The sequence below is a fragment of the Bradyrhizobium sp. IC4059 genome, from assembly GCF_020193615.1.
In the GTDB taxonomy this organism is placed as follows: domain Bacteria; phylum Pseudomonadota; class Alphaproteobacteria; order Rhizobiales; family Xanthobacteraceae; genus Bradyrhizobium; species Bradyrhizobium yuanmingense.
This window is the reverse complement of sequence record NZ_JADYVH010000002.1, coordinates 615,263-728,990: the sequence shown is the minus strand read 5'-3', so window position 1 is coordinate 728,990 and position 113,728 is coordinate 615,263. Positions and strand designations below refer to the sequence as shown.

At 64.8% G+C, this 113,728-nt stretch carries 98 protein-coding genes and 1 pseudogene (1 of these 99 only partly in view); 47 read left to right on the top strand and 52 right to left on the bottom strand.

Annotation, left to right across the window (positions count from 1 at the left end):
- Positions 1-783, top strand: partial view of a lytic murein transglycosylase gene (locus I6F12_RS09430; protein WP_225156037.1) — the 3' portion only. Its footprint begins 447 nt before the window's first position; the window shows 783 of its 1,230 coding nt (coding positions 448-1,230); the start codon falls outside the window, past its left edge; it ends in the stop codon at positions 781-783.
- Between the two features lie 50 nt (positions 784-833).
- Here I6F12_RS09430 and I6F12_RS09425 read toward each other — a convergent pair whose 3' ends face one another.
- Positions 834-1,523: an NAD(P)H-dependent oxidoreductase gene (locus I6F12_RS09425; RefSeq protein WP_225156036.1), complete on the bottom strand. Its 690-nt coding sequence runs from the start codon at positions 1,521-1,523 to the stop codon at positions 834-836.
- A 108-nt stretch (positions 1,524-1,631) separates the two neighbouring features.
- On the opposite strand from I6F12_RS09425, the gene I6F12_RS09420 reads away from it, so the two are divergent.
- Positions 1,632-2,516, top strand: coding sequence for a LysR substrate-binding domain-containing protein (locus I6F12_RS09420; RefSeq protein ID WP_225156035.1), 885 nt, complete (start codon positions 1,632-1,634; stop codon positions 2,514-2,516).
- A 40-nt stretch (positions 2,517-2,556) separates the two neighbouring features.
- Here the strand turns inward: I6F12_RS09420 and I6F12_RS09415 are convergent, their stop codons facing one another.
- From I6F12_RS09415 to recJ, 3 genes are all read right to left on the bottom strand, one after another.
- Positions 2,557-3,354 (bottom strand): aldolase, encoded by a 798-nt coding sequence (locus I6F12_RS09415; RefSeq protein WP_225156034.1) that lies wholly within the window; start codon positions 3,352-3,354, stop codon positions 2,557-2,559.
- 97 nt (positions 3,355-3,451) lie between these two features.
- Positions 3,452-4,261, bottom strand: a complete 810-nt coding sequence (locus I6F12_RS09410) for a glucose 1-dehydrogenase (RefSeq protein WP_225156033.1) — start codon at positions 4,259-4,261, stop codon at positions 3,452-3,454.
- 82 nt (positions 4,262-4,343) lie between these two features.
- Entirely contained in the window at positions 4,344-6,185 is a 1,842-nt protein-coding gene (gene recJ, locus I6F12_RS09405) for a single-stranded-DNA-specific exonuclease RecJ (protein ID WP_225146763.1), read from the bottom strand.
- A gap of 286 nt (positions 6,186-6,471) precedes the next feature.
- Here recJ and I6F12_RS09400 point away from each other — a divergent pair, with 286 nt between their 5' ends.
- On the top strand, positions 6,472-7,548 hold the full coding sequence (locus I6F12_RS09400; RefSeq protein ID WP_225156032.1) for a methyl-accepting chemotaxis protein: 1,077 nt from the start codon (positions 6,472-6,474) through the stop codon (positions 7,546-7,548).
- A gap of 188 nt (positions 7,549-7,736) precedes the next feature.
- Here I6F12_RS09400 and I6F12_RS09395 read toward each other — a convergent pair whose 3' ends face one another.
- The 8 genes from I6F12_RS09395 to I6F12_RS09360 form a co-directional block, all read right to left on the bottom strand.
- On the bottom strand, positions 7,737-8,798 hold the full coding sequence (locus I6F12_RS09395; RefSeq protein ID WP_057029103.1) for a glycosyltransferase family 4 protein: 1,062 nt from the start codon (positions 8,796-8,798) through the stop codon (positions 7,737-7,739).
- Positions 8,799-8,929: 131 nt separating this feature from the next.
- Positions 8,930-9,145 (bottom strand): hypothetical protein, encoded by a 216-nt coding sequence (locus tag I6F12_RS09390; RefSeq protein ID WP_074447910.1) that lies wholly within the window; start codon positions 9,143-9,145, stop codon positions 8,930-8,932.
- Positions 9,146-9,281: 136 nt separating this feature from the next.
- The gene (locus I6F12_RS09385) at positions 9,282-10,286 is read right to left on the bottom strand and encodes a 4-hydroxythreonine-4-phosphate dehydrogenase PdxA (protein ID WP_225156031.1); all 1,005 of its coding nucleotides are present in this window, start codon (positions 10,284-10,286) and stop codon (positions 9,282-9,284) included.
- A complete protein-coding gene (locus I6F12_RS09380) occupies positions 10,283-11,821 on the bottom strand; it encodes a tripartite tricarboxylate transporter permease (RefSeq protein WP_057029102.1) in 1,539 nt (512 codons plus the stop codon). Before I6F12_RS09380 ends, I6F12_RS09385 begins: the two co-directional genes overlap by 4 nt.
- 12 nt (positions 11,822-11,833) lie before the next feature.
- A complete protein-coding gene (locus tag I6F12_RS09375) occupies positions 11,834-12,316 on the bottom strand; it encodes a tripartite tricarboxylate transporter TctB family protein (RefSeq protein ID WP_225125514.1) in 483 nt (160 codons plus the stop codon).
- Between the two features lie 177 nt (positions 12,317-12,493).
- On the bottom strand, positions 12,494-13,486 hold the full coding sequence (locus I6F12_RS09370; RefSeq protein ID WP_225156030.1) for a tripartite tricarboxylate transporter substrate-binding protein: 993 nt from the start codon (positions 13,484-13,486) through the stop codon (positions 12,494-12,496).
- 51 nt (positions 13,487-13,537) lie between these two features.
- Entirely contained in the window at positions 13,538-14,797 is a 1,260-nt protein-coding gene (locus I6F12_RS09365) for a CoA transferase (RefSeq protein WP_074447908.1), read from the bottom strand.
- Between the two features lie 9 nt (positions 14,798-14,806).
- Positions 14,807-15,601 carry an enoyl-CoA hydratase/isomerase family protein gene (locus I6F12_RS09360; RefSeq protein ID WP_225125518.1) on the bottom strand — a complete coding sequence of 265 codons (795 nt, stop codon included), beginning with the start codon at positions 15,599-15,601 and terminating at the stop codon, positions 14,807-14,809.
- 117 nt (positions 15,602-15,718) lie between these two features.
- Between I6F12_RS09360 and I6F12_RS09355 the strand changes: the two genes are divergently transcribed.
- Both I6F12_RS09355 and I6F12_RS09350 read left to right on the top strand, forming a co-directional pair.
- Complete coding sequence (locus I6F12_RS09355; RefSeq protein WP_036022947.1) at positions 15,719-16,384, top strand: GntR family transcriptional regulator; 666 nt, start codon at positions 15,719-15,721, stop codon at positions 16,382-16,384.
- Between the two features lie 218 nt (positions 16,385-16,602).
- Positions 16,603-17,574 (top strand): MBL fold metallo-hydrolase, encoded by a 972-nt coding sequence (locus tag I6F12_RS09350; protein WP_225136028.1) that lies wholly within the window; start codon positions 16,603-16,605, stop codon positions 17,572-17,574.
- A 62-nt stretch (positions 17,575-17,636) separates the two neighbouring features.
- Here the strand turns inward: I6F12_RS09350 and I6F12_RS09345 are convergent, their stop codons facing one another.
- Both I6F12_RS09345 and I6F12_RS09340 read right to left on the bottom strand, forming a co-directional pair.
- Positions 17,637-18,146 (bottom strand): DUF4269 domain-containing protein, encoded by a 510-nt coding sequence (locus tag I6F12_RS09345; protein ID WP_225156029.1) that lies wholly within the window; start codon positions 18,144-18,146, stop codon positions 17,637-17,639.
- 23 nt (positions 18,147-18,169) lie between these two features.
- Positions 18,170-18,898 carry a haloacid dehalogenase type II gene (locus I6F12_RS09340; RefSeq protein ID WP_036022944.1) on the bottom strand — a complete coding sequence of 243 codons (729 nt, stop codon included), beginning with the start codon at positions 18,896-18,898 and terminating at the stop codon, positions 18,170-18,172.
- Positions 18,899-19,235: 337 nt separating this feature from the next.
- On the opposite strand from I6F12_RS09340, the gene I6F12_RS09335 reads away from it, so the two are divergent.
- Entirely contained in the window at positions 19,236-20,258 is a 1,023-nt protein-coding gene (locus I6F12_RS09335; RefSeq protein ID WP_225113557.1) for a hypothetical protein, read from the top strand.
- Between the two features lie 64 nt (positions 20,259-20,322).
- On the opposite strand, the gene glpX is transcribed toward I6F12_RS09335, so the two are convergent.
- The 4 genes and pseudogenes from glpX to I6F12_RS09315 form a co-directional block, all read right to left on the bottom strand.
- Positions 20,323-21,324, bottom strand: a complete 1,002-nt coding sequence (gene glpX / locus I6F12_RS09330; RefSeq protein ID WP_036022942.1) for a class II fructose-bisphosphatase — start codon at positions 21,322-21,324, stop codon at positions 20,323-20,325.
- 144 nt (positions 21,325-21,468) lie between these two features.
- Positions 21,469-22,785 carry a homoserine dehydrogenase gene (locus tag I6F12_RS09325; protein ID WP_036022941.1) on the bottom strand — a complete coding sequence of 439 codons (1,317 nt, stop codon included), beginning with the start codon at positions 22,783-22,785 and terminating at the stop codon, positions 21,469-21,471.
- Between the two features lie 28 nt (positions 22,786-22,813).
- Positions 22,814-24,035: pseudogene (locus I6F12_RS09320) on the bottom strand (LL-diaminopimelate aminotransferase).
- Between the two features lie 227 nt (positions 24,036-24,262).
- The gene (locus tag I6F12_RS09315) at positions 24,263-24,481 is read right to left on the bottom strand and encodes a hypothetical protein (RefSeq protein WP_249786911.1); all 219 of its coding nucleotides are present in this window, start codon (positions 24,479-24,481) and stop codon (positions 24,263-24,265) included.
- 308 nt (positions 24,482-24,789) lie between these two features.
- Here I6F12_RS09315 and phaC point away from each other — a divergent pair, with 308 nt between their 5' ends.
- A complete protein-coding gene (gene phaC, locus I6F12_RS09310) occupies positions 24,790-26,598 on the top strand; it encodes a class I poly(R)-hydroxyalkanoic acid synthase (protein WP_225156027.1) in 1,809 nt (602 codons plus the stop codon).
- A 122-nt stretch (positions 26,599-26,720) separates the two neighbouring features.
- Positions 26,721-27,119, top strand: a complete 399-nt coding sequence (locus I6F12_RS09305) for an MAPEG family protein (RefSeq protein ID WP_225113555.1) — start codon at positions 26,721-26,723, stop codon at positions 27,117-27,119.
- Between the two features lie 116 nt (positions 27,120-27,235).
- Here I6F12_RS09305 and argC read toward each other — a convergent pair whose 3' ends face one another.
- Positions 27,236-28,219: an N-acetyl-gamma-glutamyl-phosphate reductase gene (gene argC / locus I6F12_RS09300; protein WP_036022938.1), complete on the bottom strand. Its 984-nt coding sequence runs from the start codon at positions 28,217-28,219 to the stop codon at positions 27,236-27,238.
- Entirely contained in the window at positions 28,216-28,881 is a 666-nt protein-coding gene (locus tag I6F12_RS09295) for an FMN-binding negative transcriptional regulator (RefSeq protein WP_109143890.1), read from the bottom strand. Before I6F12_RS09295 ends, argC begins: the two co-directional genes overlap by 4 nt.
- Before the next feature lie 391 nt (positions 28,882-29,272).
- On the opposite strand from I6F12_RS09295, the gene I6F12_RS09290 reads away from it, so the two are divergent.
- Positions 29,273-30,268, top strand: coding sequence for an MBL fold metallo-hydrolase (locus tag I6F12_RS09290; protein WP_225125531.1), 996 nt, complete (start codon positions 29,273-29,275; stop codon positions 30,266-30,268).
- A gap of 53 nt (positions 30,269-30,321) precedes the next feature.
- Here I6F12_RS09290 and I6F12_RS09285 read toward each other — a convergent pair whose 3' ends face one another.
- Positions 30,322-30,852: a DedA family protein gene (locus I6F12_RS09285; RefSeq protein WP_035999932.1), complete on the bottom strand. Its 531-nt coding sequence runs from the start codon at positions 30,850-30,852 to the stop codon at positions 30,322-30,324.
- Between the two features lie 274 nt (positions 30,853-31,126).
- Here I6F12_RS09285 and parE point away from each other — a divergent pair, with 274 nt between their 5' ends.
- The 4 genes from parE to I6F12_RS09265 all read left to right on the top strand — a co-directional run bounded on the left by parE (position 31,127) and on the right by I6F12_RS09265 (position 35,561).
- Positions 31,127-33,169, top strand: a complete 2,043-nt coding sequence (parE, locus tag I6F12_RS09280; RefSeq protein WP_035999934.1) for a DNA topoisomerase IV subunit B — start codon at positions 31,127-31,129, stop codon at positions 33,167-33,169.
- 441 nt (positions 33,170-33,610) lie between these two features.
- Positions 33,611-34,393, top strand: a complete 783-nt coding sequence (locus I6F12_RS09275; protein WP_225125533.1) for a porin family protein — start codon at positions 33,611-33,613, stop codon at positions 34,391-34,393.
- Positions 34,394-34,583: 190 nt separating this feature from the next.
- Positions 34,584-34,769 (top strand): hypothetical protein, encoded by a 186-nt coding sequence (locus I6F12_RS09270; RefSeq protein ID WP_036000069.1) that lies wholly within the window; start codon positions 34,584-34,586, stop codon positions 34,767-34,769.
- Positions 34,770-34,790: 21 nt separating this feature from the next.
- On the top strand, positions 34,791-35,561 hold the full coding sequence (locus tag I6F12_RS09265) for a glucose 1-dehydrogenase (protein WP_225125536.1): 771 nt from the start codon (positions 34,791-34,793) through the stop codon (positions 35,559-35,561).
- 111 nt (positions 35,562-35,672) lie between these two features.
- On the opposite strand, the gene I6F12_RS09260 is transcribed toward I6F12_RS09265, so the two are convergent.
- The 4 genes from I6F12_RS09260 to I6F12_RS09245 all read right to left on the bottom strand — a co-directional run bounded on the left by I6F12_RS09260 (position 35,673) and on the right by I6F12_RS09245 (position 40,381).
- Positions 35,673-36,440, bottom strand: a complete 768-nt coding sequence (locus tag I6F12_RS09260; RefSeq protein WP_036022935.1) for an outer membrane beta-barrel protein — start codon at positions 36,438-36,440, stop codon at positions 35,673-35,675.
- Positions 36,441-36,618: 178 nt separating this feature from the next.
- Complete coding sequence (locus tag I6F12_RS09255; protein ID WP_225156026.1) at positions 36,619-37,836, bottom strand: FAD-dependent oxidoreductase; 1,218 nt, start codon at positions 37,834-37,836, stop codon at positions 36,619-36,621.
- A gap of 211 nt (positions 37,837-38,047) precedes the next feature.
- A complete protein-coding gene (locus I6F12_RS09250) occupies positions 38,048-38,488 on the bottom strand; it encodes a hypothetical protein (protein WP_225156025.1) in 441 nt (146 codons plus the stop codon).
- Positions 38,489-38,866: 378 nt separating this feature from the next.
- A complete protein-coding gene (locus tag I6F12_RS09245; RefSeq protein WP_225125540.1) occupies positions 38,867-40,381 on the bottom strand; it encodes a caspase family protein in 1,515 nt (504 codons plus the stop codon).
- A 204-nt stretch (positions 40,382-40,585) separates the two neighbouring features.
- On the opposite strand from I6F12_RS09245, the gene I6F12_RS09240 reads away from it, so the two are divergent.
- The 3 genes from I6F12_RS09240 to I6F12_RS09230 all read left to right on the top strand — a co-directional run bounded on the left by I6F12_RS09240 (position 40,586) and on the right by I6F12_RS09230 (position 44,592).
- Positions 40,586-41,551, top strand: a complete 966-nt coding sequence (locus I6F12_RS09240; protein ID WP_225156024.1) for a helix-turn-helix domain-containing protein — start codon at positions 40,586-40,588, stop codon at positions 41,549-41,551.
- Between the two features lie 300 nt (positions 41,552-41,851).
- Positions 41,852-43,360 (top strand): DEAD/DEAH box helicase, encoded by a 1,509-nt coding sequence (locus tag I6F12_RS09235; protein WP_225156023.1) that lies wholly within the window; start codon positions 41,852-41,854, stop codon positions 43,358-43,360.
- A 164-nt stretch (positions 43,361-43,524) separates the two neighbouring features.
- Entirely contained in the window at positions 43,525-44,592 is a 1,068-nt protein-coding gene (locus I6F12_RS09230) for a GGDEF domain-containing protein (RefSeq protein ID WP_036033560.1), read from the top strand.
- Positions 44,593-44,679: 87 nt separating this feature from the next.
- Here the strand turns inward: I6F12_RS09230 and I6F12_RS09225 are convergent, their stop codons facing one another.
- The 9 genes from I6F12_RS09225 to I6F12_RS09185 all read right to left on the bottom strand — a co-directional run bounded on the left by I6F12_RS09225 (position 44,680) and on the right by I6F12_RS09185 (position 53,533).
- Positions 44,680-45,102 carry a TfoX/Sxy family protein gene (locus I6F12_RS09225; protein ID WP_057029081.1) on the bottom strand — a complete coding sequence of 141 codons (423 nt, stop codon included), beginning with the start codon at positions 45,100-45,102 and terminating at the stop codon, positions 44,680-44,682.
- 165 nt (positions 45,103-45,267) lie between these two features.
- Positions 45,268-45,678 carry an iron-sulfur cluster assembly accessory protein gene (locus I6F12_RS09220; RefSeq protein WP_074447904.1) on the bottom strand — a complete coding sequence of 137 codons (411 nt, stop codon included), beginning with the start codon at positions 45,676-45,678 and terminating at the stop codon, positions 45,268-45,270.
- Positions 45,679-45,727: 49 nt separating this feature from the next.
- Positions 45,728-46,099, bottom strand: coding sequence for an SUF system Fe-S cluster assembly protein (locus I6F12_RS09215; RefSeq protein ID WP_018641712.1), 372 nt, complete (start codon positions 46,097-46,099; stop codon positions 45,728-45,730).
- Positions 46,096-47,343 carry a cysteine desulfurase gene (locus tag I6F12_RS09210; RefSeq protein ID WP_225156022.1) on the bottom strand — a complete coding sequence of 416 codons (1,248 nt, stop codon included), beginning with the start codon at positions 47,341-47,343 and terminating at the stop codon, positions 46,096-46,098. The genes I6F12_RS09215 and I6F12_RS09210 overlap by 4 nt, the downstream gene beginning before the upstream one ends.
- Positions 47,340-48,644 carry a Fe-S cluster assembly protein SufD gene (gene sufD / locus I6F12_RS09205; protein ID WP_225156021.1) on the bottom strand — a complete coding sequence of 435 codons (1,305 nt, stop codon included), beginning with the start codon at positions 48,642-48,644 and terminating at the stop codon, positions 47,340-47,342. Before sufD ends, I6F12_RS09210 begins: the two co-directional genes overlap by 4 nt.
- An 11-nt stretch (positions 48,645-48,655) precedes the next feature.
- On the bottom strand, positions 48,656-49,408 hold the full coding sequence (gene sufC / locus I6F12_RS09200; RefSeq protein WP_035999976.1) for a Fe-S cluster assembly ATPase SufC: 753 nt from the start codon (positions 49,406-49,408) through the stop codon (positions 48,656-48,658).
- 132 nt (positions 49,409-49,540) lie between these two features.
- Positions 49,541-51,037, bottom strand: a complete 1,497-nt coding sequence (gene sufB / locus I6F12_RS09195) for a Fe-S cluster assembly protein SufB (RefSeq protein WP_035999979.1) — start codon at positions 51,035-51,037, stop codon at positions 49,541-49,543.
- A 113-nt stretch (positions 51,038-51,150) separates the two neighbouring features.
- Positions 51,151-52,290, bottom strand: a complete 1,140-nt coding sequence (locus tag I6F12_RS09190) for a cysteine desulfurase family protein (RefSeq protein WP_225156020.1) — start codon at positions 52,288-52,290, stop codon at positions 51,151-51,153.
- A 52-nt stretch (positions 52,291-52,342) separates the two neighbouring features.
- Complete coding sequence (locus I6F12_RS09185; protein WP_225156019.1) at positions 52,343-53,533, bottom strand: acyltransferase family protein; 1,191 nt, start codon at positions 53,531-53,533, stop codon at positions 52,343-52,345.
- Between I6F12_RS09185 and I6F12_RS09180 the strand changes: the two genes are divergently transcribed.
- From I6F12_RS09180 to I6F12_RS09170, 3 genes are all read left to right on the top strand, one after another.
- The gene (locus tag I6F12_RS09180; RefSeq protein ID WP_225156018.1) at positions 53,510-54,562 is read left to right on the top strand and encodes a LytTR family DNA-binding domain-containing protein; all 1,053 of its coding nucleotides are present in this window, start codon (positions 53,510-53,512) and stop codon (positions 54,560-54,562) included. The two genes, I6F12_RS09185 and I6F12_RS09180, sit on opposite strands and share 24 nt — an antisense overlap.
- 348 nt (positions 54,563-54,910) lie before the next feature.
- Positions 54,911-55,558: an alpha/beta hydrolase gene (locus I6F12_RS09175; protein WP_035999994.1), complete on the top strand. Its 648-nt coding sequence runs from the start codon at positions 54,911-54,913 to the stop codon at positions 55,556-55,558.
- 65 nt (positions 55,559-55,623) lie between these two features.
- On the top strand, positions 55,624-55,914 hold the full coding sequence (locus tag I6F12_RS09170) for a DUF1330 domain-containing protein (RefSeq protein ID WP_225125548.1): 291 nt from the start codon (positions 55,624-55,626) through the stop codon (positions 55,912-55,914).
- Positions 55,915-55,927: 13 nt separating this feature from the next.
- Here the strand turns inward: I6F12_RS09170 and I6F12_RS09165 are convergent, their stop codons facing one another.
- From I6F12_RS09165 to I6F12_RS09155, 3 genes are all read right to left on the bottom strand, one after another.
- Positions 55,928-56,251, bottom strand: coding sequence for a multidrug efflux SMR transporter (locus I6F12_RS09165; RefSeq protein ID WP_225156017.1), 324 nt, complete (start codon positions 56,249-56,251; stop codon positions 55,928-55,930).
- A 10-nt stretch (positions 56,252-56,261) separates the two neighbouring features.
- On the bottom strand, positions 56,262-56,957 hold the full coding sequence (locus I6F12_RS09160) for a glutathione S-transferase family protein (protein ID WP_225156016.1): 696 nt from the start codon (positions 56,955-56,957) through the stop codon (positions 56,262-56,264).
- A 112-nt stretch (positions 56,958-57,069) separates the two neighbouring features.
- Positions 57,070-58,173 (bottom strand): anhydro-N-acetylmuramic acid kinase, encoded by a 1,104-nt coding sequence (locus tag I6F12_RS09155; RefSeq protein ID WP_109143901.1) that lies wholly within the window; start codon positions 58,171-58,173, stop codon positions 57,070-57,072.
- Between the two features lie 158 nt (positions 58,174-58,331).
- On the opposite strand from I6F12_RS09155, the gene tyrS reads away from it, so the two are divergent.
- The 4 genes from tyrS to I6F12_RS09135 all read left to right on the top strand — a co-directional run bounded on the left by tyrS (position 58,332) and on the right by I6F12_RS09135 (position 63,686).
- Complete coding sequence (gene tyrS, locus I6F12_RS09150) at positions 58,332-59,582, top strand: tyrosine--tRNA ligase (RefSeq protein WP_225140345.1); 1,251 nt, start codon at positions 58,332-58,334, stop codon at positions 59,580-59,582.
- A 97-nt stretch (positions 59,583-59,679) separates the two neighbouring features.
- Positions 59,680-60,963 (top strand): MFS transporter, encoded by a 1,284-nt coding sequence (locus tag I6F12_RS09145; RefSeq protein WP_225156015.1) that lies wholly within the window; start codon positions 59,680-59,682, stop codon positions 60,961-60,963.
- A gap of 229 nt (positions 60,964-61,192) precedes the next feature.
- On the top strand, positions 61,193-61,603 hold the full coding sequence (locus I6F12_RS09140; RefSeq protein ID WP_036000011.1) for a DoxX family protein: 411 nt from the start codon (positions 61,193-61,195) through the stop codon (positions 61,601-61,603).
- Positions 61,604-61,991: 388 nt separating this feature from the next.
- Positions 61,992-63,686 carry a methyl-accepting chemotaxis protein gene (locus tag I6F12_RS09135; protein ID WP_225156014.1) on the top strand — a complete coding sequence of 565 codons (1,695 nt, stop codon included), beginning with the start codon at positions 61,992-61,994 and terminating at the stop codon, positions 63,684-63,686.
- Between the two features lie 156 nt (positions 63,687-63,842).
- On the opposite strand, the gene I6F12_RS09130 is transcribed toward I6F12_RS09135, so the two are convergent.
- Positions 63,843-67,649: a DUF3971 domain-containing protein gene (locus tag I6F12_RS09130; protein WP_225156013.1), complete on the bottom strand. Its 3,807-nt coding sequence runs from the start codon at positions 67,647-67,649 to the stop codon at positions 63,843-63,845.
- Positions 67,650-67,844: 195 nt separating this feature from the next.
- Between I6F12_RS09130 and I6F12_RS09125 the strand changes: the two genes are divergently transcribed.
- Together I6F12_RS09125 and I6F12_RS09120 are read left to right on the top strand one after the other, a co-directional pair.
- The gene (locus I6F12_RS09125) at positions 67,845-68,546 is read left to right on the top strand and encodes a peroxiredoxin (protein ID WP_081494458.1); all 702 of its coding nucleotides are present in this window, start codon (positions 67,845-67,847) and stop codon (positions 68,544-68,546) included.
- Positions 68,547-68,657: 111 nt separating this feature from the next.
- Entirely contained in the window at positions 68,658-70,013 is a 1,356-nt protein-coding gene (locus I6F12_RS09120; protein WP_192893223.1) for a M23 family metallopeptidase, read from the top strand.
- On the opposite strand, the gene I6F12_RS09115 is transcribed toward I6F12_RS09120, so the two are convergent.
- The 5 genes from I6F12_RS09115 to I6F12_RS09095 form a co-directional block, all read right to left on the bottom strand.
- Positions 70,000-70,977, bottom strand: coding sequence for a DMT family transporter (locus tag I6F12_RS09115; RefSeq protein ID WP_225156012.1), 978 nt, complete (start codon positions 70,975-70,977; stop codon positions 70,000-70,002). The two genes, I6F12_RS09120 and I6F12_RS09115, sit on opposite strands and share 14 nt — an antisense overlap.
- Positions 70,978-71,112: 135 nt before the next feature.
- Positions 71,113-71,994, bottom strand: a complete 882-nt coding sequence (locus I6F12_RS09110; RefSeq protein WP_109143907.1) for an NAD(P)-dependent oxidoreductase — start codon at positions 71,992-71,994, stop codon at positions 71,113-71,115.
- A 2-nt stretch (positions 71,995-71,996) separates the two neighbouring features.
- Positions 71,997-73,128 (bottom strand): peptide chain release factor 2 gene (prfB, locus tag I6F12_RS09105; RefSeq protein WP_100213427.1). Its coding sequence is split into 2 segments (ribosomal slippage): positions 71,997-73,058 and positions 73,060-73,128, totalling 1,131 coding nucleotides; the frame shifts between segments, so codons are not numbered across the junction.
- Between the two features lie 107 nt (positions 73,129-73,235).
- The gene (locus I6F12_RS09100) at positions 73,236-75,737 is read right to left on the bottom strand and encodes a penicillin-binding protein 1A (protein WP_036022896.1); all 2,502 of its coding nucleotides are present in this window, start codon (positions 75,735-75,737) and stop codon (positions 73,236-73,238) included.
- 227 nt (positions 75,738-75,964) lie between these two features.
- Positions 75,965-77,260 (bottom strand): N-acetylmuramoyl-L-alanine amidase, encoded by a 1,296-nt coding sequence (locus I6F12_RS09095; RefSeq protein ID WP_225156011.1) that lies wholly within the window; start codon positions 77,258-77,260, stop codon positions 75,965-75,967.
- A 705-nt stretch (positions 77,261-77,965) separates the two neighbouring features.
- Here I6F12_RS09095 and I6F12_RS09090 point away from each other — a divergent pair.
- Together I6F12_RS09090 and I6F12_RS09085 are read left to right on the top strand one after the other, a co-directional pair.
- Positions 77,966-81,073, top strand: a complete 3,108-nt coding sequence (locus I6F12_RS09090; protein WP_225156010.1) for a ribonuclease E/G — start codon at positions 77,966-77,968, stop codon at positions 81,071-81,073.
- A 66-nt stretch (positions 81,074-81,139) separates the two neighbouring features.
- A complete protein-coding gene (locus I6F12_RS09085; RefSeq protein WP_225113976.1) occupies positions 81,140-82,372 on the top strand; it encodes an FAD-binding oxidoreductase in 1,233 nt (410 codons plus the stop codon).
- Positions 82,373-82,382: 10 nt separating this feature from the next.
- On the opposite strand, the gene I6F12_RS09080 is transcribed toward I6F12_RS09085, so the two are convergent.
- Together I6F12_RS09080 and I6F12_RS09075 are read right to left on the bottom strand one after the other, a co-directional pair.
- Positions 82,383-82,940, bottom strand: coding sequence for a biotin transporter BioY (locus I6F12_RS09080; RefSeq protein WP_109143913.1), 558 nt, complete (start codon positions 82,938-82,940; stop codon positions 82,383-82,385).
- Positions 82,941-83,032: 92 nt separating this feature from the next.
- Entirely contained in the window at positions 83,033-84,220 is a 1,188-nt protein-coding gene (locus I6F12_RS09075) for an aminotransferase class I/II-fold pyridoxal phosphate-dependent enzyme (protein ID WP_225156009.1), read from the bottom strand.
- A 206-nt stretch (positions 84,221-84,426) separates the two neighbouring features.
- Here I6F12_RS09075 and I6F12_RS09070 point away from each other — a divergent pair, with 206 nt between their 5' ends.
- The 10 genes from I6F12_RS09070 to aat all read left to right on the top strand — a co-directional run bounded on the left by I6F12_RS09070 (position 84,427) and on the right by aat (position 94,354).
- On the top strand, positions 84,427-85,827 hold the full coding sequence (locus tag I6F12_RS09070; protein ID WP_036022887.1) for a M48 family metalloprotease: 1,401 nt from the start codon (positions 84,427-84,429) through the stop codon (positions 85,825-85,827).
- Positions 85,828-85,924: 97 nt separating this feature from the next.
- Positions 85,925-86,692, top strand: a complete 768-nt coding sequence (locus tag I6F12_RS09065) for a DsbA family protein (RefSeq protein WP_225156008.1) — start codon at positions 85,925-85,927, stop codon at positions 86,690-86,692.
- A 209-nt stretch (positions 86,693-86,901) separates the two neighbouring features.
- Positions 86,902-87,777, top strand: a complete 876-nt coding sequence (locus tag I6F12_RS09060) for a DUF1236 domain-containing protein (protein WP_225156007.1) — start codon at positions 86,902-86,904, stop codon at positions 87,775-87,777.
- A gap of 226 nt (positions 87,778-88,003) precedes the next feature.
- Positions 88,004-88,471, top strand: a complete 468-nt coding sequence (aroQ, locus tag I6F12_RS09055) for a type II 3-dehydroquinate dehydratase (protein WP_036022884.1) — start codon at positions 88,004-88,006, stop codon at positions 88,469-88,471.
- Between the two features lie 35 nt (positions 88,472-88,506).
- Entirely contained in the window at positions 88,507-88,995 is a 489-nt protein-coding gene (accB, locus tag I6F12_RS09050) for an acetyl-CoA carboxylase biotin carboxyl carrier protein (protein ID WP_036000059.1), read from the top strand.
- Positions 88,996-89,077: 82 nt separating this feature from the next.
- The gene (gene accC, locus I6F12_RS09045; RefSeq protein ID WP_036022882.1) at positions 89,078-90,436 is read left to right on the top strand and encodes an acetyl-CoA carboxylase biotin carboxylase subunit; all 1,359 of its coding nucleotides are present in this window, start codon (positions 89,078-89,080) and stop codon (positions 90,434-90,436) included.
- Positions 90,437-90,542: 106 nt separating this feature from the next.
- A complete protein-coding gene (locus tag I6F12_RS09040) occupies positions 90,543-92,069 on the top strand; it encodes a CHASE3 domain-containing protein (protein WP_225156006.1) in 1,527 nt (508 codons plus the stop codon).
- On the top strand, positions 92,066-92,506 hold the full coding sequence (locus tag I6F12_RS09035) for a response regulator (protein WP_036000093.1): 441 nt from the start codon (positions 92,066-92,068) through the stop codon (positions 92,504-92,506). Before I6F12_RS09040 ends, I6F12_RS09035 begins: the two co-directional genes overlap by 4 nt.
- On the top strand, positions 92,503-93,618 hold the full coding sequence (locus tag I6F12_RS09030) for a histidine kinase dimerization/phosphoacceptor domain -containing protein (RefSeq protein ID WP_225113972.1): 1,116 nt from the start codon (positions 92,503-92,505) through the stop codon (positions 93,616-93,618). Before I6F12_RS09035 ends, I6F12_RS09030 begins: the two co-directional genes overlap by 4 nt.
- Positions 93,619-93,673: 55 nt before the next feature.
- Positions 93,674-94,354 (top strand): leucyl/phenylalanyl-tRNA--protein transferase, encoded by a 681-nt coding sequence (aat, locus tag I6F12_RS09025; protein ID WP_057029056.1) that lies wholly within the window; start codon positions 93,674-93,676, stop codon positions 94,352-94,354.
- A gap of 12 nt (positions 94,355-94,366) precedes the next feature.
- Here aat and I6F12_RS09020 read toward each other — a convergent pair whose 3' ends face one another.
- Positions 94,367-95,395, bottom strand: a complete 1,029-nt coding sequence (locus I6F12_RS09020; protein WP_036022878.1) for a DUF2155 domain-containing protein — start codon at positions 95,393-95,395, stop codon at positions 94,367-94,369.
- A gap of 204 nt (positions 95,396-95,599) precedes the next feature.
- Here I6F12_RS09020 and I6F12_RS09015 point away from each other — a divergent pair, with 204 nt between their 5' ends.
- Together I6F12_RS09015 and I6F12_RS09010 are read left to right on the top strand one after the other, a co-directional pair.
- Positions 95,600-96,646 (top strand): Na+-dependent transporter, encoded by a 1,047-nt coding sequence (locus tag I6F12_RS09015; RefSeq protein WP_225156005.1) that lies wholly within the window; start codon positions 95,600-95,602, stop codon positions 96,644-96,646.
- A 38-nt stretch (positions 96,647-96,684) separates the two neighbouring features.
- Positions 96,685-96,939 (top strand): PepSY domain-containing protein, encoded by a 255-nt coding sequence (locus I6F12_RS09010; RefSeq protein ID WP_036000102.1) that lies wholly within the window; start codon positions 96,685-96,687, stop codon positions 96,937-96,939.
- Between the two features lie 42 nt (positions 96,940-96,981).
- Here the strand turns inward: I6F12_RS09010 and I6F12_RS09005 are convergent, their stop codons facing one another.
- Positions 96,982-97,878 (bottom strand): LysR family transcriptional regulator, encoded by an 897-nt coding sequence (locus I6F12_RS09005; protein ID WP_345944147.1) that lies wholly within the window; start codon positions 97,876-97,878, stop codon positions 96,982-96,984.
- A 98-nt stretch (positions 97,879-97,976) separates the two neighbouring features.
- Here I6F12_RS09005 and bla point away from each other — a divergent pair, with 98 nt between their 5' ends.
- Positions 97,977-98,861: a class A beta-lactamase gene (bla, locus tag I6F12_RS09000; RefSeq protein WP_225156004.1), complete on the top strand. Its 885-nt coding sequence runs from the start codon at positions 97,977-97,979 to the stop codon at positions 98,859-98,861.
- A 67-nt stretch (positions 98,862-98,928) separates the two neighbouring features.
- On the opposite strand, the gene I6F12_RS08995 is transcribed toward bla, so the two are convergent.
- Positions 98,929-99,867, bottom strand: coding sequence for a GlxA family transcriptional regulator (locus tag I6F12_RS08995; RefSeq protein WP_225156003.1), 939 nt, complete (start codon positions 99,865-99,867; stop codon positions 98,929-98,931).
- A gap of 104 nt (positions 99,868-99,971) precedes the next feature.
- Between I6F12_RS08995 and I6F12_RS08990 the strand changes: the two genes are divergently transcribed.
- Entirely contained in the window at positions 99,972-100,658 is a 687-nt protein-coding gene (locus I6F12_RS08990; RefSeq protein ID WP_225156002.1) for a DJ-1/PfpI family protein, read from the top strand.
- 422 nt (positions 100,659-101,080) lie between these two features.
- On the opposite strand, the gene I6F12_RS08985 is transcribed toward I6F12_RS08990, so the two are convergent.
- The gene (locus I6F12_RS08985) at positions 101,081-101,488 is read right to left on the bottom strand and encodes an NADH:ubiquinone oxidoreductase subunit NDUFA12 (RefSeq protein ID WP_036000111.1); all 408 of its coding nucleotides are present in this window, start codon (positions 101,486-101,488) and stop codon (positions 101,081-101,083) included.
- 240 nt (positions 101,489-101,728) lie between these two features.
- Between I6F12_RS08985 and I6F12_RS08980 the strand changes: the two genes are divergently transcribed.
- The 3 genes from I6F12_RS08980 to I6F12_RS08970 all read left to right on the top strand — a co-directional run bounded on the left by I6F12_RS08980 (position 101,729) and on the right by I6F12_RS08970 (position 105,358).
- Positions 101,729-102,442: a BA14K family protein gene (locus I6F12_RS08980; protein ID WP_225113967.1), complete on the top strand. Its 714-nt coding sequence runs from the start codon at positions 101,729-101,731 to the stop codon at positions 102,440-102,442.
- 238 nt (positions 102,443-102,680) lie between these two features.
- Positions 102,681-103,103 carry a response regulator gene (locus tag I6F12_RS08975; protein ID WP_036022871.1) on the top strand — a complete coding sequence of 141 codons (423 nt, stop codon included), beginning with the start codon at positions 102,681-102,683 and terminating at the stop codon, positions 103,101-103,103.
- Positions 103,100-105,358: a CHASE3 domain-containing protein gene (locus I6F12_RS08970; protein ID WP_225156001.1), complete on the top strand. Its 2,259-nt coding sequence runs from the start codon at positions 103,100-103,102 to the stop codon at positions 105,356-105,358. Before I6F12_RS08975 ends, I6F12_RS08970 begins: the two co-directional genes overlap by 4 nt.
- A 21-nt stretch (positions 105,359-105,379) precedes the next feature.
- Here the strand turns inward: I6F12_RS08970 and I6F12_RS08965 are convergent, their stop codons facing one another.
- Together I6F12_RS08965 and mdcA are read right to left on the bottom strand one after the other, a co-directional pair.
- Positions 105,380-106,660: a malonyl-CoA decarboxylase family protein gene (locus I6F12_RS08965; protein ID WP_225156000.1), complete on the bottom strand. Its 1,281-nt coding sequence runs from the start codon at positions 106,658-106,660 to the stop codon at positions 105,380-105,382.
- 12 nt (positions 106,661-106,672) lie between these two features.
- A complete protein-coding gene (gene mdcA / locus I6F12_RS08960; RefSeq protein WP_225155999.1) occupies positions 106,673-108,319 on the bottom strand; it encodes a malonate decarboxylase subunit alpha in 1,647 nt (548 codons plus the stop codon).
- A gap of 81 nt (positions 108,320-108,400) precedes the next feature.
- On the opposite strand from mdcA, the gene I6F12_RS08955 reads away from it, so the two are divergent.
- The 3 genes from I6F12_RS08955 to I6F12_RS08945 all read left to right on the top strand — a co-directional run bounded on the left by I6F12_RS08955 (position 108,401) and on the right by I6F12_RS08945 (position 112,655).
- A complete protein-coding gene (locus I6F12_RS08955; RefSeq protein WP_225155998.1) occupies positions 108,401-109,291 on the top strand; it encodes a LysR substrate-binding domain-containing protein in 891 nt (296 codons plus the stop codon).
- A gap of 584 nt (positions 109,292-109,875) precedes the next feature.
- On the top strand, positions 109,876-110,847 hold the full coding sequence (locus I6F12_RS08950) for an ABC transporter substrate-binding protein (RefSeq protein WP_225141768.1): 972 nt from the start codon (positions 109,876-109,878) through the stop codon (positions 110,845-110,847).
- An 8-nt stretch (positions 110,848-110,855) separates the two neighbouring features.
- The gene (locus I6F12_RS08945) at positions 110,856-112,655 is read left to right on the top strand and encodes an adenylate/guanylate cyclase domain-containing protein (protein WP_225155997.1); all 1,800 of its coding nucleotides are present in this window, start codon (positions 110,856-110,858) and stop codon (positions 112,653-112,655) included.
- Positions 112,656-112,674: 19 nt separating this feature from the next.
- Here I6F12_RS08945 and I6F12_RS08940 read toward each other — a convergent pair whose 3' ends face one another.
- Positions 112,675-113,574 (bottom strand): DMT family transporter, encoded by a 900-nt coding sequence (locus tag I6F12_RS08940; RefSeq protein ID WP_225125592.1) that lies wholly within the window; start codon positions 113,572-113,574, stop codon positions 112,675-112,677.
- Between the last annotated feature and the right edge of the window lie 154 nt (positions 113,575-113,728).

The window sequence follows — 113,728 nt, the reverse complement described above, 5'->3', positions numbered from 1 at the left end:
CCGGTGTTTCCCTCGCTCGCCGCGCTCGCCTGGAACGAGCCGCGCCGCAAGGCCTATTGGGAGACCGAGCTGATCAATGCACTGCGCATCGTCGACAAGGGCTGGTCCACGCCTGAGGACATGCGCGGATCATGGGCCGGCGCGATGGGCCATTCGCAATGGATGCCGGAGGTCTGGCTCAATGTCGGCATCGACTATGACGGCAACGGCAAGGTCTCGCCATTCGGCAAGCCCGACGACGCGCTGGGCTCGACGGCAAAGTATCTCGTCAATCGTGGCAAGTGGCATCGCGGCGAGCACTGGGGCTACGAGGTGCGCGCGCCCGCCAACATGAGCGGCAGCCGGACCTATGCGGCCTGGCAGGCGGCCGGCGTGACGCGTGCCGACGGCCAACCATTTCCGCAGCCCAACGCATCCGCGCAGATGTGGACGCCGGTTGCGGGCGGGCCGACCTTCCTGCTCGGGCCGAATTTCTACTCGGTGAAGAGCTACAACCCTTCCATGAACTACGCGCTGGCGATCTGCCATCTCGGGGATCGCTGCCTGGGAGCTCCGCCCTTCATCCAGCCCTTCCCGGGCTCCGAGCGTGCGTTGACGCTCGCCGAAGTGCAGGAGATGCAGACGCGCCTGACCAAGGCCGGCTTCGACACCGGCGGCACCGACGGCCGCGTCGGCAACGACACCATGAAGGCAGTCAAGGAGTTTCAGCAGAAGGTCGGGATCGCGCCCGCCGATGGCTACGGCGGGCTGAAGGTGCTGGCCAAGCTGCGGCAAACCAACTAGCACGGCCGGAAGCGCCGGCGCTGGCGCCTCGCCGCAGCTGCAGCCGACCCTTAAGCCGCGTTTCGCTGTTCTGTCAGCTTCAGCAGCTCGTCGACGAGGTCATCCACGGTACGCTCGGCCGCGGCAATCGACGCCTGCAACCGTTCGTCGGCGAATTCGTCGTACTCGACTGCGATGCTGTGGAAGGCCGTGATCCCGATGAAGGCAAACACGTCCCGGACGGCTCCTTCGACATGATTGACGGCGGCCATGCGCCCGCCCGGATCGTACCCGTAGTCTCCGCGCGAGCCGAGCAGGACAAGACGCTTGTCCATGCCCGCAAGCAGCGCCGAATATGGATTGTCCGGACATGATCGGTCGAAGCCGAACGTGCGTCCGACCCGAACGACGTTGTCTATGTATGCCTTGAACTGCGCTGGCACACCGAAGTTGTACATTGGCACGCCCGCGACGATCAGATCAGCTGTGAGCAACTCGTCGACCAGCGCATCGCTTTCCGCCAAAGCCTCTCTCATCCATGGCTCGCGCCGATCGGGCTTCGCGAAGGCCGCCTTGACCCAGTCGTCCGTCACCGGACTCGGTGCGAAGCGACCGAGGTCGCGGCTGACGACGCGATCCCCCGGCCGCGACTGTAGCCATCGTTGGACGAAACGCTGAGTCAGACGCCTGGTGTGCGAACCGCGCGGATTTGCATCTGAAGGCTCGAACCGCGCGCTTGAATCGATTTGTAGCAGTTGCATTGCAGCACTCCTCTCATCTATTTGCCCAATAGATCGGTTCAGGTCCCGTCGTTGACAAACGAAAGTTGCTCAGCCTATGGATGAACTGCATTCATCCTTGAGTTCGCGATGAGAAGGCTTCCTCCGCTGGCGGGATTGCGTGCATTTGAAGCGGCGGCACGTCACCTCAGCTTCAAGCGCGCCGCCGATGAACTTCACGTCACGCCGACCGCGATCAGCCATCAGGTGCGACAGCTGGAGCAGACGGTCGGAGTCAGGCTGTTCGAGCGCCGGACGCGGCAGGTTCTGCTCACCGCGGAAGGTCAGGTCCTGCTTCCGGTCCTGCGCGACGGCTTTGATGCGTTTGCGCGTGTTCTGGAGGGATTGAGCCGCAAGCGACGCCGGGCGGTGGTCACACTTTCGGCGACGCCGGCTTTCACAGCCAAATGGCTGGTGCCGCGTCTTGCTGGGCTCCGAAAGAAGAGAGCCGACATTGATCTCACATTGCTTGCGAGCTTGGAGGTGGCCGACCTCAATTCGACCGCGGATCTCGCACTTCGCTACGGTTCCGGTCCTTATCCCGATCTGATTGCCGAGCCGCTCACGGTCGATCGTTTCGCACCGGTGGTCAGTCCGCGCTTGGGCATCCGAAGACCGAGCGACCTGCGCTCAGCAACGCTGCTACATTTCGACTGGCACCGTCGTGATGCCCGAAATCCGACCTGGCGGCGCTGGTTCAAGACGGCCGGCATTGACGACGTTGATGCGCGCGCCGGCGTGCGTTTCAGCGATGAAACCCATGCCATCCAGGCAACCGTCGCCGGCGCTGGTGTCGCTTTGCACAGTCTTGTGCTCGTCGCCGACGAACTTTCGCAGGGAACGCTGGTCGCACCATTCGGGCCGGAGCTGGAAGGCTCTTCGCTGCACTTGGTCCGCAGCCGCAACCGGCCGCTCACCGAGCCGGTCGAGGCTGTACGACACTGGCTGAAGTCAGAGTTCGACGCGGCCCGCTGATACGCAGCGCAGCTCTAGCGCGCCCGGAATGACATCTTGGTCAGTGCCGATATTGCGGCTCTTCCGCATCGAGCTGCCGCCGGATCGCGGCGAGATGCAGCCGGGCGGATTCGGAATCGCCCTCGCGCATCTGCCTGTAGGTCTCCGCCGCAACGGCGGGATCGACCGGCAGCACCTTCCGCCCCGTCGACATCGCCAGCACCTGCACCTCGGCGGCGCGCTCGAGATAATAGAGATCGTCCCAGGCTTCCGCGACGGTCGGCGCCAGCACCATCACGCCGTGATGCTTCATGAAGACGATGTCGGCATCGCCGACGGCGGACGCGATGCGGGCACCTTCGCGGCTGTCGAGCGCGAGGCCGTTGTAGTCGCGGTCGACCGCGGTGCGGCCGTAGAATTTCAGCGCGGTCTGGCCGGCCCAGATCAGGGGCTCGCCTTCGGTCATCGACAGCGCTGTCGCGTAGGGCATGTGGGTGTGAAAGGCGACCTTGGCGCGCGGCAGCAGCCTGTGCATCTCGGCATGGATGTAGAACGCGGTCGCCTCGGGCACGCCCTCGCCGTCGAGCACGTTGCCGTGGAAGTCGCAGATCAACAGCTTCGACGCGGTCAACTCGCGAAAGGCGTAGCCATAGGGATTGACGAGGAACAGATCGTCATGACCGGGCACCACGGCCGAGAAGTGGTTGCAGATGCCCTCCTCAAAGCCGTTGCGCGCGGCCATGCGGAAGCAGGCGGCGAGATCCTCGCGCGCGGTGCGGATCGCGTCGGTGGCGAGGTCCGGCCGGTTGGAACGGAATGGCGCGGGCGCGGGTGAAGAAGCGTGAAGGCTGTGCGCCATGGCGAAGGACACCTCTCTCGGTCGGGAGCTGCCCAATCTTGTACAGGGACTGCGCCTTCGCGTCAGCCCCTGCGGCCGCCACCCTGCCCTGCGCAGCTCAAGCGCGCCGCGGCACGCCGCCGGCATTCATGCCGCCGTCGATGACGAGCTCGCTGCCGGTGACGTAGCGCGAGCCATCGGAGGCGAGATACAGCACGCCCGAAGCGATCTCCGCGGCCTGGCCGGCGCGGCCAAGCGGCGTGACGACGCGGGCGCGCTCCTCCGGATCGATCGGGGCATTCTGGCCGGCGCCGGCCGCCCCCGTCGGGATCTTGCCCCAGATCGGGGTGTCGATGATGCCGGGGTGAACCGAGTTGACCCGGATGCCGTCGCCCGCCGCCGCGCACTCCATCGCAATGGATTTGGCGAACAGCCGCACGCCGCCCTTGGTCGCCGAATAGGCCGACAATCCGGGCGAGCCGCGCAGTCCCGCCAGCGAGGACATCATGACGATCGAGCCGCCCCCGATCTTGCGCATCAAAGGCAGGCAATGCTTGACCGAGAGGAACACGCCATCGAGGTTGATCGCGTTCTGCTTGCGCCAGTCGGCGAGGGTCATGTCGACGATCGAAGGCACGGAGATGCCGATCCCGGCATTTGAGACGAGCACGTCGAGCCGGCCATATCGCTTTGCGATCTCGGCGACGATCTCGATCCAGCGCTCTTCGCTCGTGACATCCTGCTCCAGAAAGATCGCCTTGCCGCCCACGTTTGTTACGCGCCTGGCGAGCTCCGGGCCGCGCAGCTCGTCGATATCGGTGATGACGACAGTCGCGCCCTCGCGCGCGAACAGCTCGACGATGGCCTCGCCTATGCCGGAGGCGCCACCCGTCACCAGCGCGACCTTGCCCTCAACCTGCCCTGCCATGCTCACTCCCTTTTTTTGTTGTTTGGAACCGTTGTCTTTGATCGTTGTCGGAAAACCGCTTCGCACTTTTCCGGATCATGCATCATCTAATCACGGATGGCCCCTGATCCGGTAGCGCGACGTCGACGACACGGAATTGCACGCGCTCGGCGCCCTGGTAGCGATCGACCGACAACGAGCCCGCGACATGCATCTGCTGGCCGCGATTGGCGAGCAGCGCATTGCCGAGCTTTTGGCCGACTGAACGGAACGCGATGCCGTTGACGATGGCGCCGTCGCCCGCCTTGAAGCGCAGGCGCAGATGCGACTGGCCGACCTCGTCGGCAAACACGAGCTGGTGCGCCGGCAGCGCCAGCACCGGCTCCGGATTGCCGCTGCCGAAGGGACCGGCGCGATTGAGCGTCGCCGCAAGCTCCGGCGTCACCGCACGGGCGGTGACTGCGCCGTCGATATAGAGCTCGTTGACGTGGCGCGCCTCGGCGACGTCGCGCGCCAGCGCGGTCTCGAGATAGGCGCGGAATTCGGCGAGCTTCTCCTTGCGCAGCGTCACGCCCGCGGCCATGGCGTGGCCGCCGCCCTTGAGCAGGATGCCGTCGGCGACCGCCTGCCGCACCGCCTTGCCGAGATCGACGCCGGCGATCGAGCGGCCCGAGCCGGTGCCGATCCCCCCCGGCTCCAGCGCAATGGCAAAGGCCGGCCGCGAGAACTTCTCCTTCAGGCGGGAGGCAACGAGGCCGACCACGCCGGGATGCCAGCCTTCCGAGGCCGTGACGATGACGGCGAGCTTGTCCTCCAGCCCGATCGAGGCCAGCGCCTCGGCTTCGGCCTGGGCTTCCGCCGCCTGCTCGATGACGCGACGTTCGCTGTTGAGACGGTCGAGCTCGGCCGCGATCCGCGCTGCCTCGACGCTGTCGCCTTCGAGCAGCAGCCGCACGCCGAGATCGGCGCGGCCGATACGGCCACCGGCATTGACACGCGGGCCCAGCATGAAGCCGAGATGCCAGGCCTCCGGCGGGCCGTTGAGCCGCGCCACGTCCATCAGCGCGGTGTGGCCGACATGGTCGCGCCGCCGCATCGCGATCAGCCCCTTGGCGACGAAGGCGCGGTTGAGACCGATCAGCGGCGCGACGTCGGCGACGGTGCCGAGCGCGACGTGATGCAGCATGCCCAGGAGATCGGGCTCGGGCATCTCGCTGGTCCAGAAGCCGCGCTGGCGCAGCTCGCGATTGACCGCCACCAGCGTCACCAGCACGAGGCCGACGGCGGCGAGATGACCGAGGCCGGAGAGATCGTCGAGCCGGTTCGGATTGACCAGCGCATCCACCACCGGCAGCTCCGTGCCAGCCTGGTGATGGTCGATCACGACCACGGACATGCCGAGGCGCTTGGCCTCGGCGAGCGGCTCTATGCTGGTGGTGCCGCAATCGACTGTGATCAGCAGCGTGGCGCCCTTGGCCGCGAGCGCGCGCACCGCTTCCGTGTTGGGGCCATAGCCCTCGAAAATCCGGTCGGGAATATGGATCAGCGGATCGAGCCCGCAATGGCGCAGATGCCAGGCCAGCAGCGCCGCCGAGGTCGCGCCGTCGACGTCGTAGTCGCCGAAGATCGCAACCTTCTCGCCCTTGGTCGCGGCATCCGCAATGCGTTTGGCAGCGGCCTCCATCTCCGTCACCGTGAACGGGTCCGGCAGCAGCTTTCGGATGGTCGGATCGAGAAAGTCGGACACCGCGTCGATGTCGACACCGCGGCCCGCCAGTACCCGCGCCAGCAGTTCCGGCAATTGGTGCCGCTGCACGATGGCGAGCGCCTGGGCTGCCCCGCGGGCATCAAGCCGGTCGCGCCACAGCTTGTCGGTGAGCGAGCGCGCCACGCCCAGGAAGGCCTGGGGCGCTTCGATAGGCAAGGCGGTGGCTGGCGGCGTCATGACAGAGGCAGATGTTGGGGAACTCGAAGGGCCAGGCGGTCACGCGAACGCAGAGTCACTGGCTTCAGGGGATTGGTCGGCATCCGGGACGGATTTGCAACGGTCCGGCCGCACAAAGCGGTGGATGGCCGCCCCGACGGGCGCACTGACTATCATTTAGGCATCCCGTCAAACAGCAAATTAAGCAGGCGTTAGGCGGAATCCTCGAAAAAGAATCGTATTCGATCTGTAAGTCGTTGTTCCGGGTTCATTGCAGATCAGACCTCATTGCCAAGGGAAGTCCCCGATGTCTGCTGCGCTGGGTCTGAAAGCCAAGCCGATCGCCACCGAGCCCGCGGACGATGATTCCGACATCTCCGCGCTGATCAACCGTCTCACCGCCGAGGTCAACCAGATCGCGGTCGACAAGACCAAGTCGATCCAGCAGATCACCAACCAGATGAAGATGCTGGCGCTCAACGCGCTGATCGAGAGCTCGCGCGCCGGCGCGCAAGGCGCGGGCTTTGCGGTGGTGGCGCAGGAGGTGCGCGGCGTCGGCCAGCAGGTCGAGACCATCGCCCGCGAGCTCGAGACCCAATTGACCAAACGCACCGGCGATCTCGTCGCCTCGATCGACCGCATGAGCCAGCGCTCCCGCGGCGAGCGCATGGTCGACCTGTCGCTCAACGCGATCGAGCTGATCGACCGCAATCTCTACGAACGCACCTGCGATGTGCGCTGGTGGGCGACCGATTCCGCCGTGGTCGATTGCGCGGCCTCGCCCAGTGCTGCGGCCGTCTCCCATGCCTCGCAGCGCCTCGGCGTGATCCTCGGGGCCTACACCGTCTATCTCGATCTCTGGCTCTGCGACCTCGACGGCAACGTCATCGCCAACGGCCGCGCCGACCGCTTCCGCGTCGTCGGCCAGAACGTCGCCCACACCAGATGGTTTCGCGATGCGAAAGGCCTTCGCTCCGGCGACGATTATGTCGCCGGCGACGTCGAGAACCAGCCGCTGCTCGGCAATGCGCAGGTCGCGACCTATTGCGCCAGCGTCCGCGCCGGCGGCCAGGCTCATGGCGCACCGATCGGGGTGCTCGCCATCCATTTCGACTGGGAGCCGCAGGCCCGCGCCATCGTGCAGGGCGTGCGCGTCGACGACAGCGACAAGGCGCGCGTGCTGCTGGTCGATTCCAATTTTCGCGTGATCGCGGCCTCCGACGGCCAGGGCATCCTCAGCGAACGCATCTCGCTGTCGCTGAACGGCCAGCGCTCCGGCTTCTATCAGGAACGCACGGGCACACTGGTCGCGTTCCATGCCACCCCAGGCTACGAGACCTATCGCGGGCTCGGCTGGTACGGCGTGATCGTCTGCGGCGCGTGAGGCGAGCGGGCCCGCCTCGATCAAAACTCGCGAAAACAACCCCATGCACAGTAGCCAAGGGGTTGTCTTACCTCGCTGTTTTTGCACGCGCGAAGATTCTTTGACACGTCGGGCAAAACAGAAGGAATCCGGCTCGGCGACACCTCATCGGGCGCGGCGATCTAGCACAGCGACATCGCCGCCTCCCTTCACCTTTCCGACATTTGCGTGTTGACCTTCCGAGCTGCCGCGGCAGCCAGCTTGCGGTACTGATCTTCGTACTGGCGCGCCATTCGGTATGCGGTGAAGCGTTCCTCGAAGCGGGCGCGCACTCTCCTTCGATCCAGCTTGCCCAATTCGCCGACCGCCTTGACCGCCTGCTCCTCGTTCTCGACGATGAAACCGGTTAGGCCGTGCTCGATGACCTCAGGGACAGAGCCGGAGCGATAGGCGATCACGGGCGTTCCGCACGCCATCGCCTCGATCATGACCAGCCCGAAAGGCTCCGGCCAAGCGATCGGAAATAGCAGAGCGGCTGCTCCGCCAAGGAATGATTGCTTCTTCACGTCGTCGACTTCGCCGATAAGCTGGATCATCTCGCCGTCGATCCGGGGCGCAAGGTGTTTCCTGAAGTAGGCAGTCTCGGCGCGTGGAATCTTCGCGGCGATGCGAAGAGGCATCCGGGCTGCGTGCGCGATGCGGATGGCGTCCTCCGGACCCTTGTCCTCCGTGAGACGGCCAAGAAACGCCAGATAGGATCCCTCCTCATAGGATGGATCCAACAGCTCCGACGACAGCCCGTGCTGGATCGTTCCAATCCATTTCGCATCCGGAAGCGGCAGGCGCTGGTGATCCGAGATCGACACGAAGCTTGCTTCTGGGAACTGCCGAACCACGTCAGGCAAGCCAGGCAAGTCAAGGCGGCCGTGCATGGTCGTCAGGAACGGTACGCCAAGGCGACTGAGCAACGGCAGCGGAAGCCAGTCGATATGGGCGTGGATCACGTCGAAGTCGTTGGCTCGTCTCGCGATCGCTTCCAGCAGCATCGCGCAGGCTGCGTTCGGATCGGCGCCCTTCCGGCCGAGACGCAGCGCGCGTGGCCATACCGGGTGGAGTTTGCCTCTCGTTCGGGAGTCACCGCTGGCAAACAGCGTGACGTCGTGACCGAGCTCGACAAGCTCATCCACAAGCCAGGCTACCACCCGCTCGGTGCCGCCGTAGAGCTTCGGAGGGACGCTTTCGGCAAGCGGAGCCAGCTGGGCGATACGCATTGGAGCTCGCTATATCGCTGAACGCACGATCAGCACGATGGCCGCAGACAGAAGGTTCGAAATCGCGAGCAAGGTCCAATCCGGCCTTGCGCTCGCGCTAGCCAGCCGACAGATACCGCCCTCGATGAGCCTCAACATTCGTCATCGGAAAGCCGCTCGAGATAGGCAAGCCCGAATGCTGCGAGTTCCTGGGCATCACCATTACTCTCGCGCGCTTCCCGCCTCCCTTGCAGATGACGCTCGAGCAGGCAACGACGGCCATCCGCTGCATCGACGCTGCGATGCCGGGCAAGGTACACGCACCAAGCGGTGTCCACCGCTGTTCGTAGCGGGCTGTCGTCGACCATGTTCCAGCTCCGACGTGGAAGATGTTCATGGGGCGCCAACTCCTCGCGACGGCGGAAGTTTCCAGTTTTTCCCTAAAGTCTAAGTCTGCGCGCAAGGCGAGCGCAATCAGCGGTCGCTCCCTTCGCGCGTGCAAGTTCAGCCGAGACGACGCGCCGCCATCTCCGCGGCGAGCAGCAACGCCGCGCGGCTGGCGCCAATCGATGCGATACCTTGACCCGCGATGTCGTAGGCGGTGCCGTGCGCGGGCGTGCAGATCGGGAACGGGAAGCCGCCGAGCAAGGTCACGCCGCGATCGAAACCCATCAGCTTCATCGCGATCTGGCCCTGGTCGTGATACATCGTCAGCACGGCATCGAAGGCGCCGGCCTTGGCGCGCAGGAACACGGTGTCGGCCGGAAACGGTCCCTCCGCGGCAATGCCCTCGCTCTGGCTTGCTGCGACCACCGGCGCAATCACGTCGATCTCCTCGCGGCCGAAATTGCCGCCGTCGCCGGCATGGGGGTTGAGGCCTGCGACCGCGATGCGTGGCCGCGCAAAGCCGGCGTTGCGCATGCAGGAATCGGTTAGTCTGAGCGCGCGATGGATGCGTTCGCCGGATAGCTTCGCAGCGACGTCCCTGAGCGGGATGTGCGAGGTGACCCGTGCGTTCCAGAGCCGGTCCAGCACGTTGAATTCGCTTGCCGGCGTCTTGAGACCGACGACCTCGGCGGAGAACGCGATCTCGTCGTCGTACTCGGCACGGGCAAGGCGCATCGCCTGCTTGTTAAAGGGGGTGAAGCAGACCGCGTCGACATGGCCGTCGCGGCCGCGCTCGAGCGCATGCCTGTAATTGGCCAGCGCAAATTTTCCGCCGGCAAGGGTCGCTTTCTTCGGCTCGACCTCTCTGGGGTCGAGGTGGCGGAGATCGACGAACAGCGCATCTTCCTGCGCTGCGCGAAGATCGGCGCCCTGCTCTATCATCGTCAGTGCCGGCTTGACGCCCGCAATGCGCGCGCCCTCGTCGAAAATGCGGCGATCGCCGATGACGACGAGCCGGCAGCGCGCGCGGATGTCGTCCTGCGCCACGAGCTTGGCCGTCAGCTCCGGGCTGATGCCGGCTGGATCTCCCATGGCCAGCGCAATCAGCGGCTTTGCGGTCATATGATCGCCCTTTCCTGGACTGGCGCATCGGTCGCGGGCGACGCAGGTTTGCGCCAGAGCCGCGGCAGCTGCAACAGAAGCGGAAGCAGCAGCAGCGCGATGCCGCCCACGATCAGGCACGTCACCAGCTTGTTCGCAAAGAAAATGCCGAGAGATCCCTTGGAGATCAGCATCGACTGCCGGAAGGCGTCCTCGGCCTTGTCGCCGATGACGATCGCGAGCACGAGCGGCGCCAGCGGATAGAACAGCTTCTTGAAGAGATAGCCGACGACCCCGAAGCCGAGCATCATGACGACGTCGAGATAGGAGTTCGACACCGAATAGGCGCCGACGACGCAGATGATCACGATCAGCGGCGCGATCACCACGAAGGGAATCCGCATCAGGGCGGCGAACACCGGGACCGTCAGCAGCACCAGGGCGACGGCGACAATGTTGCCGACATACATCGAGGCGATCAGGCCCCAGACAAAATCCTTTTGGTCCACGAACAGCATGGGCCCGGGATTGAGGCCCCAGATCATCAACCCGCCCATCATCACGGCCGCGGTTGCCGAGCCCGGAATGCCGAGCGAGAGCATCGGCAGCAGCGCGCTGGTGCCGGCGGCATGATCGGCCGTCTCCGGCGAGACGATGCCTTCGACCTCGCCCGTGCCGAAATGTCGGCCGCGCCGTGAAAAGCGCCGCGCGATACCGTAACTCATGAAGGAGGCCGCGGTCGGGCCGCCCGGCGTGATGCCCATCCAGCAGCCGATCGCGGCGCTGCGCAGCAGGGCGACGCCGTGCCGTGGCAGGCGGCCGACGGCGCGAAACACCTCGCGCCAATCGATCTTGGACGAGACGGCGCGCGCGTGAAATTCCTCCTCGACGGCGACAAGCAGTTCGCCAATGCCGAACAGGCCCATCACCGCCACGACGAAGCTGACGCCCTTGACGAGTTCGTCCACGCCCATGGTGAGGCGCACGCTGCCGGAGACTGTGTCGATGCCGATGGCGGCGATGGCAAAGCCGAGCGCCAGCGCCACGACGGTCTTGATCGGCGCCGCACCGCCCATGCCGACGAAGCTGGCAAAGGCGAGAAAATAGACGGCAAAATACTCGGCCGGCCCGAACGCGAGCGCAGCCTGCGCCACCCAGGAGGCGAGGAAGGTGATCAGGATGACGCCGACCAGCGCGCCGAACGCCGCCGAACCGAAGGCGGTCGCGAGCGCGGTGGTCGGCCTGCCGTCGCGCGCCATCGGATAGCCGTCGAAGGTGGTCGCCACCGACGACGGCTCCCCCGGGATATTGAACAGGATGGAGGTCACCGATCCCCCGAATAGCGCGCCCCAATACATGCTGGAGAGCAGGATGATGGCCGAGACCGGCTGCATGCCGAAGGTGAGCGGCAGGAGCAGCGACACGCCGTTCGGCGCGCCCAGCCCCGGCAGCACGCCGACGAGAATGCCGAGCAGCACGCCGACCACCATCAGGACCAGATGCGGCACCGTGACCGCGATGGTGAAGCCGTGCAGGAGCTCCTGGAGATTGTCCATCCCGCTGCTCCCTCAGAACCCGAGCGCGGAAGCCAGTGCGCCGCGCGGCAGACTGACCTGGAACATGCGCTCGAACACGAGGTAGAGCGCGAGCGCCGTAGCTCCTGCCATAGCCAGGGCGCGCGGCACGGATTGGTGTCGGGGAATCGCCAGCACCGCGAAGACATAGAGAGCGGAGGCGACATACATCCCGGCGAGCGGGATCGCAGCGACGAAGATGGCAGCCGGCACGAACAGGCCGACGAGCCGGCGCAGCTCGATCGACGTGATCGCGATGGGAACGTTTGCGAGCGTCGCGGCCGGCACCACGCCTCGCACCAGATTGTAGAGGCTGCCGAGCACGACGATGATCCCGGTCAGGAACGGGAATGTGCCGGCGTCCACGCCTGCGCTCGACCAGCCGATGCCGTTGTCGAGGCTGGAGACGACGACGGCTACGCCGAAGCTGCCGGTGAGCACGGCGGTCGCAAGTTCAAGCGCGCGACGGGAGATCATGGGCAGATCCGGCGAAACAGTCCTCGTCCTGAGGAGCGCGCTTTTTCGCGCGTGTCGAAGGACGGCTCCAGGCGACATCGCATCCGCGGCCATCCTTCGAGACGCCCGCCTCCGGCGGGCCCTCAGGATGAGGACCAGGGCTACAGTTGGCGGCGCGATCGAAGCCCATCCTCGGCCTCACTTGACCAGCCAGCCCTGCTCGCCCGCGACCTGCTTGATGCGCTCGAGGTCCTCCTTGATGAATTTTTCGAGCTCGGCACCGGTGAGGAACGTGTCGACCTGGGAGGTCTTCTCGATGTAGTCCTTCCACTCCGGCGTCGCCTGCACCTTCTTCATGAGGTCGACATAGAACGCGGCCTGCTCCGGCGCGACCTTGCCGGGCAGCCACACCGTGCGCGGCTGCTCATATTGGTTGATGTCGAGACCCTGCTCGACGCAGGTTGGAACGTCGCCCCAGCCTTCCGTCGCGGTGACCTTCGGCCCCTGCGGCAGCCGCTTCGGGCTGAACACGCAGAGCGGGCGCTGCGTGCTGCCGCGCCATTGCCCGAGGCTTTCGCTGGGGTTGTTGACGTGGGAATCGAGGTGTCCGCCGGCGAGCTGCACGGCGGTCTCGGCGCCGCTCTTGAACGGGATATAGGTCAGCTTGACCTTGCCGGCCTTCTCGATCATGCGCGTCAGCACCTCGTCGGTGTCCTTGGACTGCGCGCCGCCCATCTTGAATTCGCCCGATGCGGCCGCCTTCAGATAATCGCTCGCAGTCTTGTACGGCGCGTCCTGCTTGACCCAGAGCAGGAACTCGTCCTGCGCCATCGCCGCGATCGGCGTGAGATCGGTGTAGTTGAAGGCGACCTTGGAGACGAGCGGCTGCTGCCAGGCATTCGAGGTGCCGAAGATCACCTTGTAGGGATCACCGGCGGAGGCCTTGCCGTAGACATAGCCTTCAGCGCCACTGCCGCCCCCCTTGTTGACGACGACGATCGGCTGCTCGATCAGCCTGTGCTTGGTGATGATGTTCTGCACCGCGCGCGCGAGATTGTCGGTGCCGCCGCCGGGGCCGGCGGTGGCCACGAACTCGATCGGCTTTTGCGGTTGCCAGGCGCTGAGCGCCGGCATGGTGCCGGCGAGCACGGCTGCGGCTGCGGAGAGCAGAAATGTTGGCGTCCGACCCATGATTTCCTCCAGCTGATCTTTATCTTTTGTTGTTGTCGTATCGACGTCCGGTCAGGCGACGTGTTCCTCGCGTCGTTCCCGGGCCGAGACGATTGCGCCTTCTTTTTCGAGCGCTTCGATTCGTGACTGGTCGAACCCATGCTCGGCCAGAACCTCTTTCGTGTGCTCTCCATAGACCGGTGCGCCTGATCGCACTTTGCCCGGGGTCTCCGAAAACTTGATGGGAAGCCCGATCGTCTTGACGGACCCGAGCGTGGAGTGCTCGACCTCGACGACCATCTCGCGCGCCAGCGTCTGCGGATCGCTCAGCGCCTCCAGCATGTCGTGCACGGGGCCGCACGGCACGCCCTTCTCGTCCAGCGCCGCGAGCCAATGCGCCCGCGATTGCTTGCGGAAGCGTTCGCTGAGGACGGCTTCGAGCTCCTTCAGGTTGGCCATGCGATCGGCACCGGTGACGAAGCGCGGATCGTCGGCGAGCTCGCTCGCGCCGAGCGCTTCCAGCATCAACAGCCAATGCTTCTTGTTGGCGCCGCCGACCACGAGCCAGCCGTCCGAGGCTTCAAACGCCTGGTACGGCGCGTTGAGCGGATGCGCCGAGCCCATCGCGCGCGGCGCGGTGCCCGCGGCGAGCGCGATGGTCGACTGCCAATAGGTCTGCACCAAGGCGGCTTCATAAAGCGAGGTCTCGACCCATTGGCCTTCACCGGTCTTGAGGCGATGGGTGTAGGCGGCCAGGATGCCCATGCTCGCGAGCAGGCCGGCGGTGATGTCCGACAGCGGCGGGCCGCACTTGACGGGCGGACCGTCGGGCCGCTCGCCGGTAAAACTCATGATGCCGCTCATGGCTTGCGCGACGAGATCGAACCCCCTGCGATGCTTGTAGGGGCCGGTGCGGCCGAAGCCCGACAGCGAGCAATAGATCAGCGCCGGGAATTCCGCGTGCAGCGCCTCATAGCCGAAGCCGAGGCGCTCCATCGCGCCCGGCGCAAAGTTCTCGACCAGCACGTCGGCATCGGCGATCAGCCGGCGCAGCACCTCTTTGCCGCCGTCGGTCTTCAGGTCCAGCACGATGCCGCGCTTGTTGCGGTTCATCATCAGGAAGGAGGCCGCCTCGTCCCCGATCTTCGGCGGCACCGAATGACGGGTGTCGTCGCCGTTCGGCCATTTCTCGATCTTGATCACGTCGGCGCCCATGTCGGCGAGCATCAAGGTGCAGGTCGGTCCCGCCATGACGTGAGTGAGATCAATGACCTTGAGGCCGGCCAGCGGTCCCGAACGGCGGGAGGTGGATTGCGATGGATCGCTTTGCATCGGCTCGTCCTATTGGCCGCGCCATTGCGGCGCGCGCTTGTTGAGGAAAGCATCGAGCCCTTCGCGAAAATCCTGGCTCGTGTAGCACATCAGGATGAGGTCTTCGCCCTCGTCCTGCGTCAGCCGGCGCTGCAGACGGCTGACAGCCTGCTTGGTCGCGTTCAGCGTCAGCGGCGCATGGCTCGCGACGAGCCGGGCCACCTCGTCGGCGCGTCGTTCAAGGGCGGCAAGATCGTCGACGACCTCACCGAGCAGCCCGACACTTGCGGCTTCCGCGGCGTCGACGAGGCGCGCAGTGAAGATGAGATCCTTGACGCGCGCAGCGCCGATCAGCGCGGTGAGACGGCTGACATTGGACATCGACAGGCAATTGCCGAGCGTCCTGGCGATGGGGAATCCGATCTTCGCAGCTTTTGTGCCGATGCGGAGGTCGCAGGCCGCGGCAATGCCCGCCCCGCCGCCGGTACAGAACCCGTTGATCGCCGCGATCGTGGGGACCCGGCATTGCTCGAGTGTGGTCAGAACGCGGTCGATACGGTTCTCGTAGTCGATGGCGTCCTGCGGCGTCCTGAATTCGCGAAACTGATTGATGTCGGTGCCCGAGGCGAAGGCCTTGTCGCCGGCCCCGCGCAGCACCAGCACCTTGATGTCATGGTCGCGGTTGGCCTCCTCGCAGATCGCGGCGAGCCGCTCGTACATGGCGAAGGTGAAGGCGTTGCGGGCCTGCGGGCGGTTGAAGGTGATCCGCCCGATGCCGCCGTCGCGCTCGAACACGAGGTCTTCTGCCTCGACTTGCAGATCCATTTCCTCATACCTTTCTGTTTTTTACATTTTTGAATGCAAAACTTTGGATTTTCAAGCTGGAACTTGGCCATATGGGCGTATAAGTTCATTTTTGCATTCAAAACTGAGCTCAGAGCCATGCTTCACGACGAGGTCGTCAACCGCATCCGCGCCATCCTCCTCGACGGCGAAATCCCGCCGGGCGCGCGGATTCCCGAGCGCGAGCTGTGCGAGCGGCTCGAGATCTCGCGGACGCCGCTGCGCGAGGCGCTCAAGGTGCTGGCGGCGGAAGGGCTCGTGCAGCTGCTGCCGCATCGCGGCTCGCGGGCAGCAAAGCTGACCGACAAGGACATGCGCGACCTGTTCGAGGTCTGCCAAGGCTTGGAGGCTCTCGCGGGCGAACTCGCCTGCGAGCGCATCAGCGACGCCGAGATCGATGCGATCGCCGCCGCGCACGCGGACATGGTGCAGCACTATCGCGAGCGCGACCTGATCCAGTACTACCGCGGCAACCGTGCGATTCACGAAGCCATCGTGACCGCAGCGGGAAATCCTGTGCTCGCCGGGCTTTACGCCTCGGTGACCGCGCGCATCCGGCGCGCGCGCTATGTCACGCCGATGACGGCGCAGCGCTGGGCGCTCGCCGTGAAGGAGCACGAGGCAATCCTGAACGCGCTTCAGCGCCGCGACGGTGTCGGGCTCGCCCACATCCTGCGTGCGCATCTGCGTCACAAGCGCGAGGAAGTGCTGCAGGCGGGCTTTGCCGAGACGGAAGGCAATGACGTCACGTTGAGAATTGCGTAACGCGCAATTCCGCGCCTTGGCGCAGCCTGCCTTTGCACGTCGCTTTCGCGCTCCGGCTATCGTTCTCGTTCAGCATGCCGTACCGGGTAATTCCACTTGCTAGCTTGTCGCAACCGGCGCAGCATGCTTTCCGCCGCCCTCCGGCCACGTGGCCGATCGGGCGGCCGCTTACCGCGCCAACGATTGCGCAAAACAAAAGACGAAAGCGGAGGAAAAGAATGACACTCGATGTCTCGCGTCGGTCCCTACTCGCACTTGGGGCCGGTCTCGGCGCCAGCGCCATGCTCGGCAGCAGCGCGATGGCGCGGGCGCCCAAGCTCGGCACTCAGACGCCCTACTGGCACCGCTTCATTCTCGGCGATGCCGAGGTGACCGTCGTATCCGACGGACCGCTTCCGCTCGGCGATCCCTCCGGGACCTTCACCGGCGTTCCCAAGGAAGAGGTCAAGAAGATGCTGGCCGACAATTTCCTGTCGCCGGACAATGTCGTGCTCGAACAGAACTCTCCGATCGTGAACACCGGTGACAAGCTCATCCTGTTCGACACGGGCATGGGCTCATCGAAGATGTTCGGCGCCAGCACCGGACGGCAGCAGAAGAGCATGACGGAGGCCGGCATCAAGCCGGGCGACATCGATGCCGTCGTATGCTCGCATGCCCATATCGATCATATCGGCGGCATCGTCGACGAGGGCGGCAAGCCGCTGTTCCCCAACGCGCAAGTCTACATTGCCCAGAGCGATTTCGACTTCTGGACCGACGAAGGCAAGCTCGGCAGCGCGGCCAAGGATTTCGTCATTCACGCCCGCAAGAACCTGCTGCCGGTCCGGGATCGGATCAAATTCTTCAAGGATGGAGAGGAATTCCTGCCCGGCGTGCAGGCGATCGCGGCCCCCGGCCACACCGTCGGCCACACCATCTTCATGGTGACGTCGGCCGGCAAGTCGTTCGCCTTCCTCGGCGATCTCTCGCACCATTCGGTGCTGCTGCTGGAGAAGCCACGGATGGAGTTCTCCTACGATTCCGACCCGAAGCAGGCGGCGGAGTCGCGGGTCAAGCTGCTGACGATGCTGGCCGCCAACAAGATCCCGGTGATGTCCTATCACTTCGCCTGGCCAGGCTATGGCCATGTCGCCAAAGCCGGAGATGGTTTCCGCTACTATCCGCAACCGATGCAGATGACGTTGTAGCCGTCAGTTCAGATCCGGGCGGCGCGAGCCGCCCGGATCTGTGCGGTCCCACGCGGCGAACCTTACAGGCACTCCAGGCGGGCCCGCAGCTGGGCGTCGCTCTCACGGCCCAATGCAAGCAATGCAGAATACGGGTCCCCGGCAATGCCGAGCGCGGCGGCAAACGCGGGCTCGGTCTTCATCCCGCGCGCCCTATGGTCTGCCACGGCTTTGCGCAGACGCCCGTCGTCGAGCGCGAGCAATCTCCGCTCGATTTCGAAGTGCAGCCAGCCTTCCTGCTGATCGACCGGCCTGGGATCGCCGAACAGCTCGAACGGCCAGCCGTCCCACTCGAAGCGGGCGACCACCGGCCGTCGGCGGGAGCACCATTGGTAGAGCGCAAACCCGTCACAGGAGCGGTACCGTCGCCAGACCACTTCGGCGAAAGCTGCCGCGTCGAGAACGTGGCAGACGACATCGATGTCGCTCGTCGGCGTCGCGAGCCCCAAGGGCAGCGTCCCGACCACGCGTGGATCGAACTCCCGCAGCTCGTCGAGCAATCCCGAACTGCCGATCGCACTTTCGTAGTCCATTGATCGCCGCTGCGCCGCGAATGTCAGCAGCCGAGCTGATCGGCGATGCCGCCAAAATCCTTCGCGACGATGTCCCACTTGCCGGTTGCTTCGAAATCGACCTTCTGAAGCGGGCCGTATTCGGTCGGTCGCGCCACGAAGGCGGTCTTCAATCCGTTCTTCTGGGCGGCAGCGAGATCGCCATTGTGGGCCGCGACCATCATCACCTCTTCCGGCTTGAGGCAGAGCAGCTTTGCTGCGCCGAGATAGGTTTCCGGATCGGGCTTGTAGTGCTCGAACAGCTCGGCCGACATGATGAGGTCCCACGGCAGGCCGGCGAACTTCGCCATGTTGGTGAGCAGCGCGACGTTGCCGTTCGAGAGCGGCGAGATCACGAACTTTGATTTCAGCCGCATCAAGCCGGCGACGCTGTCGGGCCAGGGATGCAGGCGGTGCCAGCCTTTGGTGAGGTAGTCGAGATCGGCCTCGGTGAGGCCCCTGATCGCGAATTGATCGACCAGCTGCTCCAGCGAGCGGCGATGCAGATCGTCGAGCATGACGTAGCCGCGCTCGGGATGTTGGCGCACGTCGTCCATCGAGGCCATGTACATGCCGCGCCAGCCGTCGACCAGCGCGGTCCAATCGGCGGTGATGCCGCGCTGCTTGCTCCACCACATGAAGTCGGTAATCAGGCTGGTGCGCCAGTCCACGACTGTGCCGAACACGTCGAAGACGAGGGCTTTGACGGCGGAGAGATTGGATGGTGTGGTCATGCTTCGCTCCGCTGATTTTGTTTTGGCCCGGCTAGCCGGCCGAGATCGAGGGCTTTAAAGCATGATCCGTTCCATGCAACAATAGCGCTAGTTCGGCGCATCAAGCACGTGAGGGACGAGTTTGGTCGCCTACCTCAACTCGTCGGGGTGAAGCGCACCGGCCATGACAACCGTCTCTGTCGCATACATATTGCTCGAGGATGCCCGCCTCCCGGACGAGGAGGCTTTGATCCAGTTCTTACGCGTTCGTCATGCCGACATACGCTGGAACCGTAGCACCTTCGCACCGAGCGACGGTGCTGACGGTCCCCTGTTCATCCGCGCAGGAGATCATCTCATGACGATCCTCCTGATGCCTGCGCCGATACCTTTCGATCAGCAATTGTGGGAGCGGGCTTCCTGGCTGTGGCCGGAAGCTTTCCACGCCGCTCGACGCCATCGTGCGCACCTCGTGGTCGCGCCGATGGGCTCTGCCGAAGGCAATACGGAAACGAAAGCGCTGGATTTTGCCGAGAATACGTACCTCACGACCGCCTTTGTGGGTGCCGTGGTTGCGGCACTGCCTAATGTTGTCGCCGTCATCTGGGACGGAAAAATCGGCCGTTCCCCCGAGATGTGGCTGGAGCAGTCAAGCCGCGCGTTCGAGGCGTATCCAGATCAGCCGTTCGGATTGTGGATGGACATCGTCCCCTTCCGTTCCGGCAAGACCCTGGGAGCTTATACGCTCGGATTGTCCGCGTTCGCTGGACGAGAGATCGAGTTTGAGGTGGACGGGCTTGACGAACGCACCGTCACCGGCCGGGTTGCCCAGCTCTCGGCATTTCTCATCGCTGCCGACCCCGACGCGAGCTTCAAGAACGGTGAGGTGTTCAAACCGGACTCCGAGATCGACCATCGCGTTGCTGTGCTCCATCGCAAGTCGCGCTTCAACCTTGGGCCGGTCATCTCCTTCTCATCTCTTGATGATCGATCGGGGAGAATCAGGACCTATCCGATCATTCCTCCTTCCATCGCCGGAAATCATCCTCTGCTGATCATGCTGGCAAAGGTTGGGCATTTCGATCCGGCGCATCCAAGAAACAAAATCGGTCTCAAGCCTGATCACTACGTCTCCGAAGTACGCCTGGAGAGCTTCGATGAAGGCCTCGCGCAGGCGCTGTCCCGTATGATTGCAACTGACACCTATGCCGAGGCCGACATAAACGCGCGCAGCGCGCTCGCGCGCGGAGACATGGCGACCGCGAAGTCCATTCTTCAGCCCTGGGCCGATGAGGTTGGGCAGCTCCAGGGGGCCGTCATGCTGGCTCTGATGTTGCGCGACCTGCACATGTTCGCCCCGGCACCGCATCGCAGCCCATAGCAGACAGACGACGGATCCGTCTGCGACCAAAGCGCCGAGCAATCGCGCGCGGATGACCGCGGCCTCAATCCAGATGGAACTTTGCCAGCTCGCGATGCTCGGCCTTGATGTAGCGCACGGTGCCGGTGACGGAGCGCATCACCACCGTCTCGGTCTCGATCACACCGTCCTTGCGGAACTTGACGCCTGAGAGCAGCGAGCCCGTGGTGACGCCGGTGGCGGCGAACAGGCAGTCGCCGCGTGCCATGTCCTCGATGCCGTAGATCATCTTGGGATCGTTGACGCCCATCTTGGCGGCGCGCTCGCGCTTCTCCTCGGAATCGAGGATGAGGCGGCACTGCATCTGGCCGCCGATGCAGCGCAGCGCCACGGCGGCGAGCACGCCTTCCGGTGCACCGCCGGTGCCGAGATACATGTCGACGCCGGTGTTGTCGGGGTCGGCGCAATGGATGACGCCGGCAACGTCGCCGTCGGTGATCAGGCGTACGGCCGCACCGGTCGAGCGCACGCTCGAAATGATGTCGGCATGGCGCGGACGGTCGAGCACGAGAACGGTGATGCCCTCGGGCTTCACGCCCTTGGCCTTGGCGAGGCGGCGGACATTGTCGGCCGGCGAGGCATCGAGATCGACGACGCCCTTGTCGTAGCCGGGGCCGATCGCGAGCTTCTGCATGTAGACGTCGGGGGCGTGCAGCAGCGTGCCGCCGTCAGCCATCGCCATGGTGGCGATCGAGCCCGGCATGTTCTTGGCGCACAGCGTGGTGCCTTCGAGCGGGTCGACCGCGATATCGACCTCGGGACCTGCCTTGAGGCCGACCTGCTCGCCGATATAGAGCATCGGCGCCTCGTCGCGTTCGCCCTCGCCGATCACGATGGTGCCCTGGATCGGCAGCTTGTTGAGCTCGCGCCTCATGGCGTCGACGGCGGCCTGGTCGGCCGCCTTCTCGTTGCCGTGGCCGCGCAACCGCGCCGACGACACCGCCGCCCGCTCCGTCACCCGCACGATCTCCAGCGTGAGAATGCGCTCGAGCAAGGCGTGCGGGGGGACTTCAATATGGGTCGACATCGGCTTACTCCTTCGAAACGTTTGGGACGGAAATCTCCGTCCACATCAACTCACAACGCCCGGTGTTCGTTCGAACGAACGACCGCCTTATGGCTTGAGCATGACCTTTCCGGAAAACCGCTCAGACTTTTCCGAGGTCATGCTCTAGTTCTTCTCGATCCGGATCACCTGCGGCCGTCCGCTGATCACCTTGTCCTTCTGCACGGCGGCGAGCGCACGGCGCACGGCATCCTCGTGCGTGGCATAGGTGATCAGGATGACGGGCACCGGGACAGCCTTGCCGTCAGTGGGCGCAGCGCCGCCATTGGGATGACGCTGCACGATCGACTCGATCGAAATCTTCTGCTCGGCAAGCCGCGTCGCGATCGCGGCCGCAGTGCCGGGGAAATCGCGGGCGAGCAGGCGAATGTAATAGCCGCCCTCGTGGCGCTCCATCGGCGCCTTCTTGGTGTCGCGCAGCTGCCCGATCGGCCGGCCGAACGGATTGGCGCGGATGCCGCGCGCGACGTCGGCGATGTCGGCGACGACGGCGGATGCGGTCGCGGCACCGCCCGCGCCGGGGCCGACCAGCGTGATCGGCGGAATGCCTTCGCCATCGATCGTGACCGCATTGGTGACACCCATCACCTGCGCGATCGAGGAGGATTTCGGCACCATGGTCGGATGCACGCGCTGCTCGATGCCCTTGGCGGTGCGAACGGCAACGCCGAGCAGTTTGAGCCGATAACCGAGATCGTCGGCGGCGCGAAGATCTTCCGGCGCGATGGATGAGATGCCTTCGACATACACCGCACTTTGAGCAACTTTCGTGCCGAAAGCGAGGCTGGCGAGAATGGCGAGCTTCTGCGCGGTGTCGTGGCCGTCGACGTCGAAGGACGGATTGGCCTCGGCATAGCCGAGCCGCTGGGCATCCTTGAGGCATTCGGCGAAGGACAGGCCCTCCTGCTCCATCCGGGTCAGGATGTAATTGCAGGTGCCGTTGAGGATGCCGTAGACGCGGTTGACGCCGGTTCCGGCAAGCCCTTCGCGCAACGTCTTGATGACGGGGATCGCGGCGCCGACCGCTGCCTCGAAATTCAGCGCACCGCCGTGCTTTTCAGCCGCCTTGGCCAGCTTGAGGCCGTGCTTGGCGAGCAGCGCCTTGTTTGCTGTGACGACCGACTTGCCGGCACCGAGCGCAGCGTCCACCGCCGACAGCGCGGGATCGCCGGCGCCGCCCATCAGCTCGACGAAGCAATCGACCTCCGGATGCGTGGCGAGCGCGATCGGGTCCTTCGCCCAATCGAAGCCGCGCAGGTCGATGCCGCGCTTCTTCGCCTTCGAACGCGCGGTGACCGCAACCACGCGGATGCCCCGGCCGCTGCGCCCTGCGAGCACGCGCGCCTGTGTTTCGATCAAACGGATAACCTCGGCACCCACGGTGCCGAGCCCCGCTATGCCCACTTTCAGCGGTGCGACCATGATACTTCAGAAAACCTGCAGAAGAGAATTACCGCCGATTGGCGAGAGGAACCACGTTGTGCAACGTTTCGATGCCGCTTTCAAGGAAGCGGCGGACGCCGCGCGCGGCCTGCCTGATCCGTTGCTCGTTTTCCACCATGGCGATGCGGACATATCCTTCACCATGCTCGCCGAAGCCGACGCCGGGCGAGACCGCGACGCCGGATTTCTCCACCAACAGGGTCGCGAACTGCATGCTGCCGACGCTGCGGAAGGCTTCCGGCAGCGGCACCCAGGCGAACATCGAGGCCTCCGGCGCCGGGATTTCCCACCCCGCCCGGCCGAACGATTCCACCAGCGCGTCGCGGCGCTTGCGGTAGGTGTCGCGCATCTCCTTGATGCAATCGTCCGGACCGTTCAGCGCCGCGGTCGCCGCGACCTGCACCGGCGTGAAGGCGCCGTAATCGAGATAGGATTTGACACGGGCGAGCGCGGCGATCACGCGCTCATTGCCGACTGCAAAGCCCATGCGCCAGCCGGCCATCGAATAGGTCTTCGACATCGAGGTGAACTCGACGGTGCAGTCCATCGCGCCCGGCACCTCCAGCACCGAGGGCGGCGGGTTGCTCTCGTCGAAATAGACCTCGGCATAAGCGAGATCGGACAGGATCAGGATCTCGTGCTTCTTCGCGAAAGCGACGAGGTCCTTGTAGAAGTCGAGGCTCGCGACATAGGCGGTCGGGTTCGAGGGATAGCAGACGACGAGCGCGAGCGGCTTGGGGATCGAATGCACGATCGCCCGTTCCGCCGCCTCGAAGAATTTGCGGCGTCGGCTCCGAAGGCACCGAGCGGATGACGCCGCCCGCCATCAAGAAGCCGAAGGCGTGAATCGGGTAGCTCGGGTTCGGACAGAGGATGACGTCGCCCGGCGCGGTGATCGCCTGCGCCACGTTGGCGAAACCTTCCTTCGAGCCCAGCGTCGCCACCACCTGGGTGTCGGGGTTCAGCTTCACGCCGAAGCGGCGGGCGTAATAGGCGGCCTGGGCCCGGCGCAGCCCGGGGATGCCGCGCGAGGCCGAGTAGCGGTCGGTGCGCGGCTTGCCCAGCGTCTCCTTCAGCTTCTCCAGCACATGCGCCGGCGCCGGCAGGTCCGGATTGCCCATGCCGAGGTCGATGATGTCGGCGCCGGCATTGCGCGCAGCCGCCTTGGCCCGGTTGACCTGCTCGAACACGTAAGGCGGAAGGCGGCGAATGCGGTAAAATTCTTCCATGGCTCTCTGGGCTCCGGGCAACCGGTCAGGACAGAATCGACAGGCCGCGAGGGCCGGCACGAAAGCACTCAGGCTCCATCGCGAAAATTACTCAAAATCAAATACTTAGAGCAATCGTCGGCAACGAAGATTGAAGTCGTTCGCCCTGACTCCAGGCTGAACCGAAGTCTTTTAGCACGGCAAAGCGGAGGCGCCAGCGGTTACGTTGCCAGTCTCCCGGTCCGGGCCTATTTGGCGTCCTTGGCGGCAGCGGCCTGGCGATCGCGCGCGGCGGCGAGCTCGGCCTCGATCTTGGCGCGCTGCTCCAGCGGGATGATCGCCTGATCGCGATCCGGCGGCAGATCGTGCACCGGCAGATAGGTCCCGGGCTCCTTGGCGCGCGGCGGCGCATCCGCGGGCGCCAGATCCGCGAGTTGACTCGAACACCCGCCCAACGCGAGCGCCATCAGCACAGCGCCGCAAATTGGCAGCGTCTTTTGCAGGTCCCATAACGCCAACACTTGGGAAATCCCCTACTCGTCCCAAAGCACGGCCCCGGGCAAGCTTACCCAAGACCCTGCCCAAGCTCAAACCATTGCTGCCCAAAATGGTTAGAGCAAGAAAACAGCCGATGCCCAACAAGCCGAGCCGTGCGGCCCGATTGTGACGGAACCGAGAAGATTTGTCGCAGTGCAACACATCTTCGAGAGCGTTTAACGTCAAACCTGCGAGCTTCGCGGTGACGGATACGGAATGAATCGTTACTGTTCTGCTCATGAGTATGGCCACCACCGATACGCCGAAATCCGAGACGAAGTTCGATGCCGAAGCCTTTGCGATGAACGTCGCGCGGGCGATGGAGAGCGGCGGGAAGGCGCTCGCCGCCTACCTCAAGCCGCGCGAGAGCGGCGAGGTGCAGGATCGCCCGCCGGCCGAGCTTGCCGAGGTCGTCAAGACGTTCACGTCGGTCGCCGAATATTGGCTGTCGGACACGTCCCGCTCGTCCGATCTCCAGACCAAGCTCGCCAAGGACTATCTCGACCTGTGGGGCTCGGCGGTGCGCCGCATGGCCGGTCAGGACGCCGAGCCCGCGATCGCCCCCTCGCCGCGCGACAAGCGCTTTGCCGATCCGGAATGGAAGTCGAACCAGTTCTTCGACTTCGTCATGCAGCTCTATCTGCTCACGACCAAATGGGCGCAGGAGCTGGTGCGCGACGCCGAAGGGCTCGATCCGCACACGCGCCGCAAGGCCGAGTTCTACGTCCAGCAGGTCACCAACGCGCTCTCGCCGTCGAACTTCGTGCTGACCAATCCCGAAGTGCTGCGCGAGACGGTGGCGTCCAGCGGCGAGAACCTCGCGCGCGGCCTGAAGATGCTGGCCGAGGACATCGCCGCCGGCAAGGGCATGCTGAAGATCCGCCAGTCCAACCCGGACAATCTCGTCGTCGGCGTCAACATGGCGACGACGCCGGGCAAGGTGATCTACCAGAACGAGATGATGCAGCTGATCCAGTATTCGCCGACGACGGAGAAGGTGCTGCGCACCCCGCTCCTGATCGTGCCGCCCTGGATCAACAAGTTCTACATCCTCGATCTGAAGCCGGAGAAATCCTACATCAAGTGGTGCGTCGACCAGGGCATCACCGTCTTCGTGATCTCATGGGTCAATCCCGACAAGCGGCTCGGCAACAAGGGCTGGGAAGACTACATGAAGGAAGGCCCGCTCACGGCGATGGACGTGATCGAGAAGATCACCGGCGAGATGAAGGTGCACACCGCCGGCTATTGCGTCGGCGGCACGATGCTCGCGACCACGCTGGCCTGGCTCGCCGAGAAGCGCCGCCAGCGCGTGTCGTCCGCGACGTTCTTCGCGGCCCAGGTCGACTTCACTCATGCCGGCGATCTGCTCGTGTTCGTCGACGAGGAGCAGATCGCCGCGATCGAGCAGGACATGAAGACTGCCGGCGTGCTCGAAGGCTCGAAGATGGCCATGGCCTTCAACATGCTGCGCTCCAACGACCTGATCTGGTCCTACGTGGTCAGCAACTATCTGAAAGGCCAGCAGCCGAGCGCGTTCGACCTGTTGCATTGGAACTCCGATGCGACACGAATGACCCAGGCCAACCATTCCTATTACCTGCGCAATTGCTACCTGGAGAACCGGCTCTCCACCGGCACGATGGCGCTCGACAACACCCTGCTCGATCTCTCCAAGGTGAAGGTGCCGGTCTACAATCTCGCCACCCGCGAGGATCACATCGCGCCCGCGGAATCGGTGCTCTACGGCTCGCAATTCTTCGGCGGCCCGGTGAAATACGTGCTGTCCGGCTCGGGCCACATCGCGGGCGTGGTCAATCCGCCTGCCGCGAACAAGTACCAGTATTGGACCAACGACAACATCAAGAACGTCAGCGTCGCGCAGTGGATGAAGGGCGCCACCGAGCACAAGGGCTCGTGGTGGCCGGACTGGCGGGAGTGGCTGGGCGAGCTCGACCCCGAGGAAGTCCCGGCGCGCGTGGTCGGCAGCGACGCATTTCCGCCGATCGAGGACGCGCCCGGCAGCTATGTCAGAGTTCGCGCGTAGCGGAATCCGGCGCGCTTTCGTATAGACTAATTGTTTGAGCATGATCTTTTCGGAAAACCGCTACTCACTTTTCCGGATCGTGCTCTCGCCTCAATCCAGCGACGACACAGGGGACCGCCACTATGACACGCGAATTGTTCTGGCTGACACTGACGGTGATCCTGACGGGCGTTCTGTGGGTTCCGTACATCATCAACCGCTGCCAGGTTCGCGGTTTGAGCGGTGCGATGGCCAACCCCGCGCGCGGCGACAAGCCCCAGGCGGAGTGGGCAAACCGGCTGATGTTCGCCCATGACAACGCGGTCGAGAACCTCGTCATCTTCGCCCCGCTGGTGCTGATCCTGAACGCGATCGACTATTCCACGAAATGGACGGTGCTCGCCTGCGCCGTCTATTTCTGGTCGCGCATCGCGCACACCATCGTCTATGCGCTCGGAATTCCGGTGTTCCGCACCCTCGCCTTCACCGTCGGCTTCTTCGCCCAGGCCGTGCTGGTGTTGGCGATCTTCGGATTGGTTTGAAGCACTTTCCACGTCATTGCGAGGAGCCCTTGCGACGAAGCAATCCAGACTATTTCCGCGGTGGAAGCTCTGGATTGCTTCGCTTCGCTCGCAATGACGGAGGATAGAGGCCTGCCTCACTCCTCCGGCAGGCCGAGCATCAGCCGCATGTTCTGCACGGCTGCGCCGGATGCCCCCTTGCCGAGATTGTCGAGCCGGGCGACCAATAGCGCCTGGTGATATTTGTCGCTGGCGAAGACGTAGAGCTCGAGCATGTTGGTCTCGTTGAGCGCCTCCGGCTCGAGCCGGCCGCCCTTGCTCGCCTCGTTTTGCAGCGGCATCACCTTGACGTATTTCGAGCCGGCGTAACGTTTTGCCATCGCCGCCTGCAGGTCGGCGCCGCCGGGCTTGCCCGGCAGCGTGTCGAGCTGGAGCGGCACCGAGACCAGCATGCCCTGCCGGTAGTTGCCGACCGAGGGAATGAAGATCGGCCGCCGCGTCAGGTTCGAATAGAGCTGCATCTCCGGCAGATGCTTGTGCTCGAAGCCGAGGCCGTAGAGCTCGAAGGACGGGGCGCTGCCATCCTCGAAGCTTGCGATCATCGACTTGCCACCGCCGGAATAGCCGCTCACCGCGTTGACGGTGACGGGATAATCAGGCGGCAGCAGGCCAGCATCGACGATCGGCCGCAGCAGCGCGATCGCGCCGGTCGGATAGCAGCCGGGATTGGAGACCTTCTTCGCCGCCTTGATCTTGCCGGCCTGGTCAGGCGTGAGCTCCGCAAAGCCGTAAGCCCAGTCCGGCGCGACCCGGTAGGCGGTCGAGGCATCCAGCACCTTGGGCGCGTGAGCCCCCATGCCGTCGACCAGGGCAACGGTTTCCTTGGCGGCATCGTCGGGAAGGCAGAGTATGACGAGATCCACCTCCTCCATCAGCGCCTTCTTGGCCGCGGGATCCTTGCGCTTGTCGTCGGCAATGGTCTTCACCGCGACGTCGCTTTGGAGCTTCAGCCGCTCATTGATGCCGAGCCCGGTGGTGCCGGAGCCGCCATCGACGAAGACGGTGGCCGGCTTCTTTGCCGCGCTGGTGGCCGGAGCTTTGGTGGTGTCAGCGAGGCTCATGATGCGCTCCCTTCGAGCATGTTCGTGTCGTCTGCGAAAATCTGCGGCCTTGCCTGCCGCATCAATTGTGAGATCCGCTTGGCATCGGCATCGCCGCCGTCAAGCGCATTCGCGATCGCTGCATAATCGGCATCCGACTTGTGCTGGTTCAGCTTGAAGCTGCCTTCGACCTCCTCAACGGTCATGACCAGCCCAACGATCCCTTTCTTCATCGTCTCCAGCCGACCCGCCGTCATCTTGGCCGACGTCCACGGCTTTTTCGGCAACAGCCAGCCCTCAAACTTGGCGCTGAGCGTCTCGAGCTGCACCGCCAGCTCGTCATCCGACAACAGCCGAACCGGCCCGCTCAGATGCACCGACTGGTAGAGCCAGGTCGGAACCTGATCCGGCGAGACGTACCAGTCCGGCGATACATAGGCATCCGGGCCGTTGACCGCGAGCAGCCACGACGCCTCGCCGCCCGCCAGCTTTAGCAGCGGATTGTGACGGGCGAGATGAAAGGCAGCCTGCGGCGTGCCATCTGCGGCATAGGTCAAATAGAACGGCAACGGCGAGGCGATCGGCCGCTTGCCATCGAAGGCGCACATCGTGCCGAAGCCGCGCTCCTCGGCGAATTTCAGGCTCGCGGCGCGGTCCTGCTTGAAAAAGGGTGGCGTGTACATCGTGGTCTCCTGCTGGGCCTCCTCGGGGGACCGCCGGATCAGATCGCGCTGACAGGAGAGAGGATGCCGCGGATCGGGTCCAGCGGCAAAGACGATGATCTCAAACGCGATCGACCGCCCAAACCGCTAAGCTGCGGCGGCGGCGACGGGCGAACAGAATGGTCGCGGCGTTGATCATGGCGCGCGGCTATAATGCCCGCTGGTTCCATGGTCAAGAGCAAATCGGTTCAGTGGGACGGCAGGATGCCGCACGCGCGACGGCAGGACGCGCACAGATGTCATCGGCCCGCCGTGGAATTTCCACTAGAAGTAGGGGTTTTCGAGAACGACCGGCGGGACACAACCTCTTCGCCGGCCCCGAGCCGTTCGCACCCAGCCTCAGGACATCACCATGACCGAGATTACTCGTCGCGCAACGCTAGCCGGCGCCGCCGCATCGGCGCTCCTGCCTTTCGTGAAGATTTTGCCCGCGGGCGCCGCCGCGCCGCTGGCCGAGAAGCAGAATGCGAGCTTCTATCGCTACAATGTCGGCACCCACCAGGTCACGGTGGTCTGCGATGGCGTTGCGACCGTCAATCTGACCGACAATTACGCCGCCGGCGCCAGCAAGGATGACATCAACAAAGTGTTCGCCGAGCACCACCTGCCGGCCGACAAGGTCACCCACACCTTCAACCCGGTCGTGGTCAACACCGGACCGAAGCTCGTCGTCATCGATACCGGGCTCGGTCCCGACCAGTTCACGCAGTCGAAGGGCAAGGTCGGCCAATTCCAGAACAATCTCGCCGCCGCCGGCATCGACCGCGCGGCGGTCGATACCGTCATCATCTCCCATTTCCATGGCGACCACATCAACGGCCTGCTGGCGGCCGAGAACAAGCCCGCCTTCCCCAATGCCGAGATCATGGTTCCGGCGGTGGAATGGAAGTTCTGGATGGATGACGGCGAGATGAGCAAGGGGATGGGCAATCCGATCCTCGAGAACAATTTCAAGAACATCCGCCGCGTGTTCGATGCCCTGGGCCGCAAGGTCACGCAATATGAGGCCGGCAAGGAAGTCGCGCCCGGGATCACCTCGGTGGCGAGCCCCGGCCACACGCCAGGCCACAATTCCTTCATCGTCGCCTCCGGCGCCGAGAAGGTGCTGGTGCAGGTGGATATCACCGCGGGCGCAGCGTTCCTGTTCGTGAAGCATCCCGAATGGAACATCGCATCCGACGTCGACAAGCCGCTGGCCCAGCAGACGCGCCGCAAGCTCTACGACATGGCGATTGCCGAGAAGATGCCGATCCAGGCCTTCCACGCCGCCTTCCCCGGTCTCGTCCGGGTCGAGAAGGACGGCTCCGGATATCGCTGGATCCCCGCGATCTGGAACGCATCGCTGTAGGCTTGCTTAGAAGGCTTGGCCTGACGCCCTGACCGGGCGGCCCCGTTGCCCGGTCAGATCACCCGCCAGATCCACTCCATGATCTTGGCGAGCACGTCGCCGAACAGCAGGAGCACGGCCGACCAGATCAGGGCCGAGACGAAGTTTGCAGCCTGGAAGGTCCAATAGGGCATCTCGAAGATGCCGGCCGCGAGCGGCACCGAGGCGCGCAGGGGTCCGAAGAAGCGCCCGATGAAGATGCTGGGGACGCCCCAGCTGCGCACGAAAGCCTCGCCTCTGGGGAGCAGTCCCGGATAGCGCGAGAGCGGCCACATCTCGGCGACCTTCTCCTTGTAGCGATAGCCGAACCAGTAGGAGACCCAGTCACCCAGCGCCGCGCCGAGGGCGCCGGCAATCCAGACCGGAAAAAAGTTGATGCCGCTGACCCCGATCAGCGCACCGATTGCCACCAGCGCGCCCCAGGCCGGGACCAGCAGCGAGATGAAGGCGAGCGACTCTCCGAAGGCCAGCACGAACACGATTGGCGCTGCCCAAGCCTGGTGAACGCGCACGAAGTCAGTGAGGGCGTGCGCAAACTGCTCCATCCAAAATAGCCTTCCCGCCCCGTCTCAAGGTGCTGCTCGATGAAAAGGACTGGTAAGCCAAGGACTTGTGTGACATCAAGTCACAAAACCCAGACATCACCAAGCCGGCATGTCAAATTGCCGGGAAATGGCGAGGCTGCGGCGTAAAATCGCCCGGATTCGCTCCCAACCCACAGCGCCCAGTCCGCCCTACGGTAACCTTTCCAAGTCAGAAGTGGCATAGTCGGCTTAACCGATTCGCCGCTTCTGCGGCCCTCAAAACCCATCAAGATATATGTCCAAGCAGTTGAAGCCAAAAGCAAAAGACGATTTCTTCGGCGGTGACGAGCCGAAGCCCCGCACAGCCGTCAAGGCGGCGCCGCGCAGTGGCGGGGAAGCCGATTACACGGCAGCCGACATCGAGGTGCTCGAGGGGCTGGAACCGGTGCGGCGCCGGCCCGGCATGTATATCGGCGGCACCGACGAGAAGGCGCTGCATCATCTGTTCGCCGAAGTCATCGACAACTCGATGGACGAGGCGTTGGCCGGGCATGCGACCTTCATCGGAGTCGAGCTGAGTGCGGACGGTTTCCTGACCGTCACCGACAACGGCCGCGGCATCCCGATCGATCCGCATCCGAAATTCCCGAAGAAGTCGGCGCTCGAAGTCATCATGTGCACGCTGCATTCGGGCGGCAAGTTCGACAGCAAGGTCTATGAGACCTCGGGCGGTCTGCATGGCGTCGGCATCTCCGTGGTGAACGCCCTCTCCTCGCGTCTCGAAGTCGAGGTCGCGCGCAGCCAGAAACTCTACCGCATGACCTTCGAGCGCGGCCATCCCAAGGGCAAGCTCGAGGACCTCGGCAAGGTCAACAACCGCCGCGGCACGCGCGTGCGCTTCAAGCCCGACACCGACATCTTCGGGCAGAAGGCCGCGTTCAAGCCGCAGCGCCTGTTCAAGATGACGCGCTCGAAGGCCTACCTGTTCGGCGGCGTCGAGATCCGCTGGAACTGCGCGCCCGAGCTGCTCAAAGGCGTCGAGGACGTGCCGGCGGAAGCGACGTTCCACTTCCCGGGCGGCCTCAAGGACTATCTCGCTGCCGCGATCCACGCCGACACGCTGGTGCATCCGGACATCTTCTCCGGCAAGTCGGGACGCAACGGCGCGCACGGCGCCTGCGAATGGGCGGTGGCCTGGACCGCGGACGCCGACGGCTTCCTTTCCTCCTACACCAACACCGTGCCGACGCCCGACGGCGGCACCCACGAATCCGGCCTGCGCAGCGCGCTGCTGCGCGGCTTGAAGGATCACGCCGAGCGCGTCGGCCAGGGCAAGCGCGCCGCCTCCGTCACCTCGGAAGACGTGATGGTGGGCGCCGCCGTGATGCTTTCGGTGTTCGTGCGCGAGCCCGAATTCCAGGGCCAGACCAAGGATCGCCTCGCCACCGCCGAAGCGCAGCGCATCGTCGAGCAGGCGATGAAGGACCCGTTCGACCATTGGCTGTCGGGCAATCCGAACATGGCCAACCGGCTGCTCGACTTCGTCATCGACCGCGCCGAGGAGCGGCTGCGGCGGCGGCAGGAGAAGGAGACCGCACGCAAGACGGCCGGCAAGAAGCTGCGCCTGCCCGGCAAGCTCGCCGACTGCACCGATGCCGGCACCGAGGGCTCGGAGCTGTTCATCGTCGAGGGCGACTCGGCCGGCGGCAGCGCCAAGCAGGCGCGCGACCGCAAGACCCAGGCCGTGCTGCCGCTGCGCGGCAAGATCCTCAACGTCGCCTCCGCCGGCAAGGACAAGCTGACGGCGAATGCGCAGCTCTCCGACCTCGTGCAGGCGATCGGCTGCGGCACGCTCGCGCAATATCGCGAGGAGGATCTGCGCTATCAGCGCATCATCATCATGACCGACGCCGACGTCGACGGCGCCCACATCGCCTCGCTCCTGATCACCTTCTTCTATCGCCAGATGCCGCGGCTGATCGATGAGGGACATCTCTTCCTCGCGGTGCCGCCGCTCTACAAGCTGACCCACGGCTCCAAGTCGGTCTACGCCCGCGACGACGCGCACAAGGAGGCGCTGCTCAAGAGCGCGTTCAACGCCAACGCCAAGGTCGAGGTGAACCGCTTCAAAGGGCTCGGCGAGATGATGCCGGCGCAGCTCAAGGAGACCACCATGGACCCGGCCAGGCGGACGCTGCTCAAGGTGGTGCTGCTGGCCGACGACCGCGACACCACGGCGGATTCGGTCGAGCGGCTGATGGGCACCAAGGCCGAGGCGCGCTTTGCCTTCATCTCGGACAAGGCCGAGTTTGCCAGCGACGAGCTGCTGGACGTTTGAGGCGGCAACCAAACCGGCTGCACGCCAACACAGCCCCGGCCCAAAGCCGGGGCTGTGTCTTTGGGGCAGCGGCCGCCGTTTCGGACCAGTTTGCCTTGTGTGCTGCCGGGATCTTCGTTGCTTTCCGGATTCGTCTCGCGGCGACTCGGCCAGCGACTCAGCGGACGCTGCGGCCGGGAGCAGGATTGCCTCCGTCTCGGACAAAACCGAATTTGCTAACGAAACCTTACTCAAAATCGAGTCGCCAGAATCCGGTCAAGGCCTTGAAACATAACAATTTTTCTAGATCTGGGCGAGGCCGCCGCAAAATACCCCCACACCGGCGTTTTCCGGCGACTGTGCCTGTCCGGCAACAGCATTTCGGCAAGAACCGTCTATAGTCCGGTCATCAGATGACACGGACTTCAGTGCGCTCGCGCCGACAAGGTTTGGGGATTTAAAATGAAGAAGACATTGCTCGCTCTGACCGCGGTTGCGGCGATGGCCGGCTCGGCCTCGGCTGCCGACTTGGGCGCCCGTCCCTACGCGAAGGCCCCGATGCCGGCGCCCGTCGCCAACTGGACCGGCTTCTACGTCTTCGGCGGCGGCGGCGGCGGCCTCTCCAATGCTGACCAGCAGATTGTCGACACCGCCACGGGTACCCCGCTGACCATCACCCAGCGTCAGGGCGGTTCCGGTTGGTTTGGTACGGTCGGCGCTGGTTACGACTGGCAGTTCAGCGGCACCTGGGTCGCCGGTGTGTTTGGCGACGCTCAGTTCGGCAGCATCCGCTCCACCATCCAGGATCCGATCTTCGACATCACTGGTAACCAGAAGCTGGAGACCTCTTGGGCCGCGGGCGTGCGCCTCGGCTGGCTGGTCGCTCCGAACGTTCTCTCCTACGTCAACGGCGGTTACTCCGGCGCTCACTTCGGCCGCACCAACTTCACGACGCTCGGCGGTACCCCGGCCGGTGTTCACCTCAATGGCTACGATCGTCACGGCTGGTTCATCGGCGGCGGCGTCGAGAACAGCCTGAACATCTTCGGCATCACCTCGCCCGGCTGGTTCATGAAGACCGAGTACCGTTCGGCCTTCTACAATGCCAAGACTGAGGCTATCCGCACCGATATCGGCGACCTCCCGACCATCAACAGCGTCCGCGCCAACAGCTGGAACCAGACGATCTCGACCTCGCTGGTCTACCGCTTCAACTGGACCGGTCCGGTCGTCGCGAAGTACTGATCTGATCGCACGATCAAGCGTCAAAGCCCCGGCATCGCCGGGGCTTTTTCGTTTTGGGCCCTAGCGTCCTTGCGGCCACGGCCCATTGTGTCCGTACCAGAGCTACGGCTAGTCTGTCGGCAAGTTTTCGTGGCTGCGGCAGTCGTTGATGCCGTGGAGCGCGACAGAAGCGGACCGATGGGAGGAAGGCATGCGCAGATTTCTGCTGGTGGCAGGCCTGTTTGCAACCGCTCTCGGGCTGCTCTGGATTGGACAGGGCACGGGCACGGTTCCGTGGCCGCGATCGAGCTTCATGGTCAACCAGCTGCACTGGGCCGGCTATGGCGCAGCCATGGCCGGGTTCGGGCTGGTGCTGATCTGGCAGAGCAACCAATAGAAGAAACCAGGGAATTCAAGCATGACATCCAGCCGGTTCGATCTCCGCGGCAAGGTCGCGATCCTCACGGGAGGCAATGGCGGCATCGGGCTCGGCATGGCGCGCGGCCTCGCCGATGCCGGCGCCGACATCGCCGTGGTCGGACGCAACGAGAGCAAGTCCGCCGCCGCCGTGGCCGATCTCAGGCAGCGCGGCGTGAAGGCGATCGCCGTCGCCACCGACGTGACCGACAAGGCGGCAGTCGCAGCCATGATCGACCGTGTCGTCAAGGAGCTCGGCCGCATCGACATCCTCGTCAACAATGCCGGCATGAGCATCCGCAAGCCGCCGCACGAGCTCGAGCTCGACGAGTGGAACAAGGTGATCGACACCAACCTCACCAGCGCCTTCGTGTGCTCGAAGCTGGCCTATCCGGCGCTGAAGGCGTCCGGCAACGGCAAGGTGATCAACATCGGCTCGATGATGTCGATCTTCGGCGCAAGCTTCGCGACCGCCTATGCGGCCAGCAAGGGCGGCATCGTGCAGTATACGCGCGCCTGCGCCAATGCCTGGGCGCCGGACAACATCCAGGTCAATGCCATCCTGCCGGGCTGGATCGACACCGATCTCACCCGCGGCGCGCGACAGCAGGTCTCGGGGCTGCACGAACGCGTGCTGGCGCGCACGCCTGCCGGACGCTGGGGCGACATCGACGACTTCGCCGGCATCGCCGTGTTCCTGGCATCGCCCGCGTCGAATTTCGTCACGGGCACCGCGATCCCGGTCGACGGCGGATTCTCGGTGATGGCCTGAGGTCGGTCTGCGCGCCATCCAACGACGCAAAAAAGAAGCCCCGGACGACGCCGGGGCTTTTGAATTGAGACAGTGCTTTTCTTGATCGTTGGTCGCGTTGCGTCGACGTGCTCAGTAGCGGGCGATGGTGGGTGCGTCGAACTTGTAGCTCGCGCGCACCACGGCCCATTGGATGTCGCGCGGCTTGGCATCGAAGGTGTAGTTTCCGGAGGTGCCGCCGAGCTGATAGGTCTGGCTGGTGAAGGCCGCGTAATTGTATTCGAGGCCGACGATCCAGTTGCGGGTGACGCCGTATTCCCAGCCGGCGCCGACGGTCCAGCCGTTAGCCCAATGGGTTTGTCCGCCCGAGCCCGTCGCCACACCGACGGTGTCGGTGACCGAGAGGCGGTTGTTCGCGCCGGCATAGCCGCCCTTGATGTAGAAGAGGTTGTTCTGCACGGCGAAGCCGGCGCGCCCGACCACGGTCGCGAGCACGTTGGTACGCCAGGAGAACACGTCATCCGCGGCGCCAAACACGGTGTTCGTGAACGAGCCCTTGTTGTCGAGACCCGAAATCGTGCCTTCCACGCCGAACACGTAATTGTTGGCCTGCCAATTGTAGCCGATCTGCGCGCCGCCCATGACGCCCGCGTTGCGCTGGCGATAGCCCTCTCCCGGCAGCAGATCGCCGAACGCCGCGCCGGTGCCGTTGTTGATGAACTGCTGGTTGGTCCATGCGCCACCGATGTGGCCGCCGACATAGAAGCCGGTCCAGTTGAACAGCGGCTCGACATAGGCGGGCGCCTTCGTGTAGCGCGCACCGAGATCGGCGGCGGAGGCCGCACCGGTCGAAACCAGAGCCGTCGTGCAGGCAAAGGCGGCAATCAACTTATTACGCATGGTACACCCTGTGTCCTTGATGGACGCACGGTCACAGACGGCTCTTACCAAAATTGAAATCAACACGGTTAACGTGGCGGTTGGGCCCGCATCGCGCCGTGAATCCGATGGCGATGTTGCAAGCGTGCAACGCATCGCGCGCGAATTCACGCCGCGTTATCCCTACCGAAGTCCTCCGCTAGGATTGCGGCGCGGCGCGCAAATGCACGTGCTCGGGCCGCACGCCGAGCGCAAGCAGGCGCGCTGGAATGCCCTGGAGCCATGGCAGCGCGGTGATGAGGCGCACGACCAGCGGCACCTTCAGCGGCCGGTCGCCGCCCTGCAAGGCGCCACTGATGATGTTGTTCTGCACGACCACCTGCATAGCTTGCGTCATCTTCACCGGGAACGCGCGACGGCGCCTGATGGCATCGAGCTCGTGCTCGGACGGGCAGCCATGCTGCAGCTTGTCCGCCAGGAGGTTCGCGGTCGCAACCGCATCCTGGACGGCGAGATTGACGCCGACGCCGCCGATTGGCGACATCGCATGCGCGGCGTCGCCGATGCACAACAGGCCTGGCTGCGTCCAGCGCGTCAGACGGTTGATCGCGACGGTGAGCAGCTTGACGTCGTCGAAGCTCTTCACCTCGGCGGTGCCGGAGCGGAGGATCGGCGCCATGCGCACGACGTCGTCGAGCAGCGCCGAAAGTCCCCTCGCCTTCACCGCATCGTACTGTCCCTTGGCGATGACATAAGCGCACTGCCAATAATCGCCGCGGTCGAAGGTGATCATCATCTTGCCGGGCTCGACCCGCGCGAACACGTTCTCGGTCTCTTCGGGTGTGCGGCCGGCGCGAAACCACAGCACGTCCATCGGCGCGCCGATCTCCTCGACGCTAAGGCCGGCGCGCTCGCGCACCGTCGAATGCCGGCCGTCGCAGGCGATGGTGAGATCGGCCTCGATGTCGATGATGCCCTCAGGCGTCTTCGCCCGCACGCCGGCGATCGTCTCGCCGCGGCGGATCAGATCGATCGCCTCCGTGCTCATCATCACCTCGAGCGAGGCAAAGCGCCTGCCCGCCTCGCGCAGAAAATTCAAGAAGTCCCATTGCGGCATGAAGGCGATGAAGGGGTATTTGGTATGGAGCCGGCTGAGATCGGCAATGCGCACAGGCGTGCCGCCGAACAGGCCGTCCATCTTTTGCAGGCGCTGGTGCGGCAGCTTCAGGAAGCCGTCGATCAGGCCGAGCTCATCCATCACTTCAAGCGTCGACGGATGCACGGTATCGCCGCGGAAGTCGCGGAAGAAATCCGCATGCTTCTCCAGCACCACGACGTCGATGCCGGCGCGTCCCAGAAGGTAACCGAGCATCATGCCGGCAGGTCCCCCGCCGACGATGCAGCAGCGGACTTTCATGGTCCTGTCAGATTGTGGGTTGGGTGTCACTGCAGACGCGAACCGCGATGTGAGTATCGATGAAGAGATGTCCGCCGATACTAGCGCGATTCAGGTCAAAGAGAGTCCTAATTATGCAGGGCGCAGGTGGATCAATGCCGGTTGGGAGCAGCAGACCGGCGCCAAATGAAAGGCCCGCTTCGTGCGGGCCTTCCGTGACAATCGCGTTCGACTATTTCTGATCCTCGTTGCTGGTCCCGGACCCCGGACTACCGATCGGCACCCCATTCGGAGCGCGCCCGGCACCCATGTTTCGCTCGGCCTGAGCTGCCGTGGGCGACTTGCCGGCGGCAGTCGGCGCCTGAACGTTGGGATTGGTCGGGCTGTTATTGGTGTTGATGTTGGCGCCTGTGGTGGTGCCCTGCGTTCCCATGCCGGAGGGAGCCGACGGCCCGGAATTGGCACTGCTGGGTGACGTTCCCATTCCGGCGCCCGATGAGGCCGCAGATCCGCCGCTGGTTCCGCCGGTCCCCGTGCCTGCCGCGGCACCCGCACCTGCGCCACCGCCGCCTGCGCCACCACCACCGCCTCCGCCACCACCGCCTCCTTGAGCAAGGGCGGCCGTCGAAAGCGCAGCACAAGCGATCGTGACGAGGATGGATTTACGGATCATGGATCGTCTCCCTGGTTTGGCAAACAATCCAGCCCGGCAGGAGTTGTTCCTTCCGCAGGGGAAGCGAGCTTCTCGTCTCAGGACTTTGGCGACTTGCGGTCCCACGGCCGTTTGCCATCGGCGTCGCGATCCCATGGTCGCGTGGCCGGAGCCCCCTTCTCATCCTCGGCGGCCTTCGCGCGGTCCGCCTGGACGCGTTCGCGATCAGTGAGAGGTGGGGCTGTGGGAACTGGATTCGTTTGAGCCAGAACCGGAAGCGTCGTAAGGAGCGCGACAATAATGAATTTTGTCATTCCCGGCTCTAGCACTTTCACCTTGGCTTGTCCGATTTAAGTTCGGCCGCTGCGCAAGATCATCCCGTCACAATCGAACAGGACGTCAATTATTACTCCGGTTCGCGCTCCTGAAGCTCTTGATCTCCGACACGCTGCCGTCGCGATAGGTCAGCTCCACCGAGACTGATTTCGTGCTTGGCGCGAGCTTCATGTAGAGCGGCATGCCGGCGCTGACCGCGCTGGGGTCGCGCATGTCGCAGGGCGGCATCTTCAGCACCTGGTTGGGCACGGCGCTGTCGACGCCGATGCGCACCTCGCGGATGGCGCAGCGGTAGGAGACGAGATGGGTGTAGTAGACCAGCAGCCCGTTGAACTCGCGGAACGACAGCCAGCTCGTCGAGGTCATGTCGAGGATCTTGCGCTGGTCGCGGATCAGCGCGGCCTCGGGATCGAACCTGATCGGGAACGGGCCCTGCATGTCGCCGGACTGATCGACATAACGGACCTCGATGGTGCCAGCCTGCGCATCCGGCGGCAGCTCGATCGACGGGTTCGGCATCCGCTTGCGGGTGCGCGGATCGAGCGTGTCGATGAACCCGGTCTCGCGGAAATCGCCCGTGCCGGCAATGCGCCAGGAAATGCCGAGCGTCGGATCGGCGAAAGAGAAGGTCACGCTCCAGCCGCCATTGTGACGCGAGAAGCTCGCGATCGGCGCGTTGAGGGTCTCCTCCTTGGGCATCTGCGGCACCGACACCGGCGGCAGCGCCGCAAGCTTCGTGGGCGGCGGATCGTCCGAACGCGCGGCGGTGTCTTTGGCGAGGCCGCTGAGGAAGACATCGTCGACCATCTGGTCGAAATAGACCGGCACTTGCCTGTGCTTCACGGTGTCGGCGAGCTCGCTGACGGCACGGCGGGTACGCTGCGCCACCTGCACCAGATTCTCGCCGGGCTTGAGCAGCTCCTTGGCGAAGGTGCGCGTAAACACTGAGTTTGGATTGGCGTCGTCATTGGAGAGCCGATCGAGCGCGGTCTGGCGGGGACCCGCGGAGAACACCGAGAACACGCCCTCCGGCAACTGGGTCATCGGCGCGAGCCCGCCGGCGCCGGCAACCGCGCGGGTGCCCTTGCGCTCGAACGGATTGTTGCGGCAGGCGTCGAACACCAGGATCGAGGTCCGCGCCTTCTTGTTCTGCAGCCGCTCGACGATGCGGTCGGCCAGGATCGAGGCGTCGCGCACCAGCTCCTCCTGCCCTTCCGTCGCAGCCGGCACGTCGGTCGGCAGCAGATAGTTCTGGCCCGCGATCTCGAAGCCGTGGCCGGCATAGAAGAAGAAGGCGGTGTCGCCGGGCTCGATGGCCTTGTCGAAGGCGAGCAGCGTCTCGGAGAATTGCTGCCGGCTCTGGTTTTCGGCGACCATCACCGAGAAGCCGAGCTGCTTCAGCGTGTCGCCCATGGTGCGAGCGTCGTTGACCGCCTTGAGCAGCTTCGGCACGTTCTTGTAGTCGTTGTTGCCGACGACGAGCGCGACACGCTTAGCGGCCCAGGCGGGCCCCGCGAAACCGCTCAGGCCCACCGCGAGGCCAAGGGCCGCCAGAATTCTGAAAAGCCGACGCGTCATCGCAAAATTTCCCGTTGCAGAACCGGCCCTGCCACCGATCTTCGAACGGCAGTTCATGGGCCCCCCCTGCCGCTGTGTGATAGTCGGCCCAGACCTGACGACGGTTCAAGGACCCCGGGGGCTCCGATTGTACGATCCGACTATGGCCGATTCCGCTGGAATCTGTTTCCTTTTGGACAATTTCGCCGGAAGCGAGGGGCTGCCGTGTTGCACTGGTGTACGGACGAGGTCGACCCGAAGGATCGCTTCGACTATTGGCGCGAGGTGCGCGCCAAGGGGTTGTTCGGTGTCACCGCCGAGCTCGCGCGCGAGCGGCGCGCGGACTTCTTCGGCGAATTCTCGCTGCGTAAGCTGGGCGGCGCCGGCCTCGTCGAGCTGAAGGCCTCGCCCTACGCGGTCGAGCGCAGCGCGTCGGACATCGCCTATGCCCCGGGTGAGGCGATCTGCGTCTACCAACAGCTTGGCAGCGGCGGCTGGTTCGGCGGCATGCGCGCAAGCGACTTTGCCATTGCCAATGGCAGCTTCGCCACCAGCCATACCGACCTGCCGTACCGCACCGCCCCGCTGGGCACCGGGGGCTTCCACCTGCGGATCCTCAAGATCCCCGTGAGCCACATCCCGGTGCAGGACAAGCGCATGCGCGATCTAGCGCCCCGGACCTTCAACGATCCGGCCCTGGTGCCCCTGCTCGCGGCCTGCTTTGCCGATCTCAACGAAATCGCCACGGACGATACGGCCTCTGCCGTCCAGGCGTCCTTGGTCCAGGCTTTGGCCCATCTGGCGCTGATCGAGCGCGGCGTCGTGCGGCCCGGCAGCCGGCGGGGACAGGAGGCACTGCGGACCGCCCGCCTCTCGCAGTCCCAGCGGCTGATCGCGCGCCACCTTCAGGACCCCAATCTTGCGCCGGCCATGGTGGCCGACCTGCTCGGCGTCTCCGTTCGTCACCTGCACATGCTGTTCGAGATGGCAGAGAAGAGCTTTTCCCAGACGGTGACCGACGAGCGCCTGAAACAGAGCCGCCGCCTGCTGCGCGAGGCGCCGGAACGGCTGATCGCCGACATCGCGTCGTCGTGCGGCTTCGAGAGCCTGGCGACCTATTACCGGGTGTTCAACGCCGCCTATGGCATGGCCCCAGGTGATTTCCGGGCCAAAGGCACGGACGGCCGTTAGCTGCTGTCTTGGCGGTTGCGGCCAGGCGGAGGGGGCTCGGGGGAAAACCCCAGCCGCGCCCGTGATTTGGGCAAAAACCTCAGGCTTTTTAGGCTCTTCCCGCGCCCGCTCCATTGACTTTGGCCAATTCCCGCCTATGTTCCGGGTCGACGCGGCTCAGATCGAAGAGCGATTCCTGAGCCTTGCGCTTTGTCCGCGTGAGTCAGCACCCCCAGCTTCTTCGAGAGCGCGCCGTTTCGGGGTGGAACGCGACAGCCTTATTACCCTCGATTCCGAACGGCGGTTTCGACCAGAGGCTCAATGTCCTTTTCAGATCTCGGACTGTCCGAAAAAGTCCTCGCCGCAGTGGCGGCCACCGGTTACACCACCCCCACCCCCATTCAGGAACAGGCGATCCCCCACGTCCTCGCACGCAAGGACGTGCTCGGCATCGCCCAGACCGGCACCGGCAAGACCGCGGCCTTCGTGCTGCCGATGCTCACCATCCTCGAAAAGGGCCGCGCCCGGGCGCGCATGCCGCGCACGCTGATCCTCGAGCCGACCCGCGAGCTCGCGGCCCAGGTGAAGGAAAACTTCGACCGCTACGGCGCCGGCCAGAAGCTCAACGTCGCCCTCCTGATCGGCGGCGTCTCCTTCGGCGACCAGGATGCCAAGCTGATGCGCGGCGTCGACGTGCTGATCGCCACCCCCGGCCGCCTGCTCGACCACACCGAGCGCGGCGGCCTGTTGCTCACCGGCGTCGAGCTGCTCGTCATCGACGAAGCCGACCGCATGCTGGACATGGGCTTCATCCCCGACATCGAGCGCATCTGCAAGCTCGTGCCCTTCACGCGGCAGACCCTGTTCTTCACCGCGACCATGCCGCCGGAAATCCGGCGCATCACCGAGGCCTTCCTGCACAATCCGCAGAAGGTCGAGGTCTCCAGGCCCGCCACGACCGCCGTCACCGTGACGCAAGCCCAGGTGCCCGCCGGCCGCGAGGCGCACGAGAAGCGCGAATTGCTCCGCCGTTTGCTACGCGAGGCCAAGGACCTCAAGAACGCGATCATCTTCTGCAATCGCAAGCGCGAGGTCGCGATCGTTCACAAATCGCTGCAGAAGCACGGCTTCAGCGTCGGTGCCCTGCACGGCGACATGGACCAGCCGGCCCGCATGGCCGCGCTCGACCAGTTCCGCAAGGGTGAGCTGCCCCTCCTCGTCGCCTCCGACGTCGCCGCCCGCGGCCTCGACATTCCCGAGGTCAGCCACGTCTTCAATTTCGACGTTCCCCACCACGCCGACGATTACGTCCACCGCATCGGCCGCACCGGCCGCGCCGGCCGAACCGGCACCGCGATCTCGATCGTGACACCGCTCGACCAGAAGTCGATGGCGGCGATCGAGAAGCTGATCGGCCAGAGCATTCCACGCGCCGAAGGCGACTATGACGTCCACGCCGAAGCGGGCGAACAAGGCGAGCGTCCGCGCGAGCAGCGCGGCCGCGAGCGTTCACGCGGCGGACGCGGCAAGCCGCAGCGCGGCGAGCGGCGCGGTCATGACCGCGAGCGCAGCCACGAGCCGCGCGAGGCGCGTGGCGAGGCACGGGCGGCTCCCGAGGCGAGGCCGGCACGCGAGGCACGGCCTCCGCGCGAAGCCAGGCCATCATCCGAGCCGCGCAATGGTGTGCGCCCGCAAGCGAATTCGTCGCATGTGCCCTCGATCGGCCGTCCCGAGCCGCGCCGCCAGCGCGAGATCGACAGCGAGCCGGGCGATCACTCGCATCTGCCGGCGTTTCTTCTGCGGCCGGTGCGCTCCCCCGCCGGCGCCTGAAGCGCGCTGGCGCGCCAGATTTCGGTTGAAGATCCTCGATCTACAATTTTTTGGATGCCCCGTGAACGTATATTTACGGGGCGTTCACGATCGTCCGTTAGCCTACGAACATAATTTAAGGATTGCTGCGGTCGATGGCGCGTCGGCCGCTGTGGGGATGTTCAGTGATCAAGGTACTCGACGAACACGAACGCACCCTGGCGTTCGCCGAGGTGGCGCTCGGTCAGATCCGATCGCTTCGACAGACGGCCATTCCCCGCAATTACGAGATCTGGTACGTCTACGCCACCGGCTACAACGCACCGCTCAACAAGATCATCAATGAGACGCTGGCGCGCAGCGGCAAGCTGACCGAGGCCGATCTCGAGCAGATCTACGAGACCTATCTCTCCCACATCAAGACCACCGACCGCATCGACAAGGTCGGCGCGCGCGTCGTCGGCGAGATCGACGACGTCGTGAAGGTGTTGGGCGAGGCGCTCGGCATGACCGGGGCCTACGATACCAGTCTGTCGGATGCGACCGAGAAACTGTCGTCGGCCGAGAACCGCGACCAGGTCAAGGCGATCGTCGAGGCGCTGCTGCGCTCCACCAGCGAGATGCGCGAGACCAACAAGGCGCTCGAAGACCGGCTGACGCTGTCGAAGAACGAGATCAGCAATCTCCAGCAGAGCCTGGAGGCGATCCGCGCCGAAAGCCTGACCGATCCGCTCACGGGCCTGGGAAATCGCAAATATTTCGACCGCATGATCGGCATGGCAGTGCAGAGCGCGCTCGTCTCGGGCGAGCCGCTGTCGCTGCTGCTGTTCGACATCGATCACTTCAAGTCGTTCAACGATTCCTACGGCCATCTCACCGGCGACCAGGTGCTGCGGCTCGTCGGCCTTTCGCTGAAGCAGACCATCAAGGGCCAGGACATCACGGCGCGCTACGGCGGCGAGGAATTCGCGGTCGTTCTCCCCAACACCGCGATGCGCCAGGCACTGACGGTGGCCGATCACATTCGCCGCGCCGTGATGGCGAAGGAATTGAAGAAGAAATCGACCGGCGAGATCCTCGGCCGCGTCACCATCTCCGTGGGCGTCTCCATGCTCAGGGAGGGCGACGACACCGACGCGCTGATCGAGCGTGCCGACGCCTGCCTCTACGCCGCCAAGCGCAACGGCCGCAACCGCGTGATCTGCGAAGCCGATCCGGAATTCGCGATCGAGAGCCACAGCCGGGTGGCGTGACGTTCATCCTCGCATCTGTAGGGTGGGTTAGCGCAGCGTAACCCACCTCTTGTCTATCAGGTGTATGAAGTGGCGGGCTACGCTGCGCTAACCCACCCTACGCATCGCCTTCCCGGCAACCTTCTTCGCCACACCCTTCTTCGGCGCAACCTTCTTCTTCGCCGCCGCCTTCTTCGCCTTCGGTCGCTTCTTCACCTTGGCGCGCTGGGCGGCAGTGAGCGCCGCCCTCGCCCATTGCGCAAGCTCCTGGGAATCGTCGAACAGGCGCGCCGGCAGCTCCCAGTAGGAATTCACAACCACGGTCTTGGCGCGGGTCGAATACTGGAACGGCTTCGAGCCTTCGGCCTCGAAGTCGGGAATGGTCGTCTCGTCGGCGCGAAAGAACAGGCCGGCGCGCAGCGACAGCGCGAAATTGACGCCGTCGGCGGAGATGCCGTAGCCGGAGAACATTTTCCGGATGGTGACCGGGCCGAAATCAGCGAACAGGTCGATCAGGAATTCGCGGTCCATCGGAGGCTTCCCTGCGCAAGCAAGTGAGCCTTCATAGCATTTCCGTCATTGCGAGCGAAGCGCAGCAATCCAGACTTCCGCCGCGGAGGCAGGTTGGATTGTTTTGTCGCCAGCGCAAAATGCTCGCAATTTTGTCGCGGGCTCCTCGCAGTGACGCTGGAGAGTCTACCCGTCGATCTTTGCCGGCCGCAACTCGACCGATTCGCCGCAACCGCAGGCGGAGACCTGGTTGGGATTGTTGAAGACGAACTGGGCCTGCATCTTGTCGGCCTTGTAGTCCATCTCGGTGCCGAGCAGGAACAGCACGGCCTTGGGATCGACCAGGATCTTGACGCCCTTGTCCTCGACGACCTCGTCGGTCGGGCGGATGTCGTGGGCGTATTCGACCGTGTAGGACTGACCGGCGCAGCCGCCGTTCTTCACGCCGACGCGCAAGCCCACGATCTCCGAGTCCGCACGCTGGGTCAGCTCGGTGATGCGCTGGGCAGCGGCATCCGTCAGCCGCATCACCTGCGGGCGCGGCCGCCGCGGCTTCGGAGTGGATGCTGGTGTCGAGCCTGACGAAATCTGGGTCATGTTGTCTATGTGGTCCGTTGCGGAGCGAATTCAATGCGGGCCGAGACCGTCACCACATGTTCAGCACGAGGCGGGCCTCGTCGCTCATGCGTTCCGGCGACCACGGCGGCTCCCAGACGACCTTGACGTCGACCACGCCGACACCGGGCACGCTCGCCACCGCGTTCTCGACCATGGTCGGCAGCTCGCCGGCGGCCGGACAGTTCGGCGTCGTCAGCGTCATCTGCACGTCCACGGAACGGTCGTCCTTGATCTCGACCTTGTAGATCAGGCCGAGCTCGTAGATGTCGGCGGGGATTTCCGGGTCGAACACGGTCTTGAGCCCGGCGATGATCTCGCGGGTCAGCCGCTCGGTCTCCTCCGGCGGCAATGCCGAATGGGTCTCCATCGGATTGGCTTTGATTTCGGCCGTGTCACTCATGCAAACAAATCCCGCGCCTTCAGCAGCGCCTGTGCCAGATGATCGACTTCTTCCCGCGTATTATACATGCCGAACGAGGCCCGGCAGGTGGCCGTGACGTTGAACCGCTCTAAAAGCGGCATGACGCAATGGGTGCCGGCGCGCACCGCGATGCCCTGGCGGTCGATCACGGTGGCGACATCGTGGGCGTGCGCGCCCTTGAGCTCGAAGGAGATCACGGGGCCCTTGCCCCGCGCCGTGCCGATCAGCCGCAGCGAGTTGATCTCGCGCAGGCGCTCCTGGGCGTAGGCGGTGAGGTCGGCCTCGTAGGCGGCGATGCGTTCCTTGCCAATGGAGTTGACGTAGTCGATGGCGGCGCCAAGGCCGACGGCCTCGACGATCGCAGGCGTGCCCGCCTCGAACTTGTGCGGGGGATCGCCGTAGGTGACGACGTCGCGCGAGACCTCGCGGATCATCTCGCCGCCGCCGTTGAAGGGGCGCATCGCGACGAGGTGGTCGTACTTGGCCCAGAGCACGCCGATGCCGGTCGGACCATAGACCTTGTGACCGGTGAAGACGTAGAAGTCGCAGCCGATATCCTGGACGTCGACCGGCAGATGCACCGCGCCCTGGCTGCCGTCGACCAGCACCGGAATGCCGCGGGCATGGGCGATCCTGACGACGTCCTTGACCGGCACGATGGTGCCGAGCGCGTTCGACATCTGCGTGATCGCGACCAGCTTGGTCTTCGACGTCAGCAGCTTCTCGAATTCGTCGATGAGGAAATTGCCCTCATCGTCGACCGGTGCCCATTTGATCACGGCACCCTGGCGTTCCCTCAGGAAATGCCAGGGCACGATGTTGGAATGGTGCTCCATGATGGAGATGACGATCTCGTCGCCTTCCCCGATATTCGGGGCGCCCCACGAAGACGCGACCAGGTTGATCGCCTCGGTCGCGTTGCGGGTGAAGATGACTTCCTCGGTGCGCGCCGCGTTGATGAACTGCGCCACCTTGGTGCGGCCGCCCTCATAGGCTTCGGTCGCGGCATTGGCGAGGTAGTGCAGGCCGCGATGCACATTGGCGTATTCGGACCTATAGGCCTGCGTCATGCGGTCGAGCACAGCGCTCGGCTTCTGTGCCGAGGCGGCGTTGTCGAGATAGACCAGCGGCTTGCCGTAGACCTGCATGGCGAGCGCCGGGAAATCCTGGCGCACGCGCGCAACGTCATAGGCGCCGTTCTTGACCGCCGGATGCGTGCTCATGACCGCCGCTCCAGCCAGCGCTCGGCGATGCCGATCACGTGCTCGCGCAAAGTATCATCGGCGATCTGCTCGATCGCCTCGCCGACAAAGGCCTGGATCAGCAGCGCCTGGGCCTGCTTCTCCGGCAGGCCACGGGCCTTCAGGTAGAACAGCAGACTGTCGTCGAGCGCGCCAGCGGTGGCGCCGTGGCCGCAGGAGACGTCGTCGGCAAAAATCTCGAGTTCGGGCTTGTTGTCGGCCTCGGCCTCGTCCGAGAGCAGCAGCGCGCGCGTCATCATCTTGCCGTCGGTCTTCTGCGCGTCGGGACGGACGATGATGCGGCCCTGGAACACCGAATGGGCGCGGTCGTCGATCACCGCACGGAAGATCTCGCGGCTGACGCAGTTCGGCACGGCATGGTCGACCACCAGCGTGGTGTCGCCGTGCTCGGTCTTCTTCAGGAGATTGACGCCGTTGACCGAGAGCTCGCTGCCCTCGCCCGCCAGCGTAATGAACCCCTGCAAGCGGCTGACCGCAGCGCCGCTGGTCATGTTGAAGACGTTCAGCTTGGTGTTGGCGCCGACGGTGACGAACTGCGAGGTGATGTTCACCGCATCGGCCGCATCGTCCATCAGGCGGATATGCGCGACGTCGGCGTCGTCGCCGACCGAGACGATGACGGCGTCGTTGACCTGGTAGGCCGCAGCGCCGGCGGCGACGAAGCTCTCGATGATGGTGGCGCGGGCGCCCTTCCCGATCGCCACCTGCGAGCGGGTGAAAGCCGAGGCCGATGCGGCGGTCGCAACATGGATGATCTGGACCGGCGCAGAGAGCTGCGTTCCATCCGCGATCGACAGCACCACGCCGTCGGTCGCCAGCGCCGCGTTGACCGCGATCACGGCATCGGTGGACGCGGTCTTGAGGAGACCGGCATCCTTATCCAGCGTCTCGCGCAGAGTCTTGAAGCCGACCTCGGACGCAAGCGCCTTCACGTCTGAAAGCTCAGCCGCGAACACGCCGTCGACCAGCACCAGCTTGCGGGCGCCCGCGATGGCATGCGCCTTGACCGCGTCCGCGCCGCGCTTCAGCGCGGTCGCATCGGGCACGGCGGCCAGCGGCAGCACCTCGCCGACCAGCGCGCGCAGGTCGGTGTATTTCCATTCCTCGATCCGGCGGTGCGGCAGACCGAGACGCTCATAGGTCTCGAACGCCTCGCGGCGCGCCGCCATCACGTCAGGCGAACCCGGCAGGCGGCCTTCAGCGCTGGCGAAGAGATCGCTCACCGCGCGGCCGCTCCCGGTCTTTGCCACAGCAACGTTCATCTTAAAATTCCTTACGCGGCATCCTCGAACTGGGCGTAGCCGGAGGCTTCCAGCTCCAGCGCCAATTCCTTGCCGCCGCTCTTCACGACGCGGCCCCTGGACATCACGTGCACGACGTCGGGCACGATGTAGTTCAGCAGCCGCTGATAATGGGTGATGACGACCATCGCGCGCCCCGGCGAGCGCAGTGCGTTGACGCCGTCGGCCGCGATGCGCAGCGCGTCGATGTCGAGGCCCGAATCCATCTCGTCGAGGATGCACAGGCTCGGCTCGAACAGCGCCATCTGCAGCACCTCGTTGCGCTTCTTCTCGCCGCCGGAGAAGCCGACATTGACGCCGCGCTTGAGCATGTCCTGCGGGATGTTCAGCGACTTCGAGACTTCGCGGACCTTCTTCAGGAAGTCCGGCACCATCAGCTCGCTCTCGCCGCGCGCCTTGCGCTGCGCGTTCAGCGCCGTGCGCAGGAAATTCATGGTGGTGACGCCGGGGATCTCGACCGGATATTGGAACGCCAGGAACACGCCCTTGGCGGCGCGCTCGTCGGGATCCATCTCCAGCAGGTCCTCGCCCCTGAACAGGATCTGGCCGTCGGTGACCTCGTAGCCGGGCTTGCCGGCGATGACGTGCGAGAGCGTCGACTTGCCGGAGCCGTTCGGCCCCATGATCGCGTGCACCTCGCCCTCGTTCACGGTCAGCGTCAGCCCGTGGAGGATCTCACGCTCCTCGACACGAACCTTGAGGTCTTTCACTTCAAGCAAAGCCATAATGTTTTTCCATCTATCCCCTCATCCCAGGGAGCGCCGCGGGCGCGTCTCGAAGGATTGAGGCCACCAATCTTTCCGGTATCCATCCTTCGAGACGGCCGCTTGCGCGGCCTCCTCAGGATGAGGTCCGAGCTAGCCGACCGACCCTTCGAGCGAGATCGAGATCAGCTTCTGCGCTTCCACCGCGAACTCCATCGGCAGCTGCTGCAGCACGTCCTTGACGAAGCCGTTGACGACGAGGCCGACCGCTTCTTCCTGGCTGAGCCCGCGCTGGATGCAGTAGAACAGCACGTCCTCGGAGATCTTCGAGGTCGTAGCCTCGTGCTCGAACGTCGCCGACGAGTTCTTGGCTTCGATGTACGGCACGGTGTGCGCGCCGCATTTGTCGCCGATCAGGAGCGAGTCGCAGGCGGTGAAGTTGCGCGCGCCGGTCGCTTTCCGGTGCGCGGTGACGAGGCCGCGATAGGTGTTCTGCGACTTGCCGGCGGCGATGCCCTTGGAGATGATCCGGCTCGACGTGTTCTTGCCGAGATGGATCATCTTGGTGCCGCTATCGACCTGCTGGAAGCCGTTCGAGATCGCGATCGAGTAGAACTCGCCGCGGGAATTGTCACCGCGCAGGATGCAGCTCGGGTATTTCCAAGTGATGGCGGAGCCGGTCTCGACCTGGGTCCAGGAGATCTTCGAGTTGGCGCCACGGCAGTCGCCACGCTTGGTGACGAAATTGTAGATGCCGCCCTTGCCTTCCGAATTGCCGGGATACCAGTTCTGCACCGTCGAATATTTGATCTCGGCGTCGTCGAGGGCGACGAGCTCGACCACGGCGGCATGCAGCTGGTTCTCGTCGCGCTGCGGCGCGGTGCAGCCTTCGAGATAGGAGACGTAGGAGCCCTTGTCGGCGATGATCAACGTGCGCTCGAACTGGCCGGTGTTGCGCTCGTTGATGCGGAAATAGGTCGACAGCTCCATCGGGCAGCGCACGCCCGGCGGCACATAGACGAACGAGCCGTCGGAGAACACCGCCGAGTTCAGCGTCGCATAGAAATTGTCCGAGGTCGGAACCACCGAGCCCAGATATTTCTGCACCAGCTCGGGGTGCTCGCGGATCGCCTCCGAGATCGGCATGAAGATCACGCCGGCCTTCTTCAGCTCAGCCTTGAACGTGGTCGCAACCGAGACCGAATCGAAGACAGCATCGACCGCGATCTTGCGGCGGGCCGGATCTTCCTCGCCGGGCTTGGGCTCGACGCCTTCGAGCATGGCGACTTCCCGCAAGGGGATGCCGAGCTTCTCGTAGGTCTTCAGGATCTCCGGATCGATCTCATCCAGCGAGGAGACCGTCTTCTTCGGCTTCGGCGCCGCGTAGTAATAGAGGTCCTGGAAGTCGATCTTGGGATAGTCGACGCGGGCCCAGGTCGGCTCCTGCATGGTCAGCCAGCGCCGATAGGCTTCGAGCCGCCACTGGAGCATCCAGTCGGGTTCGTTCTTCTTCTGCGAGATGTATTTGACGATCTCTTCCGACAGCCCCTTGGGGGCCTTCTCGGACTCGATCAGGGTCTCAAACCCATAACGATACTGGTCGACGTCGATGCGCTTCACGCGCTCGACCGTCTCTTGTACGGCTGGCATTCCATCCTCCGCTCGCGGTTTCAAGGACCGCGGTGGATCAAACTCGAACGAGTATTACGATATTTCTCTGCGGAAAGCACGGGCTTAGAACCGTTCAAGCCGTGTTTCATCGCTCAGCCCTTAAGTAGGGTATTACCAAGCTTTCGCCAAGCCTCTAACGCCCTATTGATGTCCGCCGGTTCCGTGGACCAGCCCAGACTAAGACGCACCGCTCCCTGGGCCACCACGGGATCATAGCCCATCGCCGACAGGACGTGAGACGGCTGGACCTTACCGGAGGAACAGGCGGAGCCGGAAGACACCGCGACGCCCTCCAGATCGAAGCCGATCACGGCGGTTTCGGCCTTGAGGCCTGGTGCGGTGAAAAGGACGGTATTCGGCAACCGTGCCACGTCTTTCGCAAAGACTGTCGTGCCGGGAACGTCGCGGACGCCATTTTCCAAGCGATCTCTGAGACTTGCCATACGCTTCACATCTTCCGGCAGAGCCTGAAGCGCAGCCTTCACCGCCGCGCCAAAGGCGGCGATCCCGGCAGTGTTCTCGGTTCCGGCCCGGCGGCTGAGCTCCTGCCCGCCGCCCCGCAGCACCGGCTCGAGGCCGCTTATCCCATTGGCCATCGCCAGGGCGCCGACCCCCTTGGGGCCGCCGATCTTGTGCGCAGAAAAGGTCGCAAGGTCGGCGCCTACTGAATTGATATCGAACGGTATTTTGCCAAGCGCCTGGATCGCGTCGACATGCAGCAGGCCGCCGGCCTCGTGGACGATGGTTGCAGCCTCCGTGACGGGCTGAAGAGCGCCGGTCTCGTTGTTGGCGGCCATGATCGAGACCAGGGCTGGCGGGCCGCCCTTCAGCAGCGCCTTCAAATGATCGAGGTCGACCAAGCCGGAGCGCGTGACCTGGATCAGCCCGATCTTGTCCGCCGGGAACCGGCCGCCGGCCAGCACCGAGGCGTGCTCGACCGCCGAGACCAGCAGCCGCTCGACAGGTCCGCCGGAGGCGCCCCGCAAACGCGGCGAGAGCGCCAGCGCATTGGCCTCGGTTCCAGCAGAGGTGAAGATGATGTTGCGCGGCTGCGCTCCGACCGCGGCCGCAAGTGTCGCGCGCGCCTCTTCGACCAATCGCCGCGCCTCCCGCCCCTCGGCATGGACCGAGGATGGATTGCCGACCAGGTCGAAGGCGGCAACCATCGCCGCCCGCGCCTCGGGGCGCAGCGGCGTGGTCGCATTCCAGTCGAGATAGACACGGTTCGGCATCTGGCCCTCTTAGCACCTTTTGTCGTTCGGCCAATCGGAGGGCGTGCGCTCGTCAGGCCAGCTGTTGCTCCGTCCTCGCAACACTTCGGGGCACCGCCCGCAACCCGAACAGCGGCCGCAGCCAGGCAACGCGCCGGACGATCTCATAGGTCGCCACACATGTGAGCGCGGTCCCGACGATGACAATGGACGCTTCGATGCCGGCCGACAGACCGCTGCCATGCAATTGATGCGCGATCACGATGATCGCGGTCTGATGCACGATGTAGTACGGGAAGATCGCGTCGGTCAGATAGCGCCGCGCCGGGCTGTCGGCTGTGAAGGTGCGCCGCGCAAAGCCCAGCACGACGGCGATCGCGAGCCATTGATAACAGCCATAGGCCGAGGCGGCGAACCACTTCAGCATGGGCGACGGCGCAAACAGGCCGGCGCGTACCAGGATGAAGCCAGCGAAGCAGGCGGCGGCCGCCAGCAGGGCCGCCCAGCGCAGGCGTTCGAGCTCGCGCCAGATCCCCTCCTGCTTGGCCAGCAGGAAACCGATCAGGAAGGCCGTGGCGTGGTCCGCGTGGTTGTACCAATCGCCAAACAGCGCGTGTGTCGACGGGAAAGCCGGGAACAGCACCAGGCGCCAGGCCGCATACAGCAGGCAGGGCGCGATCAGGAGCCATGGGCCGGTGAGCGCACGAGCCAGCTTTCGGCCAAGCCAGTCAGCTCCGGCCGGCCATAACGCGAGCACGCCGATCAACGCCATGGTGTAGACCCACAGATAGACCACGAACCAGAGGTGGTTCCAGGTCGGCAACACGATGCACGGCTTCGGACAGAATTGCGCGCCGAAGGCGAAGTAGTGCCTGGTGTAGAAATCGAAGAAGCCGGCGGGATAGCCGAGGCTTTCGACGATCTGGAGATAGGCCTGCGGCGGCACGATCACGAGCATGCCGAAAATGAGCGGGATCAGGAGCCGCGCCGATCGCGCACCGGCAAGCGAGGCGAGGCTGGACTTGCCGAGCATGAAGCGGGTGGCAACCCCAGACACCAGGAACAGAAGCGACAGCCGCCATGGGTTGAGGAAGAGCATCACCGGTTCCAGCCACGTCAGCCGGTGCGCGCTCTTGATGTGAAATCCCCAGGACACGTAGAGCATGCCGACGTGGTAGAAGATGAGCAGCGCGAAGGCTAAAATCCGCACCCAGTCCAGGTCGATACGCCTTTCAGAGCTTTGGGATTGCTGTGGTGTTGTCATGGTTTTCTGCTCCTTGACGGGACGACAAACGCGGTTTTGGGGCCAGGACTGACGAAAATGGCTGACACCGAAAATGCTCCGCCTGCGGCGCGCGTCGAGCCGGTTTGGGATCAGAATCGGACACGAGGGGATGAGCTGCCGGCGGCTGGGACGAGTCGCGGGACTTTCGGGATCAGCGGCGGCGACCGGATGATGTTCGCAGCGATCGCGGCCGTCGCGCTCGTGATCGGAATCGTCAATGCGTTTTCGTTCGCTCAGGACGCGGCCTGGCGCGGCGACAGCTACGACATCGGCCGGCGGTTGTTCTGGGAGATGTCGAGCATCGCCGTCATCCTGCTGTTGCTGCCGATCCTGGTTTTGGCGGTCCGCCGCATGCGCCGGACAGCCGGCCTCGCCGCCCAGGCGGCCATCGGGGCGATCGCCCTGCTCGGCTTCTCCACCCTCCACATCACCGGCATGGTCTGGGTGCGGAAGCTCGCGCTCTGGCTCGCCGGCGGCGCCTACGATTTCCGTTTCTCGCTCGCGACGGTCCTGTATGAATTCCGCAAAGACGCCGTGGCCTTTGTTCTGATCGCCGCCACAATCTGGCTGCTCGAAAGCCGGCGTGAGCTGAAGAACGCGGCAGTCGCATCGTCGGCGCCGCCCACCCCGCAGCAGCCATCGTCCCCCGATCTGATCTGGCTGCGCGACGGCACCAGCCGCATTCGGGTGGTGCCGCGCGATATCCTCTGGGTCGCGTCAGCCGGCAATTACATCGAATACAGCCTCGCCGACGGCACCCAGCACCTCATACGGGGCACGCTGGCAGCGGCGGAAAGCGAGCTGGCGCGCTTTTCCATCGTTCGCGTCCACCGGACCAAGCTCGCCAATCTCGACCGGGTGCGCGGCGTGGACCTCAAGCCATCAGGGGATTTCGAGCTCGCCTTCGACAACGGCCAGACGCTCGGCGGCAGCCGGCGTTACCGGCCGGCGGTCGCATCGCTCGGAAGCCGAACCGCGCCAGCGGGAATCGCCCCAGGCTCCCCCTAAACAATCGTGATTTCAATAAGTTGGATAGCACCCTTCGGCAGGACGGCCGGCTCTTGCCGTGCTTCGGTTGATTCAGGCAGGTCCAGGTCGCGGCAGGCAAGCCAGAGATGACAATGCAATGACTGGCTAAGCTCTTGAGCTGATTGAGAGATGTCGAAGAAGCTTGCTTTTTGACCCTGGCCTTGTGTTAGAAGCGCGCGTCAGTTCACCTGCGCGCCACTCGCGCATCATCCGAGGGCGCGCCTCTCCACCCTTCATCCGTGCTCTCGTCGGCGGCAACGCTGCGAGAGCCACAATCGGACGATTGCGCAGGGATCACCTCCAAGGGACTTAGATCAGAGATCATCGATGCCTGAAGTCATTTTCACCGGCCCCGCCGGCCGCCTCGAGGGCCGCTATCACCCGGCCAAGCAGAAGAATGCGCCGATCGCGATGATCCTGCATCCGCATCCGCAGTTCCACGGCACGATGAACCATCAGATCGTGTACCAGTGCTACTACGCCTTCGCCCATCGCGGCTTCTCGGTGCTGCGCTTCAATTTCCGCGGCGTCGGCCGCAGCCAAGGCGCGTTCGACCACGGCACCGGCGAATTGTCGGATGCGGCCGCCGCGCTCGATTGGGCGCAGACCATCAATCCCGAGGCTCGCGCCTGCTGGGTCGCCGGCTTCTCCTTCGGCGCCTGGATCGGCATGCAGCTCTTGATGCGCCGCCCCGAGGTCGAGGGCTTCATCTCGATCGCGCCGCCGGCCAACCTCTACGACTTCTCGTTCCTCGCGCCCTGCCCGTCCTCAGGTCTGATCGTGCATGGCGAGAAGGATGCGGTGGTCCCGCCCAAGGACGTCAACACGCTGGTCGAGAAGCTGAAGACCCAGAAAGGCATCGTGATCGACCAGCAGATCATCCCCGGCGCCAACCACTTCTTCGACTCCAAGCTCGAGCCGCTGATGGAAACCATCACGGCCTATCTCGACATGCGCCTCGCCAACGTGCGGTAATATCTTCCGACGTGGATGGGTTCGCGGCATGGCTGCGAACCCATCACGCTGGAGATTTGCGAGCGATGAAGGCGTATCTGGTTCTTGATCTCTCGGTGAACGACTACGCCGGATTCAAGACTTACATCGCTGAAGTTCCGGCGTTCATCGCCAAGCACGCAGGGCGATACATCGTCCGCGGCGTCGAGCCGACAACGATTGAGGGCGACTGGGCGCCCGAGCGTCTCGTCATCATCGAATTTGCGGACCGCGAGAAGGCTCAGGCCTTCTTGGATGATCCTGAGATTCAACCCCTGTTCAAACTGCGTCAGGCGACGACGACCAGCAGGCTGCTGCTCGCGGATGGGTGCATCTGATCGCAGCAACTGACTACGCCAGCTTGAGCGCGACGATCCCAATCAAGACGAGCGCGATGCCGGCAAGCTTCATCGCGCTCAAGCTCTCGCCGAACAGCACCACGCCCATCAGGAACGTGCCAGCCGCGCCAATGCCGGTCCACACCGAATAGGCGACGCCGACCTCGAGCACCTTCAAGGCGCGCCCGAGCAGGAATACGAAGGCGGCGAGCAGCACGAGCGAGGCGATGCTCCAGCCGGCGCGCGTGTAGCCTTCGGCATATTTCATGGTGATCGCCCAGCCGACGTCGAGCAGGCCCGCGATCACCAGCATGAGCCAAGCAAGGGATTGCGACATCGGACGGGGCTCACGCCGCGAGCTTGAGCAGATGCGCGTCGTGGCGAATGAGGAAGGCGCGCAACAATTGCGGATAATCCGCCCCGACCGCGCTGCGCACGCTCGGGCGCTTTGCGAGCTCGGCGCGCCAGGCGCGCACCTTCGGCACGTCGTTGAAAATGCCGTGCGCGGTCAGTTCGTCGAACAGATCGAAGTAACGGAAGACAGGTGCGAACACCGCATCGACCAGACTGAACGCCTCGCCGGCGAAGTACGGGCCCGCGCCGAGCGCGGCCTCGACCCGCGCGAATTTTGCCGCGAGTGCCTGGCGCTTGCTCTCGAAGATCGCCGGATCGGTCGTGGTTTCCAAGCCCCAGAGGTCGCCGAGGATCGCTGAGCCGAACTCCATCCAGGCGCGGTGCTCGGCGCGCTTCAGCGCGTCGACCGGATGCAGCTTCGCGCCGCCTTGGGTTTCCTCGATGTATTCGCAAATCACGTTGCTCTCGAACAGCGCGACCTCGCCCTGCTCCGTCGTCACCACCAGCACCGGCACCTTGCCGAGCGGCGAGAGCTTCAAGAACCAGTCCGGCTTGTTGGCGAGATCGATGTCGATCCGCTCGAACGGCACGCCCTTCTCCTTCAGCGCGATCACCGCGCGCTGAACATAGGGACAAAGCTTGTGGCTGATCAGTTTCAGTGAAGCGGGCGTATTAAGCGAAGATGTCATGGCAACGATCCCGGCGGTTAGATGCAATTGCATCCAATATAGATGCATCTGCATTCACTCGTCAAGATCGATGCATTCGCATCAACCGAGCGTGATCCTCAGGCAGTCATCTTCAGGGCCTGGCGATCACCCCGCCGGTCATCGGCATCGGCACGCCCGTGGTCGCGGGATAGGACAGCGGCAGGCCCTTCATGCCGCGGACCGCGAGAAAGCCGAAGGCCTGGGCCTCGATGGCGTCCGAGGCCCAGCCGAGCGTTTCGGCCGCCTCGACCGTGGCCGAGCCCACCCGCTCCCGCAGCATCCGCAGCATGGTGAGGTTGCGGGCACCGCCGCCGCAGACGATCCAGCTGCGCGGCCGCCGCGGCAACAGCGGAATGATGCGGGCGATCGCGGCCGCGGTGAAGGCAGTCAGCGTCGCCGCGCCGTCGGCAGGCAGCACGTCGCCAAGCCGCAGAGCCGCAAAATCGTTGCGGTCGAGCGATTTCGGCGGCGGACTTGCGAAGAACGGCAGCTCCAGCGCCCGCGCGATCCAGGCTTCGTCCACTTTGCCGAGCGCGGCGAACTTTCCTTCGGCATCGAACGACTGGTTCATGGTGCGGTACATGAAATCGTCCAGCAACGCGTTACCGGGGCCGGTGTCGCAGGCGATCAACGCATCGTTGCCGTCGATATAGGTGATGTTGGAGACGCCGCCGATATTAACCACGACGGTCGGCCCTTCGCGCTCCAGCGAATGGGCGAGCGCGCGGTGGTAAACCGGCACGAGCGGGGCGCCCTGCCCGCCAGCCTCGACGTCGGCGGCGCGGAAGTCGTGCATCACGGGAATATGGATGGCCCTTGCGAGCGCCGGCGCGTCGCCGATCTGCACCGTTAGCCGCCTCTCGGGCCGGTGCAGCACGGTCTGGCCGTGGAAGCCGACAATGTCGACGTCCTCCGCCCTCATCCGATTCTGGGCGAGGAAGGCCGCGACCGCTTCGGCATGGGCCTGCGTCACCGCACGCTCGGCATCGCCCAGACTGCCCGGGCGGGCGTCGCGTTGCTGCAGATGCACGGCCTCGCTCAGCGCTTGGCGCAGCAGGTTGCGCTCGGCCGGGCCGTAGGGCCGGTAACCGGACGGCCCGAACGCCTTCACCTGCTTTCCGTCGGTCTCGATCAGCGCGACATCCACCCCGTCCAGCGAGGTGCCGCTCATCAAACCGAGTGCCGTCAACATCATCTTAAGCGCGCCTCGACGTCGCTGCTGGACGCGTGACTTGTATCAACCAAGTACATCTTATAATGCCACAGCGAGCTAGACTGCCGGAGCCCGAGGAGCAAGGGTTCCGCAACTTGCGGCAATCACCGTAAACTTGGAACTATCCGAGTCGCACACAAATGACTGAATTTAAATCAGATTTTCTGCGAGAGCTGCAGTGGCGCGGCTTTATCCATCAAATCTCAGCGCCGGTTGAACCATTGGATGACTTGGCGAGGCGGGGGGAACTGACCGCCTACGTCGGCTATGACTGCACAGCGCCCTCGCTCCACGTCGGCCACTTACTATCAATAATGATGCTCCATTGGCTGCAGGAGTATGGAAATCGGCCAATCACGCTGATGGGAGGCGGCACCACTCGAGTTGGAGATCCTTCTGGGCGAGATGAAACGCGAAAGCTGCTCACGTATGAGCAAATCGAAGCAAACAAGGACGCTATCCGCCGCACATTCAGACCTGAGTTTGTCAGATTCGGATCCGGCCCCAGAGACGCGATCATGCCAGATAATGCTGAGTGGCTGACTCGCCTAAACTGGATTGAAATGCTGCGCGACGTCGGGAGGCATTTCTCTGTCAATCGAATGCTCGCGATGGATTCTGTTAGGCTCAGATTGGAGCGAGACCAAGAGATGAGCTTCATCGAATTCAACTACATGATCTTACAGGCGTTCGATTTCGTTGAGCTCAACAAGCGTTACGACTGCCGTTTGCAAATGGGAGGCTCTGATCAATGGGGAAACATTGTCAACGGTATTGAACTTGGCAGACGAATGGGCACACCTCAACTGTTCGCCTTAACGTGCCCTCTACTAACGACTGCATCTGGCGCCAAGATGGGAAAAACTGCATCTGGAGCGGTTTGGCTGAACGCCGATATGCTCAAGCCGTACGAATATTACCAGTTCTGGCGCAACACCGAAGACGCGGATGTTGTACGGTTTTTGAAACTTTTCACTACTCTACGCCAGACCGACATCGCCCGCCTTGCAAGTCTCGAAGGCGCCGAGATCAACGAAGCAAAGAAGATTTTGGCTAGGGAAGCCACAGCGTTGATGCATGGAAGGTCTGCCGCAGAGCAAGCAGAACGCACAGCACAGGAGACCTACGAATATGGAAGCTTCGGTACTGACCTTCCAGTATTGATCGTCTCGGTTGGCGACTCCCTGCCTGCAGCAAATACGCAGCTTGGTTTCTCGAGCTCAAACGCTCAGGCTCGTCAATACATCAAGGACGGCGCAATGAACCTTGGTGGTCGTGTTGTGACCGATCCGCAATATCGCCTACGGAGGGAAGACTTCGATGACGACGGACGCGTGTTGCTAAGCACAGGGAAAAGGAAGAGAGGAATCCTGACGCTAGGCTCCGATTGATAGTGAATCGGAAGAAGCACGTCCTCATCAAGCCTGCATAGGCGTATGAGCTTTTCACTGCTTGTCAGGGCGCACGGATGCGCGCTCCCTGACGGCAATGAAACAGGACAGGCCCAAGGAAACGAAAGCGGAAACGACAGCGGAAACGGGCAAGGAAAGGGTCGGAGGCGCCCGGCGGGACGCGGTGCGCACCGCACTCGTCGTGCTCGGCCTCTGCTTCACGCTGGCTGTTCTTGGCCGGGGCTTGAGCGAGAGCTTCACGGTCTTCCTCAAGCCGATCTCCGAAAGCCTCGGCTGGGATCGCGCCCAGGCCGTCTCGATCTACTCCCTCACCTGGCTCGTCAGCGGCATGACTGCACCCCTGGTCGGGCGCCTGTTCGATCATTCCGGGCCACGGCTCGTCTATGCGCTCGGCTTGCTCCTGCTCGGTTCGGCCTTTCTGATCGCGAGCCAGGCGCAAGCGCTCTGGCAATTCCAGCTTTCGATCGGCATCTGCGTCGGCATCGGCGTTGGCTTCATCGGCAATGTGCCGAACTCGATCCTGCTCGGTCGCTGGTTCGGACCAAAGCTGCCGACCGCCATGGCGGTGGTCTATTCGGCGATGGGCGGCGGCGTGCTGGCCTTGCTGCCGGCCTCGCAGCTCCTGATCGATCATCTCGGCTGGCGCGAGACCTACCAGCTGTTCGGCTTTGCAGCGCTCGGGCTGCTGGCGCCGCTGCTGCTGCTGCCCTGGCGCATGTTCGCGGCCGGCTCGCCGCACGTCGCCAAGAAGAGCGATCCTGACTTCGTCGACAGCGGCTGGACGCTTGCGAGCGCGATGCGCCACCACGCATTCTGGGCGCTGTTCTCGACCTTCTTCTTCACCGCGGTCGGCATGTATGCGATCGCGGCGCAGATCGTGGCCTATCTGATCGACGCCGGCTTTCCGCCGCTCCAGGCTGCGACCGCCTGGGGCTTCTCCGGAATCGTGCTGGTGTTCGGCATGCTCGGCGTCTCCGCGCTCGACGGCCTGATCGGACGGCGGCCGTCGGTGCTGCTCAGCTACGCGATCTCGATTCTCGGCATCGTTCTGCTCTGGCTGCTGCAGTACTATCCGAACGTCATTCTGCTCACCGGTTTCGTCGTCTGCTTCGGCAGCATGATGGGCTCCCGCGGGCCGCTGATCAGCGCCACCGCCATGAAGATCTTTCGCGGCAAACGCGTCGGCACCATCTTCGGCACGATCTCGATCGGCAGCGGCCTCGGCTCGGCCTTCGGTTCATGGAGCGGCGGCCTGATCCACGATGCCACGCACGGCTACGATCTCCTACTCGTCTTCGCACTTGCGAGCGTGATCCTCGGAATGATTCCGTTCCTGGTCGTCCCTGCTTTGCGGGAGTAGGTCTCCCCGACGTAACCTGCACACCCTGGTTTCACCGGAATCCTACGGACGAGCGCGAGACGAACGTGCAAAAAAGAGGGTCGCGTGCAGCTGGTGGCGGCGCCTTGCGGTGTTTTGTCCGACATGACGAAAATGTCAGCGCTGAATTGATGCTGGTGGCTTGCGAGGCGGAAGCGAATGCGGTCCAAGTCGCAGCATTGGGTCCAGCATTGGATGGAGGGCAAAACCAATGGACTTTCCCTATCTTACTCGCTTTCAACCGGTTCTCCTGAGCCTGTTTCGCTTCATCACCGGCCTGCTGCTGTTCCAGTACGGCGTCGCCAAGCTGTTCAAGTTTCCGGCTGTCCCAATGTTCGCCAAGGTCGAGCTGATGTCGCTTTACGGCGCCGCCGGTGCGCTCGAACTGGTGCTTGGCGGGCTGCTCATGATCGGCCTGTTCTCGCGCCTCGCAGCCTTCATCTTGTCCGGTGAAATGGCTTTCGCCTACTTCATGGGCCACATGTTCAGGGGCGAGACGCCGATCTTCCTGCCGCTGCTGAACAACGGCACCCTGGCGATCCTGTTCTGCTTCGCCTGCCTGTATCTCTCGGCGGCGGGCGGAGGCCCGGTCAGCGTCGACGCAGCGATGGGCAAGAAATAGCCGCCGGACCGGCGGCGCATCCGCGCCCCGCTGAAGCACATCTCATCCGCTAAGCACGACGGCACCGGAAGATCTCCGGTGCCGTCTCAGCGCGCCCCCAGCACGTTCCAGATCAGAACGAGGGCGGCGACGAGCAGCAGAGACATGATGATGCGATGAACGAATCGATTCATTGCAGGTCCGTCCAGACGGTCTAGCTGCCAAAACCCAAGATCGATTCCCTTCCCCAGACGGGCTGGAGTCCGTCTGCACGGCGATTTGCCTGCACCATTGCGCACGCGCCTGCGCACGTTGTCCGCGCAGCAGGCCGCCGCATGCCTCCATTCATGATTGGTAAGAACTTCATGCTACCGGTGCGAGCAATAACAACCATTCCGTAGGGGCTGTGATGAAACTGCTGAGTCATTTGAAGATCCGCACCAAGCTTGCCAGCATGGTCTGCCTCGCGGCTCTCACGATCACAGCCATCATCGGCGTATCGGCCGTGCTCAGCAAGAGCCGGATGATGGAGGACCGCGTCGAGCAGATGCGGACCGCCGTCGAACTCCTCTACAACTACGCCCAAGCGCTCCAGGACGAAGTGACCGCCGGCAAGCTGACGCCGGCCGAGGCCAAGAGCCTGTTCCACCAGCGCGGCCGCCGCATGAACTTCAACGGCAACCAGGGCTATCCGGTGGTTTACAATCCGGACGGCTCCCTGGTCGTGAACGGCGCCAACCAGCAGCTCGAAGGCAAGATCACCGGCGCCAGGGATTCAAACGGCGTGCTGATTGCCGACGCCATCATCAAGGCCGGCAGCGAGACTGCGCAGGGCGGCGTCACCTCCTATCTCTACCCCCGTCCCGGCCAGACCGAGCCGGTCCGCAAGACCGTGTTCGCGCGCAAATTCGCGCCCTGGAACGTCATCATCAGCTACGGCCTCTATGTCGACGACATCGACGCTGATGTGCGCGCCTTGACGCTGGAGCTTGGCGCCATCGGCATCGGCCTGATGCTGCTGATGGCGGCGCTGTCCTGGCTGATCGCCCGCGACGTGCTCGGCGCGCTCGACCGTCAGAAGAATCGCATGCAGGCGATTTCCGAAGGCGCCATCGACAAGCCGGTCGAGGAGACCGACCGCGGCGACGAGATCGGCCGCATGGCCGAGACGCTCGAAATCCTCAGGCAGACCGCGCTCACGGCCCGCACGCTGGAGGCCGAGCAGGTCGCGGCCAAGGCCCGCAGCGAGCAGGAGAAGCGCGTGGCCCTGATCGCCCTTGCCGACCGCTTCGATGCCTCCGTCGGCCAGCTCGTCGGCCTGATGGCCTCCGGCTCCGGTGAATTGGAGACCACGGCCAAGTCGATGTCGTCGACCGCCGAAGGCACCAATCGCCGCGCCGCCGTGGTCGGCTCGGCCGCCAATGAGGCCAGCCAGCGCGTCCAGACCGTCGCCTCAGCCGCCGAGGAGCTCTCCTCCTCCATCACCGAGATCAGCCGCCAGGTCGCGCAATCGGCCGAGGTCACGGGACGTGCCGTGGACAGCGCCCGCCGCACCGACATCATCGTGCGCGCACTCTCGGACGGCGCCCAGCAGATCGAGCATGTCGCCGAGCTGATCTCCAACATCGCGGCGCAGACCAACCTGCTCGCGCTCAACGCCACCATCGAGGCCGCCCGCGCCGGCGAAGCCGGCCGCGGCTTTGCCGTGGTCGCTTCCGAGGTGAAGTCGCTGGCGAGCCAGACCGCGGAAGCCACCCGCGAGATCGGCGACAAGATCGCCCAGATCCAGGGCGCCACCAAGGAAGCTGTCGATGCGATCGGCGGCATCACCGCCACCATCGAGGAGGTCAGCCGCATCGCCACCTCGATCGGCGCGGCCATCGAGGAGCAAGGCGCCGCCACCGCCGAGATCGCCCGCAGCGTCTCGCAGACCGCGGAGGCGACCAAAGAGGTCACCACCAATATCGACGGCGTCTCCACGGCGGCCAACGAGACCGGCAACGCTGCCGGCATGGTGCTCGCAGCAGCCAGCAACCTCTCCAAGCAGGCCGAGCAGCTCTCCGGCGAAGTCGGAACATTCCTGAAGGGCGTGCGCGCGGCCTGACGCCCCGCTCCAGCCTCAAAACGTTTGGCGCGAAAGCATCGCCACATTCGTCATGGCCGGGCTTGTCCCGGCCATCCACGTTTTTGGCCGCGCCGCACGAAGAACGTGGATGCTCGGGACAAGCCCGGGCATGACGAGCACCTGGGAATGTGGGGATTACCGCCGCGCGAGGGTGCAACCGCTCGACAGCTGGCGCGTCGGTCCGGTCGAGCCGTCGTTCGAATGCGAGGGGAATTCCTCGAACGGCGAGTTCTGCTTGCCGGTATTGAACTCGAAGATCTTGCGGAACAGGCCCGGCGCCATCGCCGAGATCGGATTGACGCGCATCACGGGCGCGGCTGGCGTGCCGACGACCTCGTAGGTCACGCCGATCAGCCCCTCATTGTTGCCGCCACCGAGGAAGATGCCGAACAGCGGGATCTGGCCGAAGATGTTGTTGACGCCGTACATCGGCACGAAGGTGCCGCTCATGCAGACCTGGTTGCCGGGATAGTCGATCGAGCCCTCGATGGTGGCACCGATCATCGGCCCCTTGACCACGCCGTCACGGACCGTGAGCGCACCGTTCTGCCGCGTGAACTCGGCGCGAAGTGCGCTGAAGGAGACGCCATTCCCGGTCCCGTTCGGCGCGCCGGCGGCAACGCGTTCGAGCTGCGCCTCGCCCTTCACGGTGAAGTCGCGGACATTGATCAGGCCCTCGCGCGCGGCGTTCGGCTCGGAAGACGGCGGCTCCATCGCGACCACCATCTGGCCGCCGACCGCCTTGGTGTAGGTGTCGGTGAAGCGGAGCAGCGCGCCGGCGTCGTTGGTCTGCAGGTAGATCACCTCGCGGTTGCCCTGGGCACGGCCGCCGCGCAGGTCGGCAGCGACAGGCGTGTCGCGGCCGATCTTGCCGCTCAGCGTGAACGCCTTGATAGCCCCATTGCGCTTCGACATCTTGGCATCGAGGCTGCGCATGGCCTCGCCGTTGAAGCCGGCGACGGCACCGAGCTTCACGTCGATGTCGAAATCGACGTTCTTCAGCTTGTTCTTGTCGTCCTTGGAATTGCCTGAGATCGCCGACTTCAGGAAGCCGCGGCCGTCGAACACGTCGCCACGCATGGTGCCGCGCAGTACACCGTCCTGGCTGCGCTCCACCTTGAGCGAGGCCTTGTCGCCGTCGGACGGCGCGTAGGTCGGGAAGTTCGCGTTCACGAGATCGCTGTTCGCGTCGAGCTCGAGCGAGCCCTTGATCGAGGCGCCGCCGCCTTCGATGACGATGTCCTCGAAACGCGTCGATTGCGCCGTCGGCACCACCTTGAAGCTGGCCTTGCCGGACTTGCCCGGCAGCTTGACCCAGCCAGGCAGGATGTTGTCGAGCCTGACCGCGGTCAGGTCCGCCTCGACGCCGAGCTTCGTCGTCTGATCCGCGCCGCTCGCGATCTTGCCCGACAGCTTGATCGGCAACGATCCGATGACGGCGGGGCTGAGATCGAAGCCGAGCCGCGCGCGGCTGGCATCGTCCAGCGTCGCCTGCAGCCTGACATCCGCGTCGCCCTCGGCCGGCTTGCGATAATCGAGCGAGGCCGCCTGGCCGTTGATCTTGACGTCGCCCTTGACCTGATAGCCCTGGTTGTTGGCTGATATCTTGAGGTTGTTGGCTTCCAGCTTCTGGTTCATCACCAGCTTGTCGGCGGCAAAACCGTTGAGATCGGCGGTGACGGCATAGGTGGTGTCGGCCTTGGTCAGCTCGCCCTTGACCGGCATGCCGAGCTGGATGTTCGCCGAGAACGTTCCCTTGCTGGTGTTGGGATCGACGACGGTCGCCGACAGGTCGCTCAGCCGATCATTGGCGAGCATTTCAGCGGCCGCGGGCACCGGCCCTTCCACACGGAATCTGCTCCGCGACGGCGACGGCTTGGGCGCCATGTCGGGCACCTCGAACACGAAATCGGAGATCGTGACCTTGCGGCCCGCGGGGGTATCGGCAATGCCCTGCCCGATGTTGACGGTCGCGGTGCGACCGGTCACGCGCGCCTTCAGATCGGCATCGCGCACCACCGGCATGCCGTCCACGGGCCGGACCGCAACGCCGCTCGCCACGATGTTGACCGACAGGCCGTCGTCCGGAATGGGCGGACCCTTGCGCGGCAGGTTCCTGGTCGGCGAGTTGACGCCGATCTCGATGCGCTGGAGCGTACCGCGCTCGATCCGTTCGATCACCCATTCACGCAATTCGGGGACGATCAGCGTCGGCCACATCCGCTTCAAGGCGGAGGCCGACATCGGCGTGCCCGCAAAACCGAGGGTGAGCCGCGGCTCGCCCGAATAGTCGAGGGCGCCGGTGCCGGCGACGCCGATCTCGCCGTTGGAGACGTCGGCCTGTGTCAGCAGGATGCGCTTGTGGTCGGCGTCGAAGCGGAAGCCGATCGCGATGCGGTTGAAGACGAGCGGCGGCTCGTTGTCGATGCCGCCGAGCAGGATCGAACCGCCGCTGAAGCCGAGCTGCCAGTCGTTGATGTTGCCGTTGGGTGGCTCGAGATGGGCCAGCAGCGTCAGGCGGTTCGCGCCGGAGAGAACCTTGAACGGCGCGACCAGGACCCGCCGGTTCGCATCCCACTCGACGTTGATCTCGGCCGAGTCGATTGCCATCGGGTAGTCGGGCGTGTCGGTATCGATGATGTTGCCGGCGCCGGCCGCGATCTTGCCGCGGAAGAAGGTCGGCACGCCGTCGCGGCCGAGCTCGCCCTTGAGCTCGCCCGTCAGCGGCAGGTCGGCGGTGTAGGTGAGGTCCTTCACCCGCAGCGCCAGCAGGATGTTGGAGGTCGAGACCTTGTCGGCCTTGATGTCGACCGAGCGCACGCCATTCTCGGCCGGTCCGATCGTGGCGCGCAGCAGCCACGGACGCGCGCCCTGCTCGCCGAGGCTGAGCGCGACGCCGCCGCGGCTCGGCCGCCTCAGGCTGAGCGTGATGTTCTCGAACGACCATTTGCTGCCGCGCTGCTGATCGTCGACGATCAGGACGCCGTTTTTCAGACCGATCTCGTTGAGGTTCTGACCGTCGAGGCCCGTCATGCTCAGGCTGTCGAGCCAATCGAGGCCCTGAAGGATGCCGCTCTGCGCGGTCGCCTGCGGTGCGGCCTGCGATGCGTCCGGGCTCGCAGGCGCGGTCGCGAATGGCGGCGGGGGGACACCGCTGCGCGGGAATGTCGGCGGCAGGCCCGCATCCTTCTTGGACGCGACACCGGTCGCGAGCGGCTTTGCGGTGTCGCCGGCGGACACGGTGACGGTGCCATCGGGCGCAATGCGGATGGCGAGCTCGGCATCGACCAGGTTAAGACTCTCGGCACGCAGGTGCCCCATCAGGAGGGCCGCACCCGACAGCCTCACCTCGGCCTTCGGCGCGCTGGCGACGACGGCGCGATCGCGGTCGCGAACGATGATGTCTCGGATGCGGACGGCGACGCGGACCCGGCCGGCCCGCTCGATCTGAGTGCCGCCGACCTCAACGGTGTTGCCGTGGCCGATATTGTCCTCGATCGCGGCTGCGAGCCACGGCGTTGCGATGTCCAGACTGATGGGACCGGCACCGAGCCGCCACCACAGCGCACCGAAACAGCCGATGAAAATGACGATAACGGTGGCGACGGCCACCGCCAGGCGCTTCAGCCAGCGTCCCCCACCCGTCCAGCGGCGCAGCGCGCTAAATCCACCACCGAAGCGAAGAAAGCCCGAACCGGAACGCGCCAGCAACCGGCGTGCGCGATTGCGCGCAGCCGCTTCCTGATCCGGATCCCAGTCGGCGTCGTCCCATTCCTGCGGCTCGAGTTGGCCGCCGCGCCGATCAAAATCCCGGTTGTAGTCCTGGGGCGACGTATTCCTTGCCATTGCCTCTCGATACAGGCGCCCGTCATAGGAGTGAGCGCCGCCGGGACCGCAGCCGTTCGCGGGAAGTGATGCTCCCTGCGCCGGCACTGCCGCCATACCTCGAATATTCCTGCTGTTCGTCATTTCGCCCCGGGAGCGCGTTCAACGAACAGTGGGGTGGTGCGTGGAATTCCTTGTAACCATACTCCGGCGTCGCCAGACTTGCCCAGCCGAGGGCACGATTCCGGCTCGCCGGACAAGAGCTGCAATACCGCTTCGGTTGACCTGCCGAAAGCGTCGAAAGGAAGGCGTATGTCCAAGAAATCCCGAAAGAAATCGTCCAAAACGCCCTCCGGCAGTCCGACCGCTGAAAAGAAGTCCGCAAAAACGCGGGCATCGACTCAAACAAGATCCGCGAAAACGCAGCGCCCACCGGCACGCAAATCAGCTGCGACCGTAGCAAAAGCAGGATCACATAAGGCCGCATCGAAACAGTTAAAATCCTCCAAATCCGCCTCCTCTCCGGCTGCCGCCAAGTCGGGCTTGAAGTCCGGCTTGGCCGAGGGCCAAAAGGCCCCGGCCTTCCGCCTGCCGCGCGATGGCGGCGACGTGGTCACGCTCGCTGACTACGCCGGCCGAAAGCTCGTCCTGTTCTTCTACCCCCGCGCCGACACCCCCGGCTGCACGCGGGAGGCGATCGACTTCACGCGCCTGGCGGGCGCCTTCGCGGCCGCCGGCACCGCGGTGCTCGGCATCTCCGCCGATCCGTTAAGGGCCCAGGAGAAGTTTCGCGACAAGCACAAGCTCGGCGTCCCCCTCATCTCGGACGAGACGCATGAGATGCTGGAGGCTTATGGGGCTTGGGGCGAAAAGTCCATGTATGGCAAGAGCTTCCTTGGGATCCTTCGCACCACGGTGCTGGTCGGGACTGACGGTAAAGTGGCGCGGATCTGGCGCAATGTCCGGGTCGATGGCCATGCCGACGAAGTGCTGGAGGCGGCAAGGAGCCTTTAACCAATCCTTTAAATTCGCGCGTTCCCATTTGCGGAAAATTAACCATGAGCGGCCCAGATTGCGGCGGCAATTGAGCCGCAAGGAACCCATCCGACCGGCGCGGGAGTGCCGATGTCGAAAAGTTCTGCCCAATACTCGCAGTACCCCCAACATCATCCTCACGATCACGGACGCGCCTTCCGGCGCCCTCTGGGTGCCCCGGCGGCGGTAACCGCGATTCCCCTGCCCGCCACCGACGATGCCTACACCATCGTGCATGCCGGCAAGCAGGTCCGCTTCGGACCCGTGGTGTTCTGGATCGTGGTCGGCACCGTGGTGCTGCTCGGGCTGTGGTCGGCCGCCACCGCCACCTATTTCGCGTTCCGTGACGACGTCCTGACCCGGCTGATCGCCCGCCAGGCCGAGATGCAATACGCCTATGAGGACCGCATCGCCGAGCTGCGCGCCAAGATCGATCGCACCACCAGCCGTCAATTGCTCGACCAGGAGCAGTTCGACCAAAAGCTCGATCAGATCATGAAGCGCCAGACGGCGCTCGAGTCCCGGGCCACGGCGCTCGGCGCCATGCCCGACGTGACCGGCTCGATTCCCCGCGCCGCTCCGCAGCGCAGCGATGCAAGCCCGACCACGCCAAAACCGTCGCCCATCAGCGACACCGTGATCTTCGTGGCGCCACCGGATCGCGAAGCGCGCCTCGAATCGCGCGCGCCGAGCGTTGCGGCAACGCCGACCAGCCAGTTCGCCAAGAACCGCGGTTTCGACAACGTGCTGGTCCGGCTCACGACCTCGCTTGATCAGGTCGAGCGGCGCCAGATGGCGACGCTCAACGCGGTCGAGGAAAGCATGGATTCGCGCATGCGCCGGATGCGCAGCGTGGTCAGCGACCTCGGCCTGAACCTTGCCCATCTCGAAGCCGCCGTGCCGCGCAGTGCGATGGGCGGACCGTTCGTCCCGGTCAAGCTGACGGCGAATGCCGGACCGTTCGAGAAGCAGCTCCACCGCATCCACACCACGCGCGCCGAGATGGACCGTCTCAACCGCACGCTGGCGTTGGTGCCGTATCGCAAGCCCGTCATTGGCGAGGTCGAGTTCACCTCGGGCTTTGGCGTGCGCAGCGATCCTTTCCTGGGTCGGCCCGCGATGCACACCGGCCTTGATTTCCGCGCCGCCAGCGGTGATCCCGTCCGCGTCACCGCCTACGGCAAGGTGGTTTCCGCCGGATGGTCCGGCGGCTACGGCCGCATGGTCGAGGTCGACCACGGCAACGGGCTTTCGACCCGCTACGGCCATCTCTCCGAGATCAACGTCAGGGTCGGCGAAGTCGTGAAGATCGGCCAGGTCATCGGCCTCGTCGGCTCGACCGGCCGCTCCACCGGTCCGCACCTGCATTATGAGACCCGCATCGAAGGTGAAGCGGTCGATCCACAGAAATTCCTGCGCGCCGGCGTGCGGCTCAGCGCGGGTTAGCCCCGCGCTTTTCAGTTTCGCAGCGCAGAGCTTCCCGAGAGCCAGAGATGGCGGCCGAGAGCTTGCGCAGTAAGCTGAATGCACGCCCATCAATCACCAGCAGCGCGCTGGCGATGACGATCGAGCCGGCGATCTCGCGGCCGGAGATCGGCTCATCAAGCACCAGCCAGCCCAGCAGGATGGCGGTGACGGGAATGAGCAGCGTCACCAGCATCACGTTGCTCGCACCCGAGCGCCGCACGATCTGGAAGAAGACGATGTAGGCGAGCGCCGTCGAAAGCCCGGCGAGCCCGAGCACGGCGAGCCAGGTCGTGAGGCTCGGCATCGGTAACTGCCAAGGCTGCTCCACGACGCCGGCGACGACCGCTATCATCACCGTGGATGACATCAATTGAAACGTCGCCGTCCCCAGCGGCGCTGCGTCCTTCAGCAAGCGCCGCGCAGCCAGCGCCGCAAAGCCGTAGCTCAGTGCCCCGCCGAGGCAGAGCAGAATGCCGAGCCCCTGTCCCGGCCTGGTCTCGAAGCCCCATCCGCGCAGCAGGATCACGCCGACAAAGCCCAACGCCACCCCGGCCAGGCGGCGCATCTGCAAGGCCTCCTGGCCCGCTGCAATCATCACGGCCACCGTGAACATCGGCGTGGTCGCGTTCAGGATCGAGGCCAGCCCACTCGGAATGAAAGTTTGCCCGATCACGATCAGCGAGAACGGGATGACGTTGTTGAGCAGCCCGATCGCGATGAACGGCGCACAGCCCGCCCAGCTTTTGGGAAAGCCGATGCCATGTGCGCGCAGCAGCGGCAGCAGCATCGCAGCGCCGAGCGCCACGCGCAAAAACACCAGTGTCAGCGGCGGCAATTCCCGCAAGGCCGCGCCGTTGAAGAAGAACGAACCGCCCCAGAGGATCGAGAGCAGAGCGAGCAGCGACCAGTCGCGCACGTCGATCCGGTGGTCATTGGCGGGCATGGGGTCTTACCTCAGCCCCATGGCCTAGAACGGTGCGATCAATGTCGCCACCCGATTTCTGACGAGGTCCCGGTTTACAAAACCGATGCTCGGCGCGAATGGAGTGACTGAGGGGCACCGGTTAGCGCGGTTTGACTAGGATGGCTTCTTCGGCCGCGACACCAGCTCGATCATCCTGCCTTCATCATCGTCCGGCATCACCGCTTTCGCCTGCGCGTACGCCTCGACCGCGGCGCGCGCGACCAGCGGCTTGCCCGCGAGCAGGCTCTCGGCGAGCTTCACGGCGTAGGCGGCATCCTTGTGCCGCAGCGCTGCGGTGAAGGTCGCGCCGCTGAAATCGCGGGCGACCATGCGCTTGGAGTGACGCGCTACCTGCGGGCTTGCCGCGACGCCTGCCTGGATCGATTCCAGCACCAGGTTCATGTCGAGCCCGGCCTGCTCGGCAATCGCAAGGCCCTCGGCGAGGCCGGCGATCTGGATCGCGCCCATGAGATTGTTGATCAGCTTGTAGACCGTGCCGGAGCCGACCGCGCCGAAATGGCGGATGGTCGAGCCGATCGGCGTCAGATAGGGCCGCGCGCGCTCGAGATCGGCCGCGTCGGCGCCAACCAAGAGCGTCAACTTCCCGGCCGCCGCCGCGTCCGGCAATCCCGTCACCGGGCAGTCGATATAGATCAGCCCGCGCGCGTTGAGCTCGCGGCCCATCTCACGGGAATGGTCATAGGAGACGGTGGAGCATTCGATCGCGATGGTGCCGGCCTTCGCCGTCTTGGCGGCGCCGTCAGGCCCGAGCCAGACCGCGCGCGAGGCCTCGTCGTCGGCGACCATGGTCACGACCGCGTCGGCATCGATCGCGGCATCCTCCGGCGAGGTCGCCCAAATCGCGCCGCGCGCGATCAGGTCCTCGGCCTTTGCCTTGCTGCGATTCCAGATCGTTACCGTGAAGCCGGCATCGAGATAGCGGCCGGCCATGCCATGGCCCATCCGCCCAAGCCCGATGAAGGCGATTCGGGACATGGCTAGTCCACGTCCTCGACGTCGCCGGCGGTGGTGCCGAAGGCGCGCTGCGCCAAGGTCGCGGCCATGAACTCGTCGAGCTCGCCATTGAGCACGCCCGATGTGTCGGAAGTCTGCACGCCCGTGCGCAAATCCTTCACCATCTGATAGGGCTGCAGCACGTAGGAGCGGATCTGGTGGCCCCAGCCGATATCGGTCTTGGCGGCCTGGTCGGCGGCGGCTTTCTCCTCGCGCTTCTTCAGCTCGATCTCGTACAGACGCGCGCGCAGCATGTCCCAGGCCTGCGCCCGGTTCTTGTGCTGGGAGCGGCCGGCCTGGCAGACCACGGCGACGCCGGTCGGGATATGCGTCAGGCGCACCGCGGATTCGGTCTTGTTGACGTGCTGGCCGCCGGCACCGCCCGATCGCATCGTGTCGACGCGGACGTCGGATTCCTTGATGTCGATCTTGATGCTGTCGTCGATGACGGGGAACACCTGCACGCTCGAGAACGAGGTGTGCCGCCGCGCGTTGGAATCGAATGGCGAGATGCGCACCAGCCGATGCACGCCGGCTTCAGTCTTCAGCCAGCCGTAGGCGTTGTGACCGGAGACCTGGATGGTCGCCGACTTGATGCCGGCCTCTTCGCCCTCGGACTCTTCGAGATACTCGACCTTGAAGCCGTGGGTTTCGGCCCAGCGCGTGTACATGCGCAGGAGCATCTGCGCCCAGTCCTGGCTCTCGGTGCCGCCGGCGCCGGCATGGACTTCGAGATAGGAATCGAAGCGGTCGGCTTCGCCCGAGAGCAGTGCCTCGAGCTCGCGCCGCGCCACTTCCTTCTTGAGGTTCTTCAGCGCAGCTTCGGCTTCGGCGACGACGCCGTCATCGCCCTCGGCCTCGCCGAGCTCGATCATGCCGATGTCGTCTTCGAGCTCCTGCTCGACCTTGCCGATGCCTGAGAGCGCATCCTCAAGCGAGGTGCGCTCCTGCATCAGCTTCTGGGCTTTCTGAGGGTCGTTCCAGAGATTGGGATCTTCTGCGAGCTTGTTCAGCTCAGCGAGGCGCGCCGTCGATTTCTCGACGTCAAAGATGCCTCCTCAGCAGCCCGACTGACTGCTTGATCTCTTCTACCAACCGTTCGATTTCGGCGCGCATGTTGTTCTCTGTCTTGCGGAATCCCGCGTGCAGTTCGAGAGGGGATGTAGCGGCGGCGGCTGCAAAGCGCAACCGCCCAAACCGTGATCGCCGGCCTTATCCGCGGCCTACCACAACCCGCCAGTGCCCGGCCGGAAGAGGAAGCCGGAATCCGGCTGCTGCTGCTGCACCGGCATGCCGCGCCCGTCGGCGTCGGCAACGCCGATGACCGAATAATTGTCCGGCGGCGCCGTGCCGGGCTTGAAGGCTTCGAGGATGGTTCCGCCGGTCTCGCCGGGGCCGGCGCGCATGCCGGTCTTGGCGACGACGCGAACGAGCTTGATGCCGGCGGGCACCTTGAACGGGACCGCGGGCTTGTCGGCGAGCGCGAGCTTGAGGAAGTCACGCACGATCGGAGCAGCGAGATGACCGCCGGTCGCGGCATTGCCCTTACCGAGCGGACGAGGCTTGTCGTAGCCCATGTAAACTGCGACTGCGATGTCCGGCGAGAAGCCGACGAACCAGGCGTCCTTGGCCTCGTTGGTGGTGCCGGTCTTGCCGGCGACGGGCTTGCCGACCTCCTTGATCACCGTGGCCGTACCGGACTGCACCACACCCTCCATCAGCTCGGTGATCTGATAGGCGGTCATGGAATCCAGCACCTGCTCGCGGCGGTCGATCAGCTGCGGCTCGGGCTGGTTCTTCCAGCCGCCCGGCGCGTCGCAGCCGCGGCATTCGCGCTGGTCGTGCTTGAAGATGGTGCGGCCGTAACGGTCCTGGATGCGGTCGATCAGCGTCGGCTTCACGCGGCGGCCGCCATTGGCGAGCATCGAGTACGCCGTGACCATGCGCATCGCCGTGGTCTCGCCGGCGCCGAGCGCGTAGGAGAGATAGTTCGGCAGTTCGTCATAGACGCCGAAGCGGCGGGAATATTCGCCGATCAGGGGCATGCCGATGTCCTGCGCGAGGCGCACCGTCACGGTGTTGAGCGATTGCCGCAGCGCATTGCGCAGCGTCACCGGTCCCTGGAACTTGCCCGAGGAGAAGTTTTCAGGCCGCCACACGCCGGCGCCCTGCCCCTGGTCGATCTCGATGGGCGCGTCGAGCACGACGGTCGAGGGCGTGTAGCCGTTGTCGAGCGCGGCCGAATAGACGATCGGCTTGAACGACGAACCGGGCTGCCGGTAGGCCTGCGTGGCGCGATTGAACTGGCTCTGGTCGAACGAGAAACCGCCGACCATCGCGAGCACGCGGCCGGTCCAGGGATCCATCGCCACCATCGCGCCGGAGACTTCCGGAATCTGGCGAAGCCGGTACTGGCCCTCGACGGGGTGGCCGTCCTTGTAGAGGGGATCGGCATAGATGACGTCGCCGGGCTGGAGCACCTGCGACACCGCTGTCGGCGTCTTGCCTCTCGTGCCGCCCTGCAGCGCCCGCGCCCAGCGCACGCCGTCGACCGTCACGATGCCGGTCTCGCGCTGCTTGCTCACCGCGCCGCCGAGCTCGCGGCCAGGCTGAAAGCCGATCCGTGCCGACTGATCGCTGGTCTCCAGCACTACCGCCATGCGCCAAGGCGAGATGTCGGACAGCGACTTGATCTCGGCGAGCTTCACGCCCCAGTCGCCCGAGATGTCGAGCTTGCTGATGGCGCCGCGATAACCCTGCTGCTCGTCATAATTCACGAGGCCGGCGACCATGGCCTTGCGCGCCATGACCTGAATCTTCGGATCGAGCGTGGTGCGAACCGACAGGCCACCCTCGTAGAGCTTCTTCTCGCCGTAGCGCTCGAAAATGTCGCGGCGGACTTCCTCGGCGAAATATTCGCCGGCAAAGGTGTGGGCGCCGTTGGAACGGCTGGTGACGGCGAGCGGCTCCTTGCGCGACTTGTCGGCGTCGGCCTGCTTGATCCAACCGTTTTCCACGAGACGGTCGATCACGTAATTGCGGCGCTCGATGGCGCGGTCGCGGTTGCGGACCGGATGCAGCGTCGCCGGCATCTTCGGCAGCGCCGCCAGATAGGACGCTTCCGCCACCGTCAGCTCGTTCACCGACTTGTCGAAATAGACCAGCGAGGCCGCCGCGATGCCGTAGGCGCCGAGGCCGAGATAGATCTCGTTGAGATACAGTTCGAGGATCTTGTCCTTCGAATAGGTCTTCTCGATGCGCATCGCCAGCAAGGCTTCCTTGATCTTGCGTGAGAAGGAGACCTCGTTGGTGAGCAGGAAGTTCTTGGCGACCTGCTGCGTGATCGTGGACGCACCCTGCGGACGGCGGTTGGAGCCGTAATTCTGCAGATAGAGCAGGCCTGCGCGCGCCATGCCGGTGTAGTCGATGCCGCCATGCTCGTAGAAATTCTTGTCCTCGGCCGCGAGGAACGCGTTGATCACGAGCTTCGGCACCGCCTGGATCGGCAGATACAGCCGCCGCTCCTTGGCGTATTCGCCGACCAGCGAACCGTCGACCGCGTGCACACGCGTCATCACCGGCGGCTCGTAATCCTGAAGCTGAGAGTAGTCCGGCAAGTCCTTGGAGAAATGCCAGATCAGGCCTGCCACGGCCCCGACGCCAACAAGGAACACCACTGTTCCCGCGGCGAACAGGAAGCCCATGAACCGCACCAGCAAGCGCATTATCTGTTTATCCGTTCAAACTCTGGATCAGCCCAGTATCAGCCCTTTGGCACACAAAACGGCACCAACCTCACGCCGCGAATTCACCGGCTTACGCAATCACATCGAGGCCGGACTTAAGACGCTTGCCGAACAGGTTCTCGCCGATTCCGGAACCCTCTACCGGTTTCTATAAAGCGTCCGCTGTGGCCAAACTAGGGCCTTTGGGCCGGGAGGAACAAACCGGCTCAGTTCGACGTCCCCGCCGTGGCCATCCGCTTGGTCAAAAATCCATCGATCGCTTGGGCCATCGAGCCCACGGCGCGGGAGCGCCAGCCCTCGGAGACCAGCTGCTCGAGATCGCCCTTGTTGGAGACGTAGCCGATCTCGACCAGCACCGATGGCACGTCGGGCGCCTTCAGAACCCGGAAGCCGGCGGATTTCAGGGGATGCTTGTGCATCCGCACCGTCTGCTTCATTTCGCTCATCAAATGGCGGGCGAAACGGTTTGAAAAGGTGCGGGTTTCCCGCTGTGTGAGGTCGATCAGGATGTCGGCGACGTCGGTCGGCTCCTCCGCGAGGTTGAAGCCGGCGATCGCATCGGCGCGGTTCTCCGCATCCGCCAGCCGCTGGGCCTCGGCGTCGGACGCCTTGTCGGAGAGCGTATAGATGGTCGCGCCCTGCGCATCCCCTTCCGCCCGCGGCAGCGCATCGGCGTGGATCGAGACGAACAAGGCCGCCTTGAGATTGCGGGCGATCTTGGTGCGGTCATTGAGCGGAACGAAGGTGTCGTCGTCCCGCGTCATGACCACGCGGTACTTGCCGGCTTTTTCCAGCTTGTCGCGGAGCGCCAGGCCAAAGGCCAGCACCAGGTTTTTCTCGCTCTCGCCGCTCGACTGCGTCCCGTTGTCGATGCCGCCGTGGCCGGGATCGATCACCACCACCGGTCGAGTATCGGCCTTCTGCTGCGCGCCATCCGGGGCCGCGGCACTGGGAACCGTGGCAGGCGGCGCTTCAGCGATTGCGGGCCGCAGCTCGGGACGGTTCTCGGGGGCACGTGACGACACGAAGGCGGTGCGCTCGACCTCCTCCAGCTCGAGCACGAGCCGGGCCGGTTGGCCGTTGGCCGCCTCCAGCACGTAGGATTTGGCGATCTTCGCCGGTCCGGTCAGGTCGAACACGATTCGCGAGCCACCGGGCATGACGAGCCCGTAGCGGAAGGCCTTGACCAGCCCCCGCCCCCCGCTTCCGGTCCCGGCGGGCAGCTGAAAATTGACCTGCGGCACGTCCACCACCACGCGGTAGGGGTCGGCCAGCGTGACGGCGCGGAAGGTGACGGTCTGGTCGAGATCGAGGATGAAGCGGGTCTGCTTGCCATCGCCGGCCAAGCGGGCGGCCGAGGCGACCGGAAAATTCGCCGCAACGGCAGCAGGTTGCAGCCGGCTTTCCGCAGCGATCAGGCGCGCGGAATCAGCACAGGGCAATGCCGCAGTGCACAGCAACACGCCCCCCAGCAAAATCCGTCGATTTGTGCGGCTCGCCACCGATTCCGTGCCTCCGAGCAGCTCTCTTAACGCAATAGAACCACAGGGTTAATCGATCCTTAATGACGGAAACGCGAAACTCGCCGACTGTGACCGCCGTGCGACGCTCCCTTGCACGGATGGCTCATTCCTCGTATGTACGGAATGCTGACGGCCGATATTTCCGGTTGTGTCGCATTCAGCCTCCCGGTGCAGCGCCGGAACTCTCAAGGTTTGAGAATTCCAGCGTTTTCCACTTCCCTCTATGACCAGCGCGGTGCGCGGCAGCGAGGTGGAGCGGGTCAAGCCCCGGCGGCGGACGGTCTCGGGCTACCACTCATGTTGCCGGGACGGTTCTGACAGCGGCGTAACCCATTACCCGGTCCCTTGACCCCAAGGGGGCGGTTCGTGATCCCCAAGGCGAGCGCGCTCGCGCCGTGCCTGGCCAGCAGCAACTGATTGAAGGGCGGCCTCGCCGCCCAGTGTTTCATACGGGCCGACGCTTGATGCGCCAGACTGTGCCGACGAAATCTGAAGGAGCATTCGCGACGCTGCGGAGTGACAATCCCGTGCGTCGCAATGGTCCTGAAGCTTCCGGTTCGGCAAGGCGCGAGAGACGGCGTTTCGGCCTTCCCCTCACCCCCGAATCAGGTGGACCGTCGCGTCACCCGCCGGCGCGATACGCGCCCACGGCTTATCGCGTCCGCCGCCGCCAAGAGTTAAGACATGCCCAACAAGATGTTGATCGATGCCACCCACCCGGAGGAGACCCGGGTCGTCGTGGTCCGCGGCAATCGTGTCGAAGAGTTTGATTTCGAGACCGCGCAACGCAAGCAACTGCGCGGGAATATCTACCTCGCCAAGGTCACAAGGGTCGAACCCTCGCTCCAGGCTGCTTTCGTCGAATATGGCGGCAATCGCCACGGCTTTCTCGCCTTCAGCGAAATCCATCCCGACTATTACCAGATCCCGGTCGCCGACCGGCAGGCGCTGATCGAGGCCGAGGAACAGGCCCATCGCGAGGCCGAGGAAGAAAGCGAGAACCGCTCGCACGGCCGTCGCCGCTCGCGGCACCGCAACGCCCGCCGCCGCGGTCATGGCGAGCGCGTGCGCAGCGACATCGTCGAAGGTCTCGAAGCCGGCGCCGATCCCGCCGCTCAGCCGGTCGAAGGCGCCGCGCTGCCCGAGCATGCCGAGGGCGAGCATCCGCACGCCGATACGGAGCATCATGGCGAGCACGAAGGCCACGATCCCGATCATGGTGACCATGATCATGACGAACATCGTCATGCCCGCGATGACGAGCACGATCACGCTCACGATGATGCCCACGGCCGCGAGGACGAACGCGATCATCACGATCATGATCACGCCGACGAGACGCCCGCGCCTGTCGCGGCGGTCGGCGCCGAGCCCGCGGTCGAAACCGCTGCCGAGCCGCAGCCGGCGTCAACCTTCGACGTTCCCGCTCCAGAAGCTCATGCCGCGGAAGCGCAGGCGGAGCCTCTGGCCGAAGCCGTGACATCGGCCGCCGAGCCGGCCGAGGCCATCTACACCGCCGGCGAAAGCACGGAAGCCCCGCATGCGGACGCCGGGGAAGCAGCCGAGGAGGACGACGAGGACGAGGACGGCGAGGATGCCGAAGAGGAAGTCGTCGAATCCGTCGGCGGCGACGACGTGCTCGAGGAAGTGCCGGAGCGCACCTTCCGCCCGCGCCGCCAGTACAAGATCCAGGAAGTCATCAAGCGCCGCCAGGTGATGCTGGTTCAGGTCGTCAAGGAAGAGCGCGGCAACAAGGGCGCGGCGCTGACGACCTACCTCTCGCTCGCCGGCCGCTACGCCGTCCTGATGCCGAACACCGCACGCGGCGGCGGCATTAGCCGCAAGATCACCAGCGCGCAGGACCGCTCGCGCCTGAAGGAAGTGGTGCAGGACCTCGACGTGCCCGAGGGCATGGGCATCATCCTGCGTACCGCGGGCGCCGCCCGGACCAAGCCCGAGATCAAGCGCGACTTCGAATATCTGATCCGGATGTGGGAGACGGTGCGCGACCTCACGCTGAAATCGCAGGCCCCGACCCTCGTCTACGAGGAAGGCTCGCTGATCAAGCGCTCGCTGCGCGACCTCTACAACAAGGAGATCGACGAGATCCTGGTCGCCGGCGAAGCCGGCCACCGCGAGGCCCGCGACTTCATGAAGATGCTGATGCCCGCCAATGTTGGCGCGGTGAAGCAATATCGCGACGGCCAGCCGCTGTTCTCGCGCATGGGCGTCGAGAGCCAGCTCGATGCGATGTTCTCGCCGACCGTGCAGCTGCGCTCCGGCGGCTACATCGTCATCAACCAGACCGAGGCGCTGGTCTCGATCGATGTCAACTCGGGACGATCGACGCGCGAGCACCATATCGAGGACACCGCGCTCAAGACCAACATGGAAGCGGCTGAAGAGGTCGCCCGCCAGCTCCGCCTACGCGACCTCGCCGGCCTGATCGTCATCGATTTCATCGACATGGACGAGAAGCGCAACAACCGCGCGGTCGAGCGCAAGCTGTCCGATTGCCTCAGGCAGGATCGCGCGCGCATCCAGGTCGGCCGCATCTCGCATTTCGGCCTGCTCGAGATGTCGCGCCAGCGCATCCGCGCCAGCGTGCTGGAATCCTCGACCGATCCGTGCCCGCATTGCGGCGGCACCGGCCACGTCCGCTCGGTGTCCTCGGTGGCGCTGCAGCTCCTGCGCGGCCTCGAAGAGATCCTGATGAAGGGCGCCACCCACAATCTCGTGGTCCGCACCCGCACCGACGTCGCGCTCTATGTGCTGAACCACAAGCGCGGCCATCTGCGCGATCTCGAGAACGGCTTCAAGGTCACGCTGTCGGTGATCGCCGATCCCGGCGTCAGCGGTCCGCAGGCCTATGTGATCGACCGCGGCGAGCAGGTGCATACGCTCGAAGCCGCCAAGGCGCTGCTCGTTGCGCAAGCCGCTGCGAGCCCGCCGCCACCGGCCGAAGAGGCCTATGACGACGAGGACGTCTTCGACCTGGAGACGGAATCCGAGGTCGAAACCGACGAGACCGAAGGCCTTGCCGACGAGCAGGCTGGCGGCGAGGCAGCCTCGGAGCAGGACGGCCAGCGCCGCAAGCGCCGGCGCCGCCGGCGCGGCCGCGGCGGCCAGCGCGAAGGAGAGTTGCGCGAGGATACGGCGCCGACCGTGCCTGAGCCCGCGATGATCGCCGGCGAAAGCGAGGAGGAGACCGAGTCCGAGCAGGACGGTGAGGAAGGCGAGGAACAGGCCGCCCGTGGCGAACAGCAGGGCAGCGGTGATCGCCGGCGCCGGCGTGGCCGCCGCGGCGGTCGCCGCCGTCGCGGTGGCGGCGAGGAAGGTCTTGCCGGCTCCATCAGCGACGAGCTCGGCACCAACCCGCCGCCGGAAGCTGCCGATGCAGTGGCCGATTTCGACGGCCTCGGCAGCCAGGCTTCGCCTTCGATCGCGCAGGCCGAGCCGACCGGCGAGCCGCAAGTTGCGGAGCCTGAGCCGCACGCCGAGATCCGAACCGAGCCGCCGGCCCAGCCGGAGCCCGCTCCCGCCGCGACGACCGCAACGCCGGACGACGAGTCAGCCGGCGACAGGGCCGCGCGGCGCCGCTCCACCGTGCGCGAAAAGGTGAGCTTCCTGGCGAACAGCCAGGCGGAGCCCGCAACGCCGGCGGCGGAGGCGACCGAGCCGGTTGCTGCACCCGCGCCGGCACCTGAGCCCGCGCCGGAGGCGGCAAGCGAAACCCCGGCCGCCCCACGTCGTGCCGGCTGGTGGTCACGCCGTTTCGGCGGCGGCGAGTAAAGGGACAAATGGAATTGAAACCGCCCGGCCCAACCGGGCGGTTTTGATTTGATGAGGTCAGTTGCGATGCAAAGCGCGATCATTCTCGGCGGCGGCATGGTGGGCGTCGGCGCCGCGCTGCATCTGCAGCGGCGCGGCTGGTGGGTGACGCTGATCGATCGCAGGGAGCCGGGCCGCGAGACCAGCTACGGCAACGCGGGGATGATCCAGGCCGAAGCGGTACGCCCCTATCCGATGCCGCGCGACCTCGCTTCGCTTTTGAAGATCGCGACCGGCCGCACCAACGACGTGCGCTACAGCCTCTCCTCGCTGCATCTCCACATCGAGCCCCTGCTCCGCTATTGGTGGCATTCGGCGCCGAGGCGGCATCGCGAGGCGATCGAGGCCTGGGCACGGCTGATCGCCTACGCAACGGCCGAGCACGACATCCTGATCCGCGAGGCGCATGCCGACAATCTCATCCGCCGCGCCGGCTACCGAGCGCTGTTTCGCGATGCCGCTTCGTTGGATCTCTCGGTCAAGGCTGCCGAGGAAGATCAGCGCGAATTCGGCGTGAACTACCGCGTGCTGTCGGGCAGCGAGCTTGCCAGGGCCGAGCCGATCCTGCGCGATGATCTCCCGGGAGCGATCCACTGGCTCGACACCTGGACCGTGTCCGATCCCGGCGCGCTGGTCACGGCCTATGCCGAGCTGTTCGCGCGGCTCGGCGGCAGGATCGTGCTCGGTGATGCGCAGTCGCTGCGACAGACCGCGACCGGCTGGTCGGTGGACACCGACCAGGGCCGCATCGACGCTGCCCACGCCGTCGTGACGCTCGGGCCGTGGTCGCCTGATTTATTGTACAAGTTCGGCTATCGCATCCCGCTGGTGCGCAAGCGCGGCTACCACATGCATTACAGCGGCGGCGCTTCGCTCGACCTGCCGCTGGTCGACAAGGCCCGTGGCTACGCCATGGGGCCGATGGCCAAGGGCATCCGCATCACCACCGGCGCGGAATTGACGGGCGCGGACGCGCTCGCAACCCCGGTGCAGCTCGCCAGCGCCGAAGCCTCGGCGCGCGAGCTGATCGACCTCGGCAAACGGGTCGAGCCGGATCCGTGGTTCGGCACCAGGCCCTGCACGCCCGATATGCTCCCGGTGCTCGGCCCAGCCCCGCGCCACCCCGGCCTGTGGATGAATTTCGGCCACGGCCACCAGGGTTTTACGCTGGGCCCTGCGACCGGGCGCCTGCTCGCGGAAATGATGAGCGGCGAAACGCCCGCGGTCGATCCCACGCCGTACCGGCCCGAGCGATTTTAGCGAGCGCATCCTATCCGCGACGCTCGACAATCCGGCGCGCCGCCGGCATCAGGGTCGCGCCGAGCGCATTCTTGACCAGCGAGGCCGCGATGAAAGGCACGATGCCGACCTGCCAGGCCTTGGCGGCGCCGAGACCAAGGCCGAATGCCAGCCAGCCGAATCCGGTCGCGAGAATGACGATGTGGCCAACAGCCATCGCCGCAAACAGCAGCACGACGCTGCGATCCCAGCCGCGCTCGGCGAGCCAACCGGTCGCGAAAGCAGCCAGCACGAAACCGAACAGATAGCCCGCGGTCGGGCCGACCAGCGGCGCGATCCCGCCCACGGGGCCCGCGAACACCGGCAGCCCGATCGCGCCCTCGGCGAGGTAAGCGATCATGGTCGCGCTGCCGAGGCGCCAGCCATAGGCGGCGCCGATCATCAGCACCACCAACGTCTGCAACGTCATGGGCACGTAAGGCAGCGGCAGATTCACCTTGGCCGACAGCGCCATCAACGCCGTGCCGAGCGCGACCAGCACGACGGCACGCAGCGCGCCGACGGATTCGCCTGGCCGGGTCGGCCACATCAAAGCGGCGAGAGAGGAATGTGGCGCAGCGGCGGACGGGACGGAACGGTCTGACAAGCTGAACTCCGGAAGGCTGAAGAAAACTGGCGCAGTTATTTAAGCCACTCAGCAATCCGGTCAACTGCCTCACGCATCTCCCCTGGCGAGCGCGCATAGGAGAAACGAATGAACGAGCGGCCATGGATGGGATCGAAATCAAGGCCGGGCGTTGCCGCCACGCGCGCCTGCTCCAGCATCTGCTTTGCGAATTCGAAACTGTCGGCGGTGAAGTCCGAGACGTCTGCATAGAGATAGAAGGCGCCGTCGGCCGGCAGGAATTTCGTCAGTCCCGCCTTGGGCAAACCATCGATCAGGACGCGCCGGTTTTCCTGGTAGCCGTGCTTGATCTCCTCCATCTCGGCCGCGCCGTCGAAGGCGGCCTCCGCCGCGATCTGCGACAGCGCCGGCACCGAGATCGAGAGGTTCTGCTGCAGCCGCTCGATCGGCCGCACAAAGATCTCGGGCACCACCATCCAGCCGACGCGCCAACCGGTCATACAAAAATACTTCGAGAACGAATTGATCACGAGCGCGTGCTCGGACAGCGCGGCCGCAGTCACGGCCGGAAACGCGTAATCGAGCCCGTGATAGATCTCATCGGAGATGAAGCGGATGCCGGCATCTTCAGCGGCCGCGATCAGGCCGGCGAGCGCTTCACGGGACATCATCGTGCCCGTCGGATTGGCGGGGCTGCCAACCAGAACACCCTTCAGCGGCGCCTTGCGATGCGCTGCGAGCAGGGCCTCGCCGGTCAGCGCGTGACGTGTTTCGTTCGTGGTCTCGATCAGCACCGGCTCGCAGCCGAGCGCGGTCAGGATGTGTCGATACGGCGGATAGCCCGGCACCGTCACGGCGACGCGATCGCCAGGTTCGAACATCGACAGGAACGCCAAGATGAAGCCGCCCGATGAGCCCGTCGTCACCACGATCCGCTCGGGGCTGACATCGCAGCCATAGGTGTCGCGATAATGGCGCGCGATGCGCGCGCGCAAGGAAGGGATGCCGAGCGCGGACGTATAGTCGATTCGTCCGGCCTCGAGCGCCGCATGGGCGGCCGCGATCGCGGTCCTGGGCGCGCCGGCCGCGGGCTGGCCGACCTCCATGTGGATCACATGACCGCCGGCGGCCTCGATTCGGGCCGCCGCGGCCATGACGTCCATCACCATGAACGGGGGAACATCGCTGCGGCGGGAGGGCTCGAGCCATTGCCCCAACCGGTTCCTCAATGTCGCGTCGTGCATCGATTTCTGCTATTGGCTGGTGAACCGGTCCGTCCGGTCCGTAAACGGGGCGCTTGTGCCCCAGACTGGCCGCATTGTACGGCTCCATAAGGGCACCGCTCACAAGGGCATATCGCGTATCCGGTCCGCCGCCAATCGCCAAAACCAATCACTGAACTGCTTGACCAAGACCACTTGACCGAGCCCCTTTTGACCAAGACCGCTTGATGTCGCTCCAGATCGCATTGCGCAAGAAGGCCTCCGCCCTCACCGCCCTCGTCACGGCCACGGCGATCGCGCTGACGCCGTTCTCGGCCGCGCGCGCGCAGGCCAAGGGGCCGCCGGTCCTGCGCGACACCGAGACCGAGCAGCTGCTGCGCGAATACACGCGTCCGATCCTGCGCGTTGCGGGTCTGGAGAAGCACAACATCCAGATGGTGATCATCAACGACGGCTCGTTCAACGCCTTCGTCGCGGATGGCCGCCGCATCTTCGTCAATTGGGGCGCGATCCTGCAATCGGAGACGCCGAACCAGATCATCGGCGTGCTCGCGCACGAGACCGGACACCTGGCGGGCGGCCATCTGTCCAAGCTGCGCGAGCAGCTCGCCGCCGCCCAGACCCAGATGATCATCGCGATGCTGCTCGGCGCCGGCGCGATTGCGGCCGGCAGCACGCAGCGCAGCAGCGTAGGCAACAACGGGCTCGCCAATGCTGGCGCGGCCGCCATCGCCGCTCCGCAGGAGGTGATCCGCCGCACGCTGCTGTCCTACCAGCGCCAGCAGGAGGAGAATGCCGACCGCGCCGGCGTGAAATTCCTGGCTGCGACCCAGCAATCGCCCAAGGGCATGTACGAGACGTTCAAGCGCTTCACCAGCGAGAGCCTGTTCGCCGCGCGCGGCGCCGATCCCTATCTGCAGTCGCATCCGATGCCGGCCGAGCGCGTCGCCGCACTACAGGAGTTCGCAAGCTCCAGCCCCTACTGGAACAAGAAGGACGATCCCGCGCTCCAGCTTCGGCATGACATGGTCCGCGCCAAAATCTCCGCCTTTATGGAGCGGCCGGAGACGGTGTACCGCCGCTATCCCCAGACCAACGACAGCCTGCCGGCGCGCTATGCCCGCGCCATCAGCACCTATCTGCACGGTGATCTGCGCAGCGCGCTCGCCCAGATCGACGCGCTGATCCAGGTGCAGCCGAACAACCCGTATTTCTACGAGGTGCGCGGCCAGGCGCTCCTGGAAAGCGGCAAGGCGGCCGAAGCGATCGCTCCCTTGCGTAAGGCCGTCGCCCTCTCGAACAACGCCCCCCTCATCGAGATGTTACTTGGGCAGGCTCTGGTCGGAACCGATAATAAGGCCTACACCGACGATGCCGTTCGGATTCTCCGCGCCGCGGTGGCCCGGGAGCCCGAGGCGGCGCTCGGTTATACCCAGCTCGCGATGGCCTATGGCCGGAAGGGAGATTATGCGGAGGCAGATCTCGCCTCGGCCCAGGCCGCATATTTGCGCGGCGACAACAAAACCGCCCGCGAGCTTGCCACGCGCGCGAAAACACGTTTCGCCGTCGGCACCCCCGGATGGGTCAAGGCCGACGACATCGTGGCGGCGAAGCCGCCGCGCAACTGACGCAAACTCGAACGACGCCCGACCACGACGTCACGACACCGGGCTTGAATCCGCCGGGACGTTTCTCGAAACCTGCTTTGGATAAGAGGATTTGACTATGCCTTCGCTGCGCCTGTTCGCTCCTGCCTTGTTCGCGCTCGCCATGTTCGGCGCAGCCGTGCCCGCCTCGGCCGACAGTTTCTCCGACAGCCAGCGCACCGAGATCGAGAAGATCATCAAGAACTATCTCGTCAGCCATCCCGAGGTGCTCGAGGAGGCCATGGCCGAGCTCAGCAAGCGCCAGGCCGCGGCCGAAACGCAGAAGCACCAAGCCAGCATCGCGCAGAACGCCGAGGCGATCTTCAACTCGACGCGCCAGGTCGTGCTCGGCAACAGGGACGGCGACGTCACCTTCGTCGAATTCTTCGACTACAATTGCGGCTATTGCAAGCGCGCGATGGACGACATGCTGACCATCATGAAGGGCGATCCGAAGCTGAAGGTGGTGCTGAAGGAATTTCCGGTGCTGAGCCAGGGCTCGGTGGAAGCGGCGCAGGTCGGGGTCGCCGTGCGCATGCAGGATCCCTCCGGCAAGAAATATCTCGACTTCCATCAGAAGCTGCTCAGCGGCCGCGGCGCCGCCGACAAGGCCCGCGCGATGCAAGCCGCCAAGGAAGCCGGTCTCGACACGGCTCGCATCGAGAAGGACATCGCCAGCCCCGAGGTGCGCGCCACCCTCGAGGAGAATTTCAAGCTCGCCGAAGCGATGGGCATGAACGGTACGCCGAGCTACGTGATCGGCAAGCAGATCGTGATCGGTGCCGTCGGTGTTGAAAGCCTGAAGGAGAAGATCGGCATTGCCCGTTGCGGCAAGGCGACTTGCTGATCACAGTTTTACGATAGCGAGAACACAAAAAGGCCGGCAGACATGCCGGCCTTTTTTCTTGCGCTGAACGTTGGCGCCTTCGTGCAAAGTCATTCATCTGGCGTTCAACAAACAAAAGCCGCGGAACAGTCGAAGTTCCGGAACAACTCAAATCCCCTTTCGTTGTCGGCGCGGGCAATGACGCGAATGAACACGTGAGGAGAATTTCGATGTTGAACCGCTTTATGATTTCGGTTGCCGCAGTCGCGCTCGTCGCGGGCACTGGCCTCGCGAACGCGCAGGGCAATATGGGCCGCGACAGCGGCGGCGGCGCCGGTGGCGCGCAGATGCAGCATTCGCAGCCTTCCGGCGGCGCGGCTGAGCGCGGTGGCTCGATGAGCCAGGACAAGGGGACCGTTGGCCAGGCCGGCGGCTCCGGGACGATGAAGTCCGAAGACAAGTCCGGCGCGATGAAGGACGAGCGCCCCTCGGGCGGCGCGATGAACAAGAACGCGGCCGAGGACAAGTCTGGTACCACCAAGGGCCAGCGCACCGATGATCGCGCGCAGGGCCAGATGGACAAGTCCCAGCAGGACAAGTCCAAGAGCATGAGCCAGGACACCAGCAAGTCCGGTGCTAAGGACCAGAAGGACATGAAGGCTGAGGGCAGCAAGAGCGGCACCTCGACCACCGAGACCCAGAAGGGCACCGGCACGAGCACCAACCAGAATGCTCAGGGCCAGACCGGCACCAGCACGAACCAGAACGCGCAGGGCCAGACTGGCACCAGTTCGACCCAGAACGTTCAGGGCCAGAGCTCGACCACGGTCGGCCAGGCCGGCGCCGCTGCCAAGCTTTCGACTGAGCAGCGCACGCAGATCACGTCCGTGATCCGCGAGCAGCGCGTCGCCCCGGTGACCAACGTGAACTTCTCGATCTCGGTCGGCACCCGCATTCCGCGGGAGGGCATCACCCTTCACGCCCTGCCGTCGCGGGTCGTGTCGATCTATCCGGAATGGCGGAGCTACAAGTATGTCCTGGTCCGGGAAGAGATCGTCATCATCGATCCGGACACCTACGAGATCGTGGCTGTGCTGAACGTCTAAGGCGGACACGGGCAATCTCAGGGGCGGGCAGCGATGCCCGCCCCTTTGCATGCGCCCGGCAGCCATGCTTCGGACTGGTTAACAAGCAATTTCCGTGGTTTCCGCACAGGTTTTTGCGCACTGGATGAGGTGCTTGAACCCAACCTCAAGGCCCTTCAAGGCTTCCCCTCACGCGCTTTGTTACCTATAACCCCCGCCACGCCGAAGCACCTCTTCCGGGATTGGAATGGCCGAACCTGCAACCGACACGATCCTCGTCCTGAACGGGCCGAACCTCAACATGCTGGGGACCCGCGAGCCGGACAAGTATGGCCATGCGACGCTGGCCGACGTCGAGGCGCTGTGCCGGGACACGGCCGCGACGTTCGGCCTGAAGGCGGACTGCCGGCAATCCAACCGCGAAGGCGAGTTGATCGATTTCATCCACGAGGCGCATGCGCGCAAGATGAAGGGCATCATCATCAATGCCGGCGGCTATTCCCACACCTCGATCGCACTGCACGATGCGCTGCTCGCGGTGCAGATTCCGACGGTCGAGGTGCACGTGACCAACATCCACGCCCGTGAGAGTTTTCGTCACCATTCCTACACCGCGCGCGCGGCTTTCGCCTCGCTCTGCGGTTTCGGCATCGAGGGCTACCGCCTCGCCATCCAGGGCCTTGCCGCCAAGCTCGGCATCAAGCCCAACGCCTGACGCTCCCTTTCAACAGAACATTCGGATCAAACAACATGGCGCGCCAGCCAGACGACAAAGCAGCCGCAAAGTTTTCCAGCGAGGATTCCGCGCTCGTCCGCGAGCTGGCACTTCTGCTCGATGAGACCAGCCTCACCGAGATCGAGATCGAGCGGGCGGGTCTGCGCCTGCGCGTCGCCCGCAACATCAGCGTTGCCGCGACCATGCCGATGCAAGTGACGGCTCCTCCGGCCGCCCTGCCGCTGGCAGCAAGCCCCGCAGCCCCTGCCGCGGCCGATCTGTCGAAGCATCCCGGCGCCGTGACCTCGCCGATGGTCGGCACGGCCTATTGGGCGCCGGAGCCGGGCGCAAAGCCGTTCATCGACGTCGGCACCAAGGTCTCGGTCGGCCAGACCCTGCTGATCATCGAAGCCATGAAGACGATGAACCAGATCCCCTCGCCGCGCGCGGGCACGGTGACGCAGATCCTGGTCGAGGATGGCCAGCCGGTCGAGTACGGCGAGCCGCTGGTGATCATTGAGTGACGCGAATGGGGAATAGCGAATAGCGAATGGCGTCAGCCTTCCCTACTCGCCATTCGCCACTCGCCATTCGCTGCAGGACAACATGTTCGACAAGATCCTCATAGCCAACCGCGGCGAGATCGCCCTTCGCATCCTCAGGGCCTGCAAGGAGCTCGGGATCGCCACCGTCGCCGTGCACTCCACCGCCGACGCCGATGCCATGCATGTGCGGCTGTCGGACGAGAGCGTCTGCATCGGGCCGCCGGCGTCCAAGGACAGCTATCTCAACGTGCCCGCCCTGCTCGCGGCCTGCGAGATCACCGGCGCCGATGCCGTGCATCCCGGTTACGGCTTCCTCTCCGAGAACGCGCGCTTTGCGGAAATCCTCGCCGAGCACAATCTGCACTTCATCGGTCCGAAGGCCGAGCACATCCGCCTGATGGGCGACAAGATCGAGGCCAAGAAGACCGCCAAGCGCCTCGGCATCCCCGTGGTGCCCGGCTCGGACGGCGCCGTCGGTCCCGACGACGATGCGATGGCGATCGCCAGGAAGATCGGCTTCCCCGTGCTGGTGAAGGCGGCGGCGGGCGGCGGCGGCCGCGGCATGAAAGTCGCGCACAGCGAGGCCGACCTCCAGGTCGCCTTATCGACGGCGGCCAACGAGGCCAAATCCGCCTTTGGCGATGCTTCCGTCTATCTGGAAAAATACCTGCAGAAGCCGCGCCACATCGAGATCCAAATCCTCGGCGACGGCCGCGGCGGCGCGATCCATCTCGGCGAGCGCGACTGCTCGCTGCAGCGCCGCCACCAGAAGGTCTGGGAGGAAGGCCCCTCGCCCGTGCTTGCTGCCGCCGCGCGCGCCAAGATCGGCGAGACCTGCGCGAAAGCGATGCGCGAGATGAAATATCTCGGTGTCGGCACCATCGAATTCCTGTTCGAGGACGGCGAGTTCTACTTCATCGAGATGAACACCCGCATCCAGGTGGAGCATCCCGTCACCGAGAGCATCACCGACATCGACCTCGTGCTGGAGCAGATCCGCATCGCCGCCGGCGGCGACCTGCCGGCCAGGCAGGACGAGGTCCAGGTCATCGGCCATGCGATCGAGTGCCGCATCAACGCTGAGAATCCGCAGACCTTCCGCCCCTCGCCCGGCCGGATCCTGCAATATCATCCGCCCGGCGGCCTCGGGGTGCGGATCGATTCCGCCGTCTACCAGGGCTACACGATCCCGCCCTATTACGACTCCCTCGTTGGCAAGCTGATCGTGCACGGCAAGACCCGCGCCGAATGCCTGATGCGGCTGCGCCGCGCCTTGGATGAGATGGTGGTCGAGGGCATCGAGACCACGCTGCCGCTGTTCCGCGCGCTGGTGCGCGAAGCCGACATCATCAACGGCGACTACCACATCCACTGGCTGGAGCAGTACCTGGCCGGCAAGGTGGAACCAGCGCCGCGATAATCACGTCCTCTCAAGGAACCCCTTGCCTCCAATCGCGTTCTAGACGGTTGGGGCCAGTTCCAAGGGGGCGTTTTGAACTCCATTGCCTGCAGACAGGTGAACCGTCGTGACGGCTGAAGGCCAGCGACGGCGCGCATTCTGGCAGATCCTGCTGTTCGCGGCGGGCCTTTTGGTGCTGACCGTGATCAGCGCCGGTTCCGTCTATCTCGTCAACAAGGCGCGGGAGGACAGCAAATGGGTGGTTCACACCATCGAGGTGGAGAACCAGATCAATGCCCTGCTGCTGGAGATCCGACGTGCAGAGAGCGGCGCTCGTGGCTACCTGTTGACCGGGGAAGACAACTTCAGGACTGACCATGAAAAGGCCGTGGCCGCCATCATCCCGGCCCTCGACAAGCTCACCCGCCAGAGCGTCGACAATCCGGGGCAACGCGAGAATGTCGAGAAGCTGAGCGCGGCGATCGAAACCCGGCTCAACCAGTTCGCGCAGGAAATGGCCTTCATTCGGCAAGGCCAGCCGGACAAGGCCACGGCACTGGTGCGTGAGCTGGCAGCCCAGGACGCCACGGCGAGGATCGCCAGCGTCGCCAACACGATGATGCGGGAGGAGGAGCGGCTGTTCCGCCTCCGCACGGCCAACTCCGACCGCAGCCAGACCCTGGCCGCCTCGATGACCGGTATCGGATCCGGCCTGGTTGTGGTGCTGGCGCTGATCTCGATCTGGCTGGTGCGGCGTTCGACACGCGAACGCGATGCGGCCGAAGCGCGCCTGCGCGAGGCCTACGCCAACCTCGAGACCGTCGTCGACGAGCGCACGGCGGATCTGCGCGAAGCCAACGACGAGATCCAGCGCTTTGCCTATATCGTCAGCCACGATCTGCGCTCGCCGCTCGTTAACATCATGGGCTTCACGAGCGAGCTCGATGAGCTCGGCGGCGACATCTTCCGCCGCATCGGCAGCCTCTCGCACGCCCCTGCGGAAGGAGCGCCGCTCGCGCCCGCCGCGCCGGGCGAGATCGCGCTCGAAGGCGCCGACAAGCAGCTGCAGGAGGATTTCTCCGAAGCGCTCGGCTTCATCAAATCGTCGATCGCCAAGATGGACCGGCTGATCTCGGCCATCCTCAACCTCACCCGCGAGGGCCGGCGCGAATTCCAGCCGGTGAAGGTCGACACGCGCGAGCTGATCGAGGCCATCGTGACGACGCTGGCGCACCAGGCCGCCGAGGCGCAGGCCGAGATTCACGTCGAGCCCCTGCCGGACCTCGTGAGCGACCGTCTCGCTCTCGAGCAAATTTTCTCCAACCTGATCGACAATGCCATCAAATATCTCAAGCCCGGCGTGCCCGGCGAGATCAGAATCCGCGGGCGGACCAAGCTCGGCTACGCTATCTTCGAGGTCAGCGACAACGGCCGCGGCATCGATCCCAAGGACCACCAGCGGATATTCGACCTGTTCCGCCGCGCGGGAACCCAGGACAAGCCCGGCCAGGGCATTGGTCTTGCCCATGTGCGTGCACTTGTGCGTCGCCTCGGCGGCACCATGTCGGTATCATCGGAACTCAACACGGGCAGCACCTTCACGATCACGCTGCCGATCGCCTGGAACGTGAGCAACCGGAACAGAGATCGATGACCCAGCCTGTCACCATCATCATGGTCGAGGACGACGAGGGCCATGCCCGTCTGATCGAGCGCAATATCCGCCGCTCGGGCGTCAACAACGAGATCGTCTCCTTCACCACCGGGACCGACGCCATGCGGCACCTGTTCGGCGCCGACGGCTCCGGGCTGGTGCAGAAGGGCAACGCGCTCCTGATCCTGCTCGACCTCAACCTCCCCGACATGACCGGGATCGACATCCTGAAGCAGATCAAGGAGAACAAGTACCTGAAGGCCTCGCCCGTGGTGGTGCTGACCACCACCGACGATTCCCAGGAGATCAAGCGCTGCTACGAGCTCGGCTGCAACGTCTACATCACCAAGCCCGTCAACTACGAGAATTTCGCCAACGCCATCCGGCAGCTCGGTCTGTTCTTCTCGGTCATCCAGGTCCCGCCCGCCGCCACATGAACCAGCGCACGCCGACACTGCTCTACATTGACGACGACGGGGCGCTGGCGCGCCTGGTCGATCGCGGCCTGACGCGGCGCGGCTTCCGGGTCGTCCATGCCGCGAGCGGCGAGGAAGGGCTCGAGCACATCCGCCGCGCCGCCGCCCAGAACAGCACCGAAGGCGGCATCGACGTCGTCGCGCTCGATCAGTACATGCCGGGCCTCGACGGGCTCGAGACGCTCGAGCAGATCATGGCGATCCCGGACGCGCCGCCCGTCGTGTTCGTGACCGCCTCGCAGGATTCCAGCATTGCGGTGACGGCGCTCAAGGCGGGAGCGGCCGACTATCTGGTCAAGGACGTCCAGGGCGACTTCATCCCGCTCCTCCACGTCGCGGCCGAAGGCGCGCTGCGCCAGGCCGAGCTGCAACGGGCGCGCGAGGAAGCCGAGGCCGAGATCCACGCCTCGCGCGACCGCTACGCGGCGCTCGCCGCCGAACGCGAGCTCCTGCTGCGCGAGGTCAACCACCGCGTCGGCAACTCGCTCCAGATCATCGCCTCGCTGCTGCACCTGCAGGCAAGCTCCGCCGCACAGGACGAGGTCAAGGCGGCGCTGACCAACGCGATGGGCCGCGTCGCCGCGGTGGCGCAGGTGCACCGCCGCCTCTACACCTCGCAGGACCTCAAGAGCGTGGTCCTCAATCAATATCTGGACTCGCTGCTCGAGGATCTCAGGCGGTCGGCCGAAGGCAACCGCATGTCGCGCCTGACGCTGAAGGCCGAGCCGATCGAGATCGATCCGGACCGTGCGGTCGCCGTCGGCATCATCGTCAACGAGCTGGTGATGAATGCGGTGAAATACGCCTACCCCGACGGCGCCGGCCCGATCCATGTCGAGCTGATCTCGCAAGGCGATGACCTCCTGCTCTCGATCACCGACGACGGCGTCGGCGACAACGCCAAGGCCGATCCGCGCTCCACCGGCATGGGCCAGCGCATCGTCGCGGCCATGGCCACCAAGCTCGACGCCGCGGTCGAGCGCGATCCCGCGCATTCCGGAACCCGGGTTGTGCTGAAGTTCGGCCGCATGCCCGCAAGCGTCGGCAAGACCAGCACCGCTGCCGCCAGCTGAGCGGTCCGGCCGCACCCATCGCAACTGCATTGCGATCCTGCTATGATGGCAAGCCATGACTTCGCGCGACTCCGCCCCGTCTGAAATCACGCCGGCCGTGCTGCTGCGCGCTTATGCCTGCGGCATCTTTCCGATGGCGGAAAGCGCCGACGATCCGACCCTGTTCTGGGTCGAGCCGGAGCTGCGCGGCGTCATCCCGCTCGACGGCTTCCGCGTGGCCTCGCGGCTCGCGCGCACGGTGCGCTCGGATCAGTTTCGCGTCACCGTCAACACCGCATTCAAGGCGACCATCGCCGGCTGCGCGGCGCCGCAAGTGGGCCGCGAGGACACCTGGATCAACAAGCGCATCCGCGACCTCTATGGCGGGCTGTTCGAGCTCGGCCATTGCCACAGCGTCGAAGCCTGGCAGGGCGACGAGCTCGTCGGCGGTCTCTACGGCGTCAGCCTGGGGCGGGCCTTCTTCGGCGAGAGCATGTTCCACAATGTGCGCGATGCCTCGAAGGTCGCGCTGGTGCATCTGGTCGCGCGGCTCATTCACGGCGGCTTCGAGCTGCTCGACACCCAATATGTCACCGAGCACCTGAAGAGCTTCGGCGCCGTCGAGATCTCGCGGCGACGCTATACTGCGCTGCTCGACAAGGCGCTGGCGGGCGAGCCCGGCGATTTCCTGAAGCTCTCCGCCGGCGAAGCGATCCCGGGCGCAAGCGCCCTCGAGATCATCGCTTCGCGGCAATAACAAACAGCTCGGTTAGCGGCCAAATCCGGGGATGCCGAACAGGCCTGGGCGCTGCTCCGGTGGTGGCGGCGGCGGCGGTGCCGGTTGCTGCTGCTGGATCGGCGGCAGCGGCTGCGGCGGGCGCTGCTGCACCTGCTTGGGCGCGGCCTTCTTCTGCGTGGGCGGCGGTGGCGGCGGCTTGGCCGCGGCCGGATCCGGTGCCGCCGTCGCCACGGTCTGCTGCGGCTCTTTGCAGTCGGTCAGCCAGATGTCGTAGATCGGATGCTCGACGCCGTGCAGGCCGGGGCTCGCCGCGTACATCCAGCCCGAGAAGATCCGCTTCACCTCGCCCTGCAAGGTGATCTCGTCGACCTCGACGAAGGCGTCGGTGTTGGCCGCTTCAGTCGCCGGACGCGTGTAGCAGGCGTTGGTCTTGACGCGGAGCGCACCGAACTGGACGGTCTCGCCGATCTCCTCGTCGAAATTGATGATGCGCCCGGTGATCTTGTCGAGGCCGGAGAAGGTCGCCTTCTTGTTCACGATCTTCTGGGCCGGCGGCTCCGTCACGACCTCGTCGCCCGGCTGGAGGCTGGCCGGCGTCTGCGGCACGCCGCCCTTCTGCTGGGGCTGCCGCTGACCGGGCGCTCCGGGAGCGCCTTGCGGACCCGGCGGAGTGATCGCGGCCGAGGGCGGCTGGTTCGGCGGCGCGAGGGTCGAGCCCGGCGGCGGTGCTAGGGGCTGGGTCTCGACCGGCCCGGGCATCACGTTGCCCTGCCGGCCCGGAGGCGGCGGCATCGGGCGCGACGGCAGCACCCGGCCCTGCGGCGGCAGCTCCGGCACCTCTTCGTCGTCCTCGGGCATCTGCTGCGGCTGGGGCTGGCCGCGCGGAATGCTGCCGGGCGGCCGCAGCGGCGGCGGATCGGAGAAGATCGTGCCGATCTGCGCACTTGCCGGCGTCGCAGCCGTCAGTGCGGTGGCGGCCAAAAGCGCCGCAAGACCGGTCAGGGAAAAGGTTTTGAACATTTCGCGCGGCTTCAACAGCGAATCGGGCTCGTTGGACATTCTACAGGGGATACCGCCGCTCGCAGGCCTTCCGGTTAACACGCCGAATACGGCGGGGGAAGGGCGGCATCCCTGCCCTTCCCGGCCCGGTCTGGCCAGGCCGGCTCCCGGATGGGATAGTCCTGAGCCCCTCGCCGGGGCACCCCCATGGCCGAAGGCGAGCATGCCCTCCAAAGCGCTACGCAGCCGATAATACCGACAGAAATGCCCTCCCTCCTCGAAGCCGTCCTCGCCCTTCCCCTGCGTGCCCTCGGCTGGCTTGGTGGCCAGGGCACACGCGCGGTGGCGGCGATTGCCTTCATCGCGGTCGCGGTGCCGCCGCTCGGCGCGCTGCTGCGCCCCTACGTCACCGAGGCGATCTTCCTTCTGCTCTGCATCTCCTTCATGCGCGTCGATCTCGGCGCGCTGTACGGACATCTGCGCCGGCCGGCGCTGGTCGCGGCCGCCACCGCCTGGACCACGATCGGCGTGCCGCTAATCTTCGCCCTCGCTGCCCACGCGACGGGGCTCTCCACGAGCTCTCCAGGCCTTGCTCTCGCGCTGATGCTCCAGGGCATGGCCTCGCCGATGATGGCGGCGCCAGCGCTTGCCGCGCTGATGGGCCTCGATGCCGCGCTGGTGCTGGTCACGCTGGTGACCTCGACCGCGCTCGTGCCATTCACCGCCTCGCTGTACGCGAGCCTGTTTCTCGGCGGCATGCTCAGCATCTCTCCGATGACGCTCGGCTTGAAGCTGCTCGGCATCCTCGCCGCATCACTGGTGACCGCCACGATCATCCGCCGTCTGGTGGGCAGTGATGCAATCCAGCGCCACAAGCGGCCGATCGACGGCCTCAACATCATCATACTCTTGGTGTTCGCCTCCGCAGTGATGGGCGACGTCGCAACCGAGTTTCTCGCCGATCCGCTGTTCACGATCGCCGTCGCGCTGCTCGCTTTTGCGGTCTACTTCACCCTCCTCGCCGCAACCACGCTGATCTTCCGACGTGCCGGCACCGAGCGCGCGTTCGCGCTCGGCCTGATGGTGTCACAGCGCAATCTGGGCCTGATGCTGGCGGCCACCGCCGGCGCGCTGCCGGCGACGACCTGGCTCTATTTCGCGCTGACGCAGTTTCCGATTCACTTTGCGCCGTACATGCTGATGCCGATCGCAAGGCGCCTGACGGCACGCACGAATGGGTCCAGCGAGGCAAAAAAGGCCGAAGTTCACTCGTTTGTGTCACAGGAGCGCCGTGAAGGAACAACAATCTAAGGTGGCCGTTCAAGGTCTGTTACCCAAAGGAGGTCGCGATGAGGTTTGCCGTGATTTTGGTTCTCGGCTCGCTCGCGCTGGGCTCGGCCGCGAGAGCCGATCGACCCGGCCCCGACTGGATGCCGATGCAACAAGTGATAGCCAAGATCCTGGAGGCGGGCTATTCCGAGGTCACCAAGCTTGAAGCCGACGATGGCCGGTGGGAGGGCGAAGGCATCAAGAACGGCCAGAAGATGGAATTCCGTGCCGATCCCAAAACCGGCGCCATCGTGAGCGAGAAGCCGGACAAGTGAGCATCGCCGCAGTCCGCTTGAGCAAGGCGGACTGCGCCAAGCTCATTTGAACTCCATCCTCTTGCGTTCGGCCAATATCCACTGCCGGAATGCCTGCATCGCGTGCGTGTGCCGCTTTGATTTGAGGGACGTGAGCCAGTACGATCCGAGATTGACGCGAGTTTTGTAGGGACAAGCAAGGCGCTTCCGGGCGACCTCCTCCCGGAACAAGATGACCGGCAAAAGTGCGACCCCGCCTCCTCGAGCTGCAGCATGCGCCAACGAAATCGATGAATCGAACATCGGGCCCGTCATGCGGGGCTGACTGCATTTCGCTGCCTCGAACCACTGCGTCCACTCGCCGGATCGGTAGGAACGCAGCAGCACCTCTTGATGGAGATCAATCGGGTCTTTGAGACGCTTCGCTATCGTTGGCGTGCACATCGGAGTGAAGAGAGCATCGACCAAACGCTCTGCGTTGGTACCGTGCCAGGCGCCGTCGCCGAATCGAATGGCGAAGTCCAGGCCCTCGGCGCCGAGGTCGACACGATTGTTGTTCGCAAGGATCCTGATATCGACCTGCGGGTGGCTCGAGGTGAAAGCCTGGAGGCGAGGAACGAGCCAGCCTGCTGCGAAGGTTCCGACGACGCCGATCATCAGCGTCTCCCGCATGCGGCCATTTTCGAAACGGTCCAGCACCTGGTTGATGCGGCCGAAAGCATCGGAAATGGCAGGCAACAGCGTCTCGCCTTCCTCTGTCAGGACAAGCCCGCGCGTGAGCCGCCTGAACAGCTCCACACGCAGGCTTCGCTCCAGAGTTCGCACCTGCTGGCTCACAGCGGCTTGCGATACGCGAAGTTCCAAACCGGCTTTGGTGAAGCTGAGGTGACGCGCTGCCGCCTCGAAGGCACGCAGCGCGTTCAGCGGAAGATTGGAAATCCTGGGAGGTCGGCGGGCCACGTCTGATCCAAGTTTTACTTATGGTTGGCCTTACGAAGCATCGTTTGTCAATCGCGGCAGCACGCAGCAAAAAAGCGCACGTTTAATGGGAGTTCACGATGCTAACGCGACGTCAGTTCGGATCATCCACACTTGTGCTCGCAGGACATTTCTTCCTCTCGAAAATCTCGAGCGCTTCGACACTCGAAACAACACGACTGTTGGAGGCCTTCAGACAACTTGAAAAGAAAAGCGGCGGTCGGCTCGGCGTCGCCGTGCTCGACACGCAAACCGGAGCATCGATGCATCACAGGGGAGACGAACGATTTCCGATGTGCAGCACCTTCAAGGTGCTTGCGTCCGCAGCGATATTGAAGAGGCTGGGAGACAAGCTGGACGGCCTCGATCAGCGCGTTCGCATCGAACAATCCGACATCGTCGAAAATTCGCCGATCACCCGTGAGCATGTCGGACCGGAAGGCATGTCGCTGCGCGAGCTCTGCGAGGCCGCCATTACGAGGAGCGACAACACGGCGGGGAATCTGCTTCTCAGGAACATAGGAGGCACCGCCGGCTTGACCGCCTTCGCGCGCAGCCTCGGTGATGACGTGACCCGATTGGACCGCATCGAAACCGAGTTGAACGAAGCTGCGCCCGGCGATGTTCGCGACACGACGAGCCCAAACGCGATGGCTGAGAATTACAGGCGTCTGGTGCTGGGCAACGTGCTCCCGCCGGCGGCTCGGGAGCAGCTGTCCAAATGGATGATCGCGAACAAGACCGGAGACAGCCGATTGCGCGCTGGTTTGCCGCAGGGCTGGCGCGTGGGCGACAAGACTGGAACGGGCGGCCACGCCACCAACAACGACGTCGCGATCGCATGGCCGCCTCAGCGCTCGGCGCTCATCGTTGCAGTTTATCTCACGGGCGCCTCTGTCGATTTCGGCGCCCAGAATGAGGTGATCGCTTCCGTTGGACGAGAGGTCGGCAAGGAATTCGGTTGACCGCGCAAGCTGACGTTCGCACCGAAGCCCGGCAGGGCCCTTCGAGTGGAGGCTGGTGCCGGGCGCCCTACCCCGCCCGCGCCGCGCGCCGCAGCGCCTGCGGCGGCTGGCCATAGGCGCGGATGAAGGCACGCCGCATGCGCTCGGGGTCGCGGAAGCCGGTCACCTCCGCCACGCGCTCGATCGCCTCGCGCGAGGACTGCACGCGCTCGCGCGCGACTTCGAGCCTGAGCCGCTCGATCGCCTTGGACGGTGTCGTGCCGGTCTCGGCGGCAAAGGCGCGGGCAAAATGCCGCGCGCTCATGCCGGCGCGATCGGCGAGATCCTCCACCGTCAGCGGCGCGTCGAGATTTTCGCGTGCCCAGGACAAGAGCGTGCCGAAGCGTCCGTTTGGCGCCTTCAATTCCAGCAGCGACGAGAACTGCGACTGGCCGCCGCTGCGGCGATGGTACAGAACGAGCTGCCGCGCAGTTGCCTGCGCGATCTCCTCGCCGTGGTCCTCGGTGACCATAGCCAGCGCGAGGTCGATCCCTGCGGTGATACCTGCGGAGGTCCACACATTGCCGTCGCGGGTGAAAATCTGGTCCGGCTCGAACTTCACCTTGGGAAACCGCGCGATGAAATCGCGCGTCCGTCCCCAATGCGTGGTGGCGCGGCGGCCGTCGAGAAGCCCCGCCTCGGCGAGCACGAAGGCGCCCGAGCAGACGCTCGCGACCCGCACGCCGCGCCTTGCAAGCCGCTGCACGAAGGCCCGCGTGATCTGACAGCGCCCAGCTTCCGCGACGCCCATGCCACCGGCGACGACGAGCGTCGTGATCGCGTTCGCGGTCTTGAAGTCGCGCGCCATCATCTCGACGCCGGACGAGCTGCGCACCAGCCCCGGTTTGGCGGCCAGCACGCGGATGGCTGGCACCTTGTCGAGGCAGCGCGCTGCGATCTCGAACGCCGAGATCGGACCTGCCGCATCGAGCAGCTGGAAGTCCGGGAAGATCAGGATGCCGATCATGGGCCAAGCCGTAACGTATGTCCGAAACCGAGGGAATTATGCCATTTCGGACAGAAGGGCACCATGCCATTCTGCCGGCGTCAAGCGCATTATCGGAGGCTCCCATGTTGTCACCGCTCCAGATCGGAATCCTGGTATTTCCGCGCGTCACCCAGCTCGACTTCACCGGCCCCTTGCAGGTGTTCGCCATGGTCCCGGACGCAAAGCTGCACCTGATCTGGAAGCGGATCGAGCCGGTGCCGAGCGATTCCGTCCTGACGCTGACGCCGACCACGACCTTTGCGGATTGCCCCCAGCTCGATGTCATCTGCGTGCCGGGCGGCCAGGGCACCAACGACCTTCTCAACGACGAGGACGTACTCGCATTCCTGCGCAAGCAGGCGGCAGGCGCCAAGTACGTCACCTCGGTCTGCACGGGATCGCTGGCCCTCGGCGCCGCCGGCCTTCTGAAGGGCTACCGCGCCGCCACCCATTGGAGCGCAATGGAGATGCTCGCGCAGTTCGGCGCGACACCGACGAAGACCCGCGTCTGCGTCGATCGCAACCGCATCACCGGCGGCGGCGTCACCGCTGGCATCGATTTCGCGCTGACGCTGGTCTCGATCTTGGTCGATCGCACCATGGCCGAAGCGATCCAGCTGCAGATGGAATACAATCCAGCCCCGCCGTTCAATGCGGGCTCACCCGACACCGCGCCGGCCGAAGTGCTGGCGCTGCTGAGGGAGCGCGGCGCGCAAAACCAGGCGCGGCGGCTCGAGGCGGTGAAGCGCGCGGCCGAGCGGGTGGCGTAAAGGATCGGGCTTGCTCTTGTGCCCCGGACGCAGCGCAGCGCTGCACGCTGCACCGCGTCCGGGACACGCGAGGCGAACAACGGCAGAAAAAGGCCGCTCGGTTTCCCGAGCGGCCTTTCCTGTCTCACGGTGGCTGCACATTCACATCGGGCGATGTCGGAGCTTCCAGACCGGGGGCCTATCTCCCGATCGAGTCCTTCCTCGGCGGCCGCTGCATCTCGGGACAGTCGCGAACTGTTGCCCGAACCGAACGCGATGGTCTCCCATCTCCGTAAGATGGGATCATTGAGCCGCATCGCCCGCCTCGCGGCAACACCTGCGCAGGCGACATCCCCGCTGTTCCCGTTGTCCACAGCGGCGCGGCGCGGATGCATGTGCATCCGCTTTGGACGATGGTGATTCGTGGGTCGGCCGAAAGGGGCTTAGCCGGGCGTCCAGGGCTGATAGTCGCCGGTCGCCTTGGGACGCCTGCCGCTGGCGAGCGTCGAGCCGGAGGGCCGATAGGCCTTCGCCGTGCCGGTGAGATTCGGCTGGTGCGGTTTTTCCCACTCGCGCGGCTGATAATTGATCTCGGTCGGCGGCTTGTCGACGACGTGGTGGATCCAGCCATGCCAGGACGGTGGAATCCGGCTCGCTTCCGCGTAGCCGTTATAGATCACCCAGCGCCGCTCGAAGCCGAGCGCCGGATCGATCGCCCCGCCCCGCGTGCGGTAGTAACGGTTGCCCTGCTCGTCCTCCCCGACCAGCTCGCCATACCGCTTGGTCCAGAGCTGGGTGCCAAAGGTCTGGCCATTCCACCAGGTGAAGAACTTGAGGAAGAATTGTTTCATGCGGCAAGGGCCCTGCTTCGTGGGGTCCTGATGCCATCCGGGGGCCGAAATGTCCAGTTCGGCAGGCGCGTCGGCGCCCCCGCAAATCCGCCTGCCGCGCACGCCCCTGCCGCAAAGCCGACGCGATTCATTCATGCCCGGTACAGCGGCGGGACCTGAGGCTCCATGCGCGCGCAAACCGGCGTGATTCCAGGAACCCCCGCGCTTTCTCAGGGTTGCTTTCCGGGAAAGGAGTTTACCATGAACAGTCTGAAATTGTTGAGTGCCGCTGCGACGGTGGCGTTGGTTCTTCCCTTGGCGAGCCCGAGCTTTGCGCAGCAGAGTCGTGCCGCCGCGGTCGGAGCGGGCGGTGGTGCGGCGATCGGTGGCGGAGGTGCCGCGGTCGGTGGCGGAGGCGGCGGCTTCGGTGGCGGCGCCCGCATGGGCGGCGGCGGCGCCGCGTTCCAGGGCGGCGGCGGCGGTTTCGGGGGCGGAGCCGCGATGCGCCCGAGCGGTGGCAATTTCGCAGGCGGTGGCGCGGTCCGTCCGGGCGGTGGCAGTTTCGTCGGGGGCGCGGCAGACCGTGCCGCTATCTCGCCGAGCTTCAGTGGGACCCGTAGCGCTGCAGTTGCGGGCAACTGGCAGGGCGGCAGCGGCAATTGGCAGGGCGGCAGCGGCAACTGGAGCGGTCGTCACTGGCACGGTCGCCACCACCATCATCATCGCCACGGCGGCTTCTGGCCGGGCTTTGCGGCTGGCGCCGCGATCGGCGGCCTCGGCTCCTACGCCTATTACGGCAGCGGCTACGGCTATTACGATGATCCCTACTACTACGGCTACTATGACGAGCCGTCGGTTGCCGTAGTGCAGGATGGCGGCGGCGACGCCGCTTATTGCGCGCGGCGCTTCAAATCTTACGACCCGGCCTCGGGCACCTATCTCGGCTACGACGGCCGGCGGCATCCTTGCCCGTAAGCAGATCGCGAAGACTAGAGGCGAAAGGCGTCGCAGCAATGCGGCGCCTTTTTTGCAATCGGCGCCTTCCTCGCTCCTTTCGGCTCCATCACCCTCGCAGATAAATAAAAATCGATGCAAATGGACCTTTATGCACCAAACCGTGCATATCCTGCGCGATCCAATCGCAAATTGACCGGACCCACGATTCGCGGATATCACAAACCACAGTGGGGACTTCGATCTTCTGGGAAGTGTCATGCCGCGTATTCTCGTGGTTGATGACGATCCGATGGTCGGCGCGACCATCGAGGTCCTCCTCCAACGTCAGGGCTTCGACGTCACGCTGACCGACGGCGGCGAAACAGGACTGGCTGCGCTGGAATCGCAAGCCTTCGACGTCATGCTGGTCGACATCTTCATGCCGCATATGCGCGGCTTCGAATCCATCCGCATCTTTCACGAGCGCGCCCCTGCCACGCCGCTGATCGCGATGTCAGGCTATGCCTTCGCCTCGTCCGCCTCGCCCTCTCCCGATTTTCTCCGCATGGCGCTTGAGCTGGGCGCAACGCGCTGCCTGCGCAAGCCGTTCACGCCGGAAGCGCTGCTGACCACGATCCGGGAATGCCTTGCCGGCGCGGGCGAGAGCGCGCCGCCGAAGGACCAGAAAGAAGCCCCTTGATTCCAACGCAGCGCGTCATTCTCGGTGTTGGACTTGCCATCCTCCTGATCATCACCGCGGCCTCGATCGCCCTCGACGTCAAGTCGCGGTCCGACGCGGCGTCGGTGAACCACACCGTCCAGGTGCAAAAGAAGATCTCCGATCTGCGCGTGCTGCTGCGCCGGGCCGAGAGCGCCGCGCGCGGCTACGAGCTCTATCGCAGCCAGGGCTTCAGCGACGAGTTCCAGGCGGTGCACGCCAAGCTCGCGCCGGCCCTCGCCGAGCTCAAGCGCGACGTGCGCGACACCCCCGATCAGGTCGCCCTGCTTGAGGGCACCGAGCCGCTGGCGCTGCGCCGGATCGAGATCGCCGCCACCGCGATGCGCCTGCGGGCCGCCAACGACCAGGCCGGCATTGCCGCGCTCAACAGCAAGGCCGAGGGCCGCGGCCTCATGGACACGGTGATGCGCAATCTCGACCGCCTGAGCGCGGAGGAAGAACGCCTGCTCGCCGCCCGCTCCCAGGATTCGCGCCGCACCGGCATCGTGCTGCTCGGCATCGACGTCGCCGGCGCCGTGTTGATCCTGCTCCTGGTCGCATTGGTGATGCGCGAAAGCCGCCGCACGACGGGTGAGCTCCAGAGCTCGCTCGAGCAGACCCAAGCCGCCAAGGCGGCGCTCGAGGCGGCGGTGGCCGAACGCACCGAGCACCTCGTCGCCGCGCATGACGAATTGCGCCTGTCGGTCAACGTGCTCCAGAGCACGTTTCGCAGCATGGCGGAGGCGGTGCTGGTCATCGACGCCGAGGGCACCGTGCTGCTGTCCAATCCGGCCGCCGAGCGCATGCTGCTGCATCGCACCGGCATGAACGTCGGCAATCTGCGCGCGCTGTCCGACGTGTTTCACGGCGACGGCGTCACGCCGCTTCCGGCCGACGAGCTGCCATCGACGCGCGTGCTGCGCGGCGAGCAGTTCGAAGAGCTGGAGATGATCGTCCGCCCGCACAGCGGCAACCCGCCGCGCCATCTCATGGTCAGCGGCCGGCCAATGCGGGACGGGCAAGGCAACATCTCCGGCGCGGTGCTGGTCTATCACGATGCGACGACCTCGCGCGAGACCGAGCGGCAGTTGCACCAGTCGCAGAAGCTGGATGCGATCGGCAAGCTGACCGGCGGCGTCGCGCACGACTTCAACAACATGCTCACGGTCATCTCCGGCAACACCGAGACGCTGGTGGAGCGCCTGAAGGACCAGCCCGAGCTGCAGCGCACGGCCCGGCTGATCGACGATGCCGCCGAACGCTGCGCCGAGCTGATCCAGCACCTCTTGGCATTCGCGCGCCGGCAGCCGCTCGAGCCGCGCAACGTCGACATCAACGCCGCGATCTCGGACATCGCAAAGCTCCTGCGCCCCACCCTCGGCGAGCAGATCCAGATCGAGACCGTGCTGGAACAGGGGCCGATGACGACGCATATCGATCCGTCCAGGCTCACCAACGCCGTGCTCAACATGGCGATCAACGCCCGCGACGCCATGCCGGGCGGCGGCAAGTTGCTGCTGGAGACCCACCGCGTCGTGCTCGACGAGGCCTATGCGCAGGCCAATGCCGACGTGGCAGCGGGCCCCTACATCATGCTCGCGGTCAGCGACACCGGCACCGGCATGCCCCCTGACGTGCAGCAGAAGGCGTTCGAGCCCTTCTTCACCACCAAGGAGGTCGGCAAGGGATCCGGCCTCGGCCTCTCCATGGTCTACGGCTTCGTCAAGCAATCCGGCGGCCACATCAAGATCTACAGCGAGGAAGGCCACGGCACCACGATCAAGCTCTATCTGCCGCCGGGCGAAGGCGCCGCGGACATCGCAACCGGCGTCACGCCGACGGCCGAAGGCGGCGCCGAGACCATTTTCGTGGTCGAGGACGATCCGCTGGTCCGCAACTTCGTCACCGCGCAGCTCCAGAGCCTTGGCTACAAGACGGTCGCCTCCCCCGACGGCAAGGCGGCGCTGGACCTGATCGAGGCCGGCCAGAGCTTCGACCTGCTGTTCACCGACGTCGTCATCCCCGGCGGCATGAGCGGCCGCGAGCTCGCCGAAGAGGTGGCAAGGCGCCGGCCGGGCGTGAAGGTGCTCTACACCTCCGGCTACACCGACAACGCCATCGTCCATCACGGCAAGCTGGACGACGGCGTGCTGCTGCTGACCAAGCCCTATCGGCGCAACCAGCTCGCCGAGATGATCCGCAAGGCGCTGAACGGCGGCGGGATGGCGCCGAGCTAGCGCAACGAACTTGATCGCGGCTCAGTCGGTGATGTGCAGTAGAGCATCAACATCGGGCGAACGGACGATAGTGCCGTCGCGTACAAATGCTTCGTGATTGGTCTCAATGGTGTTGTGGTCATAAAGATAGTTGACCATGATCCCGAAGGATTCTTGAATCGCACGCAGAGCGGTATTGCCGAGCCAATTGATGCGTTCGAGCCGTGCGCCGTTGCCGAGGTGAAAACGCGCCACGGGGTCGATGCGTATCGAGGGCTTCCGTGTCAGATAGCTAGCGCAGAGCCGCAGCAAGGGCACGCGCAGCTTCTCGCTCTGCGCCGGGTCATTCCACCAGCTATCGCTCTCCAGTTGCGATAACAGCGCCACATCGGGATCACTTGCATTTGCAAGCCGATTAGCGAGCCATTGCCGAAATCCCGGTACCGGAGATAGGGTGGAAAAACGCTTCAGCTGCGGAAACTCCGACTGCAGCTCTTCAACGACCTGCTTGATCAGGAAATTGCCGAACGCCACGCCGCGCAGGCCGTCCTGACAATTGGAGATCGAGTAGAAGATCGCGGTGTCGGCGCGCGCGGCGCGCTGCTGCGCGATGGCTTCACCGTCGTCCTGCGACAACAACGGCTGCACGGCCGTGGCCAGTCCTTCCACCAAAGCAACCTCGACGAAAATCAGTGGCTCGCCTGGAAGTGCGGGATGAAAGAAGCCAAAGCAGCGCCGATCGGGTGCAAGGCGCCGGCGCAGGTCGTCCCAGCCCTTGATTTCGTGCACGGCTTCGTAGGCGATCAGCTTTTCCAGCACCGCGGCCGGTGTCTGCCAGTCGATGCGCCGCAACTCGATGAAGCCGCGGTTGAACCATGAGGCGAACAAATGCTTGAGATCCGCGTCGAGCAACTTCAGTTCGGGGTCAGTGCGCATGTATGAAGCAATTTCGCTGCGAATCGCGATCAGCGCGCTGATCCCGCCGGGTGCCATGTTGATTCGCCGCAGCAGTTCCTGGCGCGGCGGCTCGGCAGCACGCGCGAGTGCGGCCGCGGCTTCTGCGGTGCCTTCGGCGAGGTAGCGCTGCGCCGCCGCGCGCAAAGCCGGACCGTGAGGATGGAATTCCGTGGCGAGATAGCGCTGAAAGCAGCGGCGATCGTTGTCGTCGAGTGCACCAAGCATCTCGCGCAATTGCCGCGCGACCAGCGCTCCTGAGGCCTGGCTGCGCTCGGAGAGCAGCGATGCTGCGAGCTGCTTCGCGCGATCGAGGGGCGGCATTGTCGTGCTGGATGGATCGTTGAAAGTTTGGCGGATTGCGGACATGACTATTCCTCCTCAAGCTTGGGCGGTGACGGCGCGGCGGAACTTGGCCGGTGGCGCGTAGAGTCCGCTCGAGGCGGCCACGAGGTCATCGATCGTCTTGGCGGCGAGCAGATCGCGCGTCGCCGTGCCGACGTCGATGCCAAGGTCTGCCGGAAACATCACGATGCCGCGACGGCGGAGGCTCTCGGTTGTGTCAGGCGATTGGCGCTTGCCAAATTCGGTGTCGCCGGCGATCGCGCGCAATGCCGCCTCGCGATCTTGTGGTGATTGGCAGCGCAAGAGGTTCGCCACGGCCTTCTCGGTGATGACATGGCTCACGTCGTCGCCATAGATCATCACCGGCGGCAATGCGAAGCCGGCGGAGGCGGCCAGATCGAACGCGTCCAGACGCTCGACAAAACTGGGCGTGCCGTTTGGCTGATGGGTCTGCACCATCTGCACCACAAGCTTGCGCCCGCGTAAGGGATCGCCTGCTTCCTGACCGGCGCGAAGCCAGGTGGGGCTGTCGTGGCGACGACCGCGTGCATCCGCGCCCATGTTCGGCGCACCGCCGAAGCCTGCGATCCGGTCTTTTGTGGCCGTCGAACTGTTGCCTCGCGCGTCGATTTGCAGCGTGGCCCCAACAAACATGTCGCAGGCATATTGTCCGGCGACCTGCGCCAGTGCCCGGTTCGACCGCAGGCTGCCGTCGGCGCCGATCGGGAATATATCGGCGTGCTTTGCGACGTAGCGCTCCATACCGAGCTCGGAGCCGAAGCAATAGACGCCGTCGACGAAGCCGGCTTCGATCGCCGGGATCAGGGTCGGGTGCGGGTTGAGCACGAATTGGCTCGCGATCTTGCCCTTCAGGCCACGCCGGGCGGCAAATGTCGGGAGGATCAGCTCGATCGCCGCGGTGGCGTAACCGATGCCGTGATTGAGCCGCCGGACCTCAAATGGCTCATAGACCGCAGCAATCGCCATCATCGCCATCAGCACGTTCTCGTCCCTTACTTTGGCGGGGTCGCGCGTGAACAGAGGCTCGATCGCGTAAGGCTTTGGGCTCGGTATGACGAAATCGACCCAGTCGCCGGGGACGTCTACTCGCGGCAACCGGTCAACGATCTCGTTGACTTGCGCCACGACAATGCCGCCGCGAAAGGCCGCGGATTCGGCGATGGTCGGCGTGTCTTCGGTGTTGGGACCGGTGTAGAGATTGCCGTTGCGGTCGGCCTTGTCGGCGACGATCAGCGCCACGTGCGGCGTCAGGTCCACCAACATCCGAGCATAGAGCTCGAGATAGGTATGGATTGCGCCGATCTTCACCGTGCCGATGCCGACCAGTTCGGCGAGCTTGCGGCTCTGCGGACCTGCGAAGGCAAAATCGAGCCGATTGGCGACACCGCGCTCGAACACGGCGAGATGATCGGGCAGCGCCAGCACCGACTGCACCATGTGCAGATCGTGAATCTGCGCCGGATCCACGCTCGTCAGGGCGGCGGCAAGAAAATCGGCCTGCTTCTGATTGTCGCCCTCGATGGCAACGCGGTCGCCCGGCTCGATGATCGCTTCGAGCAACTCGGTCGCGCGCTCGGCAGGGCAGAGCTTTTCAGAGCAGATCGTGGCGGCCCGAGCTAGCCTCGCGGAGCGATCCGCTCCCGGTCGTGATGTGGCGTGCATGATGAACCTCCTTCGCCCGACGCTGTCTTCGATGCAGAAGTTAGGTGACCAGTATTGATTATAGAAACGATATTTTGTAATATGATTGATTATGAATTTGGATCAATCGGCATGCTGGAATTCGAGCTTTTGCGTTCCTTTGTTGCTGTCGCGGATTGCGGCGGCTTCCACCGCGCCGCCGAACGGCTCAATCTGACGCAGTCGACCATCAGCCAGCAGGTCAAGCGATTGGAGCTTGAAACCAAACGTCCGCTGTTCCGGCGCACGACCCGCAGCGTCGCGCTGACCGACGATGGAGAGATGCTGCTGGGTGACGCCCGTCGTCTGTTGCAACTCGAGGAGGCGGCCCGCCATCGTCTGTCAGCGCCGCGTTTGTCAGGAGCCGTGCGTCTTGGAGTGGTCGAGGAAGTCGCCGGCGGCTCGCTGCCATCGGCGCTGGGACGCTTCGCCATGTTGCACGCGAGCGTGAAGCTCGAGGTGCAGATCGGCGTTAGTGCGGAATTGATCGAGCAGTTGAACAAGGGACGACTCGACGTCGTGTTCGCTAAGCGTCCGCTCGGTACGTCGCGTGGGCGCCTGGTCTGGCGCGAACCCATGGTCTGGGCCGCCGCCGACGCGTTTGATCTGGTTCCGGGCGCGGTGCTGCCGCTGGCGCTCTATCGCGAGCGGTCAGTATCGCGTGAGGCAGCGCTCGCCGCGCTAAATGACAGCGAACTGACGTGGGAGATCATCTATACCAGCCCCAGCCTGACAGGTGTGCGCGCGGCGGCGCTCGCTGGTCTCGCCATCACGCCGCTTCCCGCGAGCGCGGTCATTGCAGGTTTGCGCATTCTGGGATTGCAAGAGGGGCTGCCGCGCCTTCCTGACCTTGAGTTCGCAATCTATGAGAAAGCCCGGCCCGAAAAGGCCGCGGCGGCGCTGGCCGCAGCGCTTCTGGCACTTGGGCAATCGCCAGCGCGCCCGACGATTTAGCGCCATATGTTCCGTTGCGGGTCCAAACCCCAGGGTACAGATTGGTTCATCTCGCAATGATGAGGATCCGTCAGGCGGTATTGAGCGCATCGGTCTCATGACGGCTCTGGGTCACAAGCAGTGATGCTCTGGCAGATCAGAATATCTCCGCTCGTCCCTCAGGAGCGAACATTGCCTTTATGAGTACACCCCCTAGCCCGTATGAGTACACGCGCTAGCCCGTGAGTTGCCGAGGGCGCTGCAGTCACCCAATCTGTGAGGTCGTGGGCACTGGCTCAGGATGTGAGTTCCAACTGTCCTTTTGAGGCCATAGCTAGCCCGGATCCGCGCTGGAGGTGTTCGGACACCGCGCGATGCAACGCGTAAGGCCGTTTTGGTCTTAACCGGGCCGGTCTCAAGTAAAAATCAAGCGCATCTCAAGGACAAATCGTCTCGCCAGCCCAGTCTCTGAGCATGCTCACGAGGACAAATGTCGGAGCCGGTGGCGCGACAGTCCGCTTGCGGAGCGCAACAGTCATCAGACGCACAGCTAGGATCTTGGTCTGCGGCCGGAACTGCAAGGCCCAGTTTCGACAGGTGCTCGCATGAAAAGAAGAGAGTTCATCTTGTTGATCGGTGGAGGACTGGCCTGGCCTGCGATCGCACGGGCGCAGGGCGGAGCCAAGCTGCATCGAATCTTCTGGGTCTCGACTGAGTCCGAACCGGATCCCTTCCTGGACGGCTTTCGCGATGGAATGCGCGCCCTGGGATATGTCGAAGGCAAGACCGTAACCTTCGAGACGCATTATGCCCCTGGAAATCCGCAGGCACTGCGCAAGATCGTCTCCGAGTTGCAGCGAGGGGATGTCGACCTTGTGGTCTCGAGCGGTCCGGCGACACGCGGCATGACTGCAATCACCGACATCCCAGTGCTGTTTGCATTGAGCGGCGACCCCGTCGCTTTGGGTGTGGTGAAGAGCCTTGCTCACCCCGGCACCAATTTCACCGGCAGCACATTCCTGTCGCTCGAGCTGGCAGGAAAGCGCGTTGAGCTGCTCAAGGACATTTATCCAAAGCTGCGAAAACTGGCGGTCCTCTCGAACACGGATCATCCGGGAGAGCCGCTGGAATGGCGTGCGACGTTGGAGTCGTGCCGAAATCTTGGGATAGAGGCAGCCTACGTTCCGTTCTGCGGCGCGCGCGAAATCGAGAATGGGTTGAAGGCTGCCGGCAAGGTGGACGCGGATGCTCTCCTCGTGTTTCCCGATGCTGTGACGCTGGTGCATCGTGCGAAGATTGCGGAGCTTGCAATTGCGCACCGGCTGCCTTCGATGTTTGGCTGGTCTGAATATTGTGACGCTGGAGGTCTCTTGAGTTACGGCGCAAACCAGCGCACGACCTATTTTCGGCTTGCCACTTATGCCGATCGCATCCTGCGCGGTGAATATCCGTCAGATCTTCCGGTGATGCGTCCCGAGAAGTTTGAACTGGCAATCAATATGAAGACAGCCAGGCTTCTGGGTATCAAGCTGGATGTGTCGTCGATCCTGTTTCGCGCCAGCAAGGTGATCTCCTGAGAGTAGCTATGAAGGACGGTGCTGCGCAGCCCTCTTCGTGTACGAAGCCTCCGCGTCGCTCGCTGTTCTGCAAGTACTTCGCGACGTTGTTTGTCGCTGCGGTCGTGCCTCTGATACTCGGCGCGGCCGTCGAGGCTTCTTTCGGTTACCGAGACCAGCGTCGCCAGATCAGCGCGGTGCTGCAGGCCGATGCTCGCGCGGCGTCCGACAGGATCGAGGCGTTCACCGATGGCATGCGAGATCAGCTGGGTTGGATGGTGCAGCTTCCCTGGTCTGCCGGAGACGATGCGCAACATAAGATCGATGCCTTGCGTCTCCTCCAGCAGGTGCCTGCAATCGTTTCGGTTTCGCTTCTGGATGAGACCGGCACCGAACGGGTCTTTGTTTCCAGGCTGCTTCTGAACAGGACCGGGCGCGGCATCGATATGTCTGCGGATCCCGCTGTTCTGGGCGCACGCGGCAACAAAGTCTGGTACGGACCGGTTCAGTACCAGCAAGATTCAGAGCCCTATATGAGGATCGCGGTTGCCGGGAGCCTGCCGGCCGCAGGGGTTGCGATCGCCGAGGTCAATCTGAAGCTGATCTGGGATGTCATCGCAGCCATTAGAATCGGCGAGACCGGCTACGCCATTGTCGTCGATGATTCCGGTCATCTGATCGCACATCCCGATATCAGCCGGGTTCTGCGCGGCCGCGCCAGCTCCGGCAGTTTTGGCCGGATCAAGCATCTCGTTGGCGCGGCAAGCGGAGCGGCGGTGATAACCGGGGAGCGAGGCAACCCGGTGGTGGCGCTATCCGTTCAGGCCGCCGATGTGGGATGGACGGTGATCGCGATGCAGCCAGCCGCGGAAGCCTTTGCATCAATTCGGGCTGCCTTGTGGCGCTCGTCAATTCTCATTGCCTTTGGTGTTCTTGTCGCGCTGGCGCTCGCCTATTGGCGCGCGCACAGAATGTCCGGTCCGATCAAGCAACTGGAAGAGGGCGTGGAGCGGATCAGAACCGGACAATTCGAGCATCGTATCAAAATCTTCAGCGGTGACGAGTTGCAGCAGCTGGCGTTGCGCTTCAATGAGATGGCTTCTGAACTGGCGATCTCGCAGCAAAAATCTGCGCGGATCGATCGGCTGAAGCAGTTCCTGCCATCACAGGTCGCCGAATTGGTCGAACATTCTCACGAACTGCTCGAAGGGCAGCGACGTGAAGTGGCTGTCATTTTTGGCGACTTGCGCGGCTTCACGGCGTTCTCCACGCGCAATGAACCCGATGTCATCATGGCCGTCATGCGAGAGTACTACGAGGCCGTCGGCGCCGTGACGACTCGTCACGAGGCAACGCTCATCGGCTTTGATGGCGACGGAGTCATGCTGCTGGTCAATGCCCCGATCGCATGCGAACAGCCGGCAAATCAAGCGGTCCGCCTCGCGATCGACCTGCAAATGACGGTTCAGGCCCTTGCCGGCAAATGGTGTGACGCCGGCCACGCGATCGGCTTTGGTGTGGGCGTTGCCATGGGACCGGCAACGGTAGGAACGGTCGGTTACAACGGTCGGCTGGATTACACGGCGATGGGAGCCGTGGTGAATTTGGCGTCGCGGCTCTGTAATCTCGCAAAGGACGCGCAGATCCTGGCTGATCCCACGATCGCTGGAAGGGTAAGGGATAGCGTCCCGATGGCATCGCTCGGACAGCGGACCATCAAAGGCTACGACCAGGCTCTCGAGGTCTTTGCCGTCGCACCTGCTGACCTGCCGTTGAAACCGCCGGGCCCGGCACAACGCCGGCGAGAGAAAGAACCTCAGGACCACTGATACCCCGACCTCCGGACGGCTACCCCCGTGTCGCCAGCACCACCGCGGCTAGCGTAAACACCAGCCCCGCGATCTGCCCTGCCCCGAGCGGCTCGCCAAGCGCGACCGCCGAGGCCACGACGCCGATCACCGGCACCGCCATGGTGCCGATCGCGGCGACCGAGGCCGGCAGGCGCGCCAGTGCTGCGAACCAGCTGACATAGGCGATGCAGAACTGCCCGACGACCGAATAGACCAGCAGCCACCAGCCGAGCGGCGTCACATGCGACAAATGCGTGGTCTCGATCAGGAGGCCGACGATCGAGATCGGCAGGCAGCCGATCCCGATCTGCCAGGCTGCCGCCGCGAGCGGCGGCAGGTGAATCGGGTACTTCTTTGAGAGCACGGTGCCGAGGGCAAAGCCGAACGCGCCGACCAGCACCATGATGATGCCCGGCAGCTTTTCCGTGCTGGCGGCAAGGCCGTTGCCCCCCATGATCGAGGCAAGCCCTGCGAAAGCCAGCACCAGCCCAAGCGCGCGCAAGACCGTCGGCCGCTCGCCCAGGACCGGCCAGGCGAGGATCGAGGCCCAGACCGGCATCGTATAGGCGATCAGCGCCGCCTCGCTCGCCGGCAGCCAGAGCAGCGCCAGGCCCATCAGCACCATCCAGCAGGTGACGTTGAGCGCGGCTGCGGTGAGCAGGCGCGGCCAGATCACACCCTCCACGTGCAGGCTTTGCCGCCGGATCACCGCAAGCAGCGCCAGCAGCAGCGCGCCGAGCACACCGGTGACCCCGCGCAGTGTCAGAGGCGGCAGCTCGGCAAGTAGGAATTTCGTCACCGGCCAGTTGAAGCCCCAGCCGATCGAGGTGATCGCAAGGAACATCAGGCCGGCCGGGGCGATGCGCGGCCGCACGCCCGGCGTCGTCGAATCAAGCATGTCGGCTAGTCCGGCAAATCGGGCGGTCACCTTGGCCCGGATTCGCGGGTCCCACCACCGCTTTGGCGGGCATGCCTGCCCTCACCGTCCGTAGGGCTACGTGAGTCCTGCTGACGCAATCCCATTGCTCAAAAATATACCTGCCCTGTGAACA

Coding starts and splice junctions, on each gene's coding strand:
- I6F12_RS09425 (WP_225156036.1), bottom strand. CDS start 1,523: ATGCAACTGCTACAAATCGATTCAAGCGCGCGGTTCGAGCCTTCAGAT.
- aat (WP_057029056.1), top strand. CDS start 93,674: ATGACTTCGCGCGACTCCGCCCCGTCTGAAATCACGCCGGCCGTGCTG.
- I6F12_RS09355 (WP_036022947.1), top strand. CDS start 15,719: ATGCTTCACGACGAGGTCGTCAACCGCATCCGCGCCATCCTCCTCGAC.
- I6F12_RS09100 (WP_036022896.1), bottom strand. CDS start 75,737: ATGCGCTTGCTGGTGCGGTTCATGGGCTTCCTGTTCGCCGCGGGAACA.
- I6F12_RS08945 (WP_225155997.1), top strand. CDS start 110,856: ATGAAGGACGGTGCTGCGCAGCCCTCTTCGTGTACGAAGCCTCCGCGT.
- I6F12_RS09340 (WP_036022944.1), bottom strand. CDS start 18,898: ATGACCACACCATCCAATCTCTCCGCCGTCAAAGCCCTCGTCTTCGAC.
- I6F12_RS09225 (WP_057029081.1), bottom strand. CDS start 45,102: ATGGACCGCGAATTCCTGATCGACCTGTTCGCTGATTTCGGCCCGGTC.
- I6F12_RS09165 (WP_225156017.1), bottom strand. CDS start 56,251: ATGTCGCAATCCCTTGCTTGGCTCATGCTGGTGATCGCGGGCCTGCTC.
- I6F12_RS09420 (WP_225156035.1), top strand. CDS start 1,632: ATGAGAAGGCTTCCTCCGCTGGCGGGATTGCGTGCATTTGAAGCGGCG.
- I6F12_RS08965 (WP_225156000.1), bottom strand. CDS start 106,660: ATGTCCGCAATCCGCCAAACTTTCAACGATCCATCCAGCACGACAATG.
- I6F12_RS09360 (WP_225125518.1), bottom strand. CDS start 15,601: ATGGATCTGCAAGTCGAGGCAGAAGACCTCGTGTTCGAGCGCGACGGC.
- I6F12_RS09030 (WP_225113972.1), top strand. CDS start 92,503: ATGAACCAGCGCACGCCGACACTGCTCTACATTGACGACGACGGGGCG.
- I6F12_RS09260 (WP_036022935.1), bottom strand. CDS start 36,440: ATGCGTAATAAGTTGATTGCCGCCTTTGCCTGCACGACGGCTCTGGTT.
- I6F12_RS09285 (WP_035999932.1), bottom strand. CDS start 30,852: ATGGAGCAGTTTGCGCACGCCCTCACTGACTTCGTGCGCGTTCACCAG.
- I6F12_RS09275 (WP_225125533.1), top strand. CDS start 33,611: ATGAAGAAGACATTGCTCGCTCTGACCGCGGTTGCGGCGATGGCCGGC.
- tyrS (WP_225140345.1), top strand. CDS start 58,332: ATGACTGAATTTAAATCAGATTTTCTGCGAGAGCTGCAGTGGCGCGGC.
- sufD (WP_225156021.1), bottom strand. CDS start 48,644: ATGAACGTTGCTGTGGCAAAGACCGGGAGCGGCCGCGCGGTGAGCGAT.
- I6F12_RS09375 (WP_225125514.1), bottom strand. CDS start 12,316: ATGATCTCCCGTCGCGCGCTTGAACTTGCGACCGCCGTGCTCACCGGC.
- aroQ (WP_036022884.1), top strand. CDS start 88,004: ATGGCCGAACCTGCAACCGACACGATCCTCGTCCTGAACGGGCCGAAC.
- I6F12_RS09090 (WP_225156010.1), top strand. CDS start 77,966: ATGCCCAACAAGATGTTGATCGATGCCACCCACCCGGAGGAGACCCGG.
- I6F12_RS09380 (WP_057029102.1), bottom strand. CDS start 11,821: ATGGACAATCTCCAGGAGCTCCTGCACGGCTTCACCATCGCGGTCACG.
- mdcA (WP_225155999.1), bottom strand. CDS start 108,319: ATGCACGCCACATCACGACCGGGAGCGGATCGCTCCGCGAGGCTAGCT.
- I6F12_RS09370 (WP_225156030.1), bottom strand. CDS start 13,486: ATGGGTCGGACGCCAACATTTCTGCTCTCCGCAGCCGCAGCCGTGCTC.
- I6F12_RS09185 (WP_225156019.1), bottom strand. CDS start 53,533: ATGACAACACCACAGCAATCCCAAAGCTCTGAAAGGCGTATCGACCTG.
- I6F12_RS09390 (WP_074447910.1), bottom strand. CDS start 9,145: ATGGTCGACGACAGCCCGCTACGAACAGCGGTGGACACCGCTTGGTGC.
- I6F12_RS09210 (WP_225156022.1), bottom strand. CDS start 47,343: ATGAGCACGCATCCGGCGGTCAAGAACGGCGCCTATGACGTTGCGCGC.
- I6F12_RS08950 (WP_225141768.1), top strand. CDS start 109,876: ATGAAAAGAAGAGAGTTCATCTTGTTGATCGGTGGAGGACTGGCCTGG.
- I6F12_RS09385 (WP_225156031.1), bottom strand. CDS start 10,286: ATGACCGCAAAGCCGCTGATTGCGCTGGCCATGGGAGATCCAGCCGGC.
- I6F12_RS09120 (WP_192893223.1), top strand. CDS start 68,658: ATGTCGAAAAGTTCTGCCCAATACTCGCAGTACCCCCAACATCATCCT.
- I6F12_RS09170 (WP_225125548.1), top strand. CDS start 55,624: ATGAAGGCGTATCTGGTTCTTGATCTCTCGGTGAACGACTACGCCGGA.
- I6F12_RS09110 (WP_109143907.1), bottom strand. CDS start 71,994: ATGTCCCGAATCGCCTTCATCGGGCTTGGGCGGATGGGCCATGGCATG.
- glpX (WP_036022942.1), bottom strand. CDS start 21,324: ATGTCGACCCATATTGAAGTCCCCCCGCACGCCTTGCTCGAGCGCATT.
- I6F12_RS09245 (WP_225125540.1), bottom strand. CDS start 40,381: ATGACGCGTCGGCTTTTCAGAATTCTGGCGGCCCTTGGCCTCGCGGTG.
- I6F12_RS09335 (WP_225113557.1), top strand. CDS start 19,236: ATGACGATCCTCCTGATGCCTGCGCCGATACCTTTCGATCAGCAATTG.
- I6F12_RS09060 (WP_225156007.1), top strand. CDS start 86,902: ATGTTGAACCGCTTTATGATTTCGGTTGCCGCAGTCGCGCTCGTCGCG.
- I6F12_RS08985 (WP_036000111.1), bottom strand. CDS start 101,488: ATGAAACAATTCTTCCTCAAGTTCTTCACCTGGTGGAATGGCCAGACC.
- I6F12_RS09125 (WP_081494458.1), top strand. CDS start 67,845: ATGTCCAAGAAATCCCGAAAGAAATCGTCCAAAACGCCCTCCGGCAGT.
- I6F12_RS09015 (WP_225156005.1), top strand. CDS start 95,600: ATGCCCTCCCTCCTCGAAGCCGTCCTCGCCCTTCCCCTGCGTGCCCTC.
- I6F12_RS09145 (WP_225156015.1), top strand. CDS start 59,680: ATGAAACAGGACAGGCCCAAGGAAACGAAAGCGGAAACGACAGCGGAA.
- I6F12_RS09250 (WP_225156025.1), bottom strand. CDS start 38,488: ATGATCCGTAAATCCATCCTCGTCACGATCGCTTGTGCTGCGCTTTCG.
- I6F12_RS08975 (WP_036022871.1), top strand. CDS start 102,681: ATGCCGCGTATTCTCGTGGTTGATGACGATCCGATGGTCGGCGCGACC.
- I6F12_RS09155 (WP_109143901.1), bottom strand. CDS start 58,173: ATGATGTTGACGGCACTCGGTTTGATGAGCGGCACCTCGCTGGACGGG.
- I6F12_RS09325 (WP_036022941.1), bottom strand. CDS start 22,785: ATGGTCGCACCGCTGAAAGTGGGCATAGCGGGGCTCGGCACCGTGGGT.
- argC (WP_036022938.1), bottom strand. CDS start 28,219: ATGAGCCTCGCTGACACCACCAAAGCTCCGGCCACCAGCGCGGCAAAG.
- parE (WP_035999934.1), top strand. CDS start 31,127: ATGTCCAAGCAGTTGAAGCCAAAAGCAAAAGACGATTTCTTCGGCGGT.
- I6F12_RS09235 (WP_225156023.1), top strand. CDS start 41,852: ATGTCCTTTTCAGATCTCGGACTGTCCGAAAAAGTCCTCGCCGCAGTG.
- accC (WP_036022882.1), top strand. CDS start 89,078: ATGTTCGACAAGATCCTCATAGCCAACCGCGGCGAGATCGCCCTTCGC.
- I6F12_RS09115 (WP_225156012.1), bottom strand. CDS start 70,977: ATGCCCGCCAATGACCACCGGATCGACGTGCGCGACTGGTCGCTGCTC.
- I6F12_RS09140 (WP_036000011.1), top strand. CDS start 61,193: ATGGACTTTCCCTATCTTACTCGCTTTCAACCGGTTCTCCTGAGCCTG.
- I6F12_RS09415 (WP_225156034.1), bottom strand. CDS start 3,354: ATGGCGCACAGCCTTCACGCTTCTTCACCCGCGCCCGCGCCATTCCGT.
- I6F12_RS09010 (WP_036000102.1), top strand. CDS start 96,685: ATGAGGTTTGCCGTGATTTTGGTTCTCGGCTCGCTCGCGCTGGGCTCG.
- accB (WP_036000059.1), top strand. CDS start 88,507: ATGGCGCGCCAGCCAGACGACAAAGCAGCCGCAAAGTTTTCCAGCGAG.
- I6F12_RS09020 (WP_036022878.1), bottom strand. CDS start 95,395: ATGTCCAACGAGCCCGATTCGCTGTTGAAGCCGCGCGAAATGTTCAAA.
- I6F12_RS09350 (WP_225136028.1), top strand. CDS start 16,603: ATGACACTCGATGTCTCGCGTCGGTCCCTACTCGCACTTGGGGCCGGT.
- I6F12_RS09315 (WP_249786911.1), bottom strand. CDS start 24,481: ATGGCGCTCGCGTTGGGCGGGTGTTCGAGTCAACTCGCGGATCTGGCG.
- I6F12_RS08940 (WP_225125592.1), bottom strand. CDS start 113,574: ATGCTTGATTCGACGACGCCGGGCGTGCGGCCGCGCATCGCCCCGGCC.
- I6F12_RS08995 (WP_225156003.1), bottom strand. CDS start 99,867: ATGATCGGCATCCTGATCTTCCCGGACTTCCAGCTGCTCGATGCGGCA.
- I6F12_RS09220 (WP_074447904.1), bottom strand. CDS start 45,678: ATGACCCAGATTTCGTCAGGCTCGACACCAGCATCCACTCCGAAGCCG.
- I6F12_RS09410 (WP_225156033.1), bottom strand. CDS start 4,261: ATGGCAGGGCAGGTTGAGGGCAAGGTCGCGCTGGTGACGGGTGGCGCC.
- I6F12_RS09305 (WP_225113555.1), top strand. CDS start 26,721: ATGACACGCGAATTGTTCTGGCTGACACTGACGGTGATCCTGACGGGC.
- bla (WP_225156004.1), top strand. CDS start 97,977: ATGCTAACGCGACGTCAGTTCGGATCATCCACACTTGTGCTCGCAGGA.
- I6F12_RS09130 (WP_225156013.1), bottom strand. CDS start 67,649: ATGGCGGCAGTGCCGGCGCAGGGAGCATCACTTCCCGCGAACGGCTGC.
- sufB (WP_035999979.1), bottom strand. CDS start 51,037: ATGCCAGCCGTACAAGAGACGGTCGAGCGCGTGAAGCGCATCGACGTC.
- I6F12_RS09255 (WP_225156026.1), bottom strand. CDS start 37,836: ATGAAAGTCCGCTGCTGCATCGTCGGCGGGGGACCTGCCGGCATGATG.
- I6F12_RS09265 (WP_225125536.1), top strand. CDS start 34,791: ATGACATCCAGCCGGTTCGATCTCCGCGGCAAGGTCGCGATCCTCACG.
- I6F12_RS09365 (WP_074447908.1), bottom strand. CDS start 14,797: ATGCAAAGCGATCCATCGCAATCCACCTCCCGCCGTTCGGGACCGCTG.
- I6F12_RS09215 (WP_018641712.1), bottom strand. CDS start 46,099: ATGAGTGACACGGCCGAAATCAAAGCCAATCCGATGGAGACCCATTCG.
- sufC (WP_035999976.1), bottom strand. CDS start 49,408: ATGGCTTTGCTTGAAGTGAAAGACCTCAAGGTTCGTGTCGAGGAGCGT.
- I6F12_RS08990 (WP_225156002.1), top strand. CDS start 99,972: ATGTTGTCACCGCTCCAGATCGGAATCCTGGTATTTCCGCGCGTCACC.
- I6F12_RS08955 (WP_225155998.1), top strand. CDS start 108,401: ATGATTGATTATGAATTTGGATCAATCGGCATGCTGGAATTCGAGCTT.
- I6F12_RS09345 (WP_225156029.1), bottom strand. CDS start 18,146: ATGGACTACGAAAGTGCGATCGGCAGTTCGGGATTGCTCGACGAGCTG.
- I6F12_RS09065 (WP_225156008.1), top strand. CDS start 85,925: ATGCCTTCGCTGCGCCTGTTCGCTCCTGCCTTGTTCGCGCTCGCCATG.
- I6F12_RS09080 (WP_109143913.1), bottom strand. CDS start 82,940: ATGTGGCCGACCCGGCCAGGCGAATCCGTCGGCGCGCTGCGTGCCGTC.
- I6F12_RS09160 (WP_225156016.1), bottom strand. CDS start 56,957: ATGACATCTTCGCTTAATACGCCCGCTTCACTGAAACTGATCAGCCAC.
- I6F12_RS09085 (WP_225113976.1), top strand. CDS start 81,140: ATGCAAAGCGCGATCATTCTCGGCGGCGGCATGGTGGGCGTCGGCGCC.
- I6F12_RS09135 (WP_225156014.1), top strand. CDS start 61,992: ATGAAACTGCTGAGTCATTTGAAGATCCGCACCAAGCTTGCCAGCATG.
- I6F12_RS09290 (WP_225125531.1), top strand. CDS start 29,273: ATGACCGAGATTACTCGTCGCGCAACGCTAGCCGGCGCCGCCGCATCG.
- I6F12_RS09270 (WP_036000069.1), top strand. CDS start 34,584: ATGCGCAGATTTCTGCTGGTGGCAGGCCTGTTTGCAACCGCTCTCGGG.
- phaC (WP_225156027.1), top strand. CDS start 24,790: ATGAGTATGGCCACCACCGATACGCCGAAATCCGAGACGAAGTTCGAT.
- I6F12_RS09035 (WP_036000093.1), top strand. CDS start 92,066: ATGACCCAGCCTGTCACCATCATCATGGTCGAGGACGACGAGGGCCAT.
- I6F12_RS09190 (WP_225156020.1), bottom strand. CDS start 52,290: ATGCCGAACCGTGTCTATCTCGACTGGAATGCGACCACGCCGCTGCGC.
- recJ (WP_225146763.1), bottom strand. CDS start 6,185: ATGACGCCGCCAGCCACCGCCTTGCCTATCGAAGCGCCCCAGGCCTTC.
- I6F12_RS09075 (WP_225156009.1), bottom strand. CDS start 84,220: ATGCACGACGCGACATTGAGGAACCGGTTGGGGCAATGGCTCGAGCCC.
- I6F12_RS09175 (WP_035999994.1), top strand. CDS start 54,911: ATGCCTGAAGTCATTTTCACCGGCCCCGCCGGCCGCCTCGAGGGCCGC.
- I6F12_RS08980 (WP_225113967.1), top strand. CDS start 101,729: ATGAACAGTCTGAAATTGTTGAGTGCCGCTGCGACGGTGGCGTTGGTT.
- I6F12_RS09070 (WP_036022887.1), top strand. CDS start 84,427: ATGTCGCTCCAGATCGCATTGCGCAAGAAGGCCTCCGCCCTCACCGCC.
- I6F12_RS09395 (WP_057029103.1), bottom strand. CDS start 8,798: ATGCGTATCGCCCAGCTGGCTCCGCTTGCCGAAAGCGTCCCTCCGAAG.
- I6F12_RS09295 (WP_109143890.1), bottom strand. CDS start 28,881: ATGTACACGCCACCCTTTTTCAAGCAGGACCGCGCCGCGAGCCTGAAA.
- I6F12_RS09400 (WP_225156032.1), top strand. CDS start 6,472: ATGTCTGCTGCGCTGGGTCTGAAAGCCAAGCCGATCGCCACCGAGCCC.